The organism is Anaeromyxobacter sp. Red801 (assembly GCF_049201065.2).
In the GTDB taxonomy this organism is placed as follows: Bacteria; Myxococcota; Myxococcia; order Myxococcales; family Anaeromyxobacteraceae; genus Anaeromyxobacter.
Map to the genome: position 1 here is coordinate 1,348,424 of NZ_CM181236.1, position 111,361 is coordinate 1,459,784.

Annotated in this window: 105 protein-coding genes, 1 other RNA gene and 1 pseudogene (2 of these 107 cut by a window edge); 56 read left to right on the forward strand and 51 right to left on the reverse strand. The window is 74.2% G+C overall.

Features of this window, described 5'->3' with window-relative positions; genetic code table 11:
• The 7 genes from ACOQFB_RS06095 to ACOQFB_RS06125 all read left to right on the forward strand — a co-directional run.
• Window positions 1–546, forward strand: partial view of a histidine phosphatase family protein gene (locus ACOQFB_RS06095; protein WP_059436097.1) — the 3' portion only. It extends 66 nt beyond the left edge of the window; the window shows 546 of its 612 coding nt (coding positions 67–612); the start codon falls outside the window, past its left edge; its stop codon occupies window positions 544–546.
• A 241-nt stretch (window positions 547–787) separates the two neighbouring features.
• The gene (locus ACOQFB_RS06100; protein ID WP_421609985.1) at window positions 788–1,951 is read left to right on the forward strand and encodes a TRAP transporter substrate-binding protein; all 1,164 of its coding nucleotides are present in this window, start codon (window positions 788–790) and stop codon (window positions 1,949–1,951) included.
• Between the two features lie 9 nt (window positions 1,952–1,960).
• The gene (locus ACOQFB_RS06105) at window positions 1,961–2,629 is read left to right on the forward strand and encodes a TRAP transporter small permease subunit (protein ID WP_059436095.1); all 669 of its coding nucleotides are present in this window, start codon (window positions 1,961–1,963) and stop codon (window positions 2,627–2,629) included.
• Window positions 2,626–4,545, forward strand: coding sequence for a TRAP transporter large permease (locus ACOQFB_RS06110; RefSeq protein WP_421609984.1), 1,920 nt, complete (start codon window positions 2,626–2,628; stop codon window positions 4,543–4,545). Before ACOQFB_RS06105 ends, ACOQFB_RS06110 begins: the two co-directional genes overlap by 4 nt.
• Window positions 4,546–4,776: 231 nt before the next feature.
• Window positions 4,777–5,625 (forward strand): hypothetical protein, encoded by an 849-nt coding sequence (locus tag ACOQFB_RS06115; RefSeq protein WP_494492504.1) that lies wholly within the window; start codon window positions 4,777–4,779, stop codon window positions 5,623–5,625.
• Window positions 5,622–6,308: a hypothetical protein gene (locus ACOQFB_RS06120; RefSeq protein WP_494492505.1), complete on the forward strand. Its 687-nt coding sequence runs from the start codon at window positions 5,622–5,624 to the stop codon at window positions 6,306–6,308. Before ACOQFB_RS06115 ends, ACOQFB_RS06120 begins: the two co-directional genes overlap by 4 nt.
• 47 nt (window positions 6,309–6,355) lie before the next feature.
• Entirely contained in the window at window positions 6,356–7,921 is a 1,566-nt protein-coding gene (locus tag ACOQFB_RS06125) for an arylsulfatase (RefSeq protein WP_082100118.1), read from the forward strand.
• Window positions 7,922–8,026: 105 nt separating this feature from the next.
• Here the strand turns inward: ACOQFB_RS06125 and ACOQFB_RS06130 are convergent, their stop codons facing one another.
• Window positions 8,027–8,569: a zf-HC2 domain-containing protein gene (locus ACOQFB_RS06130; protein ID WP_494492506.1), complete on the reverse strand. Its 543-nt coding sequence runs from the start codon at window positions 8,567–8,569 to the stop codon at window positions 8,027–8,029.
• Window positions 8,566–9,135 carry an RNA polymerase sigma factor gene (locus tag ACOQFB_RS06135; RefSeq protein WP_421609981.1) on the reverse strand — a complete coding sequence of 190 codons (570 nt, stop codon included), beginning with the start codon at window positions 9,133–9,135 and terminating at the stop codon, window positions 8,566–8,568. The genes ACOQFB_RS06130 and ACOQFB_RS06135 overlap by 4 nt, the downstream gene beginning before the upstream one ends.
• 133 nt (window positions 9,136–9,268) lie before the next feature.
• Between ACOQFB_RS06135 and ACOQFB_RS06140 the strand changes: the two genes are divergently transcribed.
• Window positions 9,269–10,015 carry an oxygen-binding di-iron domain-containing protein gene (locus ACOQFB_RS06140; protein ID WP_421609980.1) on the forward strand — a complete coding sequence of 249 codons (747 nt, stop codon included), beginning with the start codon at window positions 9,269–9,271 and terminating at the stop codon, window positions 10,013–10,015.
• Window positions 10,016–10,084: 69 nt separating this feature from the next.
• On the opposite strand, the gene ACOQFB_RS06145 is transcribed toward ACOQFB_RS06140, so the two are convergent.
• Together ACOQFB_RS06145 and ACOQFB_RS06150 are read right to left on the reverse strand one after the other, a co-directional pair.
• Entirely contained in the window at window positions 10,085–11,920 is a 1,836-nt protein-coding gene (locus tag ACOQFB_RS06145; RefSeq protein WP_421609979.1) for an AMP-dependent synthetase/ligase, read from the reverse strand.
• Between the two features lie 120 nt (window positions 11,921–12,040).
• The gene (locus ACOQFB_RS06150) at window positions 12,041–12,466 is read right to left on the reverse strand and encodes a VOC family protein (RefSeq protein ID WP_421609978.1); all 426 of its coding nucleotides are present in this window, start codon (window positions 12,464–12,466) and stop codon (window positions 12,041–12,043) included.
• 778 nt (window positions 12,467–13,244) lie between these two features.
• Here ACOQFB_RS06150 and ACOQFB_RS06155 point away from each other — a divergent pair.
• Entirely contained in the window at window positions 13,245–13,817 is a 573-nt protein-coding gene (locus tag ACOQFB_RS06155; RefSeq protein ID WP_059436085.1) for an NADPH-dependent FMN reductase, read from the forward strand.
• Window positions 13,818–13,909: 92 nt separating this feature from the next.
• Here the strand turns inward: ACOQFB_RS06155 and ACOQFB_RS06160 are convergent, their stop codons facing one another.
• Window positions 13,910–14,320: a RidA family protein gene (locus tag ACOQFB_RS06160; protein WP_059436084.1), complete on the reverse strand. Its 411-nt coding sequence runs from the start codon at window positions 14,318–14,320 to the stop codon at window positions 13,910–13,912.
• Window positions 14,321–14,437: 117 nt separating this feature from the next.
• Between ACOQFB_RS06160 and ACOQFB_RS06165 the strand changes: the two genes are divergently transcribed.
• Window positions 14,438–15,064, forward strand: coding sequence for a TetR/AcrR family transcriptional regulator (locus ACOQFB_RS06165; protein ID WP_059436083.1), 627 nt, complete (start codon window positions 14,438–14,440; stop codon window positions 15,062–15,064).
• 52 nt (window positions 15,065–15,116) lie between these two features.
• Here ACOQFB_RS06165 and infA read toward each other — a convergent pair whose 3' ends face one another.
• A complete protein-coding gene (infA, locus tag ACOQFB_RS06170) occupies window positions 15,117–15,335 on the reverse strand; it encodes a translation initiation factor IF-1 (RefSeq protein ID WP_012634130.1) in 219 nt (72 codons plus the stop codon).
• Window positions 15,336–15,583: 248 nt separating this feature from the next.
• Entirely contained in the window at window positions 15,584–15,862 is a 279-nt protein-coding gene (locus ACOQFB_RS06175; protein ID WP_059436082.1) for a hypothetical protein, read from the reverse strand.
• A gap of 355 nt (window positions 15,863–16,217) precedes the next feature.
• On the opposite strand from ACOQFB_RS06175, the gene ACOQFB_RS06180 reads away from it, so the two are divergent.
• Together ACOQFB_RS06180 and ACOQFB_RS06185 are read left to right on the forward strand one after the other, a co-directional pair.
• Complete coding sequence (locus ACOQFB_RS06180) at window positions 16,218–16,586, forward strand: hypothetical protein (RefSeq protein WP_059436081.1); 369 nt, start codon at window positions 16,218–16,220, stop codon at window positions 16,584–16,586.
• On the forward strand, window positions 16,587–17,213 hold the full coding sequence (locus ACOQFB_RS06185) for a YdeI/OmpD-associated family protein (protein ID WP_059436080.1): 627 nt from the start codon (window positions 16,587–16,589) through the stop codon (window positions 17,211–17,213).
• Between the two features lie 165 nt (window positions 17,214–17,378).
• Here the strand turns inward: ACOQFB_RS06185 and ACOQFB_RS06190 are convergent, their stop codons facing one another.
• The 8 genes from ACOQFB_RS06190 to ACOQFB_RS06225 all read right to left on the reverse strand — a co-directional run bounded on the left by ACOQFB_RS06190 (window position 17,379) and on the right by ACOQFB_RS06225 (window position 24,199).
• Window positions 17,379–17,570: a hypothetical protein gene (locus ACOQFB_RS06190; protein WP_421609977.1), complete on the reverse strand. Its 192-nt coding sequence runs from the start codon at window positions 17,568–17,570 to the stop codon at window positions 17,379–17,381.
• On the reverse strand, window positions 17,567–17,791 hold the full coding sequence (locus ACOQFB_RS06195) for an AbrB/MazE/SpoVT family DNA-binding domain-containing protein (protein WP_059436129.1): 225 nt from the start codon (window positions 17,789–17,791) through the stop codon (window positions 17,567–17,569). Before ACOQFB_RS06195 ends, ACOQFB_RS06190 begins: the two co-directional genes overlap by 4 nt.
• Window positions 17,792–18,210: 419 nt before the next feature.
• Complete coding sequence (locus ACOQFB_RS06200) at window positions 18,211–19,332, reverse strand: SIR2 family protein (protein ID WP_421609976.1); 1,122 nt, start codon at window positions 19,330–19,332, stop codon at window positions 18,211–18,213.
• A gap of 435 nt (window positions 19,333–19,767) precedes the next feature.
• Complete coding sequence (locus ACOQFB_RS06205; protein WP_421609975.1) at window positions 19,768–21,228, reverse strand: argonaute/piwi family protein; 1,461 nt, start codon at window positions 21,226–21,228, stop codon at window positions 19,768–19,770.
• A gap of 82 nt (window positions 21,229–21,310) precedes the next feature.
• The gene (locus ACOQFB_RS06210; RefSeq protein ID WP_421609974.1) at window positions 21,311–22,789 is read right to left on the reverse strand and encodes a DUF4365 domain-containing protein; all 1,479 of its coding nucleotides are present in this window, start codon (window positions 22,787–22,789) and stop codon (window positions 21,311–21,313) included.
• 47 nt (window positions 22,790–22,836) lie between these two features.
• Window positions 22,837–23,187, reverse strand: a transfer-messenger RNA (tmRNA) gene (gene ssrA / locus ACOQFB_RS06215).
• 97 nt (window positions 23,188–23,284) lie between these two features.
• Window positions 23,285–23,446 carry a hypothetical protein gene (locus ACOQFB_RS06220; RefSeq protein WP_421609973.1) on the reverse strand — a complete coding sequence of 54 codons (162 nt, stop codon included), beginning with the start codon at window positions 23,444–23,446 and terminating at the stop codon, window positions 23,285–23,287.
• Window positions 23,447–23,605: 159 nt separating this feature from the next.
• The gene (locus ACOQFB_RS06225; protein WP_421609972.1) at window positions 23,606–24,199 is read right to left on the reverse strand and encodes a TIGR02265 family protein; all 594 of its coding nucleotides are present in this window, start codon (window positions 24,197–24,199) and stop codon (window positions 23,606–23,608) included.
• Window positions 24,200–24,425: 226 nt separating this feature from the next.
• Here ACOQFB_RS06225 and ACOQFB_RS06230 point away from each other — a divergent pair, with 226 nt between their 5' ends.
• The 4 genes from ACOQFB_RS06230 to ACOQFB_RS06245 are packed head-to-tail and all read left to right on the forward strand — an operon-like array spanning window position 24,426 to window position 29,155.
• Window positions 24,426–25,874 (forward strand): FAD-linked oxidase C-terminal domain-containing protein, encoded by a 1,449-nt coding sequence (locus ACOQFB_RS06230; RefSeq protein ID WP_421609971.1) that lies wholly within the window; start codon window positions 24,426–24,428, stop codon window positions 25,872–25,874.
• Window positions 25,871–27,100 carry an FAD-binding oxidoreductase gene (locus tag ACOQFB_RS06235; RefSeq protein WP_421609970.1) on the forward strand — a complete coding sequence of 410 codons (1,230 nt, stop codon included), beginning with the start codon at window positions 25,871–25,873 and terminating at the stop codon, window positions 27,098–27,100. Before ACOQFB_RS06230 ends, ACOQFB_RS06235 begins: the two co-directional genes overlap by 4 nt.
• Window positions 27,101–28,417, forward strand: coding sequence for a (Fe-S)-binding protein (locus ACOQFB_RS06240; protein WP_421609969.1), 1,317 nt, complete (start codon window positions 27,101–27,103; stop codon window positions 28,415–28,417).
• Between the two features lie 36 nt (window positions 28,418–28,453).
• On the forward strand, window positions 28,454–29,155 hold the full coding sequence (locus tag ACOQFB_RS06245) for a YkgJ family cysteine cluster protein (RefSeq protein WP_421609968.1): 702 nt from the start codon (window positions 28,454–28,456) through the stop codon (window positions 29,153–29,155).
• A gap of 97 nt (window positions 29,156–29,252) precedes the next feature.
• On the opposite strand, the gene ACOQFB_RS06250 is transcribed toward ACOQFB_RS06245, so the two are convergent.
• From ACOQFB_RS06250 to ACOQFB_RS06295, 10 genes and pseudogenes are all read right to left on the reverse strand, one after another.
• On the reverse strand, window positions 29,253–29,492 hold the full coding sequence (locus tag ACOQFB_RS06250) for an Hsp20 family protein (RefSeq protein WP_494492507.1): 240 nt from the start codon (window positions 29,490–29,492) through the stop codon (window positions 29,253–29,255).
• Complete coding sequence (locus tag ACOQFB_RS06255; protein ID WP_494492508.1) at window positions 29,468–29,755, reverse strand: hypothetical protein; 288 nt, start codon at window positions 29,753–29,755, stop codon at window positions 29,468–29,470. Before ACOQFB_RS06255 ends, ACOQFB_RS06250 begins: the two co-directional genes overlap by 25 nt.
• 131 nt (window positions 29,756–29,886) lie before the next feature.
• Window positions 29,887–30,327, reverse strand: coding sequence for a hydrogenase maturation protease (locus ACOQFB_RS06260; RefSeq protein WP_059436073.1), 441 nt, complete (start codon window positions 30,325–30,327; stop codon window positions 29,887–29,889).
• 162 nt (window positions 30,328–30,489) lie between these two features.
• Window positions 30,490–31,763 (reverse strand): annotated as a pseudogene (locus ACOQFB_RS06265) (dicarboxylate/amino acid:cation symporter).
• A 93-nt stretch (window positions 31,764–31,856) separates the two neighbouring features.
• The gene (locus ACOQFB_RS06270) at window positions 31,857–33,527 is read right to left on the reverse strand and encodes a hypothetical protein (RefSeq protein ID WP_421609966.1); all 1,671 of its coding nucleotides are present in this window, start codon (window positions 33,525–33,527) and stop codon (window positions 31,857–31,859) included.
• Window positions 33,524–34,579 carry a hypothetical protein gene (locus ACOQFB_RS06275; protein ID WP_421609965.1) on the reverse strand — a complete coding sequence of 352 codons (1,056 nt, stop codon included), beginning with the start codon at window positions 34,577–34,579 and terminating at the stop codon, window positions 33,524–33,526. The genes ACOQFB_RS06270 and ACOQFB_RS06275 overlap by 4 nt, the downstream gene beginning before the upstream one ends.
• 7 nt (window positions 34,580–34,586) lie before the next feature.
• Window positions 34,587–35,132, reverse strand: coding sequence for an archaemetzincin (locus ACOQFB_RS06280; protein WP_059436643.1), 546 nt, complete (start codon window positions 35,130–35,132; stop codon window positions 34,587–34,589).
• Entirely contained in the window at window positions 35,129–36,346 is a 1,218-nt protein-coding gene (locus ACOQFB_RS06285) for a CarD family transcriptional regulator (protein WP_421609964.1), read from the reverse strand. Before ACOQFB_RS06285 ends, ACOQFB_RS06280 begins: the two co-directional genes overlap by 4 nt.
• A 124-nt stretch (window positions 36,347–36,470) precedes the next feature.
• Entirely contained in the window at window positions 36,471–37,316 is an 846-nt protein-coding gene (locus tag ACOQFB_RS06290) for a CDP-alcohol phosphatidyltransferase family protein (protein WP_421609963.1), read from the reverse strand.
• A gap of 102 nt (window positions 37,317–37,418) precedes the next feature.
• Complete coding sequence (locus ACOQFB_RS06295; protein WP_421609962.1) at window positions 37,419–38,276, reverse strand: DNA-methyltransferase; 858 nt, start codon at window positions 38,274–38,276, stop codon at window positions 37,419–37,421.
• 130 nt (window positions 38,277–38,406) lie between these two features.
• Here ACOQFB_RS06295 and ACOQFB_RS06300 point away from each other — a divergent pair, with 130 nt between their 5' ends.
• Window positions 38,407–39,345 (forward strand): hypothetical protein, encoded by a 939-nt coding sequence (locus ACOQFB_RS06300; RefSeq protein WP_421609961.1) that lies wholly within the window; start codon window positions 38,407–38,409, stop codon window positions 39,343–39,345.
• 10 nt (window positions 39,346–39,355) lie between these two features.
• Window positions 39,356–40,387 carry a tRNA epoxyqueuosine(34) reductase QueG gene (gene queG, locus ACOQFB_RS06305; RefSeq protein WP_059436682.1) on the forward strand — a complete coding sequence of 344 codons (1,032 nt, stop codon included), beginning with the start codon at window positions 39,356–39,358 and terminating at the stop codon, window positions 40,385–40,387.
• On the opposite strand, the gene ACOQFB_RS06310 is transcribed toward queG, so the two are convergent.
• Window positions 40,384–41,832, reverse strand: coding sequence for an aminotransferase-like domain-containing protein (locus ACOQFB_RS06310; protein WP_421609960.1), 1,449 nt, complete (start codon window positions 41,830–41,832; stop codon window positions 40,384–40,386). The genes queG and ACOQFB_RS06310 overlap by 4 nt on opposite strands.
• A gap of 71 nt (window positions 41,833–41,903) precedes the next feature.
• Between ACOQFB_RS06310 and ACOQFB_RS06315 the strand changes: the two genes are divergently transcribed.
• The 4 genes from ACOQFB_RS06315 to ygfZ are packed head-to-tail and all read left to right on the forward strand — an operon-like array spanning window position 41,904 to window position 44,817.
• A complete protein-coding gene (locus ACOQFB_RS06315) occupies window positions 41,904–42,635 on the forward strand; it encodes an AzlC family ABC transporter permease (RefSeq protein WP_059436649.1) in 732 nt (243 codons plus the stop codon).
• Entirely contained in the window at window positions 42,632–42,937 is a 306-nt protein-coding gene (locus ACOQFB_RS06320) for an AzlD domain-containing protein (protein WP_059436650.1), read from the forward strand. The genes ACOQFB_RS06315 and ACOQFB_RS06320 overlap by 4 nt, the downstream gene beginning before the upstream one ends.
• 51 nt (window positions 42,938–42,988) lie before the next feature.
• Window positions 42,989–43,849 carry a DMT family transporter gene (locus tag ACOQFB_RS06325; protein ID WP_421609959.1) on the forward strand — a complete coding sequence of 287 codons (861 nt, stop codon included), beginning with the start codon at window positions 42,989–42,991 and terminating at the stop codon, window positions 43,847–43,849.
• Window positions 43,850–43,902: 53 nt separating this feature from the next.
• Window positions 43,903–44,817 carry a CAF17-like 4Fe-4S cluster assembly/insertion protein YgfZ gene (gene ygfZ / locus ACOQFB_RS06330; protein ID WP_421609958.1) on the forward strand — a complete coding sequence of 305 codons (915 nt, stop codon included), beginning with the start codon at window positions 43,903–43,905 and terminating at the stop codon, window positions 44,815–44,817.
• 233 nt (window positions 44,818–45,050) lie between these two features.
• Here ygfZ and ACOQFB_RS06335 read toward each other — a convergent pair whose 3' ends face one another.
• The 3 genes from ACOQFB_RS06335 to ACOQFB_RS06345 are packed head-to-tail and all read right to left on the reverse strand — an operon-like array spanning window position 45,051 to window position 46,238.
• Window positions 45,051–45,269: a hypothetical protein gene (locus tag ACOQFB_RS06335; protein ID WP_421609957.1), complete on the reverse strand. Its 219-nt coding sequence runs from the start codon at window positions 45,267–45,269 to the stop codon at window positions 45,051–45,053.
• 2 nt (window positions 45,270–45,271) lie between these two features.
• Window positions 45,272–45,769 (reverse strand): peroxiredoxin, encoded by a 498-nt coding sequence (locus ACOQFB_RS06340; RefSeq protein ID WP_082100157.1) that lies wholly within the window; start codon window positions 45,767–45,769, stop codon window positions 45,272–45,274.
• 55 nt (window positions 45,770–45,824) lie between these two features.
• Window positions 45,825–46,238 (reverse strand): hypothetical protein, encoded by a 414-nt coding sequence (locus tag ACOQFB_RS06345; protein WP_059436654.1) that lies wholly within the window; start codon window positions 46,236–46,238, stop codon window positions 45,825–45,827.
• A gap of 118 nt (window positions 46,239–46,356) precedes the next feature.
• Between ACOQFB_RS06345 and ACOQFB_RS06350 the strand changes: the two genes are divergently transcribed.
• The 3 genes from ACOQFB_RS06350 to ACOQFB_RS06360 are packed head-to-tail and all read left to right on the forward strand — an operon-like array spanning window position 46,357 to window position 48,266.
• A complete protein-coding gene (locus ACOQFB_RS06350; protein WP_059436655.1) occupies window positions 46,357–46,785 on the forward strand; it encodes a hypothetical protein in 429 nt (142 codons plus the stop codon).
• A 15-nt stretch (window positions 46,786–46,800) separates the two neighbouring features.
• On the forward strand, window positions 46,801–47,829 hold the full coding sequence (locus ACOQFB_RS06355; protein ID WP_421609956.1) for a zinc-binding dehydrogenase: 1,029 nt from the start codon (window positions 46,801–46,803) through the stop codon (window positions 47,827–47,829).
• Between the two features lie 14 nt (window positions 47,830–47,843).
• Window positions 47,844–48,266, forward strand: coding sequence for a hypothetical protein (locus ACOQFB_RS06360; protein WP_059436657.1), 423 nt, complete (start codon window positions 47,844–47,846; stop codon window positions 48,264–48,266).
• A 19-nt stretch (window positions 48,267–48,285) separates the two neighbouring features.
• On the opposite strand, the gene ACOQFB_RS06365 is transcribed toward ACOQFB_RS06360, so the two are convergent.
• Window positions 48,286–49,209, reverse strand: coding sequence for a zinc metalloprotease HtpX (locus ACOQFB_RS06365; protein ID WP_421609955.1), 924 nt, complete (start codon window positions 49,207–49,209; stop codon window positions 48,286–48,288).
• 184 nt (window positions 49,210–49,393) lie between these two features.
• Here ACOQFB_RS06365 and ACOQFB_RS06370 point away from each other — a divergent pair, with 184 nt between their 5' ends.
• The 3 genes from ACOQFB_RS06370 (at window position 49,394) to ACOQFB_RS06380 (ending at window position 52,810) form a co-directional block, all read left to right on the forward strand.
• The gene (locus ACOQFB_RS06370; protein ID WP_237757832.1) at window positions 49,394–51,463 is read left to right on the forward strand and encodes a DNA topoisomerase VI subunit B; all 2,070 of its coding nucleotides are present in this window, start codon (window positions 49,394–49,396) and stop codon (window positions 51,461–51,463) included.
• Window positions 51,464–51,466: 3 nt separating this feature from the next.
• Window positions 51,467–52,570: a DNA topoisomerase IV subunit A gene (locus ACOQFB_RS06375; protein WP_059436660.1), complete on the forward strand. Its 1,104-nt coding sequence runs from the start codon at window positions 51,467–51,469 to the stop codon at window positions 52,568–52,570.
• 108 nt (window positions 52,571–52,678) lie between these two features.
• The gene (locus ACOQFB_RS06380) at window positions 52,679–52,810 is read left to right on the forward strand and encodes a hypothetical protein (RefSeq protein WP_012634086.1); all 132 of its coding nucleotides are present in this window, start codon (window positions 52,679–52,681) and stop codon (window positions 52,808–52,810) included.
• A gap of 83 nt (window positions 52,811–52,893) precedes the next feature.
• Here ACOQFB_RS06380 and ACOQFB_RS06385 read toward each other — a convergent pair whose 3' ends face one another.
• The gene (locus ACOQFB_RS06385; protein WP_421609954.1) at window positions 52,894–53,709 is read right to left on the reverse strand and encodes a 3'-5' exonuclease; all 816 of its coding nucleotides are present in this window, start codon (window positions 53,707–53,709) and stop codon (window positions 52,894–52,896) included.
• A gap of 198 nt (window positions 53,710–53,907) precedes the next feature.
• Between ACOQFB_RS06385 and ACOQFB_RS06390 the strand changes: the two genes are divergently transcribed.
• Window positions 53,908–54,363, forward strand: a complete 456-nt coding sequence (locus ACOQFB_RS06390) for a hypothetical protein (protein WP_421609953.1) — start codon at window positions 53,908–53,910, stop codon at window positions 54,361–54,363.
• 6 nt (window positions 54,364–54,369) lie between these two features.
• Here ACOQFB_RS06390 and ACOQFB_RS06395 read toward each other — a convergent pair whose 3' ends face one another.
• Complete coding sequence (locus ACOQFB_RS06395) at window positions 54,370–57,132, reverse strand: IPT/TIG domain-containing protein (RefSeq protein ID WP_421609952.1); 2,763 nt, start codon at window positions 57,130–57,132, stop codon at window positions 54,370–54,372.
• Complete coding sequence (locus tag ACOQFB_RS06400; RefSeq protein ID WP_421609951.1) at window positions 57,122–58,306, reverse strand: hypothetical protein; 1,185 nt, start codon at window positions 58,304–58,306, stop codon at window positions 57,122–57,124. Before ACOQFB_RS06400 ends, ACOQFB_RS06395 begins: the two co-directional genes overlap by 11 nt.
• A 224-nt stretch (window positions 58,307–58,530) precedes the next feature.
• Here ACOQFB_RS06400 and ACOQFB_RS06405 point away from each other — a divergent pair, with 224 nt between their 5' ends.
• Complete coding sequence (locus tag ACOQFB_RS06405) at window positions 58,531–58,758, forward strand: DUF6132 family protein (protein ID WP_059436665.1); 228 nt, start codon at window positions 58,531–58,533, stop codon at window positions 58,756–58,758.
• A gap of 34 nt (window positions 58,759–58,792) precedes the next feature.
• Here the strand turns inward: ACOQFB_RS06405 and ACOQFB_RS06410 are convergent, their stop codons facing one another.
• On the reverse strand, window positions 58,793–59,944 hold the full coding sequence (locus tag ACOQFB_RS06410; protein WP_421609950.1) for an acyltransferase family protein: 1,152 nt from the start codon (window positions 59,942–59,944) through the stop codon (window positions 58,793–58,795).
• Window positions 59,945–60,310: 366 nt separating this feature from the next.
• Here ACOQFB_RS06410 and ACOQFB_RS06415 point away from each other — a divergent pair, with 366 nt between their 5' ends.
• The 12 genes from ACOQFB_RS06415 (at window position 60,311) to ACOQFB_RS06470 (ending at window position 70,477) form a co-directional block, all read left to right on the forward strand.
• The gene (locus ACOQFB_RS06415; RefSeq protein ID WP_059436667.1) at window positions 60,311–60,493 is read left to right on the forward strand and encodes a Flp family type IVb pilin; all 183 of its coding nucleotides are present in this window, start codon (window positions 60,311–60,313) and stop codon (window positions 60,491–60,493) included.
• A 69-nt stretch (window positions 60,494–60,562) separates the two neighbouring features.
• Complete coding sequence (locus ACOQFB_RS06420; protein ID WP_421609949.1) at window positions 60,563–61,075, forward strand: prepilin peptidase; 513 nt, start codon at window positions 60,563–60,565, stop codon at window positions 61,073–61,075.
• A gap of 1 nt (window position 61,076) precedes the next feature.
• Window positions 61,077–61,487, forward strand: coding sequence for a TadE/TadG family type IV pilus assembly protein (locus tag ACOQFB_RS06425; protein ID WP_059436669.1), 411 nt, complete (start codon window positions 61,077–61,079; stop codon window positions 61,485–61,487).
• 19 nt (window positions 61,488–61,506) lie between these two features.
• A complete protein-coding gene (cpaB, locus tag ACOQFB_RS06430) occupies window positions 61,507–62,430 on the forward strand; it encodes a Flp pilus assembly protein CpaB (RefSeq protein ID WP_421609948.1) in 924 nt (307 codons plus the stop codon).
• Window positions 62,427–63,890, forward strand: coding sequence for a type II and III secretion system protein family protein (locus ACOQFB_RS06435; protein WP_421609947.1), 1,464 nt, complete (start codon window positions 62,427–62,429; stop codon window positions 63,888–63,890). Before cpaB ends, ACOQFB_RS06435 begins: the two co-directional genes overlap by 4 nt.
• A 33-nt stretch (window positions 63,891–63,923) precedes the next feature.
• Window positions 63,924–65,057, forward strand: a complete 1,134-nt coding sequence (locus tag ACOQFB_RS06440) for a CpaE/TadZ family protein (protein ID WP_421609946.1) — start codon at window positions 63,924–63,926, stop codon at window positions 65,055–65,057.
• Between the two features lie 2 nt (window positions 65,058–65,059).
• On the forward strand, window positions 65,060–66,412 hold the full coding sequence (locus tag ACOQFB_RS06445; RefSeq protein ID WP_059436683.1) for a TadA family conjugal transfer-associated ATPase: 1,353 nt from the start codon (window positions 65,060–65,062) through the stop codon (window positions 66,410–66,412).
• The gene (locus tag ACOQFB_RS06450) at window positions 66,405–67,367 is read left to right on the forward strand and encodes a type II secretion system F family protein (protein WP_059436673.1); all 963 of its coding nucleotides are present in this window, start codon (window positions 66,405–66,407) and stop codon (window positions 67,365–67,367) included. The genes ACOQFB_RS06445 and ACOQFB_RS06450 overlap by 8 nt, the downstream gene beginning before the upstream one ends.
• Before the next feature lie 11 nt (window positions 67,368–67,378).
• Window positions 67,379–68,296: a type II secretion system F family protein gene (locus ACOQFB_RS06455; protein WP_059436674.1), complete on the forward strand. Its 918-nt coding sequence runs from the start codon at window positions 67,379–67,381 to the stop codon at window positions 68,294–68,296.
• Window positions 68,293–69,066: a tetratricopeptide repeat protein gene (locus ACOQFB_RS06460; protein WP_421609945.1), complete on the forward strand. Its 774-nt coding sequence runs from the start codon at window positions 68,293–68,295 to the stop codon at window positions 69,064–69,066. Before ACOQFB_RS06455 ends, ACOQFB_RS06460 begins: the two co-directional genes overlap by 4 nt.
• Window position 69,067: 1 nt before the next feature.
• Window positions 69,068–69,382: a hypothetical protein gene (locus ACOQFB_RS06465; protein ID WP_421609944.1), complete on the forward strand. Its 315-nt coding sequence runs from the start codon at window positions 69,068–69,070 to the stop codon at window positions 69,380–69,382.
• A 9-nt stretch (window positions 69,383–69,391) separates the two neighbouring features.
• Window positions 69,392–70,477: a pilus assembly protein TadG-related protein gene (locus ACOQFB_RS06470; protein ID WP_421609943.1), complete on the forward strand. Its 1,086-nt coding sequence runs from the start codon at window positions 69,392–69,394 to the stop codon at window positions 70,475–70,477.
• 52 nt (window positions 70,478–70,529) lie between these two features.
• On the opposite strand, the gene ACOQFB_RS06475 is transcribed toward ACOQFB_RS06470, so the two are convergent.
• From ACOQFB_RS06475 to ACOQFB_RS06495, 5 genes are all read right to left on the reverse strand, one after another.
• Window positions 70,530–72,074, reverse strand: coding sequence for a hypothetical protein (locus tag ACOQFB_RS06475; protein WP_421609942.1), 1,545 nt, complete (start codon window positions 72,072–72,074; stop codon window positions 70,530–70,532).
• Between the two features lie 92 nt (window positions 72,075–72,166).
• Window positions 72,167–73,054: a glucose 1-dehydrogenase gene (locus tag ACOQFB_RS06480; protein WP_421609941.1), complete on the reverse strand. Its 888-nt coding sequence runs from the start codon at window positions 73,052–73,054 to the stop codon at window positions 72,167–72,169.
• A gap of 60 nt (window positions 73,055–73,114) precedes the next feature.
• Entirely contained in the window at window positions 73,115–73,876 is a 762-nt protein-coding gene (locus tag ACOQFB_RS06485; protein ID WP_059436680.1) for an NYN domain-containing protein, read from the reverse strand.
• Between the two features lie 149 nt (window positions 73,877–74,025).
• Complete coding sequence (locus tag ACOQFB_RS06490; protein ID WP_421609940.1) at window positions 74,026–75,993, reverse strand: CxxxxCH/CxxCH domain c-type cytochrome; 1,968 nt, start codon at window positions 75,991–75,993, stop codon at window positions 74,026–74,028.
• 183 nt (window positions 75,994–76,176) lie between these two features.
• Complete coding sequence (locus ACOQFB_RS06495; protein ID WP_421609939.1) at window positions 76,177–78,051, reverse strand: CxxxxCH/CxxCH domain c-type cytochrome; 1,875 nt, start codon at window positions 78,049–78,051, stop codon at window positions 76,177–76,179.
• Window positions 78,052–78,432: 381 nt separating this feature from the next.
• On the opposite strand from ACOQFB_RS06495, the gene ACOQFB_RS06500 reads away from it, so the two are divergent.
• The 6 genes from ACOQFB_RS06500 (at window position 78,433) to ACOQFB_RS06525 (ending at window position 84,929) form a co-directional block, all read left to right on the forward strand.
• Window positions 78,433–78,654: a hypothetical protein gene (locus ACOQFB_RS06500; RefSeq protein WP_059437955.1), complete on the forward strand. Its 222-nt coding sequence runs from the start codon at window positions 78,433–78,435 to the stop codon at window positions 78,652–78,654.
• A gap of 94 nt (window positions 78,655–78,748) precedes the next feature.
• On the forward strand, window positions 78,749–79,963 hold the full coding sequence (locus ACOQFB_RS06505) for a DUF1015 domain-containing protein (RefSeq protein ID WP_059437956.1): 1,215 nt from the start codon (window positions 78,749–78,751) through the stop codon (window positions 79,961–79,963).
• Window positions 79,964–80,376: 413 nt separating this feature from the next.
• Complete coding sequence (locus tag ACOQFB_RS06510; protein ID WP_421609938.1) at window positions 80,377–81,963, forward strand: RHS repeat domain-containing protein; 1,587 nt, start codon at window positions 80,377–80,379, stop codon at window positions 81,961–81,963.
• 16 nt (window positions 81,964–81,979) lie between these two features.
• Window positions 81,980–82,468 (forward strand): hypothetical protein, encoded by a 489-nt coding sequence (locus ACOQFB_RS06515; protein WP_421609937.1) that lies wholly within the window; start codon window positions 81,980–81,982, stop codon window positions 82,466–82,468.
• Between the two features lie 251 nt (window positions 82,469–82,719).
• Complete coding sequence (locus ACOQFB_RS06520; protein WP_421609936.1) at window positions 82,720–83,010, forward strand: hypothetical protein; 291 nt, start codon at window positions 82,720–82,722, stop codon at window positions 83,008–83,010.
• A 188-nt stretch (window positions 83,011–83,198) separates the two neighbouring features.
• On the forward strand, window positions 83,199–84,929 hold the full coding sequence (locus ACOQFB_RS06525; protein ID WP_421609935.1) for an HNH endonuclease: 1,731 nt from the start codon (window positions 83,199–83,201) through the stop codon (window positions 84,927–84,929).
• Between the two features lie 25 nt (window positions 84,930–84,954).
• Here ACOQFB_RS06525 and ACOQFB_RS06530 read toward each other — a convergent pair whose 3' ends face one another.
• Both ACOQFB_RS06530 and ACOQFB_RS06535 read right to left on the reverse strand, forming a co-directional pair.
• On the reverse strand, window positions 84,955–85,092 hold the full coding sequence (locus ACOQFB_RS06530; RefSeq protein WP_421609934.1) for a hypothetical protein: 138 nt from the start codon (window positions 85,090–85,092) through the stop codon (window positions 84,955–84,957).
• A 4-nt stretch (window positions 85,093–85,096) separates the two neighbouring features.
• The gene (locus ACOQFB_RS06535) at window positions 85,097–85,987 is read right to left on the reverse strand and encodes a LysR substrate-binding domain-containing protein (protein WP_421609933.1); all 891 of its coding nucleotides are present in this window, start codon (window positions 85,985–85,987) and stop codon (window positions 85,097–85,099) included.
• Window positions 85,988–86,098: 111 nt separating this feature from the next.
• On the opposite strand from ACOQFB_RS06535, the gene ACOQFB_RS06540 reads away from it, so the two are divergent.
• On the forward strand, window positions 86,099–86,599 hold the full coding sequence (locus tag ACOQFB_RS06540) for a tautomerase family protein (RefSeq protein WP_421609932.1): 501 nt from the start codon (window positions 86,099–86,101) through the stop codon (window positions 86,597–86,599).
• Here the strand turns inward: ACOQFB_RS06540 and ACOQFB_RS06545 are convergent.
• The 3 genes from ACOQFB_RS06545 to ACOQFB_RS06555 all read right to left on the reverse strand — a co-directional run bounded on the left by ACOQFB_RS06545 (window position 86,559) and on the right by ACOQFB_RS06555 (window position 90,485).
• Window positions 86,559–89,771, reverse strand: a complete 3,213-nt coding sequence (locus ACOQFB_RS06545; protein WP_421609931.1) for an ATP-binding protein — start codon at window positions 89,769–89,771, stop codon at window positions 86,559–86,561. The two genes, ACOQFB_RS06540 and ACOQFB_RS06545, sit on opposite strands and share 41 nt — an antisense overlap.
• Complete coding sequence (locus ACOQFB_RS06550; protein WP_059437960.1) at window positions 89,764–90,009, reverse strand: hypothetical protein; 246 nt, start codon at window positions 90,007–90,009, stop codon at window positions 89,764–89,766. Before ACOQFB_RS06550 ends, ACOQFB_RS06545 begins: the two co-directional genes overlap by 8 nt.
• Before the next feature lie 116 nt (window positions 90,010–90,125).
• Window positions 90,126–90,485, reverse strand: coding sequence for a response regulator (locus ACOQFB_RS06555; protein WP_059437961.1), 360 nt, complete (start codon window positions 90,483–90,485; stop codon window positions 90,126–90,128).
• Between the two features lie 119 nt (window positions 90,486–90,604).
• On the opposite strand from ACOQFB_RS06555, the gene ACOQFB_RS06560 reads away from it, so the two are divergent.
• The 3 genes from ACOQFB_RS06560 to ACOQFB_RS06570 all read left to right on the forward strand — a co-directional run bounded on the left by ACOQFB_RS06560 (window position 90,605) and on the right by ACOQFB_RS06570 (window position 94,220).
• Window positions 90,605–90,814 (forward strand): hypothetical protein, encoded by a 210-nt coding sequence (locus tag ACOQFB_RS06560; protein ID WP_421609930.1) that lies wholly within the window; start codon window positions 90,605–90,607, stop codon window positions 90,812–90,814.
• Between the two features lie 186 nt (window positions 90,815–91,000).
• On the forward strand, window positions 91,001–92,491 hold the full coding sequence (locus ACOQFB_RS06565) for an ATP-binding cassette domain-containing protein (protein WP_421609929.1): 1,491 nt from the start codon (window positions 91,001–91,003) through the stop codon (window positions 92,489–92,491).
• A gap of 139 nt (window positions 92,492–92,630) precedes the next feature.
• Window positions 92,631–94,220: an aromatic amino acid hydroxylase gene (locus ACOQFB_RS06570; RefSeq protein ID WP_059437964.1), complete on the forward strand. Its 1,590-nt coding sequence runs from the start codon at window positions 92,631–92,633 to the stop codon at window positions 94,218–94,220.
• Between the two features lie 109 nt (window positions 94,221–94,329).
• Here the strand turns inward: ACOQFB_RS06570 and ACOQFB_RS06575 are convergent, their stop codons facing one another.
• Window positions 94,330–94,857 carry a hypothetical protein gene (locus ACOQFB_RS06575; protein ID WP_421609928.1) on the reverse strand — a complete coding sequence of 176 codons (528 nt, stop codon included), beginning with the start codon at window positions 94,855–94,857 and terminating at the stop codon, window positions 94,330–94,332.
• Window positions 94,858–95,036: 179 nt separating this feature from the next.
• On the opposite strand from ACOQFB_RS06575, the gene ACOQFB_RS06580 reads away from it, so the two are divergent.
• Entirely contained in the window at window positions 95,037–95,447 is a 411-nt protein-coding gene (locus ACOQFB_RS06580; protein WP_059437966.1) for a VOC family protein, read from the forward strand.
• A gap of 15 nt (window positions 95,448–95,462) precedes the next feature.
• On the opposite strand, the gene ACOQFB_RS06585 is transcribed toward ACOQFB_RS06580, so the two are convergent.
• Both ACOQFB_RS06585 and ACOQFB_RS06590 read right to left on the reverse strand, forming a co-directional pair.
• Entirely contained in the window at window positions 95,463–96,416 is a 954-nt protein-coding gene (locus ACOQFB_RS06585) for a zinc-dependent alcohol dehydrogenase family protein (RefSeq protein WP_421609927.1), read from the reverse strand.
• A gap of 77 nt (window positions 96,417–96,493) precedes the next feature.
• The gene (locus tag ACOQFB_RS06590) at window positions 96,494–97,576 is read right to left on the reverse strand and encodes a rhomboid family intramembrane serine protease (RefSeq protein ID WP_421609926.1); all 1,083 of its coding nucleotides are present in this window, start codon (window positions 97,574–97,576) and stop codon (window positions 96,494–96,496) included.
• 67 nt (window positions 97,577–97,643) lie between these two features.
• On the opposite strand from ACOQFB_RS06590, the gene ACOQFB_RS06595 reads away from it, so the two are divergent.
• Complete coding sequence (locus ACOQFB_RS06595) at window positions 97,644–98,624, forward strand: PilZ domain-containing protein (RefSeq protein ID WP_421609925.1); 981 nt, start codon at window positions 97,644–97,646, stop codon at window positions 98,622–98,624.
• A 53-nt stretch (window positions 98,625–98,677) separates the two neighbouring features.
• Here the strand turns inward: ACOQFB_RS06595 and ACOQFB_RS06600 are convergent, their stop codons facing one another.
• Window positions 98,678–99,166 (reverse strand): hypothetical protein, encoded by a 489-nt coding sequence (locus ACOQFB_RS06600; RefSeq protein ID WP_421609924.1) that lies wholly within the window; start codon window positions 99,164–99,166, stop codon window positions 98,678–98,680.
• Between the two features lie 305 nt (window positions 99,167–99,471).
• Here ACOQFB_RS06600 and gltA point away from each other — a divergent pair, with 305 nt between their 5' ends.
• Window positions 99,472–102,507 carry an NADPH-dependent glutamate synthase gene (gltA, locus tag ACOQFB_RS06605; protein WP_059439080.1) on the forward strand — a complete coding sequence of 1,012 codons (3,036 nt, stop codon included), beginning with the start codon at window positions 99,472–99,474 and terminating at the stop codon, window positions 102,505–102,507.
• Window positions 102,508–102,613: 106 nt separating this feature from the next.
• Here the strand turns inward: gltA and ACOQFB_RS06610 are convergent, their stop codons facing one another.
• The gene (locus ACOQFB_RS06610; RefSeq protein ID WP_421609923.1) at window positions 102,614–103,999 is read right to left on the reverse strand and encodes a GumC domain-containing protein; all 1,386 of its coding nucleotides are present in this window, start codon (window positions 103,997–103,999) and stop codon (window positions 102,614–102,616) included.
• 230 nt (window positions 104,000–104,229) lie between these two features.
• Between ACOQFB_RS06610 and ACOQFB_RS06615 the strand changes: the two genes are divergently transcribed.
• Entirely contained in the window at window positions 104,230–105,978 is a 1,749-nt protein-coding gene (locus ACOQFB_RS06615) for a PKD domain-containing protein (RefSeq protein WP_421609922.1), read from the forward strand.
• Window positions 105,979–105,991: 13 nt separating this feature from the next.
• Here the strand turns inward: ACOQFB_RS06615 and ACOQFB_RS06620 are convergent, their stop codons facing one another.
• Window positions 105,992–109,783: an Ig-like domain-containing protein gene (locus ACOQFB_RS06620; protein WP_494492509.1), complete on the reverse strand. Its 3,792-nt coding sequence runs from the start codon at window positions 109,781–109,783 to the stop codon at window positions 105,992–105,994.
• A gap of 35 nt (window positions 109,784–109,818) precedes the next feature.
• On the reverse strand, window positions 109,819–111,361 hold the end of the coding sequence (locus ACOQFB_RS06625) for an Ig-like domain-containing protein (protein WP_494492510.1). It continues 7,691 nt past the right edge of the window; 1,543 of the gene's 9,234 nt are visible here — the last part of the coding sequence; its start codon lies beyond the right edge, outside the window; it ends in the stop codon at window positions 109,819–109,821.

Consider the following 111,361-nt stretch of genomic DNA (forward strand, 5'->3'; position numbering starts at 1 on the left):
CTGCAGGGCCAGACCGACGTGCCGCTCAACGCGAACGGGCGGGCCCAGGCGCTCGCCCTCGCGGTCCGCCTCCGCGCCGAGGGCGTCCGCGCCATCGGGTCGAGCGACCTCTCCCGCGCGCGCGGCACGGCGGAGCTCGTGGGCGGGGCGCTGGGCCTGGAGGTCGCGCTCGTGGACGAGGACCTGCGCGAGCGCGGCTACGGCGCGTGGGAGGGGCTGACCCGCGGCGAGTGCGCGGCGCGCGACCCGGACGCGTGGGCGCGCCACCTCGCCGACCCCCGCACGCCGCCGCCGGGCGGCGAGACCACCGAGGCGCTCCTCGCGCGCGTGGTGCCGGCCATCCACCGGGCCGCCGAACGGCTCGCCACGCCCGCGCTGGTCGTGACGCATGGTGGAGTCATGCGGGCGTTCCTCTCCGCCGTGCTCGACGGCGGCCCGGCCGGCGGGGCGGTCGCGCCGCCCGTCGTCCCGAACGGCGGAGTCTGGCGGGTGCGCCTCGCCGGCGGCCGGGTGATCGGCGCCGCGGCGCTCGACCCGGACCGCTGACGACGCCTCGCAGCCCGCCGGAACACCCCGCGCCGGTGCGTGACGCGCCGCGGTGCCACACCCGTGGCCGCCGCTGCGAGGGGCCCGAACCTGGACCTCGCTCGCCCCGGGCGGTGCGGGATTGACGAATCGTCAATGACCGCCGCGCAGGATTCGGCGCGCTGTACCCGGACGAAGGATTGCCGGCTCCCCGGACAGCACAAAGAACCGCTGACCACCCCGATTTCCGGGAGGAGCGCGCATGAAGAAGACCACGAGCAGGCCCCAGGCGGACACCGCCCCGAAGGCTTCCCGCCGTTCGTTCCTGAAGAAGGCAGCCCTCGGCGCCGCGGGCGTGGCGGCGGGGGCGGCCGCGCCGACCATCCACGTCGCGCAGGCGCCCACCACGCTGCGCTTCCAGAGCACCTGGCCGCAGAAGGACATCTTCCACGAGTTCGCGCTCGACTACGCGAAGAAGGTCAACGAGATGTCCGGCGGACGCCTCAAGATCGAGGTGCTCGCGGCCGGCTCGGTGGTGAAGGCGTTCGACCTCCTCGACGCGGTCTCGAAGGGCACGCTCGACGGCGGCCACGGCGTGGTCGCCTACTGGTACGGCAAGAACACGGCGCTGGCGCTGTGGGGCTCCGGCCCCGCGTTCGGGATGGATCCGAACATGGTGCTCGCGTGGCACCACTACGGCGGGGGCCGGCAGCTCCTCGAGGAGATCTACAAGTCCCTCAACCTGGACGTCGTCTCGCTCATGTACGGGCCCATGCCGACCCAGCCGCTCGGCTGGTTCAAGCAGAAGCCCATCGCGAAGCCGGACGACATGAAGGGGCTCAAGTTCCGGACCGTCGGCCTCTCCATCGACATCTTCAACGGCCTGGGCGCGGCGGTGAACGCGCTCCCGGGCGCGGAGATCGTGCCGGCGATGGACCGGGGCCTCCTCGACGCCGCCGAGTTCAACAACGCCTCCTCGGACCGCGTGCTCGGGTTCCCGGACGTCTCGAAGATCTGCATGCTGCAGAGCTTCCACCAGTGCTCGGAGCAGTTCGAGATCCTGTTCAACGGCAAGCGCTTCCAGGCGCTGCCGGCCGACCTCAAGTCCATCATCTCGATCGCCGCGCAGGCCGCGTCCGCCGACATGAGCTGGAAGGCCATCGACCGCTACTCCACCGACTACTTCGAGATGCGGGACAAGCAGGGGGTGAAGTTCTACTCGACGCGCCCGGAGATCCTGAAGCGGCAGCTCGAGATCTGGGACCAGGTGATGGAGAAGCGCGCGGCCGAGAACCCCATGTTCAAGAAGGTGCTCGAGTCGCAGCGCAAGTTCGCGCAGCGCGCGGCGCGCTGGCAGAACGACACCAACGTGGACTTCAAGATGGCATACAACCACTTCTTCGGCGGGAAGAAGAAGCCCACGTAGGAGCGCCGCATGCAGCGCATCCTCCTCGCGGTGGACCGGCTCTCCACCGCCGTCGGCCAGGCCTTCGCCTGGCTCATCGTGGCGATCACCGGGCTCGTGACGTGGGAGGTCTTCTCGCGGAAGTTCCTCGACGCCCCGCACGCCTGGGCCTTCGACGCGCAGATCATGATGTACGGCGTCCTGTTCATGATGGCGGGCGCCTACACCCTCGCGAAGAGCGGCCACGTGCGGGGCGACGTGCTCTACGGCTTCTTCCCGCCGCGCGTGCAGGCCGGGCTCGACCTCGTCCTGTACGTGGCGTTCTTCGTCCCGGGCGTGCTGGCGATGGTGTACGCCGGGTGGACCTACGCCGCGGAGTCGTTCGCGATCCGCGAGCACTCCACCATCACGGTGGACGGGCCGCCGATCTACCCGTTCAAGGCGGCCATCCCGCTGGCGGGCGGGCTGCTCCTGCTCCAGGGCGTCGTCGAGATCGTCCGCTGCGCGGCCTGCCTCCGGACGGGCGAGTGGCCCTCGCGCACGCAGGACGTGGAGGAGGTGGACGTCGACAAGCTGAAGGAGCTGGTCCACGTGAAGGACGAGGACCTCGCCGCCCTCGACGCGCTGGTGGTCCGGCGCGAGGGCGGCGGCGCCGGGACCGAGCCGCCCGAGGCCGGCCGGAAGGACACGCGGCCATGAGGAAGGAGCTCTGGTCCGGCCTCGGCATGATGGCGGTGATCGTCGCGATCACCGCGTGGATCATGCCCGCCCCGTCGCAGATGACCACCGGCCACCTCGGGCTGCTCATGCTGTCGCTCGTGGTGGTCGCGATCATGCTGGGCTTCCCCACGGCGTTCACGCTGATGGGCATGGGCGTGATCTTCGCGTGGCTGGCGTACCGCTTCGACAACCCCGCCATCGCGACGCAGCAGACGCTCGACCTGATGGTGCAGCGGACCTACGCGGTGATGACGAACGACGTCCTCATCTCGATCCCGCTGTTCGTGTTCATGGGCTACCTGGTGGAGCGGGCCAACCTCATCGAGCGGCTGTTCAAGAGCCTCCACCTCGCCATGGCCTTCGTGCCGGGCTCGCTCGCCGTCGCCACGCTCGCCACCTGCGCGCTGTTCGCCACCGCCACCGGCATCGTCGGCGCGGTGGTGACGCTCATGGGCCTGCTCGCGTTCCCGGCGATGCTCCGCGCCGGCTACGACATCAAGCTCTCGGCGGGCGCGATCACCGCGGGCGGCTGCCTCGGCATCCTGATCCCGCCCTCGGTGATGCTCATCCTCTACGGCGCCACCGCGGGGGTCTCGGTGGTGCAGCTGTACGCGGGCGCGTTCTTCCCCGGCCTGCTGCTCGCCGGCCTGTACATCGCCTACGTGGTGCTGGTCGCGCGGCTCCGGCCCGCGCTCGCCCCGCCGGCCACGCCGGAGGAGCGGACGGTCACGCTGCCGGAGCCCTCGCGGATCCTGGCGGGCGGGCGGCGCCGCCTGGCCGTCCCGGCGCTGCTCGGGGCGCTGACCCGGCCGCCGCCGGGCGTCGGGCGCCGCTGGGCGGGGCGGCAGCTCGCGACCGCGCTCCTGCCGGCGGCCGCGCTGGCCGTCGGGATCGCGGCCGTGCACGGCGTCGTCACGGCCGAGCGCGTGGTGGACACCGGCGGCCTGGTCGAGGTGGGCGACGGCGAGGCGGCGCCCGAGGAGGCCTACCAGGGCGCGGAGCTCGCGCCGCTGGAGGACGACGGGGCGCCGGCGGAGGCGGGCGCCGAGCCCGTGCCGGTGGCAGGCCCGGAGGGCGCGGTGGAGGAGGTCCGCGAGGCCGGCGCGGAGGCGCCGGCGGTCGCCGCGCCGGCGGGAGGCAAGCCGGCCCCGCCGGCGTTCTGGATCGCGGTCGCGGCCGCGCTGGCTGCGCTCGCCGTGCACTACGGCATCTTCACGCTGGAGCGCCTCGAGATCCTGAAGATGCTGCTCACCAGCTTCTTCCCGCTGACCACGCTCATCCTCGCCGTGCTCGGGTCCATCGTCTTCGGCTGGGCCACGCCGACCGAGGCGGCCGCGCTCGGGGCCGCCGGCGCGATGGTGCTCACCGGCGCCTACCGGCAGTTCAGGTGGTCGGTGCTGAAGGAGTCGGTGTTCCTGACCGCGAAGACCACGGCGATGGTGTGCTGGCTGTTCGTGGGCTCGTCGATCTTCTCGGCGGCGTTCGCGCTGCTCGGCGGCCAGGGGCTCATCGAGCGCTGGGTGCTCGGGCTCGACCTCACGCCCATCCAGTTCATGGTGCTGGCGCAGGCGATCATCTTCCTGCTCGGGTGGCCGCTGGAGTGGACCGAGATCATCGTCATCTTCATGCCCATCTTCATCCCGCTGCTCGGGCACTTCGAGATCGACCCGCTCTTCTTCGGGCTGCTGGTCGCGCTCAACCTCCAGACCGCGTTCCTGTCGCCGCCGGTCGCCATGGCGGCGTTCTACCTGAAGGGCGTCGCGCCCCGGCACGTGACCCTGAACCAGATCTTCGCCGGGATGATGCCGTTCATGGCCATCCAGATCCTGGCGCTGGTGCTGCTCTACGTGTTCCCGCAGATCGGGCTCTGGCTGCCCCGTGTTCTCTACCGGTGAACCCATCCGGCTGAGGTGCGTTGCCGCACCGCCGGGGCGGACCCACGGTCGCACCCGGCACGCGCCTCGGGACGCCGGGATCGCGCGCGGCGATCACGCGGCCGGCCTACCTCGCGCCCATGGAGGGAGCCCCGAGGTCCAGACCTCGGGGTACGCGGCGGAGGTGCACGCTCTCGCCGTCGGCCCCGCACGTGCGTCCACCGTGCGGGCGCGACCACGACAGGGGGCGCCATGGGCAAGTCCAGCGAGAACGGGCGCGGGGGCCTGGGCCGCCGCACGCTGCTGAAGGGCACGGGGCTGGCGCTGGGAGGGATCGCCGCGGCCGGGTCGGGCGTCGCGCGCGCCGCGCAGCAATGCCTCGGCGTGGGCGACTGCTATCCGACCGCCGAGCGGCGCGACCGGTACAGCCTCTTCGAGCGGCTCGACACCATCAGCCCGTTCCGGCCGGTCGCGCCGGGCGAGATGCGGATCACGTTCATGGGCTCCGGGTTCCCGCCGGCCCGGCCGGCGCAGGAGATGATGAGCGTGTTCGTCCAGGTCGGCGAGGGGCCCGGGGGCACGAAGCCGGATCAGGTCGTCCTCGACTGCGGCAGCGGCGTCGCGGGGAACTACACCGCGATGAACGTCGGCTTCGCCCGGATGGACAAGGTCTTCGTGAACCACCTGCACGGCGACCACATGTCCGACCTCACCACGTTCTACTGCTTCGGGCCGGCCACCGACCGCAAGAAGCCGCTCTACGTGTGGGGCTCGAAGGCGTCGGGGGTCGAGAACCCGTGGTTCGACCCGGGGCGGCCCGAGGACCCCGTCACCAACCCGCGGCTCTACGAGGACGGCACCATCGAGTTCTGCAGGAACCTCCGCAAGGCGTGCCGCTGGCACACCGAGAGCTTCAGCTTCCTCTCCACCGCGGTCGAGGGCTGGCAGGACGAGACGCTGAAGTGGGTGCCTGCGTCGATCCCGCGCGAGAAGGTCGATCCCGGGACCCGGACGGCGACGGCTTCGCCCTGTACGCGATCGAGCTCGACTGGGAGGTCCCCGGCGTCGCCTACGACAACGCCGAGACCGGGATGCGGGTGACGCACTTCCCCGTCGTCCACGCGCGGAAGGGCTCGATGGGCTTCAAGGTCGAGTGGAACGGCCTGCGGATGATCTACACCAGCGACACGCGGCCGGAGACGATGTGCGTCGAGCAGGCCAGCGGCGGCGAGGGCGTGGACGTGTTCATCCACGAGATGGTGCCGCCGGCGGACGCCACCGTGCTGAGGTCGCTGCGGCTGCGGCAGGTGCCGGAGGAGGGCACCGAGCTCCGCGCGCAGTTCGACGAGACCGTCGCGATGGTCCAGACCGTCTACGAGAACTCGCACACGCCGCAGGGCGCGTTCGGCCACCTCGTCAGCCGGATCACGCCCCACCCGCGCCTCACCGTCGCTGCGCACTTCTCGGTGGGCGACGACACCATCGCCTGCGCCAAGCAGAGCATCCTGAACCACTGCGGGGACTGGATCCGCTGGCTGGGCCGGCAGCCGCTGCTCGGGGACGAGCGCGGCTACATGACGTGGGCCGCCGACCGTATGGTGCTGTCGGTGACGAGGCGCGGGATCAAGCAGCTCCGCGCCGACGTGAACGCGTACGCGCCGGCGCCGCTGTCGGCCGCGCAGGGCACGCCGCTCGCGCCGAAGTACCCGTCCCCGACCTCGGACATCGACACCACGCGCGTGATCCAGCCGGGCGAGGACACCTACTGCGCGAGCGGATACTAGCGCGAGCTCCCCCGCCGCACGTGGGGAGCCCGAGAGAGGAGCAGCACATGGCGAGCAAGAAGAAGCCGAACATCCTCGTCATCTGGGGGGACGACATCGGCTGGATGAACCCGAGCTGTTACCACCAGGGCATCATGGGCTACCGCACCCCCAACATCGACCGGATCGCGGCCGAGGGCGCGCGCTTCACCGACTGGTACGGCCAGCAGAGCTGCACCGCCGGCCGCGCCGCGTTCATCACCGGCCAGGCGCCCATCCGCACCGGTCTCACCAAGGTCGGCCTGCCCGGCGCCGTCATCGGCCTGCAGCCCGAGGATCCGACCATCGCCGAGCTGCTGAAGCCGCTCGGCTACGCCACCGGCCAGTTCGGGAAGAACCACCTCGGCGACCGCGACGAGTTCCTGCCGACGGTGCACGGCTTCGACGAGTTCTTCGGGAACCTGTACCACCTGAACGCCGAGGACGAGCCGGAGCACCCGGACTACCCGAAGGACCCGCGCTTCCGGAAGCGCTTCGGCCCGCGCGGCGTGCTGCACAGCTGGGCGAAGCCGGACGGCACGCAGACCGTCGAGGACACCGGGCCGCTCACCAAGAAGCGGATGGAGACGGTGGACGAGGAGTTCCTGGAGGCGAGCCTCGACTTCATCGAGCGCGCGCACGCCGGCAAGAAGCCGTTCTTCGTGTGGTGGAACTCCACCCGCATGCACATCAACACGTACCTGAAGAAGGAGTCGCAGGGCGCGACCGGGCTCGGGGTCTACCCGGACGGCATGGTCGAGCACGACGGGCACGTCGGGCAGCTGCTCGACAAGCTCGACGCGCTGGGGATCGCGGGCGACACCATCGTCGTGTACGGGACCGACAACGGCGCCGAGGTGATGAGCTGGCCCGACGGCGGGACCACCCCGTTCCGCGGCGAGAAGGACACCAACTGGGAGGGCGGCTGGCGGGTGCCGTGCGTGATCCGCTGGCCCGGCGTGATCAAGCCGGGGACCGTCGTCAACGACATCTGCGCGCACACCGACCTGCTGCCGACGCTGCTCGCCGCCGCCGGCGAGCCCGACATCGTCGAGAAGCTGAAGAAGGGCTACAAGGCGGGCGCGAAGACGTTCAAGGTCCACATCGACGGCTACAACCTGCTGCCGTTCTTCTCGGGCGAGGTCCGGGAGTCGCCGCGCAAGGCGTTCTTCTACTGGAGCGACGACGGCGACCTGCTGGCGCTGCGCATCAACAACTGGAAGCTCCACTTCATGGAGCAGCGCGCCCGCGGGATGAGCGTGTGGGCCGAGCCGTTCAGCCAGCTGCGCATCCCGATGCTCGTGAACCTGCGGAGCGATCCGATGGAGCGGGCGCGGGACGACGCCTCCATGTACTACGACAAGTGGCTCATGGATCACGCGTTCGTGCTGGTGCCGGCGCAGATCCTGGTCGCGAAGTTCCTCGAGACGTTCGAGGAGTTCCCGCCGCGGCAGCGCCCGGCCAGCTTCAGCATCGACCAGGCGCTCGAGAAGGCCCGCGAGCGCCAGCGGACGCTCGCGGCGAAGGCCAGCGCGGCCGTGGACGAGAGCGACGAGACCCTCGCGACCGGCGGGGTGGAGGCGACGGTGCACTGAGCCCGCGCGGCGCCTCCCGCCCGCGCGCCGCGGCGCGGTCCGCGGGACCGGCGGGGGGCGCTCAGCGGGGGGAGGCGGGGCCGGCCCAGGGCTCGTGGGCGAGCCCTACTCGCCCACCACCGACTCGCCGTCGTCGGCCACGCGGATCAGCCGGAAGGACACCCGCGTGGCGGAGCGCCGGCGCTCGCGCGCGGCGACCGAGAGCCAGACGAGCGTCCCGGTGGTCCGGTCGAGCGGCACGTCGTCCACGCGGACCGGCGGGTCGTCGCCGACGCTGGCCAGGAGATCGAACCGGTCCTCCTCGCCGGTGGCGAGGCCGCGCACGTCCAGCACGGCCGCCATGACCTCGTCCTCGGGCCAGACCGAGCAGGGGACGACCTGGCCGGCGGCGATGGCGTACCGGTGCACGCGGAGCCCGTCGCGCTCGAGGCGCGCGAGCACGCCCGCGGTGGTGGGTCCCGTCACCGCGCCGGACCGCGCCAGCGCGGCGACCCCACCCGCCAGGTCGGCCAGGCGAGCGGCCCGGGCGGTGCAGGCCTCGCACGCGAGCAGGTGCTCCTCGAGCACGTCCCGCTCCGCCGGCGGGAGGTCGCCGGCCCACCAGTCCGAGAGGTCGTCCCAGCTCGGGCAGCGAGGATCCGGGCTCATCCGGCGGCTTCCTCGAGGCCGAGGCAGGCGCGCAGGCGGCGCAGCGCGCGGTGGCGCAGCACGCGGACGTGGCCCTCGCTGAGCGCGTGGTCCCGCGAGATCGCCTGGGCGGGCTGCTCCGCGTAGAAGGTCGCGACCACGACGGCCCGCTCGCGGGCCGCGAGCGCCTCGAGGCAGCGCGCGAGGCGATCGCGCGGGAGCGGCTCGGCCGGCGGATCGTGCGGGGCGGGGAGGGGCTCGGCGGCGAGGAGGGCCTCGCGCCGGCGCTCGGTGCGGACGGCGCTCCCGGCGACCTGCCGGCAGGTCGAGAGCACGAAGGAGGCGAGGCGGTCCGGCTCGCGCACCGCGCCGGCGCGCAGGCGGGCGATCACCGCCACGAGCACGTCCTGCGCCAGGTCGGCCGCGGCGGCCTCGTCGCGCAGGTGGCGCAGCCCGTACAGGCGGATCCGCGGGCGGAAGCGCCGGCACAGCGCCTCCTCGGCCGCACGATCCCCGGAGGCGGCGCGCCGCGCCAGCGCTCCGTCCGACGCGTCGTCGGGCGCGCCCGCCGTCCCCGGCCAGCCCATGCACGAGCGCATAACGGCGGGCGGCCCGGCGCGCCCCGGCCGCCCCTTCCGAGGCGCGGTAACGGCGGGCCCGGCCGCGGCACCTCCGCGGTGAGGCGCCCGGCTCGCGGGCGCCCGAGGCGAGGACCCCCACATGCTGACGAACACCGGCTCAGGAACGCGCGTCGACGAGGTCGCCACCGGCACCTTCCGCATCTCCACCCCGATCCCGCCGGCGGCCATGCCGGGCGGCTTCAGCTTCAACCAGTACCTCGTCGTGGACGAGCAGCCGCTCCTGTTCCACACCGGGCCGCGGCGGCTGTTCCCGCTCGTCCGCGAGGCGGTCGCCGCGGTGATGCCGGTCGAGGGGCTCCGGTGGATCGCCTTCTCGCACTACGAGGCGGACGAGTGCGGGTCGCTCAACGAGTGGCTGGCGGCGGCGCCGCGGGCGGAGCCGCTGTGCGGCCAGATCGCCGCCATGGTCTCGATCTCCGACGTGGCGGACCGCGCGCCGAGGGCGCTCGCCGACGGGGAGGCGCTGCGCCTCGGCCGGCACGAGGTGACCTGGATCGACGCCCCGCACCTGCCGCACGGCTGGGAGTGCGGCTTCCTCTTCGACGGCAGCACCGGGACGCTGCTCTGCGGCGACCTGTTCACGCAGCCCGGCTGCGCGGAGGGGCCGGCCGTGACCACCGGGGACATCCTCGGGCCGAGCGAGGCGCTCCGCCGCGGGCTCGACTACTTCAGCGCCACGCGGAACGTCGCGCCGCTCATCGAGAAGCTCGCCGCGCGGCGGCCCACCACGCTCGCGTGCATGCACGGGCAGGCGTGGGAGGGCGACGGCGCCGCGCTCCTCCGGGCGCTCGGGGACGCGCTGGGCTCCTCGCCGGCGCAGCGCTGAGCGCCGGAGGTGGCGGACGCGAGGGCAAGGAATCTCGAGCGGCACTCAGGTCGGCCGGCGCCGCGGCGGTCAGTGCCGGCCGGCGGGAGACGCGACCCCCGGGCCGGCGCCGGTCTGCGGCGCCCCCGCGTACATCGCGTCGATCACGGCCCGGTACTTCTGCTCGACCGCGCGGCGCTTGACCTTGAGGGTGGGGGTCAGCTCGCCGCCGGCCTGCGTGAACTCCGCGGGCATGAGCGTGAACCGCTTGATCTGCTCGTACCCGGCGAGGCGCCGGTTGACGTGCTCGATGCGCTCCCGGTACAGGGCGACGATCTCCGGGCGCGCCACGAGCTCCTCGCGCGAGGCGAAGCCGATGCCGCGCTCGCGGGCGTGCTGCTCGAGCACGGGGAACGCCGGGACCACGAGGGCGCTCACGTAGTTGCGCCGGTCGCCGACCACGGCGACGTGCTCGACGTACGGCTCGCTGCCGAACATGGCCTCGATGTGCTGCGGGGCGATGTTCTTGCCGCCCGAGGTGATGATGAGGTCCTTGATGCGGTCGGTGATGTGCAGGAAGCCGTCGTCGTCGACGAACCCCACGTCGCCGGTCTTGAACCAGCCGTCCTCGAAGACCGCCGCCGTCTCGGCAGGCCTCCGGTAGTAGCCCTTCATGACGTTGCCGCCGCGGGCGAGGATCTCGCCGTCCTGCGCGATCCGGAGCTCGCAGCCCAGGATGGGACGGCCGACGGTGCCGAACTTGAACGCGCCGGGCGCGTTGCAGGTGAGCATCGGGGAGGTCTCGGTGAGCCCGTAGCCCTGGCAGATGAGCAGGCCGGCGGCGAAGAAGAACTCCTCGACCTCCTGCGAGAGGGGAGCGCCGCCGGCGGAGAAGAAGTTCTTCTCGCCGCCCACGACGTCGCGGATCTTCGAGAGCACCAGCGCGTCGGCCACGCGGTGGCGGAGCGCGAGCAGCGGCCCCGCGCGGCGCCGCTCCTTCCTGCGCTGGCCGTACTCCTTGCCGACCGCCATCGCCCACCGGAACAGCGCCCGCCTCGGCGCGGACGCCTTGCCGATGCGGTCGAGCACCGCGGCGCAGATCTTCTCGTACAGGCGGGGGACGCTCACCATCGCGGTCGGCCGGAGCTCGGGCATGCAGGCGATCACGTCCTTGGGATCCGCGAGGTAGTCGTTCTCCGCGCCGCTCCGGAACACGTAGTAGGACCAGAGCCGCTCGTACACGTGGCTCAGCGGGAGGAAGCAGATGCTCCGGTCCTGCGCGCCGACCTGGAACCGGTCGTCCACGGCCCGGAACTGGTGGAAGAAGTTGGCGTGCGTCAGCACGGCGCCCTTCGGATCGCCGGTCGTCCCCGAGGTGTAGATGATCGTGGCGACGTCGCCGGTCGCGGCGGACTCGAGCCGCCGCTCCAGCTCGGCGTCGCGCGGCGAGCCCGCGCCGTCGCGGACGAAGTCGTCGAAGTGCTGCGAGCGGTCGCCGGAGAGCCTCGTGGCGCGGTCGAACGCGATGACCCAGGGTGATGGTGCGCCGCCGGCCTGGAAGGCCATGACCTCGTCGTACTGGTCCTGGTCGCCCACGAAGACCAGCTTCAGCCCGGCGTCGCTCGCGATGTACTCCGCCTGCTCGGTGGTGTTCGTGGCGTAGATCGGGACCGACACCGCCTTCGCGGTCAGGATGCCGAAGTCCGCGATGGCCCACTCCGGCGCGTTCCGGGCGAAGAGCCCGACCCGATCGCCTTCCTGGACGCCGCGCTCGAGCAGCGCCTTCGCCACGGCCCGGATCCGCTCGCCCAGCTCGGCGTAGGTGATGGATCGCCAGACGCCGCCCTCCTTGTAGCGCATGGCGGCCTTCGGGCCGTGCGTGCGAACGCTCTCCCGGATCATGAACGCCAGGTGGTCCTTGCCCATGACGTGCCGATCGTACCGCGTCGAGGGCCCGCCGGACCGACGTCGGGCCGCGCCCTCCGGCCGCACACCTCCGTAGCGCCTCGTCCATCCGCCACCTCGGCGGCGGCAGGGCGATGGACGTCAGGGCCGCGCGCCCGCCGGCGATCGAGCGGGCTCGAAGAGCTCGATGGGATTCCCGTCGGGGTCCTCGATCTGGACCTGTCGGCCGCCGGGGCCCGTCTCCACGTCGTTGCGGAAGGGAACCCCCGCCGTCTTCAGCTCGGCGACGAACCCGGGGAGATCGTCCACCCTGAGCACCACCCGGTTCCAGCCGCCCGGCTCCTGCGGCCGCCCATCGGGCATCGGGCGGGACCCGGAGGCGCCGGGACCGCTGAGCAGGAGGCTCACCTCACCCAGCGAGACGTTGGCGAAGGCGGGCAGCAGCTGCTGCTGCAGCTCGAACCCGAGCTGCCGCGTGTAGAACGCCACCGCGCGGGCGACGTCCTTCACCTGGTAACGGACGCCGTGAACGTTCCGGACGAAGGACCTCGGGCCAGCCTGGACCATGCGCGCCTCCCTTGCTCGCCAGGATCTCTGATGCCGCTGCGCGCCTCGCGCCACCCCGTTCCGGGCGCCGCCGTCGCGGCACCTCCGAGATCAGGGTTCGGTCAGGACTTGCACGGGGCCCCCGCCCTAGGTTCTCGCCCGTTGCGCCGGCGTGCGCACGAGGAGGGCGGGCATGCACCTGCACCTGACCGACACGATGAGCGCGGGCGAGGTCCTCGACCACCCGGTCCGCGCGAGGCCGCGCACGCGGAGCGGATGCGTCGCCGCGAAGGCGAGCGCCAGCGGACCTCCCTCGGAGAAACCGACCAGCACCGCGCCCGGCGATCGCACCGCGGCGAGGACGGCCTCGAGGTCCTCGACCCTCTGGGCAGCTGCGGCAGCACCTTCACGATCCCCCGGGCGAAGCGCGCGGCGCTCACCGCCCGCTGGAGCGACGCGTCGGCGACGATCGCGTCCGGCCGGAGCTCTCGCAGCAGCTCCTCCTTTCGGCCGACGCGATGACGGTTCCGGACGAGGTAGGCGAGCACCGATCCGCGTCCCGCGGCCGTCTCGCCCATGTGGCCGACCGCTCACCTGGCGGCCCGCCTGCACCCGGGCGCGAGACACGAAGAGTGAACGTGGGGCGCCCCCACCGAGCCGGCAGGCACGCACCGACCGTGCGCCAGGTCTCGGTTACCTTCCCGGCCGGCCGGAGCGGCAGGAGCCGGGGCGCTCGACGACGACCATCAGCCCGCAGCCGTGAAGGGAAACGACGTCGTTCACGCAGGGTGGAGCGCACATGACCAGTTACAAGGTCGGATACTTCGTCGGCAGCCTCTCGTCCACCTCCATCAACCGCATGCTCGCGAAGGCGCTGGTCCGCCTGGCGCCGCCAGAGCTGAAGTTCGAGGAGATCCCGATCAAGGACCTGCCGCTGTACAGCCAGGACCACGACGCCGACTACCCGCCGGTGGCACGGGCCTTCAAGAAGGCCATCGCCGAGTGCGACGCGCTGCTCTTCGTGACGCCCGAGTACAACCGGTCGATCCCCGGTGGCCTGAAGAACGCGATCGACTGGGCGAGCCGTCCCTGGGGGCAGAACTCCTTCGCGCGGAAGCCGTCCGGCGTGATCGGCACCTCACCCGGAGCGATCGGCACCGCCGTGGCGCAGAGCCACCTGCGCGGCGTGTTGTGCTTCTGCAACTCGCCGCTCATGAACAACATGGAGGCGTACATCCAGTTCAGGCCCGGCATGATCACGCCCGAGGGACAGGTGACGGAGGAGAGCACCGAGGCGTTCCTGCGAAATTACCTGAACGAGCTGCACGCCTTCATCGTGCGCGTGCTGACCGTGCTGCCGCGCGACGTCTGACGGCACGCCGGGCGGCCGGACGGGGCGGGTCCCGGGTGCGACCTCCGCCGCCGCGAATGGCACGGCGGCGGAGGGACGCGCCCGAGCCGGGCTCAGCTCGGCAGCCTGACCGTCAGCTCCAGCTCCACCTGCAGGTCGGGCCCGGCGAGCGCCGCGACGCCCACGCCGGTGATGCACGGCTTCGCGCCGTCGAACAGCTCGAGCAGCGGCGGGAAGACGGCGTGGAGCCGCTCGGGCGTGAGGTCCGTCACGAAGCAGCGGGCCATGACGATGTCGTGCGGGGTCGCGCCGAGGGCGTCGAGCGCGGCCCGGGCGTTGGCGGCCGCGATGCGGGTCTGCTCGACGAGGTCGGCGGGCGGTGCCTCGCCGCCCGGTCGCCACGCCACCTGGCCCGAGACGTAGGCCATGCGGGCGCCGGGCTCGACCACGGAGATCTGCGAGTAACCCATCGCCCCGGCGTCGGGCAGGGTGGGCGGGTTCAGGCGGGTGATGGGAGCGGTCATGAGGTCACGAGTCCTGTAGAGTAGTGGGAGACGCTGCGGAGTCTTTAGGAGGACTCTACATATGTAGAGACTCCGCCGCTGTCAACGCGCCCCGCACGAAGGACCCGAGAGACGCCCATGGGCAAAGCCGAACGGAAGAAGGCAGGCGCGGCGCACACGCCCAAGGACGCCGCCAGGGCGGACCGACCCGATCGCCGCGCCGTCATCCTCGAGGCCGTGCTGGAGCTGCTCGCGACGCAGGGGCTCGAGGGCGTGACCCATCGCGCGGTGGACGAGGCCGCCGGCCTGCCCCAGGGGTCGACGACCTACTACTTCCCGAAGAAGAGCGCGCTGCTCGTCGCGGCCGCCGACCACCTGGCGGCGCTGCTGGAGAAGGAATGCGACGAGCTGCAGGTCGGGTTCGCCGAGCGCGCCGCGCGGCAGGGGCTGGACGCCGCCATCGCGTACGTGGCCGACGAGCTCGTGGCCTACGCCGACGACACGCGCCACCTGTTCCTTGCGCGCGTCGAGCTGACCATGGCCGCGGCGCGGCGCGAGGACCTGGCCGGCGTCGGCGAGCGCCTCACCGCCGCGGCGCGCCGGCCCATCGCGTTCTTCGTGAAGCTGATCTCGCACGGGCGGGCGGACGCGCCCATCGAGACCTGCGCGGGCCTCATCGACGGCATCACGCTCATGTACGCCATCGGCCAGGGACCCAAGCCGACGACCGAGCAGGTCTCGTCCGTGCTGCGCGCGGTGCTGTAGGGGCCGGGGCTTCTCGGCCCCGTCGCAGCGGGACCGCGGAGGGGCGGCCGCGCTACTTGTCGCGGTACGTGATCCGTCCGCGCGTCAGGTCGTACGGGGACAGCTCCACCTTCACGCGATCGCCGGTGATGATGCGGATGTGGAACCGCTTCATCTTGCCCGACGGGTACGCCAGGACGACGGGGCCCTGGTCGAGCTTCACGCGATACATGCCGCCGCTCGACTCCTCGACGCGCCCCTGAACCTCGATGCCTGCTTCCTTCTCGCTCAAACGCTCTCCAGTTCGTGATCCCGCAGCGTAAAAGAAACCCGCCTCGCGGCGGGCGCTCCGGGGGTGTGGCGGCGCCCGGGGCCCGAGCTGGGCCGCTGGCGCTGGTCGGGCACTCATATAGCCCAACGTGCAACAGGATGGCCACTCGCGATCGACCGTGCGAGCCACCGCCCCGCCTCCCGCTCCCGGAGGGACGGGATCTGCTGCATGGACTACATGAGCCTACATGCTGCGTGCCGCCGCGGGCGCTACTTCTCGTCCGGAACGACCTCGAACCAGAACTTCTTGTGCGTCAGCTCGGGAGCTTCCCGGGTGACCTCGTTCGTGTCGTTCTTCATCGCCTTCAGCACCGCGTGGAGCTGCTCGGTCGGCAGGTGCTCCTGCAGGAAGATGAGGGCCTGCTTCTCGTCCTTCCACCCGTGATCTCGCGGGTAGTGCTCCATCAAGAACTCTCGCAGGTCCACCACCTTCAGCTTGCGGCGCTCGACGGTGGTCCACTCCTTCGTCAGTCCGAGCTGGATCTTCATGCTTCGCTCCTATCGTTGAACGGGCGCGACTTCCAGCGCCTCGCGCTGCGAGGGGAACAGGCGAGGCCATCTTGCCACGTGGCCGCCCGTTCGCGCCGGGTACGTGACGGGAGCGCTGGCGAAAGGAGGCGCCCAGCTGGCCACGCAGGAGGTCGCCCCGTCGTCCGGAACGCCTCCAGGCGCGCGTAAGCGCGCGAGATCAGTGGACAGAGGCGATGCGCGTGACGAAGGCCCTGGGCCGACAAGATGTCGCGTCCGCTCGGGCAGCGCGGGGCCTGCCCGAAGACGGACGATTTCGCTGAGAGCGGATAGGATGCAGCCCGCTTCACCGTCACATCAGCGGAGGGGACGAGACGTGTCAAAGCCGAAGAAGCTGCTCCTGGGCGCCGTGACGCTGTGGCCACTGGCGTACATGTTCACGTTCCTGGTGACGGTGCTCGGAATGATCGCGATGGGCCCCGGTGGCCCCCGCGGATCCGGCGGTGGCTTCCCGGCGTGGATCGCGGCGCTCTTCGTCGTTCACATCGCCACGATGCTGCTGACGATCGGCCTGACGATCTTCTACGGCATCCACGCGTACCGCTCGACGCGCGTCCCCGAGAGCCGCCGCGTCCTGTGGGTCCTTCTCAACATCCTCGGCTCCTTCGTCGCGCAGCTCTTCTACTGGTACCTGTTCGTCTGGCGCGAGCCCGAACCCCAGGCAGCCACGCTGCCGAGGGCGTAGATGCAGAGCTCGAAGGGCGGCGACCCGATCCTCGAGCTGCGCGGCGTGGCCGCGTGGAATGCATGGCTCCGCGAGAACCACGATCGGTCTGCCGGCGTCCTCCTCCGCATCCCGAAGAAGGGGGCGAGCGACACGACGCTCACGTACGCGGCAGCGCTCGAGGCCGCACTGGCCTGGGGGTGGATCGACGGGCAGAAGCGAGCGCTGGACGGCACCGCGTGGCTGCAGCGCTTCACGCGCCGCACCCGGCGGAGCCCGTGGTCCAAGATCAACCGCGCCAAGGCCGAGGCGCTGATCGCGAGCGGCCGGATGGAGGAGCCGGGGCTCGCCGAGGTCGACCGCGCCAGGCGCGACGGGCGATGGGAACGCGCCTACGACGGCGCGAAGACCTCGACGGTCCCCGACGATCTCGCCGAGGCGCTCGCCGGCAATCCGCGTGCTCGGGCGTTCTTCGAGACCCTCGACGGCGCGAATCGCTACGCGATCCTCTACCGGGTCACGACGGCCAAGCTCCCGGAGACCCGGGCGAAGCGGATCGCCACCTTCGTGGCGATGTGCGCGGCGCACCAGACGTTGCATCCGGCCAAGACGAAGGCGGCGAAAGCGAAGTCCAAGACCTCGCGCTGATCAGGTACGTGAGGCGTTGCGAGTCGAGGCCGCGCTCCGAGAGCCCGGGCATCCGCCGCGTTCAATGGTGCGCTCGGACCAGGGCCTGCCAGTACGTGCGTCTCACGGGCTGCTCGCCTCGCAGCGCCGGCGCGCCGAGTCCCCCCACAACCTGTGACCGACGCACTAAGCCCCGCCGAATCCAGCGGCGAAGAGGTCCTCGTGCGCGAGCTCACCGCCCGCAGAGGCACGCGGCATCGCGACGGCGGACTCGAGCAAGCCGACGTCGCGAATACCTGCGGCCCCACCGTACGTCGCGAGCTGCTCCTCATGGATGAGCAACACGTCATCCACATCGAGGAAGAGGGGATCGCTCACTTCGCGAGCTTCCGGAGCGTCGCATCGTGAGCCGCCATCGCTCGATGCGTCGCTGCCTTCACCTTCGCTCGCCTCGCGCTCCGGACCGGCTCGATGATGAGCCGCTCGCCATCCGTGCGCATGTCGAGCTCGGTCTCGCGGTCGATGTCCAGGAGCTCGAGGATGGGCTTCTCGATCACGATGCCGAGGCTGTTGCCGATGGCCGAGAGCTTCTTCCGCATGACGGTCACTCCGTTCTTACGAACGTATAACTGCGCGACCGACCACGGGCAACTCCGACCCGATCTCGTCTCGGCTCCAGAGCCGAGGCCCGGGTAGGTCCCGCTTGTGGGCGCTGGGTAGGTTGCCCTGGGGCCGAAGTTAAAAGCACCTGCAGAACGGGGGCTTGCGATGTCGTCAAGCGGGGCCTCGGGAATCGAATTCCGGTCCTTGGGCGCTCGATGGGCTCTCCGAGGGCCCATCTCGGGACATCGTGGGCGCTCGCGATGGCCCATGAGCGCCCATCGAGAGCCCATTTCGCCCACAAGTTGTGGGCGCGCTATCCGAATGATCGTGACGGATGGAGCGCAGCCCGGTGCCTCCTCCTGCGCTCCCGGGCCCGAGCATCGAGTCGATGCTCGCGGCCGTGTGGCCGCGACGTTCAGGCTGTCCGATCATCAACTTCGAGCAGGCGTTCCACGTCCGGTATGCTAGCGCTGAACCCCTTGTTGACGGTCTCGAGTCGATGTCGAACGCCTACGCCAAGCGCGCGGCCGAGCTTCTGACCGGGCGCGGGATCGGGATTCACCACAACGATACGGCGGATGCGTGCATCTCCCGCCAAACCCAGGGCAAGGAGATACTGAAAGTACATGTCCGTTTCTGGGAACGAGTACCCGATGAACACGATGTATCGCGCTTCTGAGAGTTCGCGCGCGGCGTGTTGCCAGACATTCCGAAGTAACTGATTGTCCGACTTGTTCCATGTCGGCGGGACCACGACTGGAGCCCCGCCGACGACCTCGCCGCAGTCGTGCCGGAATTCGCCGAGTTTGTCGAAGACGTCGAGCATTACCGTTCTGTCTGGTTCGTCGTAGAACAGTTGCCAGCTACGGTTCTGAAAGAACGCGCTCAGGTTCCAAGGCGTCACTCTCTGACACTTGCGGCACATGCCCCAGTTCAGCGAACCGTGCAGTTTGAGCAGTTTGATCGAGCCTTGCGCGTGCGTCTCTTCAGACAGCCAGTACGCTGGCGGCATCCCCCCTACAAACAGCGCGTAGTCGAGAGCGAGGTCGTAGTTCAACGTGATGACCGCGGGGACTCCCTTGGGCCCGCGGGTTGCGGGCCGGTGGATCTTCGTGACGGGGCTCCTGATGCGCCGCAACAACGATACGAAGGTCTCGTACGATGCGGGTGCTTGGACGCGCGTCTTCGGAGCCGGGAATCGTACGGTCTGGGTGAGGGTCCTCGAAATCACACGGGCCATCGCGGGAGCGGCCTTGGCGATCTCGTCCGGGTCGGTCTGACTTCCAAGGCGACCCACCATTGCGCCCATTTCGAAGGCACTGAAGACCGTCTCCAAGTTTGTCGTATCGAGAGCGAGCTGCGCGTGAACGCTCTTGAACGCAGAAATCCCTTTGAACACTCGCTCGAAGCTCTCGTCGTCCCCACCGCGCTCATTTGTGCGCCAGAGGTCTTCGGCAACGTCCAAGAAGTTCGTCATCATGGGCGCGCCGGACTCGACGGACGCACCAGCCCCCAGCACGAATACGACCTCGGCCATGCTCGTACTCTATTCGGAGGGACAGACACTCACGCCGACCGGGCGCGCGCAGGCCGGGGAGGCGGACGATCAGTGTGAGGCCGCCCGTCCGTACCAGGCGACTCGATGGCCCATAAGAGCCCATCGAGAGTCCATTCCGCCCACAAGTTGTGGGCAAGGCGGTGCCCCTCCAGAACGCGGGCCAGGGCTCCGTGTACCGTGCCGCTGGGCCCGAGCGCACCAGAGCGCCCTCGAGCGCGCATCCTCGCCCGCAGCACGCCCGCATCCGTAGAACGCAGTAACGCTCAGCATTGTGCACGAGTGCGCCACGGGTGAGCACAAGTGATCACCGCGGCGACCCCAAGCAAACCCAAGCAGAGCAGTACAGTAGGCGACGGCTCGTGGCGGCCGCCTTCTTTTGGCTCGACGTCTACGGCCGGGAGGGTTTCGACCGATCTACATGTAGAACCGGTAAGCGGGTTCTGGAACCTGGTCGGGAGGGACCTCCGTGAGGATCTCGCCGACCCGGTCAGCGAAGTTGAGGGTGACCGGCTTCCCCGTCGCGAAGTTCGCGGTGTTCCAGTCCAGGCGAGTAAGCGCCATCACTTCGCGCGCAAGGCGCTCCGGGCCACTGTCCCCTTGGTGTTCCGAGAACCTCAGGGGCGAGGGGATGTACCCCGCGTCGTACGCGTCGACGTGCGACACGTAACCCGTTGTGTAGAGGTACGCGTCCCGCTCGCCGAGGCGAAACATTGTGCCGCGAACCGGAGGGTACTTGCCTTCGCGGAACAGTCGCACGCTGCCTGGCCGAATCGTCAGAAGATCTCGGAATCGAACACCGCGCTCATGCAGGGCATCGCAGAACCCGCGCGTCTCCTCATCGAGGAATGATGACTCCTTGTGGATCACCACCCTGACGGGCGCAACGTCCGTGTGTGCGCTGTATTGAGCAATCGCTGCTGACACGAGCCCTTTGGCTTCTGCGTACGGGAGGTGCGGCGTTCTGTGCTCAGGGGTCGAGACCCATCGAAACTCGCCTCCCCGAAGAACGTGGCCCTCGCCTCGCTCGTCGAACACCTGGGCGAGACTCGCGTGCAACGCCGATGCGGCTGCGGTGACCCGCTTGAAGAAGTCGATCCCGATGTAGCAGGTGCCCGGCTCCAGGGAATCAACTGACCATGGCAGCCCGCCGGCTTTGTAGTACGCAGCAACGCAGAAGTTCCAGGCGCGGATATCGGGGGCCTGGCCTCCAGCGGCGTCGTCCCAGGTCCGGGCCTGGATGATCTGAATGGGGACCCGAAGGCTCATCGTGGCCGCCTTCAGCGCCCTACGGAAGTTGCGAAAGGCCAGCTCCCCCGCGTGATCGAATACGTCGGGGTAGAACGAGCGCAGGAACGATGCCTGTCCGACGAGCTCGTCGCGCTTTGCCTGGCGGATGACGCGCCGGTCGTTGGGTGTGAGTCGTGGCCCGTCCGCAGCATCGGCGCCGATCACGCGGCAGTACTCGATCACCGGTGCCGGAAGAGCACAGAACACGAGCCTCGGCGGCGGATCCAGCTCGGCCAGGAATCGGACTGCATTCGCGAACACCGAAACCGCTCGCTGGAACCTGGTTCTCGGTTCCAGACCAAGGAGCGACTCGAGTTCGTCAACGGGCACCTCGAATCGCCACCGCGACCGGGTCGCCCAGTCGGTCCTGAGTGCGTCGCTGATACCTGGGAACGGTACGCCAGTCTCACTCGCGATGTGTGAGCGGCAGCGTTCGAGCCATGCCAACGTCGAGTCGATGGTCGCCGCGGTTCCAACTATGCCGACATCAATGGTTTGAGGATGCCTGCCAGGCTCGTTCAGGCCGAACGGCCCATATGCGATCAGCCCTCGCTTCGGATCGAAATCGCGCCTTCCGTCGGCGAACACGAGGGGGGCTTCCGCTATGAGCCGACTGTCGAGCCCTCTATCGAAGCGGACGCCCGGAGGCGGTTCGCGACGCCGATGATCTCTATGCATCGGTGGTGTACTCCGGCTGCGGCTGACCGTGAGCTGCTGGATCGGGGGGAGCAGCATCCTCGATGCACTCGGGTGAGTCGTCCGGTGCGCCATCGAGCGCGGCGAAGTCGGCCCGGTCGCCGGGGACGCCGAACTCGACCTTGCAGGACAGCAGGTCGGGGGCGATCACGATCTGCTGAGGGGGACAACTCAACACAATGGGTTTGAGCTCGCTCCGGAAGAGAACCGACTTCCAGAAGACGAGAAGCCTGAAGATGTCCGGGTTGTACTCGTGAGAGATCCGCCGGGTGACCGCGCCTGGTGGCGCGCTGGTGCAGGTCCGTCCGTCGATGGAGAAGGTCCACGATGGAAGCAGTGACAGCATCCAGTCGCTGCCAACCTTGAGCAGCTCGGTCTTTACCGAACGGTGCTCCCACAGAAGTGCTTTGGTGCGCGTGCGGTCAAACACTGGGCGAGCGACCCAGCGTTGGGTCCATTGTCGCAAGCTTCGGTACCGGTGCACACGCGGAGCGCCATCTCGGGACGGAAAGAACAGCCGGCCGCTATCATCAGTGAACAGCCCGAGCGCGCGAGTGTGCTTTCGCAGATGGCGATACAGCAGTGTTCTGTAGCGGATGTCGCCGTCCTTCGTGCAGAGCCACACGCCGGCGTCCAAGATGCGAACGCGGCTCGGGTCCACTGCGTTGTGGAGGCCGGCGTCAGGGTCGCGCGGATCCTGGAACGACCAGAGTTCGGTGTTCCAGACAAGGGACGGAGCTGCATCCCGGGACGTGAGAGATCGGACGTCTGGGTCGCTCTTCGCGATTGTAGGCGCGTGGAACAGCCGATGAGGAACGGCATCGACTCGAAGCACGTTCGAGTGGAGCACTTCGCGGATGCGAGGTGGCACCGCAGGAGCCGTAGACGGCGGGACGTTCGCGGGAGAACCCTTCTTCGCGATTCGTTGAAGAAGGTCGACGGAGAGAAAGTCTTCCCCTCTGTTGAACCAAACCAAGCCCCTATCGAGCTCGGTTGCGTTTACTCGGCAGTACGAGTGGAACTCGACCGCGTAGGCGCGCCCTTCGTTTGGATTGAAGAGAACGAGAAGAAGAGGCGTGTTGATGCGGCGCCAGTAGTTCTGATCAGAAGGACGAATGCGGAAGGCGAACCGCTGGCCGTCATCGCGCTCGAAGTAGGAAGCGCCAGACTTGACCTGGACCTTGATGATCAAGCCAGTCGGCACCCCTTCGACCACAGGCTCAAGCTCGAGGTCGATACCGACGTCCGGACCAGCGCGGGGTCGGTGAAGCCACCCGGCCGCGTGTGCGACTCGCTCTACCTCGAGCTCACCGGCTACTTCCGCAGCGTGAGTCGAAGGGACTCTCTTCTCATCGCTCAACGGGGTGACACTCCCTGACGACGACGAGGCGGCGCCGCCGTCCGGAGCATTCTGCGCCCTTAGTCTGACGCTGAGCGACGAGACGCCGCCCACGGCCTGTGGGCCTCTTGTGGGCGGCGTCCGAAAACCCCTGCAACTTCAAGTGGAGGCGCCGGGAATCGAACCCGGGTCCGAAAGACTTCCAGTGAATGGCCCTACGCGCGTAGCTCGGAGTGGATACGTGAGCGGCAACCTCCGAGCCTGCAACCGCTCACGTCCTCGCCCTTTGATCTCGACCTCGGCAAGGCGGTTCGCTTCCCGCCAAGGTCCAGCCGGAGCTGACGTTCACACCCGGTACCCGGCGCTTCCGGGGGAACGCACGGCCTTTAGTTAGGCCGCGAGAGCCATGGGCTCGTTCGCGTTTCTGCTTGGTCCCGTTTTTACGTGGCCTCGTGACCAACCACGGCGCGCACCATACGCCTTCCGTCCTCCGTCGAAACCAGTTCGCCCCCAAGTCTGCGAACTGACGGTCCTTTCATAAGACCGCCGCCGCGGGAGTCAAGCGGCCGGGGCATCGTACCACGGGGTGCTGCAGACGGGGGCGGCGCCTCAGCGGCGCTCCCGCTCGCGCCGCTCGTCCTCCTCCAGGATCCCCTGCCACGTCTCGTGCTCCCGCTCGATGGGCGGAGCGGTCGTCCGTTCGCGCGGACGCTCGCGGTCCTCGGGCCGGGGCTCGGTCCTCGCTTCCCTGTAACGGTCCTCGCGGTCCATCTCGTGCCTCCTCCTCGACCGGAAGGTGGGGCGCGCAGGACGATGAGGCCTGGTCTCACCAGCGCCGGGCGCCAGCGCGACCGGGCGCTCGCCGCGCGGCACGTCGGCCGTGCGCTCGAGGCTTTTCCTGGAGGGGAGGCGTCGGGGGTGGCGAGCGCGTCAGGCCCACTCGCAGCGGTACTCGCACGACGCCGCGCCGCGTGCGCGGCAGTGGGTCTCCGCCACCTTCACGGCCTTCCCGCCGGAGAGCTCGATGGCGCGGCCGAGCCAGCCCACCGCCGTCAGGCAGTCGTCGGCGGTGACCTCGTCGCCGCCGTGCGTGCGGATCACCGCGGCGCGCGGGCCGGTGGCCTCGTACGTGCGCGAGCCGCTGGTGTGGCTGGCGGCGTAGAGCACGGGGACGCTGCGCAGCAGGTGGTGCGGCTCGCCCTCCCGCAGGTAGGCGCGGTGGGCGCCGGCGGGGGCGAGGTTGGTCTCGGCGGTGTGGCGGCCCATGGCGAGGAACATCGCGGACCGGTCGCCGCGGGCGAGCAGCGCGGCGATGGTGAGCTCCACCCGGATGAGCAGGTCGGCCGGGTACCACGCCGCCGGATCGAGCGTGCCGCGCAGCAGCGCCTGGTCCGCCACGGTCAGGCGGCGGAGCACGCGCTCGGCGCTCTCCGAGCCCTGGGCCCGCAGGTAGTTCATCCGGGAGACGAGCAGGGTCCCCTTCACCTTGCCGATGGCCCGCGTCGCGGTGGCGGTCGTGGTCATGGCCCGCCAGCGTACCGGGCGTGATCCCCGTGCGCCAGCGCGCAGCCCCCGGATCCGGGAGGGGCCGCGTGGGTGCATGTGCGTCCTGGCGTGCCGGCGGGCGGCCGGAGCCCCCGTCCGCCCCCGATCGATGCACCCCGTCGACGGTTGACCGGGCCGAGCGGTCCCGGAACATTCAACCACCCACCTCGCAGCCGGAGGAGCCCGCGTGCCCCGAGCTCCCGCCGTGAGCAGCGCCCTCGCCCGACGCCTCGCCGCCGCCCTGGGCCCGGCGCACGTGATCGCGGACCCGGCGGAGCTGCGGGTCTACGCGTGCGACGGGATCACCCACGGTCGAACCACGCCGGCGCTGGTCGCGCTGCCGGGCTCGACCGAGGAGGTGGTCGAGGTGGTGAACGCGGCCCGCGAGGCGGGCGTGCCGCTCGTGCCGCGCGGCGCGGGCACCGGGCTCTCCGGCGGCGCGCGCCCGTCGCCGGGCTCGATCGTCGTCTCGCTCGCGCGCATGCGGCGCATCCTCGAGCTGGACCTCGAGAACGGCTGGGCGCGCGTCGAGCCGGGGGTCATCAACCTCGACGTCTCGCGCGCGGTCGCGGCGGCGGGCTGGTACTACGCGCCGGACCCGTCGTCGCAGGGCGTGTGCTCGATCGGCGGCAACGTGGCCGAGAACTCGGGCGGCGCGCACTGCCTCAAGTACGGGTTCACCACCAACCACGTGCTGGCCGCGCGCGTGGTCCTCTCCGACGGCAGCGTGGTGGACCTGGGCGGCCCGGCGGCGGACGCGCCCGGCTACGACCTGCTCGCGGCGATGGTGGGCAGCGAGGGGCTGCTGGGCATCGCCACCGAGGCGACGCTGCGCCTGCTGCGCAAGCCCGAGGTGACGCGCACCTTCTTCGCCACGTTCCCGTCCACCGACGAGGCGGGCGCGGCGGTGTCGGGCATCATCGCCGCCGGCATCCTGCCCGCCGCCATCGAGATGATGGACCGGCTCGCCATCGTGGCGGCCAAGGCGGCCACGGGCCTGGACTGGCCGGACGTGGGCGCGGCGCTCCTCATGGACGCGGACGGCCCGCGCGCCGAGGTCGAGCACGTCTCGGCCCGCGCCATCGAGCTCGCGCGCGCCGCCGGCGCGCTGGAGATCCGGGTGCCGCGCGACGAGGCGGAGCGCCAGCTCATGTGGAAGGGGCGCAAGAGCGCCTTCGCCGCGGTGGGCCGCATCAGCCCGAACTACCTGGTCGAGGACGGCGTCATCCCGCGCTCGGAGATCGCGCGCGTGCTGCGGGAGATCGAGCGCATGGCCGCCGAGGCCGGCCTGCGCGTCGCCAACGTCTTCCACGCCGGCGACGGCAACCTCCACCCGCTGGTGCTCTACGACGCGCGCAACCCCGGCGAGGAGGCGCGCGCCGCGGCGCTGGGCGGCGAGATCCTGCGGCTGTGCATCCGCAGCGGCGGCTCGATCACCGGCGAGCACGGGGTGGGCGCCGAGAAGGCCGCGTACATGGCGGAGCAGTTCGCCCCGGAGGACCTCGAGACGATGCAGCGCGTCCGCTGCGCCTTCGACGGCGCGGCCCTCATGAACCCGGGCAAGGTGTTCCCCACGCCGCGGCTGTGCGGCGAGCGGCCCGGCCCCTACCGCCCCCACCCCGCCGAGGTGGCCGGGCTCGCGGAGCGCTGGTGAGCGCCGCGCCGCGCCCGGCGGACGCCGCAGACGCGGTGGCCGGCGCCGTGCCGCGCCTGGCGGTCGAGCCCGCGACGCTCGACGAGGCGGCCGAGGCGATGCGCGCGCTCGCCGCGGACGGGCTCGCGGTGGCGTTCGTGGGCGGGGGCACCGACCTCGGCCTCGGCGCGCCGCCGTCCCGCCTCGACGCGGTGCTGCGCACGCACCGGCTCGACCGCGTCCGCGAGCACGCGCCCTCCGACCAGATCGTGGCGGTGGAGGGCGGGATGACGCTCGCCGCGCTCCAGGACCACCTCGCGCCGCACGGGCAGCGGCTCGCCCTCGACCCGCCGCTCGCGGAGCGCGCCACGGTGGGCGGCATCGTGGCGGCGAACGCGTTCGGGCCGCGGCGCGCCCGCTTCGGCGCGGTGCGCGACCTCGTCATCGGCATGACCGTCGTCCGCGCCGACGGCGTGGTGGCGCGGGGCGGCGGCAAGGTGGTGAAGAACGTGGCCGGCTTCGACCTGCCGCGGCTGTTCTGCGGCTCGCTCGGCACGCTCGGGCTGGTGGCGGAGGTGGTGTTCCGCCTGCACCCGCTCCCGGAGGCCTCGGCCACGGTCGCGGTGCCGGGGCTGGGCGCACCGGCCTGCCGCGCGCTGGCGAAGGCCGTGCTCGACGCGCGCCTCGAGCCGGTGGCGGTGGTGGCGCGGCGCGACGGCGGGGTCTACCGGCTGGGGCTCCGGTTCGAGGGCTTCGGCCCGGGCGTGCGGGATCAGTCGGAGCGCGCGCTGGCGCTGGCGGCGGCGCAGGGCACGCCGGGGGAGCGGCTGGGCGGCGCGGACGAGGCGGCGCTCTGGGCGCGCCAGGACGCGGTCCGCACCGCCGGCGACGTGCGGATCCGGGCGGCGTTCCAGCCGGCGGCGCTGGCGACGGCGGCCGGCGCGCTGGAGCGGGTGGCGGGCGCGCTCGCCGGGGGCGGCCTGCTGCTCCACCCGACGCTCGGGATCGGGCTCGTCTCGGGCACGCTCGAGGACCCGGCGCTCGCCGCGGTCGCCATCGAGGCGGCGCGCGGCGCGGTGGCGGCCGGCCACGGCTCGGTGGTGATCGCCGACGCGCCCGCCGCGCTCCGCGCCCGGGTGGACCCGTGGGGCGCGCCGCCGGCGGGGCTCGAGGTCATGCGGCGGCTGAAGCGGGAGCTCGACCCGGAGCACCGGCTCGCGCCGGGCCGCCTGCCAGGGGGGATCTGAATGGGCGCGGGAGCGGACAGGGCGCTGCAGGCGGCGCCGCCGGCGCGCGGCGCGGCGCGCTCGCCGGCGGACGAGTGCGTGCACTGCGGCTTCTGCCTGCCGGTCTGCCCGACGTGGCAGAGCTGGCAGGAGGAGATGGACTCGCCGCGCGGCCGCATCGACCTCTTCCGCGGGCTCCAGGAGGGCGAGCTGGCCATGTCGGACGCGGTGGCGGCGCACTTCGACCGCTGCCTGGGCTGCATGGCCTGCCTGGGCGCCTGCCCGTCCGGCGTCCGCTACGACCACGTCATCGACGCGGCGCGCGCGCGCGTGGAGCGGGAGCACCGGCGCCCGGCGCTCGACCGGCTGCACCGCGCGTTCGTGTTCTCGCTGTTCCCGCACCCGGGGCGGCTGCGCGCGGCGGCGGTGCTGCTGTGGCTGTGGCGGGTGAGCGGGCTGCGCTGGCTGTTCCGCCGGACCGGGCTGCTGCGCCTCTCGCGGCGGCTCGAGCAGCTCGAGGCGCTCGCGCCGCCGCTCTCGCTGCGCGACGTGCTCGCGACCATCCCGCCGGCCACCGGCGCGCACGGCGAGCGGCGCCTGCGGGTGGGCCTGGTGACCGGCTGCGTGCAGAAGGTGTTCTTCCCCCGCGTGAACGTGGCCACCGTCCGCGTGCTCGCGGCCGAGGGGGTCGAGGTCGTCGCGCCGGCGGGCCAGGGCTGCTGCGGCGCCCTGTCGGTGCACGCCGGCCGCCTCGACGAGGCGCGGCGGCTGGCGCGGGCGCTGGTGGAGCGCTTCGAGGGGCTGCCGCTCGACGCGATCGTGGTGAACGCGGCCGGCTGCGGCTCGCACCTGAAGGACCTCGCGCACCTGTTCGAGGGCGACCCGGAGTTCGCGCCGCGCGCGGCGGCGTTCGCGGCCCGGGTGCGCGACGCCTCGGAGCTGCTCGCCGGGCTCCCGCCCCGGGCGCCGCGCGCCCCGCTCGCCGCGCGCGTGGCCTACCACTCGCCCTGCCACCTCCAGCACGCGCAGGGCGTGGGCGGCGCGCCGCGGGCCCTGCTCGCCACCATCCCCGGCCTCGAGCTGGTCGAGATCGCCGACGGCGACCAGTGCTGCGGCTCGGCGGGCATCTACAACCTGGTGCAGCCGGAGAGCGCGTCGGAGATCGGGCGGCGCAAGGCCGATGCCGTCTTGGCGACCGGCGCGACCGTGCTCGCGAGCGCGAACCCGGGCTGCACGCTGCACGTCCGCAGGCTGCTCGAGGAGCGGGGCGCGGCCGTCGAGCCGGCGCACCCGCTCGAGCTGCTGGACAGCGCCATCCAGGCGGCGCGGCGCGGGTGAGGCGCGAGCCCGGCCCGGCGCCGGGGAGGGGGAGCGGTGCTCGACGAGGCGGTGGCGCGTTGCAGGGACGAGGTCGGGGCGCTGGCGGAGCGCGGCCTCGCCGCGGGGAGCGAGGCGGCGCTGGCGGCGCTGCTCGAGGGCGTGGAGCGCGCGGTGGCGGCGTCGCTCGGGGTGGCGCGGCCGTCCGGCACGCCGTCCCCGGCCTGCGGGCCGGGCTGCTCGAGCTGCTGCGTGCTGAACGTGGGCACGCTGCCGGTGGAGGGGGCGGTCGCGGCGGCGCGGCTGCGGCGCGGGCTGGGCGCCGGCGCGGCGGCGGCGCTCGGCGCGCGGCTGCTCGCGTTCCACGACCGCGTCCGCTGGCTGGAGGACCGCGAGCGGATCGCCGGACGGGTGGCCTGCCCGCTGCTCGACGGCGCGGGCCGCTGCGCCATCCACCCGGCGCGGCCGCTCGCGTGCCGGAGCGTGAGCGCGGTGGACCGGGGCGACTGTCGCGCGGCGCTGGCCCTGGCGGCCGGCGACGGGCAGGACGACGAGGAGGACGGCCGCGCGCCGGTGGTGCGCATGGACGTGGCGCAGCGGACGCTCTACCTCGAGGCGCTGGACGCGCTCGGCGGCGCGCTCGCCCGGCGCGGCCTGGACGCGCGGCGGCGGGACGTGTCGGGGATGGTCGGGCACTTCCTGGCGCGGCCCGGCGCGCTCGACGCCTGGCTGGGGGGCGCGCCGCTGCCGCTCGACTGACGGGTCCCGCCGGATGCGACACGGGCGGCCGCCCGGATGGGCGTCCGCCCGCCGCGTGCGCGCCGTGCCGGGGGGAAGGGCCGGCGCACGCCGCGTATCACGTCACCTCGATCTTCCGGCCGTGGCCCTTGCCCTCGCCGGCCATCGGCGCGCGGATCTCGAGCACGCCCTCGGTGAACTTCGCGGTCACGCGGTCCACCGCGATCTCCACCGGCAGCCGGACCGTGCGCGTGAACGCGCCCGCCGCGCGCTCGACGCGGTGGTAGTCCTTGCGCTCGATCCGCTCCTCCTTCTCCTTCTTCCCGGAGAGCGTCACGAGGTCCCCGGTGATCTCCACCTTGATGTCCTCGCGCCGCAGGCCGGGCAGCTCGCCTTCAGGACCAGGTCGCGGCCGTCCTCGTACACGTCCACGGGCGGCACCTTGAACGCCAGCTCCTCGCCCAGCCGCAGCACGGGCCAGAACGCGGACCAGCGCTCCCCGACCAGCTCGTCGATCCGCTCCATCCACGGCGGAAGCGCCGGCATGCTCTCGCGCAGGGCCGCGAGCCTGCCGCGCTCCTTCGGCTCCTTGCCGTGATCGTGCTTCATCGGCTTCGTCATCGAACGCGCCTCCTTCCGCACGATCGAGCGTGGGCCGCGGTGGGGGGTGGGTCAAGCGGAGGCCGGGGGTCCGCCGCGGGCCCGAGGGCCGCGGGGTGCGAAGCCGGGTCGCGGCCGGAAGGCGTGCGCGGCTACAGGCGGAAGCCCGCCACCATCTCTCTCGCGCGCTCGCGCGCCAGGGGGAGCGCCGCCTCCACCTCGGGGGAGAGCGCGTCGCCGAACGCGAAGTCGCGCCCGGCCACGGTCACCAGGGCGGCGGGGGGCACGCGGCCGAACAGCGCACGCGCCAGCCCGAGCACCTCCTCCGGCATGAGCGTGTGGATCACCGCGGCGCGCGCCGGGCGGGGCGAGAGCCGCGTGGCGCAGACCTCCCCGGGCGTGCCGGCCACCGACGCGTCCAGGAACAGCACCCCGTCGGCGGAGGCCACCACCTCGGCGTGATCCGGGACGAGCTCGGGGATCTCCACCACCTCGAGGCCAGGGACCAGCGCCTCGAGGCCGTGCGCCACCGCCAGCCCGGCCGCGTCGTCTCCGCGCAGCGAGGTCCCGAGGGCCAGGGCGACGATCTTCATGGAGGGCTCCGGCGCCGCGCGGCCCGTTCCTGTCCAGGGCGACGCGAGGCGGAGGGTCATCCTACCAGGGGCGCCCCCGCCGACGGGAGGGGCGAGTTGCGAATCCCCGCGCTCGGGGGCGTCCCCCCGTTCGCGAACCGCCGGGGCGCGGCGCTCCGGTGGCTACGGCGCGGGCGGGGCCCCGGCCGCCGCGTCGGTCGCCTGGGCGGGCTCGCCCCGGGCGACGAACACCGCGGCGGCGAGATCGCCGGTGACGTTCACCGTCGTCCGGCACATGTCGAGGAACCGATCCACCCCGAGCACCAGGCCGATGCCCTCCACCGGGATCCCGAGGATGCCGAGGATCATCGCGATGAAGGGCATGGAGGCGGCCGGCACGCCGGCCGTGCCGATGCCGGCCAGGACGGCGATCCCCACCGCGATGGCCTGCTGGCCGAGCGACAGCTCGACCCCGTAGACCTGCGCCAGGAACAGCACCGTGACGCCCTCGAACAGCGCCGAGCCGTTCTGGTTCATGGCGGAGCCGGCGGTGAGGACGAACCGCGCCACGTGCCGCGGCAGGCGAAGGTTCTCCTCGGCCACCCGGAGCGCGGTGGGGAGGGTGGCCGACGACGACGCGGTGGAGAACGCCGTCACCATGGCGAGCCGCACGCCGGAGAAGAACGCGCGCGGGCTCATGCCGCCGAACAGCTTCACCGAGAGGGAATAGACCACGAACTGGTGCAGCGCGAGCCCGAGCACCACCACGCCCACGTAGGCGGCGATGGGCCGCACCACCGCCGCGCCGAGGCGGGCGGCCATGACGAAGAGCAGCGCGCCCACGCCGATGGGCGCGAGCCACAGCACGCCCTCGATGAGCTTCATGGAGACGTCGTAGAGCCCTGCAGCGCCGCCTTCAGCGTGCGCGCGCCCGGCGTGTCGGTCATGGCGAGCGCCACGCCGAACAGCAGCGCGAACACGATGAGGCCCATGAGGTCGCCGGTGGCGGCCGCCTTCACCGGGTTGTCCGGGACGAGCGCGAGGACGAACCCGGCCACCGAGTCGCCGCCGGGGAGCGGGGCGGGCTTGATCGTGGCGGCGCCGCGCGCGGCCTCGCGCACGGCGTCGGGCAGGCCGCGGCCGGGTCCGAGCACGTTCACCAGCGTCACGCCGATGAGCACCGCGATGGACGACACCGCCGCGGTGTAGCCGAGCATCCGCGCGCCCAGGCGGCCCAGGTGCCGGAGCTCGAGGTCGGCGACGCCGAGCACCAGCGCCGAGAACAGGAGCGGTACCACCAGCATGAACAGCAGCCGGATGAACAGCTGCCCGATGGGCTGGGCCACGTCGCGCACCGCGACGTCGAGCCAGGGCGCGCCGGCGCCCAGCGCGTTCGCGAGCGCGCCGAGCACGGCGCCCCCGACCACGGCGATCAGCATCCTGCGATGCGAGGGCATGCCCGTCCCGTGTACCCCGCCGCGGCGCGCGGCGGCAAGCCGGCCGGCGGGCCTGCCCGGGGCGTGGGCATCGCCGCTGGGTGAACGCGACGCTCAGCGCCACGCGCCCGGGCGCGCGTACACGAGCACCAGCGGCACCTCGTCGAGGAAGGCACCGGCCACCGGCCGCGCGTCGCGGAACGCCGCCCAGGTGCGGTACTCCGCGTCGCGGGCCGCGCCGTCCACGGCCACCACGGCGACGTCCGCGTCCTCCGGCGCCTCCGCGCGGCGCAGGTCGGCCCGGAGCCGCCCGTCGCGCGCGTAGACCTCGACCGCCGCCTCGGCGGTGCGGGGCCAGTACACCCGCGCGCCGGGCCGGGCCCGCGCCGCGAGCGCGTCCAGCACCGCCGCGGCCGCCTCGCCGCCGTCCTGGCGCGGCAGCCCGCGCGCCGCCGCGCCGGGCGCGCCGCCGCCGAGGGCGCTCCAGGAGGACGAGGCCGCGGGCCAGGCGTGCGCGGCCTGGCGGACCGCGGGGTACAGCACGAGCAGCGCCAGCGCGGCGGAGAGCGGCGCCGCCCGCGACGGCCACGCGACCTGCGCCGCGTGGAGGAGCGCGCGGGTGCCGAGCAGGGCCAGGAACGGGAACGCCGGCAGCCAGGCGCGCACGCCGGGGAGCGCCGGCGACAGCCCGGAGGCCGCCGCGGCGAGCGGCGCCGCAGCGCCGAGGAGCAGCAGGATCTCGTCGGACAGCGCGAACCCGCTCCCGCGCCGCAGCGCGCGGGCCGCGCGCGCGAGCGCCTGCAGCGCCCCGCCGGCGGCCGCGAGGAGCGGCGCGGCCGGGACCGCGAACGCGGTGACGGCGAGGGGCAGGAGCGGCCGGGGCAGGCCGGCCGCGAGCGCCTCGCCCGCGCCGGCGCGCGCGGCCTGGGCGGCCAGCAGCGCGCGGCGGAGCGGATCGGGCCAGAGCCAGGGCCACAGCGCGACCAGCGTGAGCGGGCCGAGCACCGCCATCGCGGCGATCGCGACCGGCACCCCGCGCAGCCGCGCCTCGATCCCGACCGGCGCCGCCTCCGGCTCGGGCTCGGCGGCGGGCGGGCGCAGCAGGCGCACCAGCAGCGCGTGCAGCGCGAGCGTGGGCAGGATCACCCAGGCGTCGAGCCGCGCCGCGAGCGCGGCGCCGAACGCGAGCCCGGCGAGCGCGGCGGCGCGCAGCCGGAGCAGGCGGTCCGGCGCGGAGGCGGCCCGGCGGTAGGCCCAGAACGCGGCCAGCCAGAGCAGCGCGGCGGCCCCGTCGGCGAGCGACACGGCGCCGGTGAGGAGCGTCCTCGGCGCGACCCAGTACATCGCCGGCGCGAGCGCCGCGCCCGCGGGGCCGGCGAGCGCATGGCCCGCCAGCGCGAGCAGCGCCGACAGCAGCGCGCCGGCGGCCGCGGCGCCGAGCCGGTAGGCGCGCTGGTGCGAGAGGCCCACCGCGCGCCCGGCGGCGTGGCCCGCGGCCGCCACGGCCGGCGCGAGCGGCGGCAGCGGGCGCCCGCCGGACCGGGCCCGGGCGGCCTCGAGCCCGGTGAGGGCCGCGAGCGGGTGGCCGGCGGCGGTGCGCCAGCCCTCGGCCACGCGCCCGGCCGCGGCGACGACGTCCGCCTCGTCGCGCGAGATGCCGGGCCCGCCGGCGAGGGCGACGAGCGCGGCGAGCGTGGCGGCGCCCCAGGCGAGCGCGATCCGCCGCCGCCCGCTGCGGAGGCCCGCGGCCACGCGGGCGGGGAGCTGGCGCAGCGCCGGGGTCACGGGAGCGCCTCGGCGTCGAGGCAGAGGGGGCCGGCGTCGGCCGGCGCGGTGAGCGTCAGCTCCACGTCGCGCGCGCTCCCGGCGAAGCGGGCGGTGTCGAGCCGGAACGCGCGCCAGCCGGCGAGCGGCAGCTCGACCGTGCCGGCCTCCTGCTCGTCCACGCGCAGCGCCACGCGGGCGGGGAGGGGACCGGTGGCCGCCGGGGGCGGATCGCCCGCGCGCCCCAGGTGGCCGGCGAGCGCGCTGCCGAGCGGGACGGACGGGAAGGAGATCACCAGCGGCGCGTCCGCGGGCGCCGCCACCAGGCACGGTCGCGGCAGCGCGTCCACCTGCCGCACCGACCGCCGCAGCGACGGGCCGGGATCGCCGGGGCACGCGGGCGCGCCGTCGGCGCCCGCGGGGCAGGGCTGGTCGCCCCGGCGGACCTCGGCGCGGGCGAGGAGATCGGGGAGGAACGCGAGCGGCACGCGCGGCCCGGCCAGCTCGAACCGCTGCACCTCCAGCCGCCCGAGCGCCATCCGCTCGGCCGGGCGCGCGGCGCGCGCGATGAGATCCAGCTCGGCCTGCAGCACGGACGCACGCCCCGGCGCGCCGGGCAACGTCACCAGCCACACGCGCCGGACCCCGGTCAGCTCGGCGCGATCGAAGCGCGCCTGTGCCAGCACCGGCACCCGGGCCGGCGCCGCGAGCCGGGCGTGCTCCGCCCAGCCGGGCGCGATGGCCACCGCGTCGCCCGGGCGCGCGTCGCGCTCGAGCAGCGCGGAGAGCGCGGCCCAGTCCAGCGCGGCGGGGAGGCGCGCGGGGAGCCGCGCCTGCCACAGGATGCCGCCCGCGCCGGCGGCGGCGAGCGCGGCGGCGAACGCGATCGCGATCCCGCGGCGCGGCGAGGGGCGCGCCTCCCAGGCGCGCCGGGCGGCGTCGCGGGCGGCGGCGGCGCGGGTGCGCAGGTCCTCGGCGGCGACGTCCCGGGCGCGCCGGAGCAGCCGGCGGGCGATGCCGACGGCCGCCTTCGGCGCGGGGTCCGGGCCGGGCGTGGGGGAGTCGGCGCTCACGGGGCGACTACGTCTTGGCGAGCCGGATCTTCCGCTCGCTCTTCTCGCGGCAGAAGGTGCAGAGGTCCGAGTCCGGGTTCGCGGCGAGCGACGGCGACCACGACGGGTGCATCGCGCAGCGCGCGTCCACGCAGTGGTGCAGGTCCCACAGGTGCCCGATGGCGTGGATCGCCTCGCGCGCCAGCCGGCGCCGGTAGGTCTCGATCGACGCCTCGGTGACGCCGCGCGCCGGCAGCTTCGCGGTGGTGATCACCGCGCGCTCCTTGCCGTAGTCGGCGAAGCCCCAGCAGGGCGGCTCGCCGAGCGGTCCGGGCGGGAGCGAGAGCGGCGAGCCCGCGATGTACAGGACCTTGTCGTCCGCGAAGGTGCGGACCGGCTCCACCTCGCGCAGCAGCGTGATGGCGTCGAGCCGCCCGTCCTTGCCCTCCGCCTCGGCCGGCACCGGCTTCTCGCCGGCGTACTCGGTCCCGAGGCCGAACGCCTGGTACAGCGTCCGGATGAGGGCCGCCATGTCGGTCGGGTCGACCGGGTCGAGCGTCACGACGCGGATCACTTCTTCTTCCCTCCGCGCTTCGCGGCCGGCTTCTCGGCGGCGGGCTTCTTCGCGGGAGCCTTCTTCGGCGCCGGAGGCTTCTTCGCGGCCGCCTTCTTCGCCGGCGCCGGCTTCTCGGCCGCGGCCTTCCGCGCGGCCGGCTTCTCGGCGTGCTTCTCGGCCCGGGCCGGCTTCTCCGGCTCCGCCTTCTTCGCCTTGGTGGGGCGCGCGGCCTTCTTCTCGGCGGCCTTCTCCGGCTTCTCGGGCTTCTCGACCTTGGCCGGCTTCTCGGCGGCCCGGGCGGGCTTCGCGGCGCGGGTCGCGCGCACGGGCAGCTCCTCGGGCTCCTCCTCCGCGACGGGCTCCTCGGCCTCCGGGAGCTCCTCGGGCGCGGCCTCCTCGACGCCGGGGACCGGCTCGACGCCCTCGGCGCCGGCGGCCTCGCCCTCGCCGGCATCGGCACCTTCGGCACCTTCGGCGCCCTCGGCCTCGGCCCCGGGCACCTCCGCGCCCTCGAGCGCGCCCTCGAGGTCGATGCCCAGGTCGCCCAGGCCCAGATCGCCGAGCCCGAGATCGCCCTCCTCCGCCTCCTCGACCACGCGCCGCTTCTTCGGGCGCGAGGGCAGGGGGACCGGGGCGGGGGGCGGCTTCAGGTCGAACTTCACGCCCGCCGGCGGCATGAGCGCGTAGTCGATGTAGTCCTCGGCCAGCCCGGGCGGCACGCCCAGCGAGACCGACACCTCGTGCACGAGCAGGTGGCGCGCGTTGTCGTACTGCTCGCGCTCCTTGGTGGGCAGCGGGCGCAGGCGCGAGAGCGAGTGCAGCCCCTTCACGACCTCGGCGACGCCCAGCACGCCCCCGGCGATGAGCCGGTCGGCGTTGTCGCGGTGGCGGATCTTCCAGTCGAGCTCGGGGTCGTCGTAGACCGCGCCGAGGTAGTGGAAGACGCCCTCCATCTGCGCGCCGGTGGCGACGCGGCGCAGGCCGATGGACGGCACCTTGCCCTTCGGCACCATCACCGCCGCGCCGTCCTCCTCGCGCGTCATCCGGACCAGCTCGAGCTTCTGGCCGGCGATGTCCTTCACCTCCCAGCCGACCACGGCGCAGACACCCTGGTTCGGGTAGACCACGCGGTCGCCGGGCTTCAGCTCGTCGGCGGCGCCGATGATGCCTTCCGGCGCGGGCAGCTGCTCGCGGGCGTCGTCGTTCGGGTGGCGGGCGGGCGGACCTCTCACGGCTCCCCCTCCTACCATGCGTCCAGGGGGGCGGCAATCGTCCCTCGACCCCGCCCCGCCGTCCCTCGGCCCCGGCCCGCCTGCGACGGGGCCACGCTCGGGATGAGCGCGGGCACCCTGCGCCTCAGCGGGCCGCCTTGCGCCGCCGCGTGGCGTCGAGGCGGAACACGTCGGCCAGGCGGAACGGCGGCCGGGCGGCCACGGCCGGATCGGCGCGCCGCAGGGCACGATAGATCACGAACGTCCGCCGCGCCGCGGTGGCCGTCGCCAGGGCCGCCAGCGCGGCGAGCGCGCTGCCCACGACCGCGCGGCCGGCGCCGGCGCCCCAGGCCGCGTCGGCGAGCGGCGAGAGCGCGCACGCCACCCCGGTGACCACGATCCGCTCGGGCCGCTGCATCCCGCCCACCCGCGCGGCCTCGTCGGCGCCGAGCGACTCGCCGCGCGCCCGCGCGTAGGAGACGAGCAGCGACGCCCCGGCGGCGGCGAGCGCCGCGAACAGCACCGCCGAGCCGCGGAAGGTCACGGCCAGCCCGCCGAAGACCAGCAGCTCGCCCACCCGGTCGAGCGTGGAGTCCAGGAAGGCGCCGGCGCGGGTGACGCGGCCGGTGGCGCGCGCCACGCGGCCGTCGATGAAGTCGAAGCTCGCGCCGAACAGGAACAGCCAGCCGCCCAGCGACAGCCACCCGAACCCGAGCAGCACCGCCGCGCCGGCGGCCACCAGCGTGCTCGCGAGCGTGATGGCGTCCGGCGAGATCCCGAGCCGCACGCAGAGGCGCTCCACCGGGCCCCACAGCCAGATCCACCACTCCTGGAAGAACTTCGCGAGGATGGTGTGCTGGCGCTTCTCGATGTCCGGCGTGTGCGGCCGGCCGAACAGCGCGGCGCGCGCCGCGAACGCGAGCAGCGTCCCGAGGAGGAAGGCGACGAGGCCGACCAGGGGGAGCAGCGCCGCGAGCGCGCGAGGGGTCACGCCGACGAATGTACGCACCTCGCCCGGAACAAGGCAGTCGCCGGACGGGCGCACGCGTGCGCGGCTGCTCGCGCGCCGTCCGGGCTGCTCACACCGGGTGCGTCACTCCGGATCGATCGTGGTGGCGCGGAGGCGGCGGGCGGCGAGGTCCACGTACCCCGGATCGCGCTCCAGCCCGAGGAAGCGGCAGCCCGCCCGGAGGGCGGCGACGCCGGTCGTGCCGGAGCCGGAGAACGGATCCAGCACCAGGTCGCCCGGCGCGGCGCTGGCGGCGAGCACGCGCTCGAGCAGCGCCAGCGGCTTCTGCGTGGGGTGCCGGCCGTGCACCTTCTCGCGCGGCCCGGGCGTGGGCACCGACCACACCACCTGGTCGCCGCCCGGCGCGGGGCGGTCGGCGATCTCCCACAGGTCGCGCATCTGCTTGCCGCCGTTGGCGGTCTTCATCGCGCGGTAGTTGAACCGGTGCGCCAGCGGGCGCGCCTTCATCGGGCTCGCCCAGAGCAGGATCTCGGTCGAGTGCGTGAAGAAGCGGCAGGCCAGGTTGGGCGAGGCGTTCGGCTTGTACCAGGTGACGGTGTTGAGCAGGTGGAAGCCCAGCTCCTGCATCGCGTAGCCGATGGTGAAGATGACGTGCTGCGTGCCGGAGACCCAGAGCGTGCCGGACGGCTTCAGCACCTTGCGGACCGCCTGGAGCCAGCGCGCCTGGAACGCGTGGTCGGCCGCGAAGCCGCCGGAGGCGTCCCAGCTCCCCTTGTTCACCGAGGTGCGGCGCCCGCCCTGGCAGGTGCTGCCGCCGTTCGAGAGCATGTAGGGGGGGTCGGCGAACGCGACGTCCACCGAGTGAGGGGGGAGGCGCTCCAGCGCCTCGACGCAGTCGCCCTGGACGAGCGCCCAGCCGCGCCCTCGCTCGGCCACGCCGGGCAGGTCGTTCCACTCGTGAAGGTCGAGCCGTGTCGCCATATCGCCGCATCGTAGAGGGGCCGATCGATATCGCCAGTTTTCGGCCGCACTGCCAGGCAACGTCAGGTCCACCCGGCGGCGGGACGCGCCCGGTGCTAAGACCAGCGGCCGGAGCCCCGCGGAGACCCCGATGACCGACCCCCGACCGCCGTCGTCCCTCACCCTCTGGCTGGAGGAGGCGCTCACCGGCTGGATCCTGCCGGTGGCCGGCCTCGCCGTCCTGGCCGCGGCGGGAGGGCTGTACGCCGCCGGCTGGCTGCCCGAGGGCGCCGCCGCGGCGGCGGTGTCGGCGGTGGTCGGCCTGCTCGCGGTGACGTTCACGCTGCGTCCGGCGCTGTCGCCCTCGGCGGACCGGGCCGGGCGCGGGCTCGCCGTGGCCGCCGCGGCGGGCGCGCTGTTCCTCTCGGTGGTGCCGGCCGTGGCGGCGGTGGTGCCCGGGCGGCCGCTCGCGCAGGGCGCGCTGGCCGCGCGCGGCGACGTGATGCCGGTGCCCGAGGACGTCCCGCACCACGTCCGGCTGCTGGTGGCCGCGCCGCTGCCGTCCTCGGGCTCGCCGGCGGTGCGGTTCACCATCGGTGGTCTCCGGCCGCCGGTGGAGGGGCACCTGGAGCGGACGTACACCTACGCGCGCGTGGGCCGGGGCGGGCGCGCGCCGGTCGCGCACGACCGCACCGAGGTGTGGCTGGAGGGCGACCTCGGCGACGGGCACGCGCTCACCCTGGACCGCCTGGGCGGTGACGCGACCGGCCCGCTCCGCGTGACGGTGTTCCGCGACCTCACGCCGACGGCGCTGCAGGCCGGGCTCGCGGTCGCGGTGCTGGCGCTCGCGGCCGCGGCCGAGGCGCGCCTGCGGCGCGGCAACGTGGCCGCGGTGGTGGGCATGGCGCTCGGGTACGGGATCCTGGTGGCCGAGAACGCCACCCCGGCGTCGGCGGCCGGCGTGGCGGTGGGGGCGATCCTGCTGGGCGGGTTCGCCGGCGCCGCCGCGGGCGGGCTGGCCGCCGCCATCGCGAGGCGGCTCGTGCCGGCGCCGCCCGAGGTGGCCGGGCGCGCGGGGCGGCGCGGCTGAGGGCGGGCGCGTGGCGGGGCTCGACGCCGACCGGGTGAAGGCGGCCGCCGCGCGGGCCGGCTTCTCGAAGTGCGGGATCGCCCGGGCGGAGCCGCTCGACCCGGGGCCGCTCGACCGCGTGCTCGCGGGCGGCCTCGAGGCGGACATGGCCTGGCTGCGCACGCAGCGGGAGGAGCGGCTCGATCCGGCGCGGCTCCTGCCGGGCGTGCGGAGCGTGGTGGCGCTCGCGCTCTCGTACCACGCCGGGGAGCCGGCGCCGCCCCCGCCGGGCGCCGCGGCGGTGGCCCGGTACGCGCGCGGCCGCGACTACCACACCGTGGTGAAGCGGAAGCTCGCCGCGATGCTCGCGGACCTGCGCGAGGCCGACCCGGGGCTGGGCGCGTACGCGTCGTGCGACATCGCGCCGGTGATGGAGAAGGCGTGGGCGGAGCGGGCCGGCGTGGGCTGGGTGGGGAAGAACGGCTGCCTGATCACGCCGGAGCACGGGAGCTGGGTCGTGCTCGCGACGCTGCTGCTCGACCGCGCGCTGGCGCCGGACGCGCCGCACCCGGACCGCTGCGGCACCTGCGAGGCGTGCCTGCCGGCGTGCCCCACCGGCGCCATCCCGGCGCCGGGCGTGGTGGACGCGCGCCGCTGCATCTCGTTCTGGACCATCGAGCGGCGCGGCCCCATCCCCGACGCGCTGGCCGGGCGGCTGAACGGGTGGGCCTTCGGCTGCGACGACTGCCAGACGGTGTGCCCGTGGAACCGCGGCGTCCCGGCCGACGCCGACCTCGAGCTGGTGCCGCGCCCGGGCCAGCTCTCGCTGTGGCTGGACGAGCTGCTCGCGCTCGACGCCGACGGGTACGGGCGGCGGTTCCACGGCACCTCCCTGGCGCGGGCGCGCCACGACGGCCTGGTGCGGAACGCGCTGCTCCTCGCCGGCACGTCGGGCGACCGGCGCCACCTGCCCGCGATCCGCGCGCACCTCGCGAGCCCGCTCGGCGACGGCGTCCGCGCCGCGGCGCGCTGGGCGCTGGAGCGGCTCGGCGAGGCGCCCTAGGCCCCGGCCGCGCGCGCCGCCGGATCCGACGCGAGGCGTCCCAGCGTGCGCACCGCCGGCTCGACGTCCCCCGCGAGCGCGGCGTTCAGGCGCACGAAGCGGTCCAGGCCGCCGCCGAGCGAGAACAGGCACCCCGGGGCGACGCCGATGCCGTGGCGCGCCGCCGCGTGGAACAGCGCCAGGCCGTCCGCCGCGCCCGGCGGCAGCTCGACCCACAGGAAGTAGCCGCCGCGCGGGTCGCTCACGCGCGTGCCCGCCGGGAAGTGCCGGGCCACCAGGGCGCGCATGGCCTCGACCTCCGCCTGGAGGCGCGGCCGCAGCCGCCGCAGGTGGCGGTCGTACGCGCCGTCCCCCACGAACCTCGCCACGAGCGCCTGCGCGAGCGGCGCGGCGGCGAGCGTGGTGATGTTCTTCAGATCGGCGAGCGCGTCGATCCAGGGGCCCGGCGCGATGGCGTAGCCGACCCGGCCGCCCGGGAGCAGCGTCTTCGAGAAGGAGCCCACCAGGATCCCCGGCGGCTCGTCGCGCCCGCGCGGCGCGCAGAGCGGCGCGTGGCGCCGGCCGTCCCAGGCGAGCTCGCCGTACACGTCGTCCTCGACGAGCGCGACGCCCTCGGCCCGCAGGGCCTCGCGCCACGCCGCCTTGCGCGCGTCGTCCATCAGGCTGCCGGCCGGGTTCGCGAAGGTGGGCGCGAGCACCGCGGCGCGGACGGCGTGGCGGCGGCAGGCCGCCGCGAGCCCCGCCGGATCCGGGCCGCCCGCCGGGTCGGCCGGGAGCTCCACCACGCGCGCCCCGGCGCTCCGCGCCGCGTCGAGGACGCCGAAGAACGTCGGGCACTCGACCGCGACCACGTCGCCCGGCTTCACCAGCAGCCGCAGCGACAGCGCCAGCGCCTCCATCGCGCCGGTGGTGACGAGCACGTCGTCCGGCCCGACGTCCATGCCGCGCGCCCGGTAGCGCCGGGCGACGAGGCGACGGAGCTCCGGGTCGCCGCGCGGCGGCGAGCAGCGGGTCCAGGGGCCCGCCCCGGGGCCGCGCAGCAGCCGCGAGGTGAGCCGGCGGAACGCCGGCGCCGGGAAGTGATCGGCCGACGGCCACCCGCTCCCGAGCGGCACGAGCGCCGGGTCGGCCATGGCCGCGAGCAGCTCCGCGGTCAGCTCGGCGCGCGCGTCGCTGAAGGCGTGGAGGCGCGGCCGGCGAGTCGGCGGCTGCTCGAGCGGCGCCGGGAGCCGCGGCCGGACGCGGAAGCCGGAGCGGGGCAGGGCCTCGACGAGCCCCGTGGCCTCGAGGTGCCGGTAGGCCGCGAGCGCGGTCATCAGGCTCGCGCCGTAGGTGCGGCAGGCCTCCCGGAGCGAGGGGAGCCGCTCGCCCGGCCCGGTGACGCCCGCCCGGATGCCGCGGGCCAGGTGGTCCGCGATCTGCCGGTACTTGAAGCGGGTGCCCATGCAGCTGTTATAGCCCTCGACGCGCGACGCTGTGTCTGTTCCATCCGGCCGGGAGGTGCTTCCCTGCGGGCATGACCACCCCGGCACTCGCGGGCCCGGCCCTGGCGCACCCCGGCCGGAGCGCCGCGCACGAGTTCTGGTCCGGCGTCCGGGACCTCGCGCCGCTGCTGCTCGGCGTCGTCCCGTACGGCTTCGTGTACGGCGTGCTCGCGCGCGCGAGCGGCATCGACGCCGCCGCCGCCCTGGCCGCGTCGGCGATCCTGTTCGCCGGCGCGGCGCAGTTCCTGCTCGCCCAGCTCGTCGCGGCCGGCGCCCTCGGCGCGGTGATGGTGGCCGCGGTGGCGCTGGTGAACCTGCGGCACGCGCTCTACAGCGCCTCGGTGGCGCCGCACCTCGCGCACCTGCCGCTGCGCTGGAAGCTCGCGCTCTCGTACCTGCTCACCGACGAGTCGTACGCCGTGGCCATGCGGCGGCTCGGGGACGGCGACCGGTCGCCATCCCGCCACTGGCACCTGCTCGGCGCGGGCGTCGCGCTCTGGTCCGGGTGGCAGCTCGCCACCGCCGCGGGCGTGGTGCTCGGCGCGCGCGTCCCGGCGCGGCTGCCGCTCGACGTCGCGCTGCCGCTCACCTTCATCGCCATCGCGGTGCCGATGATCCGCTCCCGGGCCATGCTCGCGGCCGCGATCGCGGCGGGGATCGTCGCGCTCGCCGCGGCGGGGTGGCCGTGGCAGCTCGGCCTGCTCGCCGCCAGCCTCGCCGGGATCCTGGCCGGCGCGCTCGCCGCGCCGCGGAGGGCGCGATGAGCCTGTGGCTGGTGATCCTCGCCTGCGGCGCCGTCACGTTCGCGACGCGCCTCTCGTTCGTCGCGCTGGAGGGGCGGCGCGCCGCGCCGGGCTGGTTCCGCGAGCTCCTGCCGTTCGTGCCGGTCGCGACGCTCACCGCCATCGTGGTGCCCGCGCTGGCGCGGCCGGCGGCGGGCGGGGATGCCGCGGGCGTCCCCGCGCGGCTGGCCGCCGGGGCGGCCGCCGCCGCCCTCGCCGCGGTGACGCGCAGCGTGCCGCTCACGCTCGCCGGCGGCTTCCTGGTGCTCTGGCTCGCGTCCTGAGCCGCGCGCCGGCTTGCGCCCCGCCCGGCGGCGGCTACATTCCGGCGCCACATGGTCCACCTGGTGATGTTCCTGCACTCGGCCATCTCGGCCGGGACCTACCTCGCCGCGAAGCGCGCCCTGGGCGAGCTGTCGCCGTTCGAGGTGGCGCTGGTGCGCTTCGCCCTGTCCTCGCTCGCGTTCGGGCTGCTGCTGTGGCGGCGGCCGGTGCGGGTGGCGCGGCGCGACCTGCTCGCGCTGGCGGGGCTCGGCATCATCGCCATCCCGGTGAACCAGGGGCTCTTCCTCGCCGGCATGGCCTGGACCACGCCCGGCCACGCGGCGCTGCTCTACGCGCTCACCCCGGTGTTCGTGTTCCTCATCGCGCGCGTGCGCCTGGGCGAGCGGGCCGGCCCGGCGAAGCTCGCCGGCATCGCGCTCGCGTTCGCCGGGGTGGTGGTGGTGCTGCTCGGCCGCGGCGCCGTGGGGCTGCACGGCTCCTCGCGCCAGCTCGCCGGCGACCTGCTCATCCTGCTCGCGGTGGTGGCGTGGTCGGTCTTCGCGGTCGCGGGCAAGCCGTACGCGCAGCGCTACGGCGCGGTCGGCTCGACCGGCGTGGCGCTCGTGCTCGGGACGCTGGCGTACCTGCCGATCGGGCTGGTCGCGACCGACTGGTCGCGGCTCGGCGCGCTCTCGGCCACCGGCTGGGCCAGCCTCGGCTACCTGGTGCTGCTCACCAGCGTGGTCGCCTACATCCTGTACTACTGGGCGCTCTCCCGGACCGAGGCGAGCCGCGTGGCCATCTGGTCCAACCTCCAGCCGGTGCTGACCGCGCTCCTCGCCTGGGCCATCGCGGGCGAGCGGCTCACCGCGCCGTTCGTGGCGGGCGGGGCCATGGTGATCGCGGGCGTCATCCTGACCGAGCGCGGGTAGCCGCGGCGCCGCGCGCCTTGAGCCGGCGCCGCGCCCGCGTTATCCACGGGGGCGTGAGCCTCCACGAACGACTCCGCGCCGCGCGCGAGGGCTGGGCCGTCGGCCCGGTGCTCGAGCGCGCCTTCCTGCGCGTCACCGGCAAGGACGCCCAGGATTACCTGCACCGCATGTCCACGCAGGACCTCGCCCGCCTGAAGCCCGGCGAGTCCGCCTACGCCGCGTTCCTGAACGCGAAGGGGCACCTGCTCGGCGAGGGGCACGTGCTGGTGCGCGAGGGCGAGATCCTGGTGGAGCTCGACCCGGCCGCCGCGCCGGAGACGCGCGCGCTGCTGGAGAAGCTCGTCATCATGGACGACGTGACGTTCGAGGACCTGTCGGCGACGCTCCGCGCGCTGCCGGTGCTCGGGCCGGAGGGGCCCGCGCGGCTGGCGGGGCGCGCGGGAGCCGCGCCGGTGGTCCCGAGCGCGCGCCGCGGCGCGCCCTGCGTGGACGTGTGGGCGCCGGCGGGCGAGGCGGAGGCGCTGCGGGCCGCGCTGGTGGCCGACGGGGCGGCGCCGCTCGACCTCGCCGAGCTGGAGTCGCTGCGCATCCTCGCGGGCGTGGCGCGGTTCGGCGCCGACATGGACGCGAGCCGGCTGCCGATGGAGGCAGGGCTCACCCGCGCCGCCATCTCCTTCAGCAAGGGCTGCTACATCGGGCAGGAGGTGGTGCTCCGGGCCACCGCGCGCGGCCACCTGCAGCGCGGCCTGGTGCAGCTCGAGCTGCCGCCCGGCGCCGCACCGGGCACGCCGCTCGTCGCGAACGGCCAGGAGGTCGGCGCGGTGACCAGCGTCGCCGAGACGCCGGAGGGCCGCCTCGGCCTCGGCTACCTGCGGCGCGCACACTGGAAGCCGGGCGAGCGGGTGCGGGCGGGCGAGGGCGAGGCGGTCGTGCGCGCGGTGATCGTCGAGGACGGCGTCGTCGCGTAGCGGCCCTTCGTCCCTCGACTTCGCGCGGCCTTGCGGCCGCGCTACGCTCGGGATGAGCGGCCCTCACCTGATCCGCTCACCCTGAGCGTCCCTCGACTCCGCGCGGCCTTGCGGCCGCGCTACGCTCGGGATGAGCGGACCTCACCTGATCCGCTCACCCTGAGCGTAGGCGGGCCGCAGGCCCGCCGGAGTCGAAGGGTCGTGGTGAGCCCGTCGAACCACGAGCTGCGGGCTCAGGCCTCCGCGACCGGGATCTCCGGCCCCTTCGGGCGGTCCTGCCGCGACGGGAGCGCGTCCAGCTCGCGGCGCACGGCGGCGATCTCCTCCTTCAGCTCGGCGCGGAGCGCGCGGATCTCGCCGCGCACGTCCTCGAACGTGTAGCGGATCTCCTCCGCCGAGATGCCGAGGAGCCGCCGCCGGAGCCCGGCCACGAACCCGTCCACCACGCGCATGGCTAGCCCTTCTTCCCCTTGTGCAGCGGGCAGGAGGTGATCGCGCCCGCCGGATCGATCGCGGCGCTGCCGGTCACGATCTCCTTGATGGTGCCGTCCTGCTCGAGCACGTAGGTGGCCCGGTTCGCGAGCCCCACCACCGGGATGGTGCCGCCGTACAGCTTCGCGACCTTGCCGCCCTCGTCGGAGAGGAGCCGGTACGGAACCTTCAGCTCGTCCTTGAACTTCCGCTGGGTCTCGACCGAGTCGGTGCTGATGCCCACCACCTGCGCGCCCTTGTTCGCCACGTCGGCATACCGGTCCCGGTACGCTGAGAGCTCGCGCGTTCAACCAGGGGTGAAGGCCTTGGTGTAGAAGGCCAGGATCACCGGACCGGACTCGAGCAGGCTCGACAGCGACACCGGCTTGCCGTCGCTGTCGGGGAGCGTGAAGTCCGGCGCCTTGTCGCCCACCTTCAGGGGGGCGGCGCCGAGCAGCATCGCGATCAACGGGAGGGTCATGGCGGGGTCCTATCCAGCCCGACCGGCGCGGGCAAGCGGGCCACCGGGGCGCCGCTCACGCGCGCAGGCGCTCGTAGCGGGCCGCCAGCACCTCGATGACGTCGCGGTGGTAGAAGCCGACCTGATCGGGCAGCTCCGCGAGCGTGCGCGCCGCGAACCCGGTCACCGGCGCGCCGGGCGCGGGCTCGCCGCCGGCCACGGCCCCGGCGAAGACCAGCGCGAGGTGCGGCACCCCGCCCACCTGCTCGGCGCGGCAGCCCACCACCACGAGCCCCTCCAGCTCGAGCCCGAGCTGCGCGCGCGCGATGGCCGCGGCGCGCTCGCCGGGCTGCTCGCCGTCGGCGAGCACGCCGGAGGGCAGCCACCACCGGCCGAGCTGGGCCTGGCCGTGGAACCCGCCGATGACCTCGGCGATGACGATCCGCCGCAGCTCGAGCGCGAGCGGGAGCACATCCACGCGGACGATCATCCGTTCACCCCACGTGTATCGAGGCCCGGGCGGCGCGACCCGCCCCGGCCGGGAGCTGGTCTTATCCCGCCCCAGTGAGCCCCTGGCAAGGGGCCGCACCCGGCGATAACGTGCCCTCGTGACCGCTGCCCGAACGCTCGCCGTCCTCGCCGCCGTCCTCGCCGTCGCCGCCTGCGGCAAGAGCAAGGAGGAGAAGGCGCTGGACGAGCTGGGGCGGCAGTGCAACGCGCTGGCCGGGAGCGGGGCGACGCTCGACGATGCCGAGATGCTGTTCCGGTACCGGGACATCTTCACCGGCATGCAGTGCGGCCTGCCCCTCACCTCGACCGGCGCCGGGGACGTGTGCGGCGCGGCCTCGGACACCAACGTCCTCTGCATCATGGACTGGTCGTACTACCCGAACGACTCCAACATCTGCGGCCCGACCGGCTGCTGGCTGGGGTGCGAGGTCCGGGTGAGGGAGTCGGACTTCCAGGCGAGCGGGACCGCCGCCGTGATCTGCGCGGCCCGCTGGTTCGAGGAGAACCCGACGTACCAGTCGTTCTAGCGAACGGGAGCGCACATGAAGGCGGTCCTGATCCGCGGCCACGGCGGCCCCGAGCGCGTCGAGGTCGGCGAGCTGCCGCTGCCCGAGCCCGGCCCGGGGGAGGTCCGGGTGCGGGTGCGCGCGGCGGCGCTGAACCACCTCGACCTCTGGGTCCGCAAGGGCTGGAGCGGCCTGATGCTGTCGTTCCCGCACGTGCTCGGCTCGGACGTGTCGGGCGTGGTGGACGCGGCGGGGCCGGGGGTGGACGAGCCGAAGGTCGGCGCCGAGGTGGTGCTCGCGCCCGGGCTCTCCTGCGGCCGCTGCGTGCGCTGCCGCTCCGGCGAGGAGAACCTGTGCCGCGGCTACGCCATCCTGGGTGAGCACGTCGCGGGCGGCCAGGCCGAGGCGGTGGTGGTCCCGGCCCGCAACGCGCTGCCTCGCCCGCCGAACCTCTCCTTCGAGGAGGCGGCGGCGGTGCCGCTCACGTTCCTCACCGCCTGGCACGCGCTGGTCGCGCGCGCGCGGGTGCGGCCCGGCGAGACGGTGCTGGTGCACGCGGCCGGCTCGGGCGTCGGGGTCGCGGCGGTGCAGATCGCGAAGCTGCACGGGGCGCGGGTCATCGCGACCGCCGGCTCGGACGCGAAGCTGGAGCGGGTGCGCGCGCTCGGCGCGGACGAGGTCGTGAATTACGAGGCGAAGGACTTCGTCCAGGAGGTGAAGCGGCTCACGCAGCGCCGCGGCGTGGAGGTGGTGTTCGAGCACGTGGGCAGGAAGACGTGGGAGGGGTCGATCCTCTCCTGCGCGCCGGGCGGGCGCATCGTCACGGTGGGCGCGACCACCGGGTACGATCCCCCCACCGACCTGCGGCACGTGTTCTACCGCCAGCTCTCCATCCTCGGCTCGACCATGGGCACCTCCGGCGAGCTGCTCGAGGTGCTCCGCTTCGTGGGCGAGGGGAGGCTGCGGCCGGTGGTGGACCGGGTGCTCCCGCTCGCCCAGGTGCGCGAGGCGCAGGCGCTGCTTGCCGATCGCGCGCAGTTCGGGAAGATCGTCCTCACGCCCTGACGCAGGAGCCCATCATGAAGACGCGCAACGCCCTCTCCGCCGCCGCCCTCGCCGCCGCCGCGCTCCTCGCGGCCGGCTGCGGCACCGACACCTGCCCGACGGAGACGCCCAAGATCGACCTTATCCAGAGCTGCACGGCGACGCCCGGGGCGACGGTGCCGGTGCGGCTCAAGGCGTGCCCCACCTGCAACCAGAACATCACCCGCTGCGAGGTGGACGTGCAGGGCGGCTACATCCAGCTCGATCCGCTGGCGGAGGCGTGCGACAGCTCCACGAGCTGCCCGCCCGGCTGCGCCACCAACGACGTGGTCTGCAACGTGACCGCGCCGTCCACCCCGGGCACGTACACGCTCATCGTCTCGAACGGCACGGGCGGGACGCTGCAGGGTCAGCTCGACGTCGCGGAGGCCAGCGGGCCGTACGCCTGCACCTACTGAGTGGCTGGCGCGCTGACCGCTACGCGTACCGCACGCCGCGCCGCATCTCGCGGAGCCGGCGCACGCGCTCCTCGATGGGCGGGTGGGTCGAGAACAGGCTCATCATCTTCGCGCCCGCCCCGTGGAACGGGTTCACGATGAACAGGTGCGCGGTGGCGGGGCCGCCGTACTGGTACGGGATGGCCTCGTTGCCGCGCTCCAGCGCGAGCAGCGCCTCGGCGAGCGGCTCGGGGTCGCCCACCAGCTCGGCGCCGGACGCGTCCGCGCCGTACTCCCGCGAGCGGGAGACCGCGAGCTGGATCACGAGCGCCACGAGCGGCGCCAGGATGGCCCAGGCGAGCAGCTCGAGCGCCGAGCCGCCGCGGTCGTCCTCGCGGCGCATGCCGCCGAGCAGCGCGCCCCAGCGGACCACGTAGCCGAGCGTCGAGATGAGCCCGGCCACCGCCGCGGCGACGGTGGAGATGAGGATGTCGCGGTTGCGCACGTGGGCGAGCTCGTGCGCGAGCACGCCCTCGAGCTGGCGGCGGTCGAGGATGCGGAGGATCCCCTCGGTGACGGCGACCGCCGCGTGCGACGGGTTCCTGCCCGTGGCGAAGGCGTTCGGCGTCTCGGAGGGAATGACGTAGACCCGGGGCATGGGCATGCCCGCGCGCCGGGTGAGGCGCTCGACGATCTCGTAGACCTGCGGCAGCTCCTCGCGCGTCACCGGCCGCGCGCGGTGCGCCATGAGCGCGAGCCGGTCGGAGAACCAGTAGGAGAGGAAGTTGAAGGCGAGGCCGAGCCCGCCGAACAGCAGCATCCCCTGCGCGCCGCCGATCGCGTTGCCGCCGATCGCGAGCAGCGCGATGAGCAGCGCCATCAGCATCGCGGTCTTGGCGTAGTTCCGGCCCACGCCGGCCTTCGGGGACATGCCGCGCGGCTGCGCCGCCTCGCTCCAGGACATGGTGCTTGAGTAACCATCGGAGGGGCCGCGTCAATCCGCCGGACGCCCGCCCGCCCGCGCGCTGGCGCGCACGGGGCGCCGCGATCTCGCGCGGGATCCCCCGCCGTGCTATTGGGGCCAGGCAGGCGATATCGCGGGGTTGCGAGGTCAGCGCGTCCATATGGCGGCTCGGAAGGCGGCGGCGGTGAGGGCGAAGGGGAAGGCGGGGGGTCGGGACCGGGAGCGCGACCAGCTCGAGCTGGCGGTGGTCGGGGGAGCGGCCGCGCGCCGCTCGAAGCCCGCCGCGACGCCGCCCGCCCGGGCGCCGGCGCGCAAGGCCGCCGGGCGGGCCCGCCCCGCGCCGGTCGAGGAGCCGGAGCTCCTGCCGCCCGCGCCCGAGGCCGAGCCGGAGCCGGCCCCGGCGGCGCGCTCGCCGAGGCGCCGCGCCACCGCGGAGCAGATGGCGCAGCAGCAGCGCGAGATCTCCATCTCCGAGTTCTTCACCAAGAACCGGCACCTGCTCGGCTTCGACAACGCCTCGAAGGCGCTGCTCACCACCATCAAGGAGGCGGTGGACAACTCGCTCGACGCCTGCGAGGAGGCCGGCATCCTCCCCGAGATCACCATCGAGGTCCGCGACCTCGGGCTGGACGAGAAGGGCGAGGGCGACCTGACGAAGGGCGAGGGCCGCTTCGTGGTGGTGGTGGAGGACAACGGCCCCGGCATCGTGAAGGCGCAGGCGCCGAAGATCTTCGGCAAGCTGCTCTACGGCTCGAAGTTCCACCGCCTGAAGCAGAGCCGCGGCCAGCAGGGCATCGGCATCAGCGCCGCCGCCATGTACGGCCAGCTCACCACCGGCCAGCCGATCCGGATGATCTCCCGCACCGGCAAGGGCAAGCCGGCCTTCGGGCTCGAGATCCAGATCGACACCCGCAAGAACAACCCGGTGGTCACCGCCGAGCGGCAGCTCGACGACTGGCACGAGCACGGCACGCGGGTGGAGCTGGAGATCGTCGCGAACTGGCAGCAGGGGCAGCGGTTCGTGAACCGCTACGTGGAGCACACCGCGCTGTCCAACCCGCACGCCACCTTCCACTACCTGCGCCCGCGGCAGGCGCCGCTCTCGTTCCCGCGCGCCACCGACGAGCTGCCCAAGGAGGCGCAGGAGATCAAGCCGCACCCGCACGGCGTGGAGCTGGGCGCGCTGATGCGGATGGCCGCCGACTCGAAGAGCCACGACGTGCGCGGGTTCCTGCAGTCCGCGTTCTCGCGCGTCTCCTCCACGGTCGCCGACGAGATCGTGAAGAAGGCCGGCTTCAAGGCGAAGGTCCGCCCGCGCGACGTGGCCGGCGACCGCGAGCTGGCGCGCAAGCTCCACCAGGCCATCGGCGCCACCAGGATCATGGCGCCGCCGACGCAGATCCTCTCGCCCATCGGCGACACGCTCATGCGCAAGGGCCTGGTGTCCTTCCTGAACGTGATCGAGACCGAGGGGCCCGAGGAGGAGGAGCAGCTCGACCTCGACGCGGCCCGGAAGAAGAAGGCCACCAAGAAGGGCAAGGCCGCGAAGGCCGAGGCGCCCGAGGTGCCGGACGCGCCGCCGGAGGAGGGCGTCGAGAAGATCAAGGGCCACAACTACTTCATCGCGACGGTGACCCGGCCGCCCAAGGTGTACCGCGGCAACCCGTTCCAGGTGGAGGTCGGCCTCGCGTACGGCGGGAGCTGGCCGGCCGACAAGCCCATCGAGCTGTTCCGCTTCGCGAACCGCGTGCCGCTGCTGTTCCAGCGCGGCGCGTGCGGCATGACCGAGGCCATCGTCAAGACCGACTGGCGCAACTACCTGCTCAGCCAGCCGCGCGGCTCGCTGCCGGTCGGGCCCATGGCGCTGCTCGTGCACATCGCCTCGGTCTGGGTGCCGTTCACCAGCGAGGCGAAGGAGGCGGTGGCGCACTACCCGGAGATCACCCGGGAGATCCAGCTCGCGGCCCAGGAGTGCGGCCGCAAGCTCGCGGCGCACATCCGCAAGCGCAAGCACGCCGACTACCAGGCGCAGCGGCGCAGCCTGTTCGAGCTGTACATCCAGGAGGTGGCGCAGGCGATCGGCAAGATCGTGAAGCGCAGCCCCGACCCCATCAAGCGCGAGTTCCTGCGGCTCGCCGACCAGGTGACGGAGCAGGAGGGCGCCGGCGAGGGGCTCGACGACGCCGCGCTGGAGGAGCAGTCGAGGAAGATCACGCGGCGGCCGCGCAGGGCCGAGGAAGAGGAGCAGGAGTAGGCCATGGCCAGGCTCGACGCCATCGACAAGAAGACGGTCCAGAAGATCGAGACGCTCGCCGAGTCGGTGCTGCGCTCGGTGAAGGGCGGCAAGAACCCGTTCGTCGAGATCCCGGTCCGCTCGCTCGCGAACGTCCAGTTCAACCCGCGCAAGCGGCTCATCGAGCTGAAGGACCAGAAGCAGAGGCGCTACTTCTTCAACGTCTCCATGGCGAAGAAGTTCATGCAGACGTTCCTGGTCTCGGAGGCGTGCAAGGAGCTCATCGACGCCGGCAAGACGACGAGCATCCGCGACCTCTACTACATGACGAAGCACGCCCTCGGGGAGACGCGGCAGAACACCTTCGAGGAGCAGGAGGAGTCCGACCCGATCATCGAGGACCTGGAGGTCGCGATCGACGCGCTCCGCGAGGAGCTGCACCTGTTCGCGAGCGGCCGCGGCTCGATGGTCGGCCCGCTCTCCATCCGCGACGCGGGCGACGCCATCGACCTCCGCCGCATGGGCTCGGGCGGCTGGTCGGTGCCGTCCATCGTCGAGGAGCACGTGGTCCAGTTCGGCAAGAGCGAGGCGAAGTACGTCCTGCTCATCGAGAAGGACGCCGTCTGGAAGCGCTTCAACGAGGACAAGTTCTGGGCCCGCGAGAAGTGCATCATCGTCACCGGCCTGGGCCAGCCGCCGCGCGGGGTGCGCCGCATCGTGCAGCGGCTCCACTCCGAGCTGGGACTGCCGGTGTACGTGCTCGTGGACAACGATCCCTGGGGCTTCTACATCTACTCGGTGCTGAAGCAGGGCTCGATCAACCTGGCCTACGAGTCGATGCGGATGGCGGTGCCGAAGGCGCGCTTCATCGGCCTCTCCTCCTTCGACAAGGCCAAGTTCAAGCTGCCCGGCAACGTGTCGATCCGCATGAACGACCAGGACGACGCGCGCGCGAAGCAGATGCTCGCCTATCCCTGGTTCAAGGACCCGAAGTGGCAGCGCGAGATCCAGGAGATGGTCCGCTCCGGCGAGAAGTACGAGCTGGAGGCGCTCTCGCGCCGCGGGATCAGCTTCATCACCGAGGAGTACCTGCCGAGGAAGCTCCGCGACCGGGACTGGCTGGAGTAGCGCCGGCGCACGCGCCGCCCGGCCCGGGGCCGGGGGCCGGGCTTGACCGATCACCCCCGGAGCGGCGAGACTCCGCCGCCTTTCACGACGGACACCAAGGAGAACCACATGCCCGCCAAGCTCGGGAACCGCTCCAAGCGGAAGATCTCGAACCGCTCGAAGACCAAGCGCGCCCAGGCGACGCGCAAGCGCGTGCTCAGCGTCAAGCGCAAGCGCCGCGCGAAGCGCTCGCCGCGGTAATCCCGCGCGCCCTCCATGCTGCGAGGCCTTCGACGGCCCGGCTGCGCGAGCGGCCGGGCCGCGCCGTTCCGGGGACAGGTGCGCTACAGCGCCTGCGCCCGCAGCGCCGGCTCGCGGCCGTCGAAGAACGGCGCGCAGCGATCCAGGAACCCGTCCAGCGCGCTCCGCTCGCCCGGGCGGAGCCGCCGCGCGAACAGCCGCGGCAGCGCCTCGCGCGCGAGCGCCGCGCTCTCGGCGTAGCCGTCCGGCGTGAGCGACCCCTCCACCAGGCGGACGCGCAGGAACAGCAGGAACGTCTGCACCACGTCGGTCATGCAGTACCCGGCGATCCGGTCCAGCGCGCCCTCGGCGTACAGCGCCTGCACGTCGGCGCCGGCCACGTCCTCCTTGCCCGGCAGCCCCACCAGCTTCGCGTACAGGTCGAGCGGCGCCGCGGTGGCCTGGCCGGCGAGCAGCTCCTTCACGTCGAGGTGCTCGGTCCCGCCGGTGCGACGGGCCGCCCCGAACCAGGCCGGGGTGGGGATGGCGTGCTTCAGCGAGCGCAGCTCCAGCACCGGCAGGTCGAAGCCCTTGCCGTGGAAGGTCACCAGCGAGGCGCCCTCCAGCCGCTGCCACATCGTCTCGAGGAAGGCGGCCTCCGGCCCGCGCCGGTCGGTCCAGGCGACCGCGTCGGTGACGCGGACGATGCCGCCGTCCTCCTCCGCCTCGAGCAGGCAGGCCGCCACCGGGCGGTGGTACGGCAAGGGGAGGAAGTCGCTGCGGCCGCCCGTCCGGGCGCGCCGCTCGGCGAGCACCCGGCGGAGCTGCTCCGAGTAGGGGCGGGAGGGCTCCCCGTCCACGGCCGAGACCAGCGCCTCGTCGGGCACGGTCTCGAGATCCAGGGTCACGAAGCGCCGCACGGGACGACTGTCGCAGCCGGGTCTGACAGTGCGCGCATGCCACCCTGGGTGGTGCCGGGCAGGGGGCTTCCCCCCTCGGCGGCGGCCCCTCCTGGACGCGCCGCGTCAGGGAACGCCGGCGCTACCCTCGGGATGGCACGGAAACCCCTTTCACGCCGGCGCGGGGCGGGCGGCCCGGCCCGCGGAGGAGGTGCGGTCATGAAGGCGTCCACTGCACGGAAGGTGAACGGCGGGGCAGAGGGTCGGCGCAACCCGATCGCCGCGGTCCAGGGTCGGATCGACGCGCTCGAGAGCGAGGCGCGCGGACGGCTGCTGCGCGTGCTCGGGGCGGGCGAGGAGGCGCTGCACGACCTCGACCTCGCGCTGGAGCGGGTCTCGCGCGAGGACTGGTCCACCCGCGGAATGCGGCGGCACCTGGACGAGCTCCGGGCGCGCGCGGAGAACCTGCGGGCGGCGGCGCTGCGGCGCGTGGCGGAGATGCCGGGCGAGGCCGTGAGCCGGCTCGCCACCGGCAGCCGCGTGCCGGTGCGGAACCTGGCGCGCGGCCTGGAGCGGATCGCGAAGCGCCTCGAGGAGCGTCCGCCGGCGATCTCGGTGGTGGCCGACCGCGAGGAGCGCGAGCCGCCCGAGGTGCCGTCGGAGCACCTGGAGTAGCGGCGCTCAGGGGGCCGTCGCGCTCACGGTCACCGCGTGCACGGTGACCGTCGGCGCCGGGCCCCCGTTCACGTCCGCGGCCGTGACGGTCGCGCCGAGCGTGTAGCTCCGCGCCTGCGACGGCGTGCAGCTCCAGGTGAAGGTCGCGCTGCCGCCGCCGCCGGGCACGTCCACCGGGACCGGAGGCGCGACGGGCATGCAGGTCGCGAGGCCGGCTGGCGTGGCGGTCGGCGTCACCGCGGTGATCCGCGCACCCGCCTCGCCACCGTTCGCGATCACGAGCGTGAGGCCCGCGGGCGTGTTCACGGGGACGCTGGTCGCGGACGGCGTCAGCGTGCCGGTGAGCTGTGGGGCAGCCTGCACCGCCACGGCGGCGGGCGTGACGGTGGGGCTCGCGTCGGCTCCGCTCCCGGCGTCCCGGGCCGTCACCGCCGCCTCGAGCGCGACCGACCCCGCCCCGGTGCCCGTGCAGGTCCACCCGAACGTCAGGCTGCCGCCGCCGGCGATCGCCTGCGGCGGGGCGGGCGCGGCGGCCGTGCAGGTGGCCGCACCGGTGCCGGAGGTGCGCGACGCGCCCGTCTGGAACGCGGTGACGCCGGCGGTGCCCTGGCCGTCGTTGACGAGGAGCAGGCTCACCGGGATCGCCTGGCCCACGCTGATCGTCGAGCGGCTCGCCTGCACCGTCGCCGGCGCAAGGTGGCCTGGCGCCTGGACCGTGACCGGGACCGGGGTGGGCTGCGCGGCGAGCGCGGGCGCGGAGGTCACCGCGGCCTCGAGCGCGTAGCTGCCGACCTCTCCGGCGGTGCAGCTCCAGGTGAACGTCTGGTTGGCGCCGGCAGGGATCGGCCGCGGCAAGCCCGGTGCGGGCGCGCTGCAGTTCCCCGCGGTCGCGCCGGTCATCGAGGGCACGATCCCGGTGACCTGGGTCGTGACCGCCGACACGTTCGCGATCGTGAGCGTGACGCCGAAGGGCTGCCCGGGGCTCGCCACCAGCGGCGAGGCGGTGAACTCGGCGACCGCGGGCACGCCGCCGGAGTCCACCGCCACGGTCGTGCTGGCGGTGGCGCGGAGCCGGGCGCCGGTGTTCACGTCGGTCGCGTCGGCCGTGGCGCCGAGGAGGGCGGATCCCGGGTCGGTCGGCGTGCAGGGCCACTGGAAGGTTGCGCGGCCGCCGCCCGGGATGATCACCGGGGTCGCCGGGGTGACCGCGCCGCAGACCGCCGAGGCCGGACCGGTCGGCGCGACCGAGGTCACCTCGGCCGCGGCGCCGCCGGGGTTCGAGACCTCGAGCGTGAGCGCCACCGGCTGGCCGGCGATCGTGGTGGTCGGCTGGGCGGTGATGGCGCCGGTGAGCGCGGCCGGCGCCTGGATCAGCACCTCGGCGGGCGAGGCGGTCGCGCCGAGGACCCCGCCCGACACCGCGTCGGTGCCGCTCGCCGTGCCGCCCAGGACGATCAGGCCGGCGGCGCTCGCGCTGCAGGTCCACGTGAAGGTGGCGGACGCACCGGCCGCGAGGCGGCCCGGGCCCGGCGCAGGCGCGGTGCAGGTCGAGGTCGCCGCCGGGTCCCGCGTGGCCACGATCGACGCGACCTCGGCGGCGGCGGTGCCGCCGTTGAAGAGCGTGAACGTGACGTGCACCGGCTGATCCACGTCCGCGGTGGTGCGGTCCACCGCCAGCGCGGCGGTCAGCTCCGCGGGCCTGAGCACGTGCAGGCTCGCGGTGGGCGCGGAGGCTTGCAGCGTGGCGCCGGTGTTCGCGTCGGTGCCGCCGACGCTGGCGCCGAGCGCGACGTCCACGGCGGCGAGCGGCGTGCAGGTCCAGGCGAACGCGCGCGCGCCGGCCCCGGCGACGGGTTGCGGCGGGGAGGGCGTGGGAGCTCCGCACGCGACGGCGTCCGCCGGCGTGGCGGTCGGCTCGACGCGCGTCACCGTGGCGCCGGCCTGCCCGGTGTCCTGCACCGTGAGCGAGATCGCGAGCGTCTGGCCGATGAGCGCCTCGGCGGGGTTGCCCTCCACGGCGAGCGCGACGTCGAGGGCGGCGGGGGTCTGGATCAGCACGGAGGCGGGCGACGCGGAGGAGGCGGACACCGGATCGCCCGAGGTGGCGTCCGTGCCGCCGGCGGTGCCGCTCAGGGACAGCGTGCCGGGCGCGCTGGCGGTGCAGGTCCAGTGGAAGGTGGCGGACGCGCCGGTGCCGAGCGCTCCCGGCGCCGGGGTGACGGAGCCACAGGTGGCCGCCGCCGTGCCCCCGTGATCCAGGACGACGGAGGTCAGGTTGGCGGTGGCGTGGCCGCCGTTCAGCACCGTCAGCGTCACCGAGACGGCCTGGCCGACGTTCGCGGTGTCGCGGTCGGCCGCGATCGAGGCCGCGAGCGCCGCCGGCGCCGCGCCGGTGACCTCGAACGCGTCGTCCAGCGCGCCCTGCCGGCCGAGCGCGTTCTCCACCACGAGGCGCTTCGAGCCCGGCGCGAGGCCGGCGGGCACCGTGGCCTGCAGCGTGCGGACGTCCACCCAGGTGACCTGCTCCAGCTCCGTATCGCCGAGCCAGGCGCGGTGCCGCACGTCCACCTCGGCGCCGCCGCCGGACAGCTTCGTGGAGGGGCGGGTCAGGAAGCCGTCGCCGTGGATGGTGACCCGCGTGGCCTGGGCCGACGGGCCGGCGGCGGGATCGACCGACGCGGGCCGCGGCGCCTCGCCGTCCGATCCGCTCGAGCACGAGAGCGCGGCGAGCGCGGCGAGCGCGGCGAGGCTGCCGAGCCTAGAACGCATCGAACCGCACCCCCGCCGACAGCAGCAGCGGCCAGCCGGCGCCGCGCACCGTGTCGAGCCGCGGATCGCCGAGCCAGTACCCGCGCACCTCGCCGAACGGCGCGCCGAACCGCGTGCGGAACGCGAGCTCCAGGCCGGCCGTCGCCGCGGGGGCCCAGGCCGACTCGGTGAGCTCGGGCTGCCCGGCGAGACGCGCGCTGCTCGCCACCCGCGCCGCGCCGCCGCCCAGCGACAGCGTGGCCGTGCCGCGCGCGCCCAGCGCTGCCCGCGCCGCCAGCGACAGGGTGAGCGGGAGCGCGCTCCGCTCCGCGCGCAGGTCCAGCCCGGCGCGCGGCGCCCACGCGAGCCCGTCCTCGCGGACGCCCCACCACGCCACCGCGGCCACCAGGGCGAGCGGCACCGGCGCGCCCGCCAGCCACGCCGCCGCGTCCGCCCCGAGGGCCAGCGCCGGACCGCCCCCGCCCAGGATCACACCCGCCCGCGGGGAGACCGTGAGCACGGCCGGGACCGCGCGCAGCGGCAGCGCGCGCGAGGCGGACGCCGCGCCGGCCGAGGCGCGCACCACGTCCTCGCCGGCCCAGGCGCTGCGCGGGGCGCGGTACTCGGCCAGCCAGCGGCCGGCGCCGAGCGGCACCGGCTCGGACACCGACCCGCGTCCGGCGGTGAGCCGCGGCTCCTCGGCGACCGGGTTCCCGTTCGCGTCCGTCACCGAGATCCAGAGCGGGTGGCGCTCGCCGGCGGCGGCGAGGCCCTCGGGCACGTCCACCACGATGACGCGCGCCGGGCCGGGCCGGAGGGCAAGGGAGGCAGATGCGGCGGCGCTCTCCGCGGTGGCGAAGGCCACCATGGACGTGCGCGCGCCGAGCGTGGTCGGGGCGGTGATGCGGCAGGTGTAGACGCCCTGCGAGACGCGGAGGAGGCCCTTCACGGTCCCGGCGTCCACCTCGACCGTGAGCGCTGCGTCGCGGGCCCGGCCGTCGGCATCGCGCAGGCGGGCGACGAGCAGCACCTCGTCGCCGGGTTGCGCTTCCCGTGCCTCGAACGACAGCTCGAGCTCGAGCGGCGTCGCCGCGGACGCCGCGTCGGCGCCCTGCTCCTGCGCCGGCACCTGCGCCTGCGCGCCGCGCGCCGCGAGCGCGAGCGCGACCAGCAGGCAGCCCACCACGATGCGCACGCGTGCTCCCCCGGAGCGGCAGCAAAGCAGGGAGCCCGCCGGCAGGTAAATCACCCGGGGGCAGGAGCGCGGGCGCGGGCGCCGGCGCGCGGGCGCGCGGGTCCTCCCGACCCGTGGACGCGGGGCGGCCATGACCTGCGGAATCCTCTGCGTCCGCGCGGGCTCTCACCCCCCAGGGGACCGCGCGGCGGCCCCGGAACCCGCAGCACCCCGAGGAATCCAACGTGAACGTTCCCCCCAGCCTCCGCGCGCACTGGCGCACCCTCGCCGGCGCGGCGGTGGGCGCCGCCCTCGGCGCGGCCTACGCGCACTTCATCGGCTGCCGGACCGGCACCTGCCCGCTGACCGGCAACGTGTGGACCGCCGCGGGGTTCTTCGGCTTCACCGGCGCGATCGTCGGGCTGCCCGGGCCGCGGAAGCCGGGCGGGGAGCCGGAGCAGCGGGCCTCCTGAGCCGGGGAACCGCGCCCCGGAAACGCGCGCGGCGCTAGGGCGCGGGCGGGCGCGCGGCCGCGAGTGGCGCCTGGCCCAGGGCTGCCCGCAGCGCGCGGCGTGCGGGCCGCTCGAGCCACCGCGACACCGCCAGCGAGACCGCGACCGCAAACGCCGAGAAGCCCAGCACGAAGCCGGGCGACGCCGGCGATCCCGGGGTGCGCACCAGCAGCTCCGCCCAGCGCCACAGCGGGTCCTGCAGCGCGTAGAGCGCGAAGCTCGCCTCGCCGAGCGCCTGGAGCGGGCGCGCCGACAGCGCGCGGCCGAGCGCGCCGCCCGCCGACGCCACGCCCGCGAGCCCCGCCACGAGCAGCGCCCAGAGCGGGACGAACAGCCCGTTGTGCACGAGCACGTACGGGAAGCCGCTCCAGGCGAGCGCGGCCACCGCCGCCGCCAGCGCGAGCGCGGCCGCGGGGCCGGCCAGGCGGCGCGGGAGCGCGGCGCCGCGGCGGAGCAGCAGCCCCAGCGCCACGCCGGCCAGGAACTCCCCGAGGCGCGCGACCGGGTGGAACTTGAGCGCCTCGAGCCAGCGCGGCTCGTGCCGCAGCAGCTCGGCGCCAGGGCCGTCCGGGCGGAGCGCGAGGTACGCGAGCGGGAGCGCGAGCGAGGCCGCCCACGCCGCGCAGAGCGCGAGCGCGAGGCCGCGCCGGGACAGGCGCGAGAGCCGCGCCGTCGCGAACGGGAAGACCGCGTAGAACGTCGCGATGGCCGAGGTGGACCAGCCCGGCGCGCTCCACAGCCGCGAGATGGGCGGGAGCCACGCGTGGACGAGCAGCAGGGAGGCGCCCGCCACCACGGCTGCCTTCGCGAGCCCGGCCGCGCCGTCGCCGGACCAGCGCGCCAGCGCGAACGGCGCGGAGAGCGCGAACGCGAGCAGGTACGCCGGGTAGAGCCGGGCGAGCCGCGCCGTCATGAACGCGCGCCGCTCGGCGCGGTCCATGGGGTGCGGGTTGGCCCAGGCGAGGACGAACCCGGACAGCACGTAGAAGAGGCTCACCCAGGCGTAGCCGCCGGTCTGGAGCGCGCGCGCCCACGCCGGGGCGCCCGCCACGAGCGGGCCGCCGTAGTGGAAGAGCAGGATCCCGAGCGCGGCCGCGAAGCGGATGCCGGTGAGCGGCGCCAGGCGGTCGTCGCGAGCGGACGGCACCCCAGGAACATGCGGGCGGGCTCGCGCGAAAGGTACGGGGCGCCCCCGGAGGCGCCGGCGAGCGGCTGCGGGCGGACGGCAGCCGGGCGTGCGGCCGTCCGCCCCGTGGTTCCCGCGAGCGCGGGACGGCAGATCCCGTAGCCCGAAGGCGGCTGGGTGCGGCTCGTACCTCGCGACGAGCAGGCGATTCGCGAGTGCCGCGGCGCGAGTTCACCGGCTGTGCGCATGCGCCATCCCTCCACCGCGCGTCTGGCGAGCCGGCGACGAGGCATTGTGGGACATCCCGCTGGTGAAACCGGGAATCTCTCCCCGCGTCAGGAACGAACGACGGGGCCATGGCGGCCCTCGTGCGACCAGGGGGACGAGATGCTGCAGACGCTGAAGAGGCTGTGGAAGGACGAGGAAGCGCCGACGGCGGTGGAGTACGCGATCATGGTCGCGGTGATCGGGCTCGTGATCATCGTCGGCGCGCAGCTGCTCGGCACGAACGTCAACACGACGTTCGGCAACGCCGCGAACCGCGTTCCCGGCGGGGCGGCGGCTCCGTAGCACGGCACGCGAGCGGTGCTGGCCCGCACCAGCGGGTCCGGGCCAGCACCGTCGTACCCGGCCCACGCCATGACCACCTCTCCGTTCGCCTTCGGGACCTTCGGGTTCCTGCTCGCCGTCGCCGCGGCCTCGGACGCCGCCGGGCGCCGGATCTCGAACCGCATCACCGTGCCGCTCGCGGTGGGCGGCATCGCGGTGCAGGCAGCGGCGGGCGGGCTCGTGGGCGCGGCCGGGGCGCTGGTGGCGGTCGCCGCCGTGGGCGCGCTGCTCTGGGTTCCCTGGTCGCGCGGCTGGCTGGGCGGCGGCGACTGGAAGCTGGCGGTGGCGGCGGCGCCGTGGGTGGGGCTGGGCTCGCTCGCGAGCTACCTCACGACCTCCGCGGTGGCGGCCGGCGGGCTGGCGGCGGTGGCGTGGCTGGCGAGCGGCGGCGCGGCCCGGCGCGACATCGGGTCGAACCTGCGCGCGGCCGCGGCGGGACGTCCGGTGTCGATCCCGGCGCGCGCGGCCGGCGATCGCGTGAGCGTGCCGGCGGGCGCGGCGTTCGCGGCGGGTGCGCTCGCGGCCGTGGTGATGGGGGGATGAGATGCGCTCCGGGCGGCAAACCGAGCGTGGCGTCGCGGCGGTGGAGTTCGCGCTGGTCCTCCCGTTCCTGCTCGCCATCGTGCTCGGCGGGCTCGAGTGGGGCTTCTACTTCTTCCGCGAGCAGGTGGTGGTGAACGCGGCGCGCGAGGGGGCTCGGGCGGGCAGCGTCGCCGCGGTGGCGCCGCTCGCCGCGGCCGAGGGCGCCGCGCGCGCAGCGCTGATCGCGGGCTCGGTGGATCCCGGCGCGGTGGGCGCCACGGTGGCGGCGACCTCGCGCAGCACGGTCGATCCGGTCACCGGCGAGACGGTGGACTCGGTGGTGGTGACGGTGTCGTTCCCGTTCGTCCCGCTGACGGGGTTCGGGATCCCGGTGCCGGACACGGTGTGGGCGCGGGCCGAGATGCGTCGCTGAGGTGCAAGGGGGGGGAGAGATGTCGAACGGTTCGGACGGGATGGGCGTGCTGAAGCGCGCCGCGGAGCGGGGTCCGCGACGCACCGGGCTGCGCGTCGTTTTGTTCCTGCTGATCGCGGCCGGCGCCGCGGCGCTCGCGGTGCTGCTGGTCACCCGCTACGTCGACACCCGCACGGCGGCCGCGCGCGTGTCGACCACGCCGGTGGTGGTGGCGACCATCGACCTGCCGGAGGCCACCACGCTGCGCGCCGACGTCCTCGCGGTGGTGCAGTGGCCCAGCGCGAACGTCCCCGAGGGCGCGGCCTCCGACCCGGCCAGGCTGGTGGATCGCGTGGTCCGCGCGCGCGTCATCAAGGGCGAGCCGGTGGTCGAGTCGCGCCTCGCCGCCGCGGACGCCGGGCACGGGCTCGCGGCCATCCTCCCGCCGGGCATGCGGGCCGCCGCGGTCCGGGTGAACGACGTGGTCGGCGTCGCCGGCTTCATCCACCCCGGCGACTCGGTGGACGTGATCGTGGTGATGCGGCCAGAGACGAACGGCAACTCCAACCCGGCATACTTCTCGAAGATCATCCTCCAGAACGTACCGGTCCTGGCGGTGGGCAAGGAGCTGGAGCGGAACGAGCGCAGCCTGGAGAAGTCGCTGCCGGCCACGGTCGCCACGCTCATGGTGGACAGCGAGCAGTCCGAGAAGCTCGCCCTGGCGCAGACCAAGGGCAACATCCTGCTCACGCTGCGCAGCGGCGTCGACCGCGAGCTGGTGGACACGGCCGGCGTGAACCCGGCCGGCCTCGTCAACGCGCACGTCGAGCCGCCGATCAACGTGAAGCCGGCGCCGCCGGTGCGCCGCGTGGCCCGGGCGCCGGAGGCGCCGAAGCAGGTGGTGGAGATCCTCCGCGGCGACCTCTACGAGCGGCGCGACTTCGGGAAGGGAGGGGCCAAGTGAGCAGGCACGCGGTGGTGGTGGCGCTGATGCTCGTCGCGGGCCGGGCGGCCGCGGCGCAGGACGTCGTCCCGACGATGCGCATCGACCGCGAGGTCGGCGCGGCCCGCAGCATGAGCCTGGAGGCCGGCCAGAACCGGCTGCTGGTCGTCTCCGACCAGATCGGCCGGATCGCGGTGGCCAACCCGGACGTGGCGGACCTGAAGGTCGTCACCCCGTACCAGGTGCTGCTCACCGCCAAGGGGATCGGCTCCACCGACCTCACCCTCTGGGACCGCGACAACCACCCGCTGGTCATCGCGCTGCAGGTGACGCGCAACCTGGAAGGCCTCCGCAAGCAGCTGAAGGAGCTGTTCCCGGGCGAGAAGATCGAGGTCTCCTCCGCCGGCGACCTGGTGGTGATCGCCGGGCAGGTGAGCGACGTCCGGATCCCGGAGCGCGTCGCCGAGGTGGCCCGCCTGCACGCGAGCAAGGTCGCGAACCTGGTGCAGGTCTCGGGGCAGCAGCAGGTGCAGCTCGAGGTCCGCTTCGCCGAGGTCGGGCGCACCGGGCTCCGCGAGATGGGCGTCAACTTCTTCCACAAGTCCGACGACGGCAAGCGCGTGGGCGGCATGACCGGGAACCGCACCTACCCCGGCGACTTCCTCAACACCCAGTCCAACCCGTCCATCCCCGGCACCGGCCCGCGCGGCCTGTGGGCCCCGGGCCTCCCGCCGGACGTGCCGAACCCGGCGTTCAACAACGCGTTCAGCTTCTTCCTCTCGCAGGGCGGCCAGTTCCCGTTCTCGGTGATGCTGAACCTGCTCGAGCAGAGCAACCTCGCGAAGACGCTCGCCGAGCCCACGCTGGTCGCCATGAGCGGCCAGGAGGCGGCGTTCCTGGCCGGCGGCGAGCTGCCCATCCCGCTCGCCTCCACCTTCGGTCAGACCGCGGTGGAGTGGAAGAAGTTCGGCATCCAGCTCCACTTCACGCCCACGGTCATCGGCGACGCCATCCACCTCAGGCTGAAGGCGGAGGTGAGCGATCTCGACCCGACCACCGCCGTGACGGTGGGCGGCACCACCATCCCGGGCCTGGTCTCGCGGCAGAGCGAGACCACCATCCGGCTGGGCGACGGCCAGAGCTTCGCGGTGGCCGGGCTCATCTCCGACAAGGTGCGCTCGCAGAGCGCCCGCGTCCCGGTGCTCGGGTCGATCCCGATCCTCGGGGCGCTCTTCCGCTCGCAGGCCTACCAGCGCGACGAGACCGAGCTGCTCGTCGTGGTGACGGCGCGGCTCGCCAAGCCGGTGGCGCCGCACGAGCTCCCGCCGCTGCCGACGGACTTCGAGAACAACGACCCGTCCGACGCGGCGCTCTTCCTGCTCGGGAGCGACGGCTCGGCGGTGAAGCAGCCGAAGGGCGCGAAGGGCGCGGGCCCGACCGCCGCGCGCGGCGCGGCCGGTGAGCGCGGGTACAGCAGGTAGTCGGGTCCAGCGACGCAGTCCAGGGGGGAAGCCATGGAACCGAAGGGCATCTACGTGACCGGTCTGGCGCCCGCCGCCGAGGCGGAGCTGCTGACCTCGCTGCGGGACCTCCGGCTCGCGCGCGTGGACGAGGCGCCGGCGAGGGTGGACGACGCGACCCGGACGCCGCTGGCGGTGGTGGGCCTGAACGGGAACCCCGACGGCGCGTTCGCCACCGTGGCGCGGCTCTCCGCGTCCGGGGCGCGCGTCGCGGTGGTCGGGCCGGCGAAGGACCCCGACCTGATCCTGCGCGCGATGCGCGCCGGCGCCCGGGAGTACGCGGTGGTGGGCGACGCGGCGCGGCTGCAGCAGGCGGTGCGCAGCCTGGCGCGGACCGACGGCGCCGCCGCCGCCGGCCAGGTGCTCGCGGTCTTCCCGGCGAAGGGCGGCATGGGCGCGACCACGCTGGCGGCGAACCTGGCCGCCGACCTGGTGCGGGGCGGCGACCGCACCTGCCTGGTGGACCTCGACCTGCAGCTCGGGGACGTGAACGCGTTCCTCGACGTGCACGGCGGCTACACCATCACCGACGTGGTGGCGAACATGCGGCGGCTCGACCGCGAGCTGCTGGACGCCTCGGTGCAGGCGCACCGGTCCGGCGTGCACGTGCTCGCGCAGGAGGAGCGGCTCGAGGAGGCCGAGCACCTGGACGCGGCGGCGGTGGAGAAGCTGATCGCGTTCCTGCGCCAGCACTACCAGCACCTGGTCCTCGACGGGCTGCGCGGGTTCGACGAGCGCTCGCTGGGCGCGCTCGACGCCGCCGACCGGGTGGTGCTGGTCGTGACCCAGGAGGTGCCGGCGGTGCGCAACGCCCAGCGCTGCGTGGAGCTCTTCCGCAAGCTCGGCTACCCCGACGCGAAGCTCGCGATCGTGGTGAACCGGTGCCTGCGGTCCTCGAACATCACGCCCGAGGTGATCGCCGAGACGCTGGGGGTGCCCGTCACGGCCACCGTGGCCAACGACTTCGCCGCGGCGAGCCGGGCCGTGCAGCGGGGCTCGACCATCCTGGAGGAGGCGCCCCGCTCGGCGCTGTCGCGGGACGTCTCGACGCTGGCCCGGAAGCTCTCCGGCGCCGACCAGGATCGACGCCGTCCGGGCATGCTGCGCCGGATGTTCGCGCGGAGGTGACCGTGAGCCTCGCCGACCGCCTCAAGCAGCGCGCGAACGAGCCGGCCGCCGCCCACGCGATGGTGGCGGAGACCGCGCCGCAGGACTTCCACGATCTGAAGGGCGAGCTGCACCGCCGGATCGTGGACGCGCTCGACCTGCAAGCGTTCGAGAAGCTCGCCCCGGAGCGGCGGCGCGACGAGCTGCGCAACGTGCTCGCCGGCGAGATCGCGCGACGGGACCTCCCGCTCAACCAGATCGAGCGCGAGCGGATGGTGCAGGAGCTGCTCGACGAACTCACCGGTCTCGGGCCGCTGGAGCCGCTGCTCGCCGACCCGACCATCTCCGACATCCTGGTGAACACCTACGCGACCGTCTACATCGAGCGCGGGGGCCGGCTGGAGCTCACCCCGGTGCGCTTCGCCGACAACCAGCACCTGATGCAGATCATCAACCGGATCGTGTCGCGGATCGGCCGGCGGGTGGACGAGACGTCGCCCATGGTGGACGCGCGCCTCCCCGACGGCTCGCGCGTGAACGCCATCATCCCGCCGCTCGCGCTCGACGGCCCCATCGTGTCGATCCGGCGCTTCGGCGTGACGCCGCTCCGGATGCGCGACCTGCTCGCCGGGGGCGCCCTCAGCGTCGAGGCGGCCGGGTTCCTGGGGGCGTGCGTCGAGGCGAAGCTCAACATCCTCATCAGCGGCGGCACCGGCGCGGGCAAGACGACGCTGCTCAACGCGCTCTCCGCGTTCATCCCGGACAGCCAGCGCATCGTCACCATCGAGGACTCGGCCGAGCTCCAGCTCCAGCAGCGCCACGTGGTGCGCCTCGAGACCCGCCCGCCCAACATCGAGGGGAAGGGCGAGATCCTCGCCCGCGACCTGGTCAAGAACGCGCTCCGCATGCGCCCCGACCGCATCGTGGTGGGCGAGGTCCGCGGCGGCGAGGTCCTCGACATGCTCCAGGCCATGAACACCGGCCACGAGGGGTCGATGACCACCGTCCACGCGAACACGCCGCGGGACGCGCTGGCGCGGCTCGAGGCCATGATCGGCATGAGCGGCGTGCCGCTCTCGGAGGGAGCCACGCGGGCCACCATCTCGCGCGGCCTGAACGTCATCGTCCAGCTCAACCGCGGCACCGACGGTCGCCGCCGGATCACCAGCATCGCGGAGATCACCGGGACCGAGGGCGCGGCGATCACGATGCAGGACGTGTTCCGCTTCGAGCAGCACGGCGTGGACGCGACCGGGAAGATCCTGGGCGACTTCAGGCCCACCGGCATCCGGCCGCGCGCCCTCACGCGCATCGCCCAGTTCGGCGTCGATCCGGGCCGCATCATCGAGCGGCTCCAGGGGCCGGCCCATGCGTGAGGTGATGATCGCCGCGGCCGCCGTGGCCATCTTCGCGGGCCTGGAGGCGGCGTACCACCTCGCGCGCTACTTCGCGGATCGGCGCTCCGCGGAGCTGCGGCGTCGCCTGCACGCCATCGGGCGCGGCAGCGCGCTGGACGCGGATCTCCTGCGACGCGGCCGGCTCGCGAAGGGCGCCGCCCTGCAGCAGGCGCTCCAGCACGTACCCGGCGCCCGGGGCCTCGAGCGGCTCCTCGAGCAGGCAGACTCGAGCTGGACCGTGGCGCGGCTCGGGGCGCTCACGCTGGCCGGCGCCGTGGTGGCCGCGCTCCTCGGCGTCAGCCTGAGGTCGGGCGGCCTCGGCGTGGCAGGCCTCACGCTGGGCGGCGCCGCGCTGCCGATCCTGGGCGTGCTCTCGGCGCGGGCCAAGCGCAGCGCGAAGCTGTCGGAGCAGCTCCCGGAGGCGCTCGACATGATGGCGCGCTCGCTCCGCGCCGGGCACGCGGTGACCTCGGCGTTCCAGGTGGTGGCGAGCGAGATGCCCGAGCCAATCTGCGTGGAGTTCGCGCGCGCCTACGAGGAGCAGCGGCTCGGCCTCACCCTGGAGCGCGCCGTGGTGCAGATGTCCGAGCGCTGCCCCGGGAACGGGGACATGAAGATCTTCGCGGTGTCCGCGGTGATCCAGCGCGAGACCGGCGGCAACCTGGCCGAGATCCTCGACCAGATCGGCGAGACGATCCGGCAGCGGTACCGCTTCTACGGCAAGCTCCGCGCGCTCACCGGCGAGGGCCGCGCCTCCGCCGTCGTCCTCGGCGCGCTGCCCTTCGCCGTGGCGGTGGCCCTCTCGATCCTGAACCCCGAGTACCTGATGGTGCTCCCGGGGACGGCCCGGGGGCAGATGATCATCCTGGGCGCGTCGGTCAGCTGGGTGGTCGGGCTCTTGTGGCTCTATCGCCTCACGCAGGTGGATCTCTAGGGGGCGGCGGCATGGGCGCGGAATCGCTGATGGCGTGGGGGATCGGCGGACTGGCGGTGGTGATCGTCGGCGCGCTGGCCGGCGCGTGGACCGCGATGCGCCGCGAGGCCGACCCGGTGGTCCGGCGCCTGCGGGCGACCGGCGCCGGCGCCCTGGACGGCGATCCGGCGCTCCAGCTGCAGCCCGGCCTGGCTTCGATGGAGGAGGAGGCCGGCAGTGGCTCCCGGCTCCGGCGCGAGCTGGTCTGGGCCGGCATCCGCCGCGCCGGCGCGCCCCAGGGCTTCGTCGCGGCGAAGGTGGCGCTCGCGGTGGTCGCCCTGACCGGCTTCGCAGCCCTGAACGCGCTCCGGACCGAGCCGGTGCGGACGGGCCTGCCCATGGCCGCGCTGATCACCGGCCTCGCGTTCTTCCTGCCCAACCTCTGGCTCCGCGCCCGGGTCGAGGCGCGGCAGACGCAGCTCGACCGCTCGCTGCCGGACGCGCTCGACCTCCTGGTGACCTGCGTCGAGGCCGGCCTGGGGCTCGACTCGGCGCTCCAGCGCGTCTCGGACGAGGTGGCGCTGGCGCACCCGCTGCTCTCGAAGGAGCTGCGCCTGGTGTTCCTGGAGGTGAAGGCCGGCATTCCCCGCATCGCCGCGTTCCGGCGCATGGCCGAGCGCACCGGCGCCCCCGAGCTGCGGTCGCTCTCGGCCACCCTGGCACAGACCGAGCTGTTCGGGACCAGCGTGGGGGCCGCGCTCCGCGTCCAGGCCGAGGGGATCCGGATCCGCCGGATGCACCGCGCGGAGGAGAAGGCCGCGTACGTGTCGGTGAAGATGTCGCTCCCGCTGGTGCTCTGCATCCTCCCGTGCGTGTTCGCGGTGGTGCTCGGGCCGGCGGTGGTCAACATGGCCGAGCGCCTGTTCCCGCTGCTGGGAGGTGGGCGATGACCCGCCGCGCCGGCCTGGTGGCGCTGCTCGCGCTCTGCGCGTGCGCCGGCGCCCGGTCCCCGGGCCGTCCGCTGGACGAGGCGCGGCTGGCGGTGGCCAGGGCCATGATCGAGCACCGCGCCTGGAACGACGCGCTGCTCGCGCTCGATCGCTACCACGCGAGCGCAGCCCCCTCCGCCGAGAGCCTCACGCTCCGCGGCGTGGCGCTGCGCGAGCGTGGGGTGCACGAGGAGGCGCGCGCAGACTTCGAGCGGGCGATCCGGCTCGACGGCCGCCACGCCCCGGCGCACGCCGCGCTCGCCGTGCTCCACGACGTGGACGGCCGGTACGATCAGGGCGAGCGGCACCACCGCAAGGCGCTCGAGCTCTCGCCGCGCAACGCGTCCTACTGGAACGACTACGGGTTCGCGCTGTTCGCCCGCGGGCGCAACGACAAGGCGCTGGAGGCGCTGCGGAAGGCCGTGGAGATCGAGCCCACGCTCCGGCGGGCCCGGACCAACCTGGGCTTCGCCTACGCGCGAGCGGGCGACTTCACGCGGGCGGCGCAGCAGTTCGACCTGGCCGAGCCGCCCGCGGAGGCGCGCAACAACCTCGGGGTGGCGTACGAGGCGGCGGGGTTGCTGGCGCCGGCCTACGACGCCTACCTCGCGGCGGTGCGGCTGGACCCCGGCCTGGCGCGGGCGCGGGCGAACCTGGCGGACGTGGCCCGGACGCTGGGCCGCGAGCTGCCGCCGGACGTGGCGACCGGGCCGGTCGCGGGAGGAGGGTGACATGAGCGGAGCGAAGATCGCCGTGGTCTGTCTCGCCGTCGCGTTCGCCGGGTGCGGGTCGCGCAGGACCATCACGCCGACGCACGGGGTCGCGTACCGCGCCGCGTTCGGCGGACAGCGGGCCGCGCCCGCGCGCGCGCCGGTGGACCCGGCGCCCGGCCTCGACTCCCAGGAGGCCGCGATCATCGCGGCCTCGTACCGGAACAGCCTGGCGCCGAAGGGCGCGCAGCCGGAGCAGGAGCCGCAGCTGCTGATCGTCGCGCCGCAGAAGGCGGGCTCGGCGGCGCGGCCGGCGCCGTCGGTCCCGGGCAACTGAGGAGCGCTCATGGCACGTCCGGACCCGAGGCGGAGCGAGCGCGGCGTCACGGCGGTCCTGGTCGCCATCGTGGTGGTGGTGCTGGGCGCGTTCCTCGCGCTCGCGCTGAACGTGGGGCACAGCCGGGCGGTGCGCGGGCAGCTGCAGAGCGCGGTGGACTCGGGGGCGCTGGCGGGCGCGGCCGAGCTGGACGGGACGCTCGCCCCGCTGCTGGCGGGGAGGCCGGGGGCCCTGGCGAGCGACTTCACGGAGCGGCACATCACCGACCGCTCCATGCCCGTGGAGATCGCCCCGACGAGCGACGTGATCCCGGGGCACTGGGATCCCTTCTCGGCGGATCCGGCCACGGCGTTCACGCCCGTGAGCCCGATCGTCACGGAACAGGACGCGCGGCGGGTGAACGCGGTGCTGGTGCGCGCCGGGCGCGAGGCCGCTCGCGCGAACGCGGTCGAAGTGGCGTTCTCCGGGTTCGTGGGCGCGGACCGCATGGACGTGGCGGCCGAGGCCGTGGCCGTGAACGGCGGCCCCTGCGAGGACTCGTGCCCGGATGCACCGCTCGCGTTCTTCGCCTGCGGCATCGAGGACCCCGACACGTACCAGCTCGCCTGCGGCCGGACGCTGCGCATCCACTTCAGCCCGGACGGGACCGACACCGCCGGGCTCTCGTCGCTGTCGATCGATTCGGCCAACACCCAGACGTACCGCAACATCATCTCGGGGGCGCTGTGCCGGAACCTGCAGGCGGGCGACCTGGTCAACATCAGCAACGGCCAGCAGGGCTCGACGACGCTGTGCGGTCCCGAGAACAATCACGCGACGTTCGATCACTACTGTCGCGCCGACGGGTCGGGCACCTGCACGCAGCCGCTCGAGGTTCGGGCGCCGGTGGTGGACGGCGAGTGCCCGCCGCGGTTCAACCAGACCCACCAGGTGATCGGGTTCGCGACGTTCCGGTTCGTCCGGATGGTCTGCGGCGGCGCCAGCAACTCGTACATCGACGTCGAGTTCCTGTGCGACGAGGTGGACGACGAGGCCGGCGTGATCGGCTGCGGCTGGTTCGGCACCGGTCCGCTGCGCCCGATGCTCGTACGGTAGGCCGCCGGATGGGCCCGCTGCGTGGCGGGTCCCGCCGGATGGGCGCGCCGTCTCAGGGCAGCTGCGCTCGAGGCGCGCGTGCCGGTCCGGCGAAGGCGGGCCTGACGAAGAGGGAGGCGCGCGGCGTGCTCGCCACCTCGCGCCAGGAGCCGCTGCCGCGCAGGTACGCGTCGAGCCGGGAGCCGCGCTCGGACAGCGCGAGGCGCACGTCGTGCTCGGCCACCTGCCGCGCGTAGAAGGCCGGGTCCCCCTCGTACCACTCGCGCAGGAACGAGTCCCCGTACAGCTCACATCGATCGTCGCCGAAGATCCGGACGCCCGGGACGTTGTAGGCGACGAACGCGCCCAGCACCATGTCGGTCAGCACCGGGACGCGCGACCCGAGGTCGCGCGCGGCGGCATCGAGCTGCGGGACGAGCGCGTACGGCCAGCGCGCGCGCTGTGGCCCCGCCAGCGGCGGGCCGCCTTCGTGATGGTTGAGCGCCGCGAGCGCGAGCACCGCGACCGGCGCGAGCCACGCGGCGCGCGCCAGGACCGGAGCCGGGCGGCGCGCGCCCCCGATCCCGATCCCGTGCCGTGCCAGCCACGCGGCGGCCCCGCTGCGCGCGAGGAGCTCGGCGAGCGCGATCAGCGCCGCGATCGCGAAGAGGGGCGCGTGCCGGATGCGCTGGAGCATCAGCACGAGCCAGACGAGCGGCAGGAGACAGGTCGCCGTCCAGCGGGCGCGGCCGCATGAGGCAGCCACGGCGGCGTACCCGGCCGCGAGTGGGACCACGTACCAGGACCCCGTCCTCCACAGCGACGCATGCTCCAGGATGTACCCGGCGATGACCGGTGACCTCACGATCGCCAGCCACGTCCGGATCATCTCCACGCCGTATGGGTTCAGGAGCGTGCCCGCCATGCCGGCGGCGAGGACGCCGCAGAGCGTGAGCGCGTCGGCGGGCCCGGTCACGGGGGACTCGTGCCCGAGCGCCCAGGTCGAGATCCAGAGGGCGGCCGCGAGCCCGAGCGTCGCCAGTCCGCCCAGGACGGCCCCGTGGCAGCTCGTCCACAGCACGAACAGCGGGACGAGCCACCACAGCCTGCGAAGGCCGGCGCGCCCGGCCTCCACGTCGGCGATCGCGGCGAAGGTCCACCCGAAGAACACCATCGAGACCAGGAGCGGGCGGACGTGGATGCTCCCGGCGCTGGTGAGGATGCCGAGCGAGGAGATCAGCACCGCCCATCGGATCTGGACCCCGCCGGCGACCAGCCGCGCGAACAGCCAGGTGAACAGGAGCGCCAGCGCGGCGCTCGCCACCACGAGCAACGCGTCGAAGCCACCGAGGCGATGGAGCAGCGCCATCGCGCTCTCCGCCAGCCACTGGTGCGCGATCCAGGGCTTCCCCTGGAAGGTGAAGGTGAGCCAGTCCTCGCGCGGCAGGCCGTGGGTCAGGATCCGCTCGCCGGTGAGCACGTGCCAGAACGTGCCCGGGTCCTGGAACATCCGCGACGCGCCGGCGATCGCGAGCAGCGCCCAGGTCGCGGCGAAGAACGCCGCCGACGGCGCAGCCTGGAGGCGGGTCGTCCACGCTCTGCGAGGTTCGGTCGCCATCGCGCTGAGGACGACTGTCGCGCCGCCGGGGGTGGCGCCGCAAGCGCGCGCGGGTCCCACCTCCGTCCCGCGTTCGCGGGGCGCGCGCGCACCTACGCCAGCGGCGACCCGCCCGTCACCCCCACGATCTCCCCGCTCACGTACCGCGCGTCGTCGGAGGCGAGGAACACGAACACCGGGGCGACCTCGGCCGGCTGGCCGGCGCGCTCCATGGGCGCGCTCTCGCCGTGCTTCTCCACCTTCTCGTCCGGGAACGACTGCGGGATGAGCGGCGTCCAGATGGGCCCGGGCGCGACCCCGTTCACCCGGATGCCGCGCGCGGCCAGCTCCTTCGAGAGCCCCTGCGTGAACGTGCGGATGGCGCCCTTGGTGGCGGCGTAGTCGAGGATCTGCGGGTTGGGGTGGTAGGCCTGGATCGACGTCGTGTTGACGATCGCGGCGCCGGGCTTCAGGTGGGGGAGGGCGTGGCGGGTCAGGTTGAACATCGCCACCACGTTGGTCCGGAACGTCCGCTCGACGCGTTCCGCGTCGAGGTCCTCGAAGCGCTCCACGGCGCGCCCCTGGAACGCGGCGTTGTTCACGAGCACGTCGAGCCTTCCGAACCGCTCGATCGCGGCCGCCACCACGCGCGCGCACTGCGCGTCCTCGGCGAGGTCGCCGGCCACCAGCAGCGCGGTGCGCCCGGCCGCCTCCACCGCGCGCCGCGTCTCCTCGGCGTCCTCGTGCTCGGACAGGTACGACACCACCACGTGCGCGCCCTCGCGCGCGAACGCGAGCGCCACGGCGCGCCCGATGCCGCTGTCGGCGCCGGTGACGATCGCGACCCGGTCCTGCAGGCGCCCGTGCCCGCGATAGCTCCGCTCGCCGAAGTCCGGCCGCGGGCGCATCCCGGCCTCGCTGCCCGGCGTCTCCTGCTGCTGCTTCGGGTACGGCGGCCGCGCGCCGGCCCGCCGCGGGTCGGGGTTCCGATCCTTCGCCATGGCGCCTCCTGCCCGAGAAGCTAGGGCGGAGCGCGCCGGGGCGCGGCGGCGGGCGGGCCGCTAGGCCGCGGGGACCACGTACCACTGGCCCTTGGCGCCCTGCTCGCGGCGGAGCAGGCCCTCGGCCTCCATGGCCTCCAGCATCCGGTTGAAGGACGAGAACCCGTGCTCGCGCTCGTCGAAGTCGGGCTGGCGCCGCACGATGGCGGCCTTGATCGCGGACGGGTTCACCGGCCCGGCGGCCCGCCCCAGGATGGCGGCGGTGGCCTCGCGCGCGACCTCGGGGACGACCGCGGCGATCTTCTCCTTGGGCTTCTCCGGCTTCTCCTTGCCGCCGCCCTCGGCGCGGCGGCGGGAGCCGGGGCGCAGGTAGATGAACTCGTCGCAGGCCTTCACGAACAGCGGGCTGGTCGCCTCCCGCACCGCCATGCCGATGACCGTGCGGTCGTTCTCGCGCAGCTTGTAGGCGAGCGGGCAGAAGTCGGAGTCGCCCGACGCGATCACGAACGTGTCGATGTGCTCGCGCAGGTAGGCGAGCTCGAGCGCGTCGATGACGAGGCGCATGTCGGCGCCGTTCTTCCCGGCGCGGGTCGAGGGGGGCACGTCCACCAGCTCGACGCCCTTGTCGTGCAGGCGCGGGGTGGCGGCCGAGAAGCGCGTCCAGTCGGCGTAGGCCCGGCGGAACACCACCTTGCCCTTCTCGAGCAGCGTGTCGAGCGCGGGCTGGAGGTCGAACGTCTCGGCCGACAGGCCGGTGCGGGTGACGAGGTTCTCGAAGTCGATGAAGAGCGCGATCCGCTGATCGCTGTGCTCGCGGCGCATGGGAAGGGGCCTCCGGGCAGGCCGGGCAGGGGCCCGCAGCGCCCGGAACCTGACAGGTGCGGGGCGCGGGCGCAAGGAAAAGGGCCGAAAGGGCGAGGCCGGGGGGCGCACCCCCCGGCCTCGGGACCTTCACGGTACGTCCTGGTGGATCAGTACCAGGCGCGCTCCGGGCCGTGGCAGGCGACGGCGCAGCCGTGCGTGGTCCGGTCGTAGTTGACCGAGGCGGCCACGTCCACCTGGCCGTTCACGTGCAGCGCCTTGTCCGCGGTGGGCGGCGTGGCGCCCGGCGCGTACGCGGCGGAGTGGCAGACGCCGCAGGACAGCTTGAACGTGCCGACGTGCACGAGGTGCGCGTCGCTGAAGTCCGTGCCGGTCTGCGACGCGTGGCAGCTCGCGCAATCCACCGAGGTGGCGGTCCAGGCCGGGGTGGCGGCCTTCCCGGCGCGGAAGCCGCCGTGGCAATAGGTGGACGCGCAGGTCCCGGCGCCGGCGTCGAACGTGCCGGCGGCCGCGCCGCCCGGGGTCTTGAGCGCCACCGCGACCGCGCCGTCCACGTGCGCGATGTCGGCGTAGGGCTGCCCGTCGTGGCAGGCGCCGCAGGCGACGCCGTTGCTGATGGCGCCGGTGGGCTGCTTGCCGAACAGGTGCGTCTGGTGCGCGCCGACGCCGCGCTCCGACGGCGCCACGTGGCCCTGCGTGTCCACCGGCGGCGCCGCCGCGAGCTGTGCGCGGTTGGGCTCGCCGTGGCAGAAGGTGCAGCTCGTCTGCCAGGCCTGCTGGCCGTTCGCCGCGTGGCAGGCGTTGCACGACACGCCGGCGCCGGGCCCGCCGTCCAGGTCCGCGCCGTGGCAGCTCCGGCAGTCGTCGAGGCCGCGCGGGTACGCCGGGTCGTGGAAGTTCGCCGCCAGCCCGTGGGGCTGCTGCGTGCCGGCGGGTGCGAGCCAGCCGGCCGGGTGGACGTTCTGGTCCACCACGCCGTTCACGTGCAGGCCGTTCGCGACGAACATCGAGCCGTCCGGGTTCACGGTGCCGGGGTGGCACTGCGAGCACTGCGGCAGCGAGGCGAGCGGCGCGCCGCTGCGATCCACCGACGGGTGCGGCGAGGGCGGCACGAGCGCGTGGCAGCTCCCGCAGGTCGCGCCGCCGCTCCCCTGCGTCCAGGTCGGGGCGATGTTCAGGCCGCCGCCGCCGATGGGGGTGTTGCCGCCGCCGTGGCAGTAGACGCCGCTGCAGGTGCCGCTCGCGTAGCTCGGGTTCGCGTTCAGCGACGCGAGCGGGCCGAAGGTGACCACCGGCGCGCCGTTCGAGGCGTGGGCCGAGTCGGTCGGGACCACATGGCACTGGCTGCACGCGAACGCCTTCGCGAGCGGGCCGTCGCGCAGGTGCGCGAGGTGCGCGCCGACGCGGGCGCCGGTGACGTTGCCCTGCGTGTCCACCGGCGGCGCGGCGCGGACGAGCGGCGAGTCCTGCGTGCGGCCGGGATCGCCGTGGCAGCCGGCGCACGCGGTCAGCGCCACGATGTCCACGTGGCCGTCGACGTGCTTGCCGCCGGGCTTGATCTGCTGGTTCGCGTCCACCGAGTCGGAGTGGCACTGGAAGCAGTTCGTCGCGAGCGCGCTGTGGCTCGGCGGCGGGTTGCCGTGGCAGGCCTGGCAGCGCTCCGCCGCGCTGGGCTTCGGCTGGTTCCACGACGGGTTCGGCGTGGTGCCGCCCGCGAACAGCGTGCTGCCGTGGCAGTACGTGCTCGAGCAGGTGCCGCCGAGCGTGCCGGTGCCGGCGGCGTAGGTCGGGCTCGCGCCGTCCAGCTTCGCGGCCTGGCCGAACCGGACCTTGATGGAGCCGGGGCCGATGTGGTCCGGGTCGTCCACCGAGGACGGCACCTTGTGGCACGTCTCGCAGGCGACGCCGGCGTCGAGGTGCGCGGTGTGCGCACCGACCTTCGGGCCGGTCAGGCTGCCGTGGGCGTCGCGCGGCGGGGCGCCGGTGTCGTTGTCGACACCGCCGTGGCAGCGGGTGCAGCTGGTGCCCGCCTCGGCGGCCTCCTCCACCTTGCGGGCCGAGCAGGCGGCGAGCAGGGCGAGGGGAAGGACGAGCGGGGTGATTCGAGCGGAGCGCATTCGGGAGGGTCCTCGGTCCGTGGCCGCGCCCGGATGGGCCGGCGCGCGGCGCCAGAATGCCCTCGTCGGCGGGCCGGTGGCTTGACCGTGCGCAAGGGACGCGTCACCCGACCGCAGGAGGCGCGGGTCGGGTGCCGTGTGCCCTCGGGCACGGCGCGTGCCGGCAGCGCGACCGCCGGTCCGCTACCAGGTCTCGCCGCCGTGGCACCCCGGCGCACAGCTCCGGGAGGCCGCGTTCCAGCCGACGATGGGCTGCAGCTGCCGCGTGCCGTCCACGTGGGTGGCCGGCGCGACGGCGCTCGCAGTGTACCCGGTCCCGTGGCAGGTCGCGCACGCGATCGAGCGGCTGGAGACGTGCAGGTAGTGGCGGCCGGAGTAAGCGGACGTTCCGCTCCCGCTCTGCGGCAGGTGGCAGGAGGCGCAGGTGGTGCCGGCCGTCGAGGTCCAGGTCGGCGCCGGCGCGGCCGCGCCCGCGATGGAGCCGTGGCAGTAGGTGGACGCGCAGGTGGCGGCGGTGTGGTCCCAGGCCGGCGTGCGGCCGCCGGTGCGCGACAGCGCCCCGAACTGCAGCTGCACGGTGCCGTCCGCGTGCGTGGTCGAGGTGGGCACCGCGTGGCACTCGCCGCAGGCGAGCGGCGACGAGAGGCTCGCGAACAGGTGCTTCTGGTGCGCGCCGACCGCGAGCGCGGTGACCGCCGTCTCGCCGCGCGTGCCGTACGGCGGCGCCGCCGCATTGGTGGCGCGCGCGGGATCGCCGTGGCAGCTCGTGCAGCTCAGCCCCGCGGCGTCGAGGTCCAGCTTGCCGTCCACGTGCGTGGCGAGGTTCACGGTGGTCGCGGTGTAGCCGGTGTGGCAGCCGCCGCAGGCGGTGCTGGTCGAGTGCGGGGGCGGGGGCGGCGCGCCGTGGCAGGTGCCGCAGGCGGCCTGCGCGGCGCCGCCGGTCCAGGTCGGGGCGGTGTTGGAGCCGCCGGCCGCGAGCGTGGCGCCGTGGCAGTAGGTGGACGCGCAGGTCGTCCCGCTCCAGGCCGGCGCGGCGCCGTCGCGGCGGGCGGCGCTGCCGAAGGTCACCTGCGCGGCGCCGTCGAGGTGGCCGAGGTCGGCGGGCACGGCGTGGCACTCGGCGCACGCCACCGCGCCGGCGATCGCCCCGCCGTCGAGGTGCGCCCGGTGCGCGCCGACGGCGCGGTCGGTGGTGGCCGTCTCGCCCTGCGTGCCGAGCGGCGGCGCGGCGCTGGGCAGGTCGGCGGCGGTGTACGCAGCGACCTTGGTGCCGTGGCAGAACGTGCAGTTCGACTGCCAGGCGGTGCCGCCGTGGCAGCCGTTGCAGGAGACGCCGGAGGTCCCGCCGCCGTAGTCCGCGCCGTGGCAGGCGGTGCAGCTCGAGAGGTCGCGCTTCGCGGCGCGCCCGTGCTGCGCCGGGTCCGCCCAGCCGTCGGGGTGCGCGCGGCTCACGTCCACCAGGCCGTTGAGGTGCAGGCCGCCGGCGAGGTTCAGCGTGCCGTCGGTGTTGACCGTGCCGGGGTGGCAGCTGGCGCAGGCGGTCGCGCCGGCGGCGTGCGACGGCGGCGGCGCGCCGTGGCAGCTCCCGCAGCCGAGCGGGCCGGCGCCGCCCCAGGCCGGCGCGGTGAGGCTCCCGCCCGAGAGCGTCGCGCCGTGGCAGTACACGCCGGAGCAGCTGCCCCCGGCGAACGCCGGCGACGCGCCGCCGGCGCGGGCGAGCGCGCCGAAGGCGAGGTCCACCTGGCCGTTCGAGTGGAGCCGCTGCGTGGGCACCGCGTGGCACTCGGCGCAGGCGATGGGCCCGGACACCGCGGTGGCGTGCAGGTGCGCCTGGTGCGCGCCGACCGCAGGCCCGGTGGCGCTGCCGTGCGCGTCGAGCGGCGGGGCCGCCTGGAGCAGCGCGCTCGCCTCGGAGCGGGTGGCGTCGCCGTGGCAGGTGGTGCAGTCGCCGCCCGCGCCGGCGTCGGCCTCGCCGAGCGTCGGGCGAGCCTGATCGCAGGCGGCGGTGGCGGTGAGGAGGGCGAGCGCGGCGAGCGCCGCGCGGTGGGTCGAGGCCATGGTTCGTCTCCGGGCGGCGGCCCGGGGACCAGGGCCCGGCGCTGGAGCACCGGACCGTGGGCGGGCGGCGGCCATGGCGCCACGTTCGGGGGTGCCGATCGAGCAACCGACGTGCCGGTTCGGCCCGGAAGTCCGGACCCAGCGCTAACCTCCCGGAAACTCCTGACGCGAACGGGTGGGGCAAGGTGCGCGCCCACCGTGTCCCACGCGCAAGGGACGCGGCGGTCGCTTCCTTACCGCAATCCTTGCGCCCGGCGCCCCGCCCGGCGGCTCGGCAGGGATCGACAGGACGGCCGACGGTTCGAAGGTCGCCGGCGCGCGCGGCGCGGACTTCCCCGATACACTCGCCGGATACCAGGAACGGAAGCGGGGAGGGCGTGCGTGACACAGTCCGAAAGGCTGGCCCGCCGTACGGAGCTGCGGGTGGAGATCGCGAAGCACGAGGCGGCGCTCGCCGCGCTCCGCGCCGACGAGGCCCGGCTGCTCGAGGGCTGCGATCACACCTACGCCGACGGCCGGTCGGCCGGGGTGGGCGGCGCGGTCCGCGTCTGCGCCGTCTGCGGCCACGTGCTGAAGCACCGCGACGAGAAGCTGTGGGGCTGAGCGGGCGACCCTGTTAAGACGAGTGGCCCCCGGCGCCCCCGCGCGCCGGACCCCCTTCCACTCGCCGGCGGCCGCCGCGCCGCCCGGAGGTCCGATGGCCACGCTCAGCCCGTTCCGCGCCCTGCGCCCGCCCGCCGCCCTCGCCGCCCAGGTCGCCTCCCCGCCGTACGACGTCGTCTCCACGAAGGAGGCGCGCGCGCTCGCCGCCGGCAACGCCGACAGCTTCCTGCGCGTCTCGCGGCCGGAGATCGACCTGCCCGAGGGCGTGGACGAGCACTCCGATCCCGTCTACGCGAAGGGGCGCGAGAACCTGGAGGAGCTGGTGCGCCGCGGCGTGCTGCGCGCCGACCCCGAGCCGCGCTTCTACGTGTACGCGCAGCGGATGGGCGAGCACCGGCAGACCGGGCTGGTGGCCTGCGCGTCGGTGGACGAGTACGACCGCGACGTCATCAAGAAGCACGAGAAGACGCGCGCCGACAAGGAGGACGACCGCGTCCGCCACATCGACACGCTGTCGGCGCACGACGAGCCGGTGTTCCTCACCTACCGCGCGGTGCCGGACCTCGACGCCGCGATCGAGGAGGTGAAGCGCGCCGCGCCGGAGTACGACCTCGTGACGCCGGACGGCGTCGCCCACCAGCTCTGGGTGGTGCCGCCCGCGCTCGGCGCGCGCATCGAGCAGCTCTTCCGCGGCGTGCCCGCGCTCTACGTGGCCGACGGCCACCACCGCTCCGCCGCCGCCTCGCGCGTCCACGCGGCGCGCCGCGGCCAGCCCGGCGAGCACGGCGGCTTCCTCGCGGTGGTGTTCCCGCACGACCAGATGCAGATCCTCGCCTACAACCGGCTGGTGCGCGATCCGCAGCGCCGCTCGCCCGACGCGCTGCTCGAGGCGCTGCGCCAGGTGCTCGACCTCGAGCCGGCGAAGGACCCGCGCCCCGATCACCCGCTCGCGTTCGGCGTGTACCTCGGCGGCCGCTGGTGGCACGCGCACGTCCGCAAGGGCAGCTTCGACGCGGCCGACCCGGTGAAGGCGCTCGACTGCTCCATCGCGCAGGACCAGCTGCTCGAGCCGCTGTTCGGCATCCGCGACCCGCGCACCTCGAAGGACGTGGACTTCGTGGGCGGCATCCGCGGCCACCAGGAGCTGGAGCGCCGGGTGAACGAGGAGGGCTGGTCGCTCGCGCTCCACCTGTTCCCCACGCGCATCGAGCAGCTCATCGCCGTCTCCGACGCCGGCAAGCTCATGCCGCCGAAGAGCACCTGGTTCGAGCCGAAGCTGCGCTCGGGGCTGTTCGTGCACGGGTTCTAGGCGCACCCGCCGACCGCGTCCACACGCGGCGTGTTGCACCGCGGGCGGCGTGACCTGGCCGGCCTGCGCGCAGGCGACGGGCGTGGCGTCGCGTGGGGCCTTGCGATCGCGGCGAGGGGACCGATCCAACTGTAACCCCGTGACATGACAGGCGGGCCTCCCTGGTCTCGGCGCCGTCACGCCCGCTCGCGTCGAGTTGCGCGTAACACGCCCTTGCAGAGATCACCCTGAGTGTGTTTCGCTGTCAGTGCGTGGTCGGCTCCTCCTGACCCGCGAACAGCACGAACGACGCACGCAGGCCGTGACGCGGTGAAGGGAAGACGCCGCGATGGCGCGCACGCGTGCTGGGGGGCGCATGCGCCGCTGCGGGATCAGCCATCGGCCGGCTCACGTCCGTCGCTGACGGGAACCAGGTGACCTCGTACGCCTACGACGAGGTCGGACGCGTGCGGTTCGAGACGGTGACCTTGGTCGCCGGGCCGACGCTGGTCACGGAATACCGCTACGACGCGGACGGCAACGCCGACATCGTCGTGTATCCCTCGGGTCTCGTGGTGAAGCTCGAGCGCGACCTCGCGACGGGTCGCGTGAGCGCGGTCCGGGACCTGAGCACCGGCGCCGCGCTGGCGTCGGGCGTCGAGTACCTGCCAGGCGGCCCGATCGAGCGGCTCGTCTACGGAAACGGCACATCGCTGACGCGCACCTACGACCTGCGCTATCAGCCGCTCGGGATCCAGAGCGGACCGGTCGCGCTGGCGTACGTCCCGACGCTCGCCGGAGACGTGGCGACCATCACGTCGGAGTTTGGCGAGGAGCGGTTTGGCTACGACTTCGCGGACCGGCTGGTCACGCGCAAGACCACGACGGGCATCCGGTCGGAGCCCCTGGCGTTCGTGTACGCCGGCGATCGCCTGACGCAGGCGTTCCCGTCCGGTTCCACCGTCCCGCAGTTCGCCTTTGGCTATGACGACCAGAGCAACGTCAGCGCGGTCTCCCGGTACGACGATGGAGGTGCAGCCCTCGCCTCGACCCTCTGCCTCGTGCACGACGCGCTGGGGCGGCTCGTGCTGGCAGGGTACGCGGCGCCCGGAAGCGGCGGGCCGGACGTCCTCGCGTGCAGGAGCGAGGCGGACGTCCACGAGGTGATCGCCCGGTTCACCTACGACGCGCTGGGGCGCAGGGTGAGTCGCAAGGACGCGGATGGGCGCTGGACCTACTTCACCTTCGACCTCGAGGGCAATCCAAGCTCGGAAGTGCTCATCTCCGGCGACGGCCTGGCGCCGGCGCGCGACTACGTGTTCCTGGACGGCGGACCGCTCGTCCAGCTCGAGTATCCCGGGCCGACGCCCAGCGGTGGCGCGCCGTACTTCTTCCACGTGGATCACCTGAATCGTCCACGAGCGCTGACGAGCGCGAGCGGGCAGGTGGTCTGGAAGTCGAACGTGCTCCCGAGCGGCGAAGGCATCGAGCAGATCGAGCCGGACAGCGCGAGTGGGCGCGTCGTGGTGACGAACCTGCGGCTCCCGGGGCAGTACGACGAGCGGCTGCTCGGGAGCCTCGGGCTCCAGGGGCCGTACTACAACTGGAACAGGTGGTATCTGCCGTCGGTCGGAAGGTACATGGAGTTGGACCCCATCGCGCTGGCGGGAGGGTTCAACACCGAGTTCGGCGTCGATTGGTACAACTACGCGGGAGGCAACCCGCTCTCGTACACGGACCCGACTGGCCTCTCGAAGTACGACAAGTTCTTCGGGCTGCCGAAGAAGTTCTGGAACTGGTACCACCGCAACGTGAAGAAGCCCGGGGACCTCGACCTGACGAGGTCGGACGCCGAGGAGTTGTTCAAGGAGTGGGAGAGGCTCGGAAAGCCCGGCCCCGATAAGAAGGGTTGGGACGACTTCTGGGATTTCATCATCCCGTTCCCGCCAATTTTCAATATTTGCGAAATCGCGCCCGAAACGTGCAAGCGGATGCGCGACCCGTGCCACGGCGGCGCGTGAGGGACGGAGGCCAATCGTGGAGTGCCTGCTGACCATCTCTGGGCGTGACTTTGACGTGGACGTGTTCCTCGCAAAGTTCCCGCGGTTGAAGCCGACCGCGTGCTGGCGACGTGGCGAGCCGAGGTTCCGGAAGCCTGCTCACGAAGACAGCGGCCTGTCTCTGGCTCTGCGGGAGGCGGCCCGGTGGGCGGAATTGCGCGCTCGCACGGTGAGGGCCATCGAGGCGCTCGCCCCGGTCATCAAGACGGCGCATGAGGCCGGAGCAGAGGTCGGCCTCGACTTCGCGCTCTTCGTGGGAGCCCAGCCGTTCACCTCCTCGGTTTCATTCTCCGAGGAGGACCTGCACCTGTTCTCGGGGCTGCGGGGCGGTGTCACCGTCTCCGCGTACCCCGTAGCGAACGAGGAGACGCCGGGCCGAAAGAAGACGCCGAGCAAGAGCACGCGCCGCGCCAAGGCAGCGTCGGCTCCGCACGGGCCGGGGCGAACGATGAAGCGGCGAGCGTAGAGGGTTCGCGGAAGCTCATGCGGGTGCGCGTACTTGTCTCGGCTGTCGTTCTGGCCGTGGTCATCGCGCTCGCGCTCGTCGGAGCGAAGCGGTGGCTGGACATCGACAGGTGCCTGGACTCCGGTGGGCGGTGGAGCTACAGCAGGTCCGGCTGCGACTACGGGCCGGGTGGTCCGCCTCAGCCGCCAAGATGACCGGAGCGGCCCCGAGTTCGAGCGGCGCTGACTACTTCACTCGCTGCCCTGTGCCTGGTGCGCGATGTAGACCGCGACCCTCGTTTCCTCGACCTGCTGGGCGAGACGGTTGAAGGCACGAACACGACCATCACCGGCACCGTTGTCGAGCGGATCGATGGGGCGCCGTACAGCTTCCTGCGGCTCGAGACGGAGAAGGGTCAGGTCTGGGTCGGCGTGCCGACGGCTGAGGTGCCGGAGGCGAGCAAGGTCACCGTGAAGAACGGAGCCCTCCTGAAGAACTTCGAGTCGAAGCAGGCCGGCAGGACGTTCGAAACGGTGATGTTCGGGGTGCTGGCGAAGGGGTAGGCGGCCCTCGTCGCGGGAGTCAGCGCCAGCTCGTGGGTGCTGACCCGACTTGGCCTCGTTGATTCACGCATCGAGGCGAGCGGCGATCCCGAGCGCACGCTCTTGCCACGCCTTCTGCCCCATCCGAGCCGGCCAAGCGATCAAGGCCGTGACCGATAGTGTCAGACCCGTGCGCAATGATGCGCGTAATGGACGCCGCGCTCGCCGCCGCTGGATTGGACGCCGCCGCGCTGAAATGCGCGCTGGTAGGCTACGCGTCGCCCCGGGTCGAGCTGCCGCCCTTCACGCCCGCCGAGATCGAGGCCTGGTTCCGCGGGGGCGAGATCGAGGGGGACCTGGGCGAGCACCTCCTCGTCTGGGCGGCGCGGGTGCGCGGGTGCATCGACGTCGAGCTGGCGGAGGGGCTCGCGGCGCTGAAGCGGGGAGATCGATTGGCGGCGCTGGGCTGCCATTTCGACGACTACGCCCGCGAGGCGCTCGACCTGGGGAAGCGCGCGGCCGAGAACCTGGCGCGGCTGGGCGCAGGGATGGGGGAGCGGCCGCGGCTCCGGGAGGCGCTGCGCGCGGGGCGGGTCCGGCTCCGCGCGGCGGAGACGATCCTGACGGTAGCGGTCGGTGACGCGGAGGCGGCGTGGGTCGAGCGCGCCGGCGTGGAGTCCGTGCGGGGGCTGGAGGCGGCGGCCCGGGCAGCGAGGGTACGGGGCGATGCGTCGGGCGATGCGCGGGGCGCCGCCGTTGGCGAGGGCGAGGACGAGGCGTGGGTCGAGCTGCGCACGCAGCTGCCGCCGGAGGAGCGGCGGGTGCTGGACGAGGCGCTCTCGCTCGCCCGGGAGCTGGAGCCGGGCTCGAGCCGGAGCGAGCAGCTCGAGGCGCTGGCGCAGGAGTACCTGGCGGAGCACCCGGGTGATCCGGACGCCGACGACACGCGTCCGCTGGGGCCGGGGTTCCGGGCGCGCGACGACGCGTCGACGGGGCGGCGCTCGACCTCGAGCCTGGGGCCGGACGGCTGGGCGGAGCTCCCAGAGGTCCCTCCCGTGCCCGCGCCGGAGCTCTCGTTCCACGAGACGCTGTCGGCGCAGGAGCTCGACGCGCGCCTGCGGGCGCTGGCGGAGTGCCGCGCGGGATGGGAGCGGCTCATCGGGCGGTGCGGGTACGCGGTGAATCGGAGCGGCATGCACCGGCTCGCGGGCTACGGCAGCTTCCGCGAGTACGTGGAGGAGCGGCTGGGGTTGCCGGCGCGGGCGGTGGAGCAGCGGGTGGCGCTGGAGGCTCGGCTGGCGGCGTCGCCGGCGCTGGAGGACGCGCGGCGGCGGGGCGTCTCCTACGAGAAGCTGCGGGTGTTGGCGCGCCTGCAGGAGCCGGACATCGCGTCCTGGATCCCGCGGGCGCTGGAGGCGACCTGCGTCGCCTTGCGCCGCGAGGTGGACGGCGAGCGCGAGGGGCAGCTGCGTGCGCGCGGGAAGCTGGTCGTGACCCTGCCGCGCGGCGTCGGGGTCCTGCTCGCGGCGGCCATCGCCTCGGTCCGGGAGCGGCACGGGCCCGCGCTCTCCACCGGAACGTGCCTGGCGGTCATCGCCTTCCACTTCCTCGTGACCTGGGGCGACGCGCCGGGGCGCTCACGAACGCGTTCGCGGCGCATCCGGGAGCGGGACGAGGGGTGGTGCCAGGTGCCGGGCTGCAGCCGGCATGCGGCGCACGCGCACCACATCGACTTCCGCTCGCACGGCGGCAGCGACGACCCGGAGAACCTGGTGGGCCTCTGCGCGTTCCACCACCTGCGGTGCGTTCACGGCGGCTACCTGGCGGTGCTGGGGCGCGCGCCGGGGGAGCTGGTGTGGCTGCTGGACGGGCGGCTCTGGGTGGGACCGCACCGGCGCGGCGCTGACGTGACGGGCCGCGCCGCGGCGGCGGCGTGCTGAACGGGTCACGCGGCGCCGGCCCCGCTCACAGCCCCAGCAGCCGCTCCGCCAGGATGAGCGCGTCGCCGGGGCAGCAGACCGGCGGGCGCGGGCGCCGGACCCCGGGGACGCCCTCCAGCTCGCTCGCGCGGATGGCGAGGAGCTCCTTTCGCCATCCAGGCATTGCCTCACCCGCGATCGCCCGGTCGTCTCGGTTGGGCGGCGAGGCGGTCCCGGAGCGCCTTCGCGAGCGCATCGGCCAGCGCCGCGGGCGCGGCGCGATCCGACGTGCGGTGCAGCCACAGGCGGACGGGGGCGAGGCGGGGAAGGCCGAGGCGCCTGCCCGCGGGCCGGAGCGCCGCGGGCGCGCCGAGCGGGGTGCGCGCGGTCGCGCCCAGCCCGGCGGCCGCAGAGGCCCAGAGCACCGAGAGGCTCGGGCTGGTGAGCGCGAGGCGCCAGGGGAGGCCGGCGCCGTCCAGCGCCGCGATCGCCGCCGAGCGGAACGCGCACGGGGGATCGAACAGCACCAGCGGCAGCGGCTCGCCCCGGGCCGGGCGCGGGAGCGCCGCGCTCGCCAGCCACTCCATCGGGAGCTCGCCGAGCAGCGCGGCGCCGGGCACCTCCTCGCCGAACAGCAGCGCGAGGTCCAGGCGGCCGCCGGCGAGCGCCTCGCGCAGCGCGGCGCTCCGCTCGATCACCACCTCGAGGCGAACCCGCGGCCGCGTCCTCGCGAAGCGCGCCAGCTCGCCGGGGAGCCAGCGCTCGGCCACGTCCTGCGGGGCGCCCAGCCGCACCACGCCGGCCTCGGCGTCCTCCTGGAGCGCGGCGTGCGCCTCCTCGTCGAGCTGGAGGAGTCGCCGCGCGTACGAGACCAGCCGCTCGCCGGCGGGCGTCGGGACCAGCCTGCGCCCCTGCTTGCGCAGCAGCGCGCACCCGGCCTGCGCCTCCAGGCGCCGCATCTGCAGGCTCACCGCCGACGGCGTGAGGCCGACGCGCGCGGCGGCGCGGACCAGCCCGCCGGCGTCCACCGCGGCGACGAGGGTGTGCAGCAGCGGGAGGTCGAACCGGGGCCAGGGCATGGCTGAGGAATACTCACTCGTCTGATGAAAACATTCAACGGCAGTCACTCGTGAGACCGGATAGTCATCGGGCCCACGCCGGGACCGCCCGGCACCACCGAGGAGCTCACCATGCCGTTCATCTCCATCCGCCTCTCCACGCCCACCGACCTTCCCGTGGGCGACCCGGCCCGGCGCCAGGCGGCGCTCGACGCGCTCGCCGCGCGGGTGGCCGCCCGGGTCTCCGGCTCGACCGCGCGCCTCCTCGGCAAGCGCGAGGACGTCACCTCCGTCGCCGTCTCGTACGTGGAGCCGGGCCGCTGGTTCGTGGGCGGACCGTCGCTGGCCTCCCAGCGGCGGAGCAGCTTCTTCGTGGAGTGCCGCATCACCGACGGCACGAACGACAAGGACGAGAAGGCGGCCTGGGTGCGCGAGGTGTTCGACGCGCTCGGCGAGCTCGTGGGGGAGGCGCACCCGGAGTCGTACGTCCACGTCCACGACGTGCGCGGCGACGCGTACGGCTATGGCGGCGTCACCCAGGAGCGCAGGTACGTGGAGGGCAGGGCGGCGCCGCGGCCGGCCGGTGACCCGGTCACGCCGTCGCCGGCTTCCCGCGCGGCAGCGACACCGTGAACGTGGAGCCCCGGCCCGGCGCGCTCTCCACCGCGACCGTGCCGCCGTGCGCGCGGACGATCTCGCGGACCACGTAGAGCCCGACGCCCAGGCCGCCCACGCCGGCGGACGGGCAGGCGCGCTCGAACGCGCCGAAGATCCGCTCCTGGTCGGCCGCGGGGATGCCGGGGCCCTCGTCGTGGACGCGGATGCGCGCGCTGGCGGCGTCGGCCTCGACGCGGACCTCCACCGGCGCGCCGGGCGCGTACTTGAGCGCGTTGCCGACGAGGTTCTCGAGCACCTGGTCGATGCGGCGCCGGTCCCAGGCCCCGACCACCGAGGTCGGCGCGTCCACCCGCAGCGTCACGCCCGCCGCGGCGGCCTCGGCGAGGTGCTGCTCCACCACCTCCCGCACCGCCGCCGAGAGATCCATGGGGGCGACGTCGAGGTGGAAGCGCTTGGTGGACAGCCGGGTGACGTCGAGCAGGTCGTCCACCAGCGTGGCCAGGCGGTGCACCTGCCCGCGCGCGCCGCCGAAGATCTGCATCAGCTTCTCGTGCGGCATGGCGCGCAGCTCGCCGCGGGCGATGAGCCGCTCCAGCATGGCGATGCGGAGCTGCAGCGGGCCGAGCGGCCCCTTCAGCTCGTGCGAGGCGATGGCGAGGAACTCGTCGCGCGCGCGCACGGCCCGCTCGGCCTCGCCGTAGAGGCGGGCGTTGTCGAGCGCGATGGCGAGCCGGCGCGCCAGCTCCTCGGCGAGCGCCAGCGCCTCGGCGGTGGAGAGGCGGTCCTCGCGCTCCCCGAACAGCGACAGCGTCCCGAGCGGCTCGCCCACGCCGACGAGCGGCAGCGTCAGCTCCACCTGCCCGGGCAGCGCCGCGCGCAGCGGCGCGGGCCAGCCGGCCTGCGCGGCGGGGCGGCTCACCACCGGCCGCCCGGTCTCGAGCGCGCGGGTGATCGACGCGGCGCGGTCGAGCGTGAACCCCGGCGCCGCCAGCGCGGCGCGCCCCTCCTCCTCGCGGCGCGGCTCGGCGTGGGCGAGGCGCACGCGCGGCCCGCCCTCCTGCCGCAGGACCAGCAGCACCGCGTCGGCGAGGTGCGGCAGCGGCAGGCGCACGGCGGTCCGCGCGGTGGCCTCGGCGTCCAGCGAGCCCGCGAGCAGCGCGCTCACCCCGGCCAGGAAGCGCTGGTTCTCGGCGTCGCGCGCGAGCAGGCGCTCCCGGGCGCGGGAGTAGTCGATGCGCCGGCGCAGCTCCTCGGGCGACACGTGCAGCGCGGTCAGGATGTCGGCGTAGGCGGTGGAGATGGCGCGCGCCTCCTCGGGCGTCACCAGCCCGGCGCGGCGTACCGCGGCGTGCGCGGCCGCCGCGCCGATCGCGGCGGCGAGCGCCACCTCGACCTGCGCCTGCAGCTCCGCGACCTGCAGCGCGGACAGCTGCTGGCCGGGGCGCGCGCCGCAGCGCTCGAGGCACGCGTCGGCGAGGGCCTCCGCCTCGGCGGTGGGCACGTAGGCGCCGAGGAGCTCCACGGCGAGCCGCCGCTTCCGCTCCGCGGACGCGAGCGCGGCGGCGCCCTCGATGGCGGCGCCCGCCGGGTGCGCGGACAGCACGTCGATGATCCGCTCGGCCCGCGCGCCTTCCTCCGCGCCGTGCGGCACCACCAGCGAGACCGTGACGAAGGCGAGCACGTTCGCGATGAGCGTCCAGACCACCGCGTGCGTGACGGGATCGGTGTGGATGTCGAACAGGCCCTCCGGGACGAGCGCCTCCACCCCGAGCGGCCCTTGCACGAGCAGGGCCTCCGGGAGCCAGCCGCTGCGCGCCAGGACCGGCACCACCAGCGTGTAGGCCCACACCGCGAAGCCGGTGACGATCCCGGCGATCGCCCCGGCCTTGCTGGCGCCGCGCCAGAACAGGCCGCCGAGCAGGGCGGGCGCGAGCTGCAGCACGGCGGTGAACGAGACGAGGCCGGTGGAGGCGAGCCCGAAGCGCGGCCCGAAGGCGCGCTCGTACCCGAAGGCGAGCGCCAGGACGAGCAGCGCGGCCGCCCAGCGGGCGTGGAGCACGTGCCGCCGCACCCAGCGCAGCGGCGGGAACGCCTCGGCGGCCGGGATCGCCACGTGGTTCGAGAGCATCGTGGCGAGCGCGGTGGTCTCGACGATCACCATTCCGGTGCCGGCGGAGAACCCGCCGAGGAACACGAACCAGCCCAGCGCCGGGTGCCCGGCGTCGAGCGGCAGCGAGAGCACGAACACGTCGGCGCCGCCGGGCGGCGCGCCGGCGGCGAGCGCGCCCAGCGCCAGCGGCAGCACGAACACGTTGATGAGGAGCAGGTACGCCGGGAAGAGCCACATCGCGGTGCGGACGTGGTCCTCGCTCGCGTTCTCGACCACCGCCACGTGGAACTGGCGCGGGAGCAGCAGCGCCGCCATCCCGGAGACCAGCAGGTGCGCGAGCCAGGTCCCGACGCCTGCGTCGCCCAGGAACGCCGGCGCGGCCTCGCCGCCCGGGGCGGAGGAGAACACGTCGGCGAGGCCGCCGCGGAACCCCCACACGAACCAGGCGCCGACCGCCAGGAAGGCGGCGAGCTTCACCACGCTCTCGACCGCCAGCGCCACCACCAGGCCGGGGTGACGCTCGGAGGGCCGCGCCCGGCGCAGGCCGAACACGATCGTGAAGCCGAGCAGGAACGCGAGCAGCGGGAGCCCCAGCCGCTTCCCCGCGCCCGGGTACGCGAGCGACGCGCCGCCCCCGGCGACCAGCCCCAGCGTGGCGATCATCGTCTTCAGCTGGAGCGCGATGTACGGCACCAGGCCGACGACGAGGAGCCCCGTCGCCACCAGCGCCACGGCCTGCGACCGCTCGTAGCGGAGCGCGAGCACGTCGGGGATGCTCGTGACCTGGTAGCGGTCCTTGATCCGGACGAGCTTGCGCACGACCCACCACCACACCGCCGCGCAGAGCGTGGGGCCCAGGTACACGGTGAGGAACAGCAGCCCCCGCCGCGCGGCGAAGCCGACGCTGCCGTAGAACGTCCAGGTGGTCGCGTAGACGCCCAGCGCGAGCGAGTACACGAGGCGGTTCGACGCGACCGACCGCCCGCGCGCCTCGCGCCGCTCGGCCCACGCGGCGATCGCGAAGAGCGCGCCGACGTAGGCGGTCACCACCAGCGCGGGGAGGGCGACCTCACGCATCGGGAGGTCCTCGCGGTCGCCGGGCGCGCAGCGCGCGCGCCATCGCGGCGAGCGCGCCGACGCCGCCGAGCCAGGCGCCGAGCAGATGGGCGTACGCGGGCGCGAGCGGGAGGGGCGGCGTGCGGACGAACGGCCAGGTGACCAGCAGGAGCCCGAGGACCAGGATCAGCACGGCCCAGGCGCGCGCCGGCTCCCGCGCGCCGGACGAGCGCTCCTCGTCGCGCTGGGCCAGCGACACCGGCGCACCTCCTGTCTCGTCGCGCTACGGTGGCGCGGGCGCGCCGGTTTGCCAATGCGCCCTGTGCGTCTCCCGCGCAGGGCTGCCCCCGGACGCACCCGCGGGCGGCGCGGCGCTCACGCGCCGACGCGCTTCAGCACCGCGAGCAGCTCTTCCACGCCGAAGGGCTTCATCAGGACGGCGTCCACGGGGAGGTCTCGCACCCGCGAGACGGAGTGCCCGGTGGTGACCACCAGGCGGATCCCGGCCCAGCGAGGGTCGCCGCGGACCGCCGCCGCGAGCGCGGCGCCGTCCATGCCCGGCATCATCAGGTCGAGCAGGATGACCGCGGGCAGGGGGCCGTGCTCGAGGCGCTCCAGTGCCGCCGCGCCGCTGGGCGCCGGATCGACGGCGTAGCCTTCGGCCTCGAGGCACTCGGCGAGGTTCTCGCGGAGCGCGTCGTTGTCGTCCACCACGAGTACGCGGGGCCCGGTCATGGGACGCTCGACCGCTTCTTAAGCGGGAGCCCCCCGGCGGGGCAAGGGACACGATCCCGGGACAATCCGCCGCGCGCCGCCCCGGAAATAGCCCCGCCCGGTCCTGCGTAAGGAGGGGCATGGCCGCCTTCCTGCTGTGGGTGCTCCTGCTGGTCCTCTGCTGGCCGCTCGCGCTGCTCGCGCTGGTGCTGTACCCGGTGGTCTGGCTGCTCCTGCTGCCGTTCCGGCTGCTCGGGGTGGCGGTGGACGGCGTGCTGGCGCTGCTCCGCGCCATCCTGTTCCTGCCGGCGCGGATCCTGGGCAGCCGCCCGCGCGCGGCCCGGGGCTGAACCCCGGCCCAGTGTCGAGTGTCGCGCCGCGCCCGCTTGCGCTCCCCGTGCGTCCGCGCTAGACAGGCCGCGCACCGCAGCCGCGGTGCGGCGATGGAAACGATCTCCTAGCGAACCGGCAGCCTCACCCGCCACGCCGCCCGGCGCGCGCCCTCGCGCGCGGGCGCTCGCTCCAGGAGCATCGCCATGCCAACCGTCCGCCTCGAGCGGCTCTCCTTCTCGCACGCCGACGCCGCGCCGATCCTCGACGCCGTCGAGCTCGTCTTCCCCTCCGGCTGGACCGCGCTCGTCGGCGAGAACGGCGCCGGCAAGACCACGCTCCTCGAGCTCGTGGCGGGCCGGCGCGCGCCCGACGCGGGCCGGATCCTGCTCGAGCCGGAGCGGGCGCGGGTGGTCCTGTGCCGCCAGGACGTGGACGCGCCCGGGCCCGACGTGCCGGCGCTCGCCGCCCGCGACGACGGCGAGGCGCGACGGCTGCGCGCCGCGCTCCGGCTCGACCCGGACGCGCTCGCACGCTGGCCGACGCTCTCGCCCGGCGAGCGGAAGCGCTGGCAGGTCGGGGCGGCGCTCGCGGCCGAGCCGGACGTGCTGCTCCTCGACGAGCCGACCAACCACGCCGACGCCGAGGCGCGCGCGCTGCTCGCCGGCGCGCTCCGGCGCTTCCGCGGCGCGGGCGTTTTGGTGTCGCACGACCGGGCGCTGCTGGAGGCGCTGGCGGCGCGGACGGTGCGGCTCGGGCGCGGTACGGCGCGGGCGTGGGCGCTCCCCTACGGCGCGGCGCGCGCGGCGTGGGAGGCCGAGACGCGCGCGGCGTGGGACGCGCGGGCGGCCGCGCAGGAGGAGGGCCGGCGGGTGGAGCGGGCGCTCGCGGACGCGCGGCGCGCGCGGGAGGCGGCGGACCGCGCGCGCAGCGGCCGGCACCGGGATCCGAAGGACAGCGACGCCCGCACGCTGGGCGCGAAGACGCGCCGCGCCTGGGCGGAGGATCGCCTCGGCGCCGACGTGCGGAGGCTGCGCGCGGCGGCGGGGCGCGCGCGGGAGGAGGTGCCCGAGGCGCCGCCGTTGGCCGAGCTGGGCGGGTCGGTGTTCCTCGGCTACGAGCGGTCGCCGCGGCCGGTGCTGCTCGCGCTCGAGGCGGACGAGCTCCGCGCCGGCGAGGCGCCGCTGCTCCGCGACCTGCGGCTGCGGCTCGGGCGCGAGGACCGCGTCTGGCTCTCCGGGCCGAACGGCGCCGGGAAGTCCACGGTGCTCCGGGCGCTGCTCGCCGGCGCGACGCTGCCGCCCGACCGGCTCCTGCACCTGCCCCAGGAGCTGCCGGAGGGCGAGGGACCGCGGCTGCTGCGCGAGCTCGCCGGGCTCGACCCGGCGGTGCGCGGCCGGGTCCTGTCGCTCGTCGCCGCGCTGGGCACCGACCCGGCGCGCCTGCTCGCGTCCGCGGCGCCGTCGCCGGGCGAGGCCCGCAAGCTCTTCCTCGCCATGGGCATGGGGCGGCACGCCTGGGCGCTCGTGCTGGACGAGCCCACCAACCACCTCGACCTCCCCACCGTGGAGCGGCTCGAGGCCGCGCTGGCGGCCTACCCGGGCGCGCTCCTGCTGGTCACGCACGACGAGGCCCTGGCGGCGCGCTGCACCGCGTCGCGCTGGCGCATCGCGTCGGGGCGGGTGGACACCGCGTGAGGGGCGGTGCTTCCGCAGGGCCGGCGATTAGAGGACGGGCGCGCCGGGCGTCCGGGCCGGGGGGCCCGCGCCGGGCAGGCGTGGCCGGTCCGGAGCTTCCGGGCGCCGCGCGCCGTCGCACATTTCCCGTGGAGGCGAGATGGGTCCCACCGAGCGCGCCATCGCCGAGCTGCCGCCGCACCTCCGCCGCTTCGTGGTCGCGCAGGACCACGCCGCGTACACGCCGCGCGACCACGCGGTCTGGCGCCACGTCCTCCGGCGGCTCACCGCGCACCTGGCCACCCGCGCCCACCCCCGCTACCTGGCCGGCCTGGCCGCCACCGGCATCGAGGTGGAGCGCATCCCGAGCCTCGACGAGATGAACCGGAAGCTGTCGCGGGTGGGGTGGTCCGCGGTGGCGGTGCGCGGGTTCATCCCGCCGGCGGTGTTCACCGAGCTGCAGAGCCGGCGGGTGCTGGCCATCGCCGCCGACATCCGCACCCACGAGCACATCGAGTACACGCCTGCGCCCGACATCATCCACGAGAGCGCCGGCCACGCGCCGTTCATCGCCGACCCCACCTACGCCGAGTACCTGCAGCGCGCCGGCGAGGTGGGCTTCCGCGCCATCGCCTCGGCGGAGGACCAGGCGGTGTTCGAGGCCATCCGCAACCTCTCCGTCGTGAAGGAGGACCCGGAGGCGAGCGAGGAGGAGGTGGCGCTGTCCGAGGCGCGGCTCCAGGCGGCCACGGCGAGCGTGCGGTACGCCTCGGAGTCCACGCGCGCGAGCCGGCTCTACTGGTGGACCGCGGAGTACGGGCTGGTGGGCACGCCCGCCGATCCGAAGATCTACGGCGCGGGCCTGCTCTCGTCGATCGGCGAGGCGGTCCACTGCCTCACGCCCGCGGTGCGCAAGCTGCCGCTCGAGCCGGGCTGCGCCGACGTCGCCTACGACATCACCCGCATGCAGCCGCAGCTGTTCGTGGCCCGCGACTTCGACCAGCTCTTCGAGGTGCTGGACGCGTTCGGCGCGGGGCTCTCCTGGAAGCGCGGCGGCGATCACGGGCTGGAGGAGGCGCGCCGCGCACGTACCGTGAACCACCTGGTGCTCTCCGGCGGGCGCGAGCTGACCGGCAAGGTGGCCGAGCGGATCCCGTCGGCCGCTGACATCGCGCCCGGTCTGGCCACGGCGCTGGTGCGGCTGGACGGACCGGTGCTGGTCTCGCGCGAGGGGCGCGGGGAGGGGAAGCCGTGGCCGGGCGAGGTGGTGGTGGCCTTCGGCGACGCGGCGGTGCCCGAGCGGGGGCCGTTCGACCTCTCGCTGCCGGGCGGGCTCGCGCTGCGCGGCTTCGCGGTGGGCGGGGGCGAGGTGGTGGACCTGCGCGCGACGCGCGAGGGGCGGCCGCTCGAGCTGCCGACCTGGGCGCTCCTGTTCGTCTCGCGCGACCTGCGCTCGGTGGCGGGCGGTCCGGCCGATCCCGGCGCCTGGGACCGGTGGTTCGGCGAGCACGGCACGTTCACCGCGGGAGAGGGCGAGGCGCGGGCACGCGCGCGGAAGGCGAAGGCGCTCCCGCCGGCGCTCGCGGCGCTGTACGAGGAGGTCCGGCGGCTGCGGGAGACCGGGCGCGCCACGCGCGAGCGGCTGCTCGCGATCCGCGAGGCCGCGGCCGCGTTCCCCGGGGACTGGCTGCTGCGCACCGAGGTGGACGAGCTGCTCGCCCCGGGCGCCGAGGCGCCCGCGCACGCGTGAGCCGGCGCCTCGTCACGCTCGTGGTTCGACGGGCTCACCACGAGCGGACGCTGGCTCTATGTTCCGCTCGCCCTGAGCCTGTCGAAGGGCGAGGGAGGTCGGGTCGGCGTCAGCGCGCGTGGAGCGCGGCGATGGCCCGGCGCAGGCGCGCCGCGGCGTCCGCGTCGAGCGCGGGGAGCAGGCGCGCCGACCGCTCCGCGATGGCGTCGGCGATGGCCGGCCACTCCTCGTAGAACCAGCCGGAGGACGGCCGCCCGCCCTCGCCGTGCACCCGCTCCATGACCTGGAACAGCACCGCGCGGGCGGCCTCGCAGACCGCGTCTCCCGCGGCGGCGTCGAGCCCCGCGGCGCGCGCGGCGGCCGGGCCGGCGTTCGCGGCGAGCACCCGCGCCTCCAGGTAGCAGAGCGCGAGCGTGTCCGCGGCCGCGTACCAGGGGTCGCCGCGACCGCGGGCCTCGAGCTGGGCGGCGGCCTCCTCGGGCTCGAGCGGCCGCGCCCGGGCTCCCAGCGCCGCGCAGGCCGCCTCCACCGCCGCGGCGCGGTCGGTGCCCGGACGGAGCTCGAGCAGGAAGTGGCGGCCGGAGGCGTCGGCGCGGCTCTCGCGCACGCCGGGGATCCCGTCGAGTCGCGCCAGCACGGGCGCGAGGGCGGTGCCTCAACCGAGGCCCGCGACGGGACCTCAACCGTAGCCAGGGGCGCGCAGGACCAGCGGGTCGCTCATGCGCCGCAACGTACCACCGGTCCGCCCCACCTTCGATCGCACAGGTCCGGGCGGTGGGGCGCGCCGAGCGCTATGGCGTACGGGGAGGGACGGCGATGGACCTGCTCGTGAACGTGGACGTGGACGACCTGGCGCGCGCGGTCGCGTTCTACACGCAGGCGTTCGGGCTCCGGGTCGGGCGCCGGTTCGGTGGCGCGGCCGCGGAGCTGCTCGGGGCGACGTCGCCGATCTACCTGCTCGAGAACCGCGGCGGCAGCGCCCCGTACCCGGGGGCGGCGACGCCGCGCGACTACGGGCGCCACTGGACGCCGGTGCACCTCGACGTCGCCGTGCCGGCTCTCGAGCCGGCGCTGGCGCGGGCCGAGGCGGCCGGCGCACGGCGCGAGGGCGAGCTCGTGGAGCGCCCGTGGGGCCGGATGGCGCGGCTCGCCGATCCGTTCGGCCACGGCATCTGCCTGCTCGAGTTCCGCGGGCGCGGGTACGACGAGATCGCCGACCCGGCCTGAGCGCGCGCGCCGCGGTCAGCGCCCGACCTCGAGCACGATCTTCCCGCGCCCGTGGCCGCTGTCGAGGCGCCGGTGCGCCTCGGCCACCTGCTCGAGCGGGAGCACCGCGTCCACCAGCGGCTCGAGCTTCCCCTGGTCCACGAGCCGGGCCAGCTCGCGCAGCCGCGCGCCCTCGCGCGCCAGGAAGACGCCGTGCAGCGTGAGGTTGCGGACGTACAGCGGCGTGAGATCGCCCGTCGCCTCGAGGATCGTGGCCAGCCGCCCGAAGGGCCGGGTGAGCGGGAGCGCGGAGAGGAGCGGCGCGCCGCCCACCGTCGAGAACACCGCGTCCACGCCGGCGCCGCCGGTCTCCTCCCGGATCGCGTCGGCGACGTCGTCGCGGTCGTAGTCGAGGCACACGTCCGCCCCGAGCGCGCGCAGGGTGGCCTGGTTCGCCTTGCCGGCGGTGGCGATGACGCGCGCGCCGCACGCCTTGCCGAGCTGGACCGCGAACGACCCGACGCCGCCCGCGCCGCCCTGGACGAGCAGCGACTCGCCGGGTCGCACCTGCAGCCGGCGCACCACCGCCTCGTACGCGGTGCCGCCGGCGAGCGGGATGGCCGCGGCCTGCGCGTGGGTGAGGCGCGCCGGCTTCCGCGCCACGATCGCGGCCGCGACCGTGTTGCGCTCGGCGTAGCTGCCGACCGCGTTGCCGAAGATCTCCGGCGTGTAATAGACCTCGTCGCCCGGCGCGAAGCCCTTCACGCCGGGGCCGACCGCCTCGACCACGCCCGAGGCGTCGTAGCCGATCACGACCGGCGGCGCGAGCCCGGCCCAGCGCCCGTCGTGCCGCAGCTTCGCGTCCACCGGGTTGGTGCCGGAGGCGATCACCCGGACGAGCAGCTCGCCGGGGCCGGGGGAGGGGTCCGGGACCTCGCGGAGCTCGAGGGCCTCGGGGCCGCCGAAGCGGGAGAGGACGATGGCGCGCATGCCCCTGTTCTCGCGCGTCCGCGGGGACCGGGCACGCGAAACTCGGGGGTGGGCGCGGGCGCGCACGGGCGCCCGCCTCACCGCTCGAGCGCGGCGGCCTCCGCCGCCAGCCGGCACGCCTCCGCGTCCCCGGCGGCGCAGGCCTCGTCGAGCAGGGCCCGCCCGCGCGCCGGGTCCGCGGGACGCCCGTCGCCGACCACGAGCAGCACGCCCAGCCGCTTGGCCACCGCCGCGAGCGCCTTCCGCGCCTCGTCGCGCGCGGGCCCCCGCGCCGCGGATGCGAGGGGCCGGAGCCGCTCCAGCGCGCCGTCCAGGTCGCCCTCCTGCGCGAGCAGCAGGCCCTCGTAGTACGGCAGGCCGGCGGCGTCGTTGCCGCGGGCGTGCGCGGCGTCGAGCACCGCGCGGGCCCGCGTCCGGTCGCCGTCGCGCAGGGCGGCGTGCAGCGCCTCGAGCTCGTCGCGGTTCGCCGCCCAGCGCGGGTCCGGCCGCAGCGCCAGCGCGATCGCCAGCCCGAGCGCGGCCGCGGGCGGGAGCCAGGCCCGGGCGCGCCGCGGCGGCGGGCGCGAGGCGATCCAGCCGAGCCAGGCGCCGGTGACGAGCCCGCCGGCGTGCGCCCAGCCGTCGATGGGCAGGAACAGCCCCGCCAGCGCGAACGCGACCAGCACGATCCCGTTCAGGATGATGTCGCGCGACGACAGGAACGCGCGCCACGAGCCCACCGCGCGCCGGTAGAGCGCCAGCATGGCCCCGGCCACGCCGAACAGCGCCCCTGAGGCGCCCGCCGACATCGGCATGGCGGCCAGCATCGAGGCGGCGGAGCCGCCCAGCGCGCTCGCCAGGTACACGGCGAGGAAGCGGCGCGTGCCGATGGCCCGCTCGACGAGCGCGCAGAGCGGCACCCCGAACGCGAGGTTCCACACCAGGTGAACGGGCCCGACGTGCAGGAACGCGGCGGTGAGGAGGCGCCAGGGCTCGCCATCCCACACCCGCGCATGATCGAGCGCGCCCAGGCGGGCCAGGAGCGCGGGGTCCGTCGTGGAGCCATGGGCCGCCACCCACCCGAACGCGGCGAGATCCACGGCGGCGAGGGCCACCGTGCCGGGCGCGGCGCGCAGCCTGGCGGCGAGACCGTCCCGAGGTCGTGGGGCGTCCGTGTGCATGCGGCGTGGGAGTGTACCGTGACCCCGGGTTCGTGCGACCGCGCGCGTTCGGATAGCGTCCGGATCGATGAGCGACGCCGACACCATCGTCAACCCGCGCCGCGCGCCCCGCGCCCGCGTCCGCTGTGCGTGCAGGCTGTCCGCGCCGGCCGGCGTGCTCGACGCGGAGACCGAGGACCTCGGCCCGAGCGGCTGCCAGCTCCGCGCGGCGGGCGCGGTGGCAGTCGGCGAGGCGGTGCGGCTCGAGGTCTCGCACCCGCTGCTCGCGGAGGCGGTCGCGGTCGCCGGCCGCGTGGCGTGGGCGAGCGCGCAGGCGCCGTGGAGGCTCGGGGTCGCGTTCGACGCGGCGGAGCTGGAGCGGGCCGGCCGCTGGTACCAGGCGCTGCTCGCGTCCAGCTCCGGCATCGGTCCCGGGCGACGGCTCCCGGACCGCATCCCGCTCGACGCGACGGTCTGGCTGGGCGCGCCGCCGCGGTTCGTGGCCGATCTCGACAGGCACGAGATCGCCATCCTGCGCGCGGTGGGCGAAGGCGCCTCGCTGCGCAGCGTCGCGGCCGCGCTCGGGCCGAGATGGCCGCGCGCGCGGCGCGCGCTGTTCTCGCTGCTCGCGCACCAGCACCTCACGTTCGCGCGCGGCGCCGCGGCGAGGGCGCGGGACTGGGAGCGGACCCTGCTGCAGGCGGAGGTGGCGCTCGCGCCCGAGGTGCCGGCCACGCCGGCGCCCGCGCCCGTCGCCCCGGCGGCGGTCCCGGCGCCGGCGAGGGGCGCGGCGCGCGCGGCCGACGGCGGGGCGGGCGCAGGGTGGGGCGCACCGCCGGCGCGCACGCCGGACTTCGTGGGCGCGGGGGTGGGGTGGCGCGGCGCCGCCGGGCGGCCGCGCCCGCCGGAGGCGGCAGAGTGCCTGGAGCGGGCGCGCGGCGAGCTGGCCGAGGGCAGGGTGCACGGGGCCATCGCGCTGCTGCGCCGGGCCCTCGCCATCGCCCCTGGCGATCCGGAGATCGCCGGCGTGCTCGGCCGGCTCGCGTTCGACGGCCGGCGCACCGCCTGAGCGCGGGCGGCGGCACCCCGGCGCGCGGGACGCTCCCGGCGCCTCGGGCCGGATCAGCGCCTCGCGCGCGAGGCGCGCCGCATCTCTTCCGCCCAGCGCGGCCCCTCGGCCCCGAGCTCCTCCTCGCCGATCTCGAACACCGTGCCCTCCGTGGTGGAGAGGATGGCGAGCGTGAGCGTGGGCATCCGCTTGCCGCCGACCGGCTCCTCGCGCAGGACGAACAGGCGCATGTCCTTCGGCGCGCGGTGCTCCGCCGCCTCGGCCATGAGGGCCATCGCCTCGCGGAACTCCGGGTAGCGGCGCTCGAAGGCGGCGCGGTCGAGCGCGGGCACGGACAGCGCCTTCGCGTACCAGGCCGTCACCTTCGCGGCCGGATCGGACGTGACGAACGTGCAGCACTCGGGCGTCTCGCCCGGCTCCGGCGGCAGCGTGAGCAGGCGAGCGCCCGGATAGACCGGGATGGTGCGGTCGGCGGCGTGGGCCTGCGGCGCGGGAACCGCCGCGGCCAGCGCCGCGGCGGCGGCGATGCGAAGGACGTTCATGATCTCCCCTGGGCCCGCCGGAGGCGGCGGGCGGCGCGGCATTCTCCACGGGCGGCCGGGCGGCGGGCCCGCCCGCAGGGGCCGCTGGCCGGCGATCCCGGCCGCCTGTCCGAGGCGGCAGCGCGCCGGCCGCGCGCCCCGCGCCGGCCCGGGGGCGAACGGTCGCAATGTGGACCGATCCAATCGGCAATTCTCTTGAAATTTCGCGGGTGTCTCCCTTGACGCCCTCCACGGGGGGCTGATACCAAGCGCAGGCCGAAACCGTACCTCCCCCCACTCCAACTGCACGGAGGGATTGGTTCCCGATGTACTCGATCCTTCGCCGCGAAGCGTTCTCCGACGTGACCTTCCTGTGGGAGGTCTACGCCCCCGATGTCGCCGCCTCCGCCCAGCCCGGGCACTTCGTCATGCTCCGGCTGCACGAAGGGTCCGAGCGCATCCCCCTCACGGTCGCCGACTTCGACCGCGAGAAGGGCACCATCACGATGGTCATCCAGGCGCTCGGCAAGACGACGCGCGAGATGATGACCAACTACAAGGCGGGCGACACGTTCGACGACTTCGTCGGCCCGCTCGGCCTGCCCCAGCACATCGACAACGCCGGCCACGTGGTGCTCGTCGGCGGCGGCCTGGGCGTCGCGCCGGTGTACCCGCAGCTCCGCGCCTTCAAGGAGGCGGGCTGCCGCACCACCGGCATCATCGGCTTCCGGAACAAGGACCTGGTGTTCTGGGAGAAGAAGTTCGGCAAGTACTGCGACGACCTCATCGTCTGCACCGACGACGGCTCCTACGGGAAGCCGGGCTTCGTCACGCAGGCGCTGAAGGAGGTCTGCGAGAAGGACAAGCCGGACCTCGCCATCGCCATCGGCCCGCTGCCGATGATGAACGCCTGCGTCGAGACCACCCGCCCGTTCGGCGTGAAGACCATGGTCTCGCTGAACGCGATCATGGTGGACGGCACCGGCATGTGCGGCTCCTGCCGCGTGACGGTCGGCAAGGACGTGAAGTTCGCCTGCGTGGACGGCCCGGACTTCGACGGCCACCAGGTGGACTTCAAGGAGCTCCTCGCGCGCCAGCGCCGCTTCAAGAGCCAGGAGACCCGCGCGAACGAGGACTACGCGCACGTCTGCAACCTCGAGAAGCAGCTCTTCGAGGAGGAGAAGCGCAACTACAAGAAGCTGAAGGAGCTGGTGCCGACGCAGACGAAGATGCCGGAGCGCGACCACGTCGAGCGCGCGCGGAACTTCAAGGAGGTCAACCTGGGGTACTCGCTCCAGGACGCCCTCGGCGAGGCCGAGCGCTGCATCCAGTGCGCGAAGCCCACCTGCATCGCCGGCTGCCCGGTCCAGATCGACATCCCGCGCTTCATCCGCCACGTGGTGGTGCGCGACCTCGAGGGCGCCCTCGAGGTGATCAACGAGGCCTCCATCTTCCCGTCGGTCTGCGGCCGCGTCTGCCCGCAGGAGACGCAGTGCGAGGCCCAGTGCATCATCGCGAAGAAGATGGAGTCGGTCGGCATCGGCCGCCTCGAGCGCTTCGTCGGTGACAACGCCCGGCCGAAGCCGGTGGTCCCGCCCCGCTTCGACAGGAAGCTCGGCAAGGTGGCGGTGTGCGGCTCCGGCCCCGCCGGCCTCGCCGCCGCGGCCGACCTGGTGAAGTTCGGCTGCGACGTGACCGTGTACGAGGCGCTCCACGTGGTCGGTGGCGTGCTCCGCTACGGCATCCCGTCCTTCCGCCTCCCGCGCGACATCATCGACCGCGAGGTGAACAAGCTGGTCGAGATGGGCGTGAAGATCGAGACCAACAAGGTCATCGGCAAGACCTTCACCGTCCCGCAGCTGCTGGGCGAGAAGGGCTTCGACGCCGTGTTCCTCGGCGTCGGCGCCGGCGCGCCGCAGTTCCTCGGGATCCCGGGCGAGTTCGCGGGCCAGGTGTACTCGGCCAACGAGTTCCTCACCCGCGTGAACCTGATGGGCGGCGACAAGTTCCCGTTCCTCGACACCCCCATCTCGCTCGGCAAGAGCGTGGTGGTGATCGGCGCCGGCAACACCGCCATGGACTGCCTGCGCGTCGCCAAGCGGCTCGGCGCGCCGACGGTGCGCTGCGTCTACCGGCGCAGCGAGGCGGAGGCCCCGGCCCGCATCGAGGAGCTGCGGCACGCGAAGGAGGAGGGGATCGACTTCTTCTTCCTCCACACGCCGGTGGAGATCTACACCGACGCCGAGGGCAGCGTCCGCGGCATGAAGGTGGAGGAGATGGAGCTGGGCGCGCCCGACGACAAGGGCCGCCGCAAGCCCATGTCCACCGGCCGGTTCAAGGACCTCGAGTGCGACACCGTCATCTACGCGCTCGGGACCAAGGCGAACCCGATCATCACGCAGTCCACCCCCGGCCTCGGCCTCAACAAGTGGGGCAACATCGCGGCGGACGACGGGAAGCTCGAGTCCACCCAGGCCACCACGCTCCCGGGCGTGTTCGCCGGCGGTGACATCGTGACCGGCGGCGCCACCGTGATCCTGGCCATGGGCGCCGGCCGCCGCGCCGCGCGCTCCATCGCGACCTACCTGACGAACGGCAAGAAGTGGCCGCTCACGCAGGAGGAGGTGGCCGCGTTCCAGCCGATGGCGCAGTCCGGCGCCGCGCCGGCCGCACAGGCCGGCCTCCACACCCACGCCGGCGCCGTCGCGGCCGGGGCGGAGACCGCGGTGAAGACCTGCCCGAAGTGCCGCCGCCCGATCGAGGGCGACGAGGAGTACGTCTGCTGCGGCACCGCGCAGCTGCAGTGGCGCTGCGACGACTGCGGCAAGGTGAGCGAGGGCTTCGCGTTCCCGTACGGCATGTGCCCGGCCTGCGGCGGCAAGCTCCAGGTCACCGACCCGCGCAAGGTCGAGGAGGTCAAGGCGCTCGAGGCCATCCGGCTCGCGTTCGAGATCGAGCTCGGCGGCATGGCGTTCTACGCGAAGGCCGCCAAGGACTCGAAGGAGCCGGTGCTCAAGGCGCTCTTCGAGAAGTTCGCCGGGATGGAGCAGGAGCACATGGCGACGCTGACGCGCCGCTACCACGCCCAGGCGCCGTCGCCGACCGAGGGCTTCAAGATCGAGCGCGCGGCGCTGTTCGCCGGCCTCGAGAACCGGCCCGAGGATCCGGGCAACCTGTTCCGGATCGCGATCGGCTTCGAGCAGCGCGCGGTGAAGTTCTTCACCGAGCGCGGCGCCGCCGCCCCGGAGGGCTCGCCCGAGAAGCAGCTGTACAAGGAGCTCGCCGCCGAGGAGCGCGAGCACGTGGACCTGCTCACCACCGAGTACGAGCGGTGGAAGCAGGGCAAGCCCGGACTGCTGTAGGCCCTCCGCGCCGGCGGAGACCGTGACGAGGCCCCGGGGGTCCAGCCCCCGGGGCCTTTCCATCTCGGGGGACGGGGGGACGAGGCCTGCGGCGCGCCGGGCCGGCTCACTTCCGCCGGATCTCGCCGAGCACCGGCAGGTCCAGCGTCCGCTCGACCTGCCACCGCTGCATGATGCGCCCGCGCACGATGTCCGGCGCTGCCGCCGCGGCGATTCCGAGGCCGAGCGAGAGGAGCAGCCCGGCGAGCGCGATCTCGAACCGGCTGTTGCCGTACGGCGTCTGTGGGACCTGCGGCGGCCAGACCACGTTGTAGCGGTACTTGAACGCGGCGCGCGCCGCATCGAGCTCCACCTGGGCGGCGCCGAGCCGCTGGTTCATCTGTTCATACTGGGCGCGCGCCTCGATCACCCGCGGGTCGTCGGTCATGCGCGAGCTCTCCGCGGCGGGCGGCTGCGGCGCGAGCGCCGCGGCGGTGGCCGACGTCCCCTCGCGCGCGGCGCGCTCGACGACCTGTGCGCGGAGCTTGCGCTCCTCCTCGCGCAGGGTCCCGATCTGCGGCGACTCGCGCGACACCGCCGCGAGCTCCTGGCGCAAGCCGATGACGGTCGGGTGGGCCTCCGAGAGCGCGTTCAGCGCCTGGTGGAGCTGCGCGTCCACCTCGGCGATGCGCCGGCGCCTGAAGTTCTCCACGTCCTCGATGGCCCGCTGCTTCGACGCGAGCAGCGACTGCAGCCGCACGAGCTCCTCGCTCGGGCCCGTCGACACCGGGGACGACGGGGCCCGGACCGCCGCCGGACGACGGTGCTGCACGTCGACCATGACATCGTCGAGGTTCTTCCGGAGGACGGCGGCGCGCCCGCGCAGGACCGAGATGATCTCGTCGAGGGCCGTCACCTCCTGGACGTGGCGGGACTCGAGGAAGTTCTGCAGCGCGGCCTGGACCACCGCGTGAGCCTGTCGCGGGTCTGGCCAGTCGAGCTTGATGGTGATGGTCCCTTCCTCCGTGCTGACCTCGAGCTCCTTGTCGAGCACCAGCACCAGACGATCCACCGGGTCGGCCGGCGCCCCGGCGCGGCCGATGCCGAGCGCGCGCTTCACCCGCGCGCGCAGGTCGGGCTCCTCTACCGCAAGGCCGGCGGAGACGAGATTCGTCTCCTTCACGATCGCGACGAGGTTCTCGCGCCGGTGGACGATCTCCCACGCCGACCGGGTGGGGAGGTCCTCGAAGCCTGCACGCGCGGCGGACGGGAGCGCGCTCGAGCGCTGGGCCAGGATCGTCGTGTAGACGCGGTACATGGGCTTCCGCGTGACGGCGAACGCGATGCTCGCGCCGAACGCGACCACGAACACCGCGACAGCCAGGACCTTGCGGCGCCGCGCCGCGCGCACGGCGAGCGTCAGCCAGTCGAGCGGCGTGACCTTCGGCCCCCGGGCAGCCCCGGCGCCGTCGTAGTCCGAGCCGTCGGTGAGCCGAGGAAAGTCCGGCGTCATCGGTTCCCAGTCCCTTCCGACGGCTCCACAGGCGCCGCCACGCCGAGCCATGCCCGGACCGCGAATGCCCCGCGATGATAAACCCCCGCGCCATCCGCGTGCGAGTCGGAGGAGCGTGGGGGACCCGCGCAGGCGCGCGGCGCGCCGCGGGCCGCCGTCCAGCTGTGCTACGGTGGGCCGGGATCGGCGTGCGCGGGGGCTGCGACGATTCGCCGGTCACGGGGGAGGCAATGCGGGGCTCGATCGCGAGGCGCGCCACGCTGGCTGCGCTGGTGGTGACGCTCGCGGTGCCCGGAGCGCCAGGAGCGAGCGGGACCGCACCGGCCCCGGCGGCGCCGATGACGGCGGCGAACCGGGTGGCGGGCGTGGCTCCGCTCGCGGTGTTCTTCGACGCCGTGGACACCCAGCCCGAGGGACCGGCATCGCCGTTCACGTGGCGGAGCGGCGTCGTCCAGCCCGCCGATCCGGAGGCGGCCGAGTACGTGTGGGACTTCGGCGACCCCGGCGCCGGCGCCTGGCGCACCACCGGCCTGAGCCGCAACACGGCCACGGGATACACCACCGCGCACGTGTACGAAGCCCCGGGCACGTACACGGCCACGCTCACCGTGACCGACGCGGGCGGGACCCGCCGGACCTACCGGCAGCAGATCACCGTCTCGGCACCCGCGGGCAAGACCTACTACGTCGCCGCGGGCGGGAACGACGGAAACGCCGGCACCAGCCCTGATGCGCCGTTCGCCACGTTCGCGCGCGGGTTCGCTGCGGTGAACGGCGGTCCTGGCCGGCGCCTGCTGCTCCGCCGCGGGGACGCCTTCACCACCGTGGGCGTCACGCTGACCGCGCCGGGGCCGGGGATCATCGGGGCCTACGGCGAGGGTGCGCGGCCGGTGCTGAGGGTGACCGGCGTGGACGGAGGGCTCATCGTCCGCGCCCCGGACTGGCGCCTGATGGACCTGGAGCTGGTCGGCCCGGGGGCCGCGGTGGACCAGGCGGCGGCGGTGGGCTACTCCAACGTCGTCCAGACGGTGAACGCGCTCGTGCTCCGTGTGCGCTCCACCGGGTTCCGCGTCGGGCTCGGGAACGGCGACTGGAAGCCCATCTACGCCACCCCGCACGACGGCAACGCCTGGGTGGAGTGCGAGGCCACGGCGGAGCAGTCGGGCGGCATGTACGTGGGTGGCCGCCGCCTCGCGATCCTGGGCAACGACCTGCACGACATGACGAGCACGCACGCCCTCCGGGTGTGGCAGGCGCACAAGGCGGTGATCGCGCACAACCGCCTGTGGAATCCGGGCGGGACGCGCCACGCCCTCAAGCTGCACGGCCCGGCGCATGGCGACGGGCGCCCGGAGACGCGGTGGGTGACCGTGGCGGACAACCGGGTGCGCGGCCGCGTGTGGTCGATGGCCATCGGGCCACAGGACGCGGAGAACGACGAGCGGGTGAGCCACGTCGTCGTCGAGCGGAACGTCACCAGCGGCGAGGCGAGCGTCCAGGTGGACCTGACGATCTGGGCGCGAGACGTGATGGTCCGGAACAACGTCTTCGACGGGACCGGCGCGGCGAAGTACTACACCGCCGTTCTCGTCGGCCGCCGCGGTTTGGAGCCCGAACCCGAGGACGTGCGCGTCGTCAACAACACGATGGTGCGGAGGGACGCGGCCGACGAGTTCGCCGTCATTCGCGTCGAGCGCTTCGCAGCGCGGGTGACGCTTCGGAACAACCTCGCGAGCGCACCGCTGTGCAGGGAGCCGGCGATCGTCGGGGGTGTTGCTGGGCAGGGCCTGACCCAGGATCACAACCTGCTCACGGCTTCGCCAGGGTTCACCGATCCCGAGCGCGGAGATTACACGCTCGGGCCGCGCTCGCCCGCCGTGGACGCAGGCGCCCCCCTGGTCGAGGTACGCGGCGACTTCCTGCGCACCGCTCGCCCGCGCGGCACTGCGTACGACCTGGGCGCCTACGAGTCCCGCTGAGGCCGTCAGCGCGTCACCGCAAGACGCTGAGCTTCGCCGACTTCGTGATCCCGCCGCCGCTCGCGGAGATCGACGACGAGGTGCTGGAGGTCACGGGGACGGTGGCGATGGGGAACGTCGCCGAGGTGGCGCCGCCGGGTACCGTGACGGACGCCGGCACCGTGGCGACCGCGGGGCGGCTGCTCGCGAGCGTGACCGGGAAGCCCGCCGCCGGTGCGGGGTAGGTCAGCGTCACGGTGCCGGTGGACGCCGAGCCGCCCACCACGGTGCTCGGGTTCAGGCTCACGCCGGACGGCCCGATCACGCGCACCGAGAGCGACGCGGTGGCCGCGATCCCCGCGTGCGTCGAGGTGATCGTCACGCTCCGGGAGGAGGTGACCGTGCTCGTGGACACCGGGAACGTCACCGCCGTGGCGCCCGCGTCGATCGTCACGGCGGCCGGGACCGTCGCGACGGCCACGTTGTTGCTCGAAAGCGCCGACGTGATCGGGACGGTCACGGGGCCGCTCAGCGAGAGCGTGCCGGTGGCGAGGTTGCCGCCCCCGACGATCGCCGGCGCGAGGCTCAGGCTCACCGCGCGGATGGTGAGCGTCGCGGACCGCGCCACGCCGCCGACGCTCGCCGAGATCGAGGCGACCGTCTCGGTCGTGATGCGCCCGGAGCCGACCGGGAATGTGGCGCGGGTTGCGCCGGCGGGCACGGTCACGCTTGCCGGTACGGTCGCGGCGCCGCTCGAGCTGCTCAGCTGGACCGTGGTTCCGGACGGGCCTGCCGGCCCCGTCAGCGCGACCTCCCCGGTGGTGCCGTCGCCCTCGACAACCGCGGTAGCCGCGAGCGTCACGGATTGGAGTACCGGGGCCGTCACGGTGAGCGTGGCGGAGCCGATCACGCCGGAGAGCGTGGCGGTGATGGTGGTGGTGCCGGCGGCGAGCGCAGACGCCAGGCCGGTCGCGCTGATCGAGGCGGTGGCAGGAGCCGAGGACGTCCAGGTCACCTGCGTGGTGAGGTCACGCGTCGAGCTGTCGGAGTAGGTGCCGGTGGCCGTGAACTGCTGGGTGCCGCCGGCGGGGACGGACGGGTTGGTTGGTGCGACCGCGATCGATGCCAGCGTCGCGGGGGTGACCGTGAAGGTCGTGGAGGCGGTGACGCCGGAGAGCGTGGCAGTGATGGTGGTGGTGCCCGCGGCGAGCGCGGACGCGAGGCCGGTCGCGGAGATGGTCGCGATGGCAGGCACCGACGACGTCCAGGCGACCTGGGTCGTGAGGTCGGCGGTGGTGCCATTCGAGTAGGTGCCCGTTGCCGTGAATTGCTGCGTTCCGCCGGCGGGGACGGACGGGTTGGCCGGCGTGACTGCGATCGACGCCAGCGTGGCCGGCGTGACGGTGAAGGTGGTGGAGCCGGTGACGCCGGAAAGGGAGGCCGAGATGGTGGTGCTGCCGGCGGTGAGCGCGGACGCGAGGCCCGTCGCGCTGATCGAGGCCGTGGCAGGAGCCGAGGACGTCCAGGTCACCTGCGTGGTGAGGTCGCGCGTCGAGCTGTCGGAGTAGGTGCCGGTGGCCGTGAACTGCTGGGTGCCGCCGGCGGGGACGGACGGGTTGGTTGGTGCGACCGCGATCGATGCCAGCGTCGCGGGGGTGACCGTGAAGGTCGTGGAGGCGGTGACGCCGGAGAGCGTGGCGGTGATGATGGTGGTGCCGGCGGCGAGCGCGGACGCGAGGCCGGTCGCGCTGATCGAGGCGGTGGCAGGAGCCGAGGACGTCCAGGTCACCTGCGTGGTGAGGTCACGCGTCGAGGCATCGGAATACGTGCCGGTCGCGGTGAACTGCTGGGTCCCGCCGGCCGCAATCGACGTGTTGGCCGGCGTGACGGTGACCGAGGAGAGCGTGGCCGGTGTGACCGTGAACGTCGTCGAACCGGTGACGCCCGAGAGCGTGGCGGTGATGGTGGTGGTGCCGGCGGCGAGCGCGGAGGCGAGGCCGCTCGCGCTGATCGATGCCGTGGCAGGCGCCGACGACGTCCAGGTGACCTGGGTCGTGAGGTCGGCGGTGGTGCCGTTCGAGTAGGTGCCCGTTGCGGTGAATTGCTGGGTCCCGCCGGCGGCAGTCGACGGGTTGGCCGGCGCGACCGCGATTGATGACAGCGTCGGGGGCGTGACCGTGAACGTCGTCGAACCGGTGACGCCCGAGAGCGTGGCGGTGATGGTGGTGGTGCCGGCGGCGAGCGCGGAGGCGAGGCCGCTCGCGCTGATCGATGCCGTGGCAGGCGCCGACGACGTCCAGGTGACCTGGGTCGTGAGGTCGGCGGTGGTGCCGTTCGAGTAGGTGCCCGTTGCGGTGAACTGCTGGCTACCGCCAGCGGCAATCGACGGGGTGGCCGGCGTGACGGCGATCGACGCCAGCGTGGCCGCCGTGACCGTAAAGGTCGTGGAGGCGGTGACCCCGGAGAGCGTGGCGGTGATGGTGGTGGTGCCCGCGGCGAGCGCGGACGCCAGGCCGGTCGCGCTGATCGAGGCGGTCGCAGGAGCAGAGGACGTCCAGGTCACCTGCGTGGTGAGGTCGCGCGTCGAACTGTCGGAGTACGTGCCCGTTGCCGTGAACTGCTGGGTGCCGCCGGCCGCAATCGACGTGTTGGCCGGCGTGACGGTGACCGAGGAGAGCGTGGCCGGTGTGACCGTGCACGTCGTCGAACCGGTGACGCCCGAGAGCGTGGCGGTGATGGTGGTGGTGCCGGCGGCGAGCGCGGAGGCGAGGCCGCTCGCGCTGATCGATGCCGTGGCAGGCGCCGACGACGTCCAGGTGACCTGGGTCGTGAGGTCGGCGGTGGTGCCGTTCGAGTAGGTGCCCGTTGCGGTGAACTGCTGGCTACCGCCAGCGGCAATCGACAGGTTGGCCGGCGTGACGGTGATTGAGGAGAGCGTGGCCGGTGTGACCGTGAAGGTCGTGGAACCGGCGAAGCCTGAGAGCGTGGCGGTGATGGTGGTGGTACCGGCGGCGAGCGCGGAGGCGAGACCGGCTGCCGAGACGGTCGCAGTGGTGGGCGCAGACGAGGTCCAGACGACCTGAGTCGTCAGGTCGGCGGTGGTGCCGTTCGAGTAGGTGCCCGTTGCAGTGAACTGCTGGGTCCCGCCGGCGGCAGTCGACGGGTTGGCCGGCGCGACCGCGATTGATGACAGCGTCGCGGGCGTGACCGTGAACGTCGTCGAACCGGTGACGCCGGAGAGCGTGGCGGAGATGGCGGTGGTGCCCGCGGCGAGCGCGGACGCGAGGCCGGTCGCGGAGATCGTCGCGGTGGCAGGCAGCGACGAGGTCCAGGTGACCTGGGTGGTGAGGTCACGCGTCGAGGCATCGGAATACGTGCCGGTCGCGGTGAACTGCTGGGTCCCGCCAGCGGCAATCGACGGGTTGGCCGGCGTGACGGCGATGGACGCCAGCGTGGCCGGCGTGACGGTGAAGGTCGTGGAGCCGGTGACCCCGGAGAGCGTGGCGGTGATGGTGGTGGTGCCCGCGGCGAGCGCGGACGCCAGGCCGGTCGCGTTGATCGAGGCGGTCGCAGGAGCAGAGGACGCCCAGGTCACCTGCGCGGTGAGGTCGCGCGTCGAGCTGTCGGAGTACGTGCCGGTGGCCGTGAACTGCTGCGTGCCGCCGGCGGCAATCGACGGGTTGGCCGGCGCGACGGCGATGGACGCCAGCGTGGCGGGCGTGACCGTGAAGGTCGTGGAGCCGGTGACGCCGGAGAGCGTGGCGGTGATCGTGGTGGTGCCGGCGGCGAGCGCGGAGGCGATGCCAGTCGCGGAGATGGTCGCCACGGCGCTGCTGGACGAGTTCCAGGCGACCTGGGTCGTCAGGTCCGCAGTGCTTCCGTTGGAGTAGGTGCCGGTGGCCGCGAACTGCTGCGTCCCGCCGGCGGCAATCGACGGGTTGGCCGGCGTGACGGTGATCGAGGAGAGCGTGGCCGGTGTGACCGTGAAGGTCGTGGAACCGGCGAAGCCTGAGAGCGTGGCGGTGATGGTGGTGGTACCGGCGGCGAGCGCGGAGGCGAGACCGGCTGCCGGACGGTCGCAGTGGTGGGCGCAGACGAGGTCCAGACGACCTGAGTCGTCAGGTCGGCGGTGGTGCCGTTCGAGTAGGTGCCCGTTGCAGTGAACTGCTGGGTCCCGCCGGCGGCAGTCGACGGGTTGGCCGGCGCGACCGCGATTGATGACAGCGTCGCGGGCGTGACCGTGAACGTCGTCGAACCGGTGACGCCGGAGAGCGTGGCGGAGATGGCGGTGGTGCCCGCGGCGAGCGCGGACGCGAGGCCGGTCGCGGAGATCGTCGCGGTGGCAGGCACCGACGAGGTCCAGGTGACCTGGGTGGTGAGGTCACGCGTCGAGGCATCGGAATACGTGCCGGTGGCCGTGAACTGCTGGGTGCCGCCGGCGGCAATCGACGGGTTGGCCGGCGTGACGGCGATGGACGCCAGCGTGGCGGGCGTGACTGTGAAGGTCGTGGAGCCGCTGATGCCGGAGAGCGTGCCGGAGATGGTGGTGCTTCCCGCGGCGAGCGCGGAGGCGAGGCCGGTCGCGTTGATCGAGGCGGTCGCAGGAGCAGAGGACGTCCACGTGACCTGGGCCGTGAGGTCGGCGGTGGTGCCGTTCGAGTAGGTGCCCGTTGCAGTGAATTGCTGCGTTCCGCCGGCGGGGACGGACGGGTTGGCCGGCGTGACTGCGATCGACGCCAGCGTGGCGGGCGTGACCGTGAGGGTCGTGGAGCCGCTGATACCGGAGAGCGTGGCGGAGATGGTGGTGCTTCCCGCGGCGAGCGCGGAGGCGAGGCCCGCGGCGGAGATGGTCGCGGTGGCGGCCGCAGACGACGCCCACGTGACCTGGGCTGTCAGGTCACGCGTCGAGGCATCGGAATACGTGCCGGTCGCGGTGAACTGCTGGGTCCCGCCCGCGGCGACGGATGGATTGGCTGGCGCGACCGCGATTGATGCCAGCGTCGCAGGGGTGACCGTGAAGGTCGTGGAACCGGTGATGCCGGAGAGCGTTGCGGTGATCGTGGTGGTGCCGGCGGCGAGCGCGGAAGCAAGGCCGTTGGCGGAGATGGTCGCGGTGGCGGCCGCAGACGACGCCCACGCAACCTGGGCTGTCAGGTCACGCGTCGAGGCATCGGAATACGTGCCGGTCGCGGTGAACTGCTGGGTCCCGCCCGCGGCGACGGATGGATTGGCTGGCGCGACCGCGATTGATGCCAGCGTCGCAGGGGTGACCGTGAAGGTCGTGGAACCGGTGATGCCGGAGAGCGTTGCGGTGATGTTCGTGGTGCCCGCGGCGAGCGCGGCGGCGAGGCCGGTCGCGGAGATGGTCGCGGTCGCGGCCGCAGACGACGCCCACGTGACCTGG

Excerpts from the sequence above, each read along its gene's own strand:
- ACOQFB_RS06535 (WP_421609933.1), bottom strand. The coding sequence starts at position 85,987 with ATGCCCTGGCCCCGGTTCGACCTCCCGCTGCTGCACACCCTCGTCGCC.
- ACOQFB_RS06470 (WP_421609943.1), top strand. The coding sequence starts at position 69,392 with ATGGCACGTCCGGACCCGAGGCGGAGCGAGCGCGGCGTCACGGCGGTC.
- ACOQFB_RS06335 (WP_421609957.1), bottom strand. The coding sequence starts at position 45,269 with ATGCGCGTGGTGGACGGGTTCGTGGCCGGGCTCCGGCGGCGGCTCCTC.
- ACOQFB_RS06260 (WP_059436073.1), bottom strand. The coding sequence starts at position 30,327 with ATGAAGATCGTCGCCCTGGCCCTCGGGACCTCGCTGCGCGGAGACGAC.
- ACOQFB_RS06475 (WP_421609942.1), bottom strand. The coding sequence starts at position 72,074 with ATGGCGACCGAACCTCGCAGAGCGTGGACGACCCGCCTCCAGGCTGCG.
- cpaB (WP_421609948.1), top strand. The coding sequence starts at position 61,507 with ATGTCGAACGGTTCGGACGGGATGGGCGTGCTGAAGCGCGCCGCGGAG.
- ACOQFB_RS06595 (WP_421609925.1), top strand. The coding sequence starts at position 97,644 with ATGAGCGACGCCGACACCATCGTCAACCCGCGCCGCGCGCCCCGCGCC.
- ACOQFB_RS06155 (WP_059436085.1), top strand. The coding sequence starts at position 13,245 with ATGACCAGTTACAAGGTCGGATACTTCGTCGGCAGCCTCTCGTCCACC.
- ACOQFB_RS06565 (WP_421609929.1), top strand. The coding sequence starts at position 91,001 with ATGCCAACCGTCCGCCTCGAGCGGCTCTCCTTCTCGCACGCCGACGCC.
- ACOQFB_RS06585 (WP_421609927.1), bottom strand. The coding sequence starts at position 96,416 with ATGCGCGCCATCGTCCTCTCCCGCTTCGGCGGCCCCGAGGCCCTCGAG.
- ACOQFB_RS06555 (WP_059437961.1), bottom strand. The coding sequence starts at position 90,485 with ATGACCGGGCCCCGCGTACTCGTGGTGGACGACAACGACGCGCTCCGC.
- ACOQFB_RS06440 (WP_421609946.1), top strand. The coding sequence starts at position 63,924 with ATGGAACCGAAGGGCATCTACGTGACCGGTCTGGCGCCCGCCGCCGAG.
- ACOQFB_RS06600 (WP_421609924.1), bottom strand. The coding sequence starts at position 99,166 with ATGAACGTCCTTCGCATCGCCGCCGCCGCGGCGCTGGCCGCGGCGGTT.
- ACOQFB_RS06490 (WP_421609940.1), bottom strand. The coding sequence starts at position 75,993 with ATGCGCTCCGCTCGAATCACCCCGCTCGTCCTTCCCCTCGCCCTGCTC.
- ACOQFB_RS06365 (WP_421609955.1), bottom strand. The coding sequence starts at position 49,209 with ATGTCCTGGAGCGAGGCGGCGCAGCCGCGCGGCATGTCCCCGAAGGCC.
- ACOQFB_RS06165 (WP_059436083.1), top strand. The coding sequence starts at position 14,438 with ATGGGCAAAGCCGAACGGAAGAAGGCAGGCGCGGCGCACACGCCCAAG.
- ACOQFB_RS06425 (WP_059436669.1), top strand. The coding sequence starts at position 61,077 with ATGCGCTCCGGGCGGCAAACCGAGCGTGGCGTCGCGGCGGTGGAGTTC.
- ACOQFB_RS06530 (WP_421609934.1), bottom strand. The coding sequence starts at position 85,092 with ATGCCTGGATGGCGAAAGGAGCTCCTCGCCATCCGCGCGAGCGAGCTG.
- ACOQFB_RS06495 (WP_421609939.1), bottom strand. The coding sequence starts at position 78,051 with ATGGCCTCGACCCACCGCGCGGCGCTCGCCGCGCTCGCCCTCCTCACC.
- ACOQFB_RS06135 (WP_421609981.1), bottom strand. The coding sequence starts at position 9,135 with ATGGGCTGGCCGGGGACGGCGGGCGCGCCCGACGACGCGTCGGACGGA.
- ACOQFB_RS06185 (WP_059436080.1), top strand. The coding sequence starts at position 16,587 with ATGCAGAGCTCGAAGGGCGGCGACCCGATCCTCGAGCTGCGCGGCGTG.
- gltA (WP_059439080.1), top strand. The coding sequence starts at position 99,472 with ATGTACTCGATCCTTCGCCGCGAAGCGTTCTCCGACGTGACCTTCCTG.
- ACOQFB_RS06375 (WP_059436660.1), top strand. The coding sequence starts at position 51,467 with ATGGCCAGGCTCGACGCCATCGACAAGAAGACGGTCCAGAAGATCGAG.
- ACOQFB_RS06360 (WP_059436657.1), top strand. The coding sequence starts at position 47,844 with ATGAAGACGCGCAACGCCCTCTCCGCCGCCGCCCTCGCCGCCGCCGCG.
- ACOQFB_RS06195 (WP_059436129.1), bottom strand. The coding sequence starts at position 17,791 with ATGCGGAAGAAGCTCTCGGCCATCGGCAACAGCCTCGGCATCGTGATC.
- ACOQFB_RS06390 (WP_421609953.1), top strand. The coding sequence starts at position 53,908 with ATGAAGGCGTCCACTGCACGGAAGGTGAACGGCGGGGCAGAGGGTCGG.
- ACOQFB_RS06485 (WP_059436680.1), bottom strand. The coding sequence starts at position 73,876 with ATGCGCCGCGAGCACAGCGATCAGCGGATCGCGCTCTTCATCGACTTC.
- ACOQFB_RS06590 (WP_421609926.1), bottom strand. The coding sequence starts at position 97,576 with ATGCACACGGACGCCCCACGACCTCGGGACGGTCTCGCCGCCAGGCTG.
- ACOQFB_RS06415 (WP_059436667.1), top strand. The coding sequence starts at position 60,311 with ATGCTGCAGACGCTGAAGAGGCTGTGGAAGGACGAGGAAGCGCCGACG.
- ACOQFB_RS06460 (WP_421609945.1), top strand. The coding sequence starts at position 68,293 with ATGACCCGCCGCGCCGGCCTGGTGGCGCTGCTCGCGCTCTGCGCGTGC.
- ACOQFB_RS06175 (WP_059436082.1), bottom strand. The coding sequence starts at position 15,862 with ATGAAGATCCAGCTCGGACTGACGAAGGAGTGGACCACCGTCGAGCGC.
- ACOQFB_RS06450 (WP_059436673.1), top strand. The coding sequence starts at position 66,405 with ATGCGTGAGGTGATGATCGCCGCGGCCGCCGTGGCCATCTTCGCGGGC.
- ACOQFB_RS06570 (WP_059437964.1), top strand. The coding sequence starts at position 92,631 with ATGGGTCCCACCGAGCGCGCCATCGCCGAGCTGCCGCCGCACCTCCGC.
- ACOQFB_RS06315 (WP_059436649.1), top strand. The coding sequence starts at position 41,904 with ATGACCACCCCGGCACTCGCGGGCCCGGCCCTGGCGCACCCCGGCCGG.
- ACOQFB_RS06480 (WP_421609941.1), bottom strand. The coding sequence starts at position 73,054 with ATGGCGAAGGATCGGAACCCCGACCCGCGGCGGGCCGGCGCGCGGCCG.
- ACOQFB_RS06345 (WP_059436654.1), bottom strand. The coding sequence starts at position 46,238 with ATGATCGTCCGCGTGGATGTGCTCCCGCTCGCGCTCGAGCTGCGGCGG.
- ACOQFB_RS06525 (WP_421609935.1), top strand. The coding sequence starts at position 83,199 with ATGGACGCCGCGCTCGCCGCCGCTGGATTGGACGCCGCCGCGCTGAAA.
- ACOQFB_RS06110 (WP_421609984.1), top strand. The coding sequence starts at position 2,626 with ATGAGGAAGGAGCTCTGGTCCGGCCTCGGCATGATGGCGGTGATCGTC.
- ACOQFB_RS06240 (WP_421609969.1), top strand. The coding sequence starts at position 27,101 with ATGGGCGCGGGAGCGGACAGGGCGCTGCAGGCGGCGCCGCCGGCGCGC.
- ACOQFB_RS06150 (WP_421609978.1), bottom strand. The coding sequence starts at position 12,466 with ATGGTCCAGGCTGGCCCGAGGTCCTTCGTCCGGAACGTTCACGGCGTC.
- ACOQFB_RS06465 (WP_421609944.1), top strand. The coding sequence starts at position 69,068 with ATGAGCGGAGCGAAGATCGCCGTGGTCTGTCTCGCCGTCGCGTTCGCC.
- ACOQFB_RS06455 (WP_059436674.1), top strand. The coding sequence starts at position 67,379 with ATGGGCGCGGAATCGCTGATGGCGTGGGGGATCGGCGGACTGGCGGTG.
- ACOQFB_RS06420 (WP_421609949.1), top strand. The coding sequence starts at position 60,563 with ATGACCACCTCTCCGTTCGCCTTCGGGACCTTCGGGTTCCTGCTCGCC.
- ACOQFB_RS06130 (WP_494492506.1), bottom strand. The coding sequence starts at position 8,569 with ATGAGCCCGGATCCTCGCTGCCCGAGCTGGGACGACCTCTCGGACTGG.
- ACOQFB_RS06325 (WP_421609959.1), top strand. The coding sequence starts at position 42,989 with ATGGTCCACCTGGTGATGTTCCTGCACTCGGCCATCTCGGCCGGGACC.
- ACOQFB_RS06255 (WP_494492508.1), bottom strand. The coding sequence starts at position 29,755 with ATGACGAAGCCGATGAAGCACGATCACGGCAAGGAGCCGAAGGAGCGC.
- ACOQFB_RS06545 (WP_421609931.1), bottom strand. The coding sequence starts at position 89,771 with ATGCGTGAGGTCGCCCTCCCCGCGCTGGTGGTGACCGCCTACGTCGGC.
- ACOQFB_RS06505 (WP_059437956.1), top strand. The coding sequence starts at position 78,749 with ATGGCCACGCTCAGCCCGTTCCGCGCCCTGCGCCCGCCCGCCGCCCTC.
- ACOQFB_RS06355 (WP_421609956.1), top strand. The coding sequence starts at position 46,801 with ATGAAGGCGGTCCTGATCCGCGGCCACGGCGGCCCCGAGCGCGTCGAG.
- ACOQFB_RS06220 (WP_421609973.1), bottom strand. The coding sequence starts at position 23,446 with ATGGACCGCGAGGACCGTTACAGGGAAGCGAGGACCGAGCCCCGGCCC.
- ACOQFB_RS06100 (WP_421609985.1), top strand. The coding sequence starts at position 788 with ATGAAGAAGACCACGAGCAGGCCCCAGGCGGACACCGCCCCGAAGGCT.
- ACOQFB_RS06225 (WP_421609972.1), bottom strand. The coding sequence starts at position 24,199 with ATGACCACGACCGCCACCGCGACGCGGGCCATCGGCAAGGTGAAGGGG.
- ACOQFB_RS06610 (WP_421609923.1), bottom strand. The coding sequence starts at position 103,999 with ATGACGCCGGACTTTCCTCGGCTCACCGACGGCTCGGACTACGACGGC.
- ACOQFB_RS06145 (WP_421609979.1), bottom strand. The coding sequence starts at position 11,920 with ATGGGCAAGGACCACCTGGCGTTCATGATCCGGGAGAGCGTTCGCACG.
- ACOQFB_RS06105 (WP_059436095.1), top strand. The coding sequence starts at position 1,961 with ATGCAGCGCATCCTCCTCGCGGTGGACCGGCTCTCCACCGCCGTCGGC.
- ACOQFB_RS06115 (WP_494492504.1), top strand. The coding sequence starts at position 4,777 with ATGGGCAAGTCCAGCGAGAACGGGCGCGGGGGCCTGGGCCGCCGCACG.
- ACOQFB_RS06125 (WP_082100118.1), top strand. The coding sequence starts at position 6,356 with ATGGCGAGCAAGAAGAAGCCGAACATCCTCGTCATCTGGGGGGACGAC.
- ACOQFB_RS06160 (WP_059436084.1), bottom strand. The coding sequence starts at position 14,320 with ATGACCGCTCCCATCACCCGCCTGAACCCGCCCACCCTGCCCGACGCC.
- ACOQFB_RS06540 (WP_421609932.1), top strand. The coding sequence starts at position 86,099 with ATGCCGTTCATCTCCATCCGCCTCTCCACGCCCACCGACCTTCCCGTG.
- ACOQFB_RS06560 (WP_421609930.1), top strand. The coding sequence starts at position 90,605 with ATGGCCGCCTTCCTGCTGTGGGTGCTCCTGCTGGTCCTCTGCTGGCCG.
- ACOQFB_RS06615 (WP_421609922.1), top strand. The coding sequence starts at position 104,230 with ATGCGGGGCTCGATCGCGAGGCGCGCCACGCTGGCTGCGCTGGTGGTG.
- ACOQFB_RS06320 (WP_059436650.1), top strand. The coding sequence starts at position 42,632 with ATGAGCCTGTGGCTGGTGATCCTCGCCTGCGGCGCCGTCACGTTCGCG.
- ACOQFB_RS06300 (WP_421609961.1), top strand. The coding sequence starts at position 38,407 with ATGACCGACCCCCGACCGCCGTCGTCCCTCACCCTCTGGCTGGAGGAG.
- ACOQFB_RS06380 (WP_012634086.1), top strand. The coding sequence starts at position 52,679 with ATGCCCGCCAAGCTCGGGAACCGCTCCAAGCGGAAGATCTCGAACCGC.
- ACOQFB_RS06395 (WP_421609952.1), bottom strand. The coding sequence starts at position 57,132 with ATGCGTTCTAGGCTCGGCAGCCTCGCCGCGCTCGCCGCGCTCGCCGCG.
- ACOQFB_RS06310 (WP_421609960.1), bottom strand. The coding sequence starts at position 41,832 with ATGGGCACCCGCTTCAAGTACCGGCAGATCGCGGACCACCTGGCCCGC.
- ACOQFB_RS06200 (WP_421609976.1), bottom strand. The coding sequence starts at position 19,332 with ATGGCCGAGGTCGTATTCGTGCTGGGGGCTGGTGCGTCCGTCGAGTCC.
- ACOQFB_RS06295 (WP_421609962.1), bottom strand. The coding sequence starts at position 38,276 with ATGGCGACACGGCTCGACCTTCACGAGTGGAACGACCTGCCCGGCGTG.
- ACOQFB_RS06580 (WP_059437966.1), top strand. The coding sequence starts at position 95,037 with ATGGACCTGCTCGTGAACGTGGACGTGGACGACCTGGCGCGCGCGGTC.
- ACOQFB_RS06140 (WP_421609980.1), top strand. The coding sequence starts at position 9,269 with ATGCTGACGAACACCGGCTCAGGAACGCGCGTCGACGAGGTCGCCACC.